The organism is Bacillus sp. FSL E2-8900 (genome assembly GCF_037966225.1).
Taxonomy (GTDB): domain Bacteria; phylum Bacillota; class Bacilli; order Bacillales; family Bacillaceae_G; genus Bacillus_A; species Bacillus_A cereus.
The window spans coordinates 1,416,138-1,531,480 of sequence record NZ_CP150193.1 but is presented as its reverse complement, the minus strand read 5'-3'; the positions used below and the strand labels follow the sequence as shown (position 1 = coordinate 1,531,480).

Genomic DNA, 115,343 nt, shown 5'->3' with positions numbered 1-115,343 from the left:
CCAAATCATACAATCAAATGTATTATACGCACCTGAGCAACGAATTGCTTTTTTCGTTTGTTGTCTACATTGCACTTGAATATCATGAAACGTATTTCCTGAACTTTCATTTGGCAAATCACTATTTCCATCTACTTCAATCCCATACACACATCCATCAATAAATATTGATTGAAATACATTGGCATTAATCCAGCAAGGTGTATTGATATCATCTATATACTCTGTTTTCAAATATATTGCAGTTTGAAAGTTTTTAATTTGAATAAATTTGACTTGAAAGAAACTAATATAATCCCATGCCTTTTGACAATAAAAATGTATAGCTTTTCCTTTATACGATGGAGTTGTATTTATTATATTTATATTTGATATAACAGATTGATTAGGTACTTCGATTTGTTGTGAACCAGAAACATAAATGACAGCCGATTGAAACAACGGATTTATAACTTGAATAGTACCACCAACTATCGAAGCGTTACTTTGTAGCTCAAATGCATTAAAATCCCCATCAATTTGCAGCGTTACGGTAGGATCTAACTCTAATCTTACGTTTGATTTAATAACAATCGGCTTTACAATTTTGTACGTATTTACCCCTGTAATTCTAACCGTCGAAATTCGATTCGCTACACAATAATCAATAGCTTGCTGAATTGCTAATGAGCTATCATTTCCCGAGTTTGGAACTGCGCCAAAACAATCAATGTGAACGCTACTTTCTGGCGCACAATCTTCTTGGGAAGAAATATATTCTGACAAAATAAATTCACTCCTCATATTACCTTTTTTCATATAATATGTGAGTTCTCTCTTAAAAGTTTCTATAATTAAAAAAACAAACGACCTACCCGGTCATTTGTTTAACTCATATATATTTTTCGTTTCTTCTATCATTTTAGCTAACGAGAAATACCTCACTGCTTTCTCTCGTGCTTTTAATCTAATATCATTTACCCTTTGTTCATCCCCTTGTAGTTCTTCAAGTGCACTTGCGAATTCAGATTCGCAATATTCAGATATTAAAACACCTGATTCTCCATCTATTACCGCTTCATGTATTCCGCCAACATCTATTGAAACAATTGGTGTCCCTGTAGCCATCGCTTCAATTACTACCATTGGAAACACTTCACGAAAAGATAATAAAAGTAAGGCATCCATATTCCCTATAAACTCATACGGCTCTGAAATATTTCCTAACATCTTTACACTCTGTTGTAATCCATATTTTTCTATTTCTTTCATAATCGATTCTTTCTCTGGTCCATCACCAGCAATATAAAACAAAAAGTCATCTCTTTTTTTCAACACATTTGCAATCTTTATAAATAGTTGATGATTTTTCTCTTTAGATAATCTAGCTAATATCCCTATTTTATATGTAGATTCTTTCTTTTTCTGCTGGAATAAAAACTTTTCGATATCGACACCATTATAAATTGTATTTATTTTTTCTTCTGCTACATGAATTGAAATTAAATTATTCTTTTCAAACTCACTTACTGTAATAATATTGTTCACATATTTATTCATGAAATAACGAAAAAGAGTTGGCATTTTCTTTTCTAATATCGTTACATTATGTTTCGTATAAACAATCTTTATCTTTTTTTTAATAAACTTTTGAAGTAGAAAAGCATATAATACCATTCGCAAACTATTTGCATGAATAAGTTCTATCTTTCGTTTACAAATTTCGTTTCGTAAATAATAAATATTTCTCAAATGATTCCATCGACTAATTAATATAAAATTTTCTTTTCTAGTAAGAGATTCATATAGTTCTCCATCACCTGCAGCTGTATAAATCTTAAAATCATCATAACGCAAATTACTTTCCAATTTACAGAAATAGCTCTCGGCTCCGCCAGTTATCAATTTATCTGTCATCAACAGTATATTCATAATTGCGTCTTCCCAACTACATTAATTTTATTTTTTTTATAAGCATGATAAGCATACTTACTAAAATAGTAAAAAATTTGCACCGAATTCAGTCGTTCTTGTTCCCTTAACAATTTCCAATACCGGAAAGCTGCTCTAATTTTATTTCTAGAAACAGAATTTGTAACAATTCTATATTTTGCTAACACTTGCTGTATCCCTTTTGCTTCATACCCTTCATGTAATAAGTTCAGCCATAACGCTGTATCTTCCGGCTGTATACTAGGCATTTCTACATACGGAATTTTTTCACGATCAATCATCACTGTTAAACACCCGATAATTGTATTTCCTACTAAATAATGATAGTCAACAGATTTTGGTACACTCACTTCGCGATTTAGTTCATTACCATTTTCATCAATTAAACTATACGACGCATATGAAAAAGCAATATTCATTTCTTCCATAAATAACAATTGTGTCTTTAATTTATGCGGCAACCATATATCATCACTATCTAAAAAGGCAATGTACCTTCCTCTTGCCTCTTGGATCGCTAAATTCCGAGCTTTAGCAGCACCAACATTTTCTTTTAATGATAATAACCTAATCCGTGAGTCTCCTTCTATTATCTCTTTAATTTTTTCCGCAGATTGGTCGGTTGAACCGTCATCAACGATAATCATTTCCCAGTTTTCATACGATTGATTCTGTACAGATAAAATTGTCTCACCTATAAATCGTATACTATTATAAGAAGGTGTTATTACAGAAACATAAGGCGGCTTATTATGTGCTGATAGACATTTTACCATCTATCTTTCCCCTTCCTTCATATATTGAAATATACTTCACAACAACTGCTAAAAATAAAAAGAACGCTTCGTTAATAATGAGTGACAATGACATCATCTGAAATAAAAATGCAATCATAGTCAATAGAAGATATGGTTTTTCACGAAACAAAGTATGCTGCGCTAACTTAAACATTAATATGAATAAAAACGCACTATATAGAAGAAAACCAATTGTACCCGACTCAGACAAAATTTCTAAAAATGTATTGTGTACATATAATTTTTCATTAAATTGATACTCATAATAATTCGAGAAGTTAAACGCACCGATTCCGATATATGGATTGGATAAATAATATTTAAAAGCAGCTTCCCATAATGTAAATCTACCACTTCCATTATCATGGGAAAAATCAGAAATTCGTTTATTTAATATGTCATCTAATTGGCCCCCCATTACACTATTCGATAAACTAAAAATAACTACACTAAACAATACTAAACTCATAATTATTTTTATTTTTTTAGCGAAACTAGACATACATATATATACAAAAATGACAAGCACAAGCGCTAATATTCCCCCTCTTGAAAAGGTTAATAGACTCGTCGTAACACATAAAATTAACCCTAAGATGTTAGTGATATTTTGCAAATTCGTCATATAGTACATAAAAAATATTGTATTATAGAAAATAAAAATGTTAGGATCATCTAGCAATCCAATTAACCGTGGATATCCTCTATCAACTAATAATCCAGCAAAAATTTCTCTCTCTTCTCCACCGTATAAACTAAAGTATTGTAAACCGATTATATAGAGTAGTAGACTTACAACATTAAATACTATTCCTACATAAGCAATAGATGATTCAAGTACCACTATTTCAGTATTCCCCAATAAATTTCTCATTATAAAATAGCATCCTAAAACGAGTAGCACGCCAAAAATCATACGAATACTAGCATTTAAATACATAGAAAGAATTCCGCTTAAACAATAAATGAAATAAAACAGTAAAAATATAACTTCATGAAAATATAACTTTTGAATATGAAAGTCTTTAATTGTTAAACAAAAATATATGACTAAAAAAATCATATATATTTTCAATGAAAATCCAATATATAAATTGTATTTACTTAACATGACAAATAATATTAGAAGAATAATCCATCCCATTGATACTTTCATATTATTTTCCATAGGCTATATCCCCTGTTTCGTAATATAATCCTTTTTGCGTATTTTTCTTATAAAAGAAAGAAGAAGTTTTTTTAGCTCATAATCATATAGGAATATGGCAGCTACTACAATTAGTATATTAAGAACAAGCGCAATTAAATGATATGTATGCAATATATATTGCACTCCAATAAAGGTTACACCAAAATAAAGTGTATACGGTATTACAATTTGGAATATAATTTTTTTCTTCACTACACTTACCGCTATATATCCCACTAAAGCGACTATTTCAAATAAAACCATAGCGTATGCCGCTCCTATCACTCCACCAAGACTACTAAAGCTATAAAGCATAACCCCACCTATCACCAATGCTACACACTGCACAACAGTCCTCTTATTTTGACATCCACTCGTCGTTAAACCGTCAGCAATGGCAATATTTAAACTTTGTAGCACAATAAGAAATGATAATATTTGGAGTGGTTCTACTGCATTGCTCCATTCTTCATGAAAAAATATAGAAATAAAGTATGGTGCTAAATGATATAAACCGATCGTCATACATATTCCTACAATCGCCATTGATTTAATTTGAAGCAAATTTAATTTCGTATGCTCTTCTATATTATTCTGGTTATAATGCTTAAAGAGCACCGGAAAAAATGCACCTGCAATTACCCCTGGTACTTGATATAAAGCTGCCGGCATCCGGTACGCCACTGCAAAAATACCTACCATACTTAATGGCAATGTATAGTTAAGCAAGATAGGCGCTAATTGTGGCGTACTCATTATTAAAAAACCGCTAATAATAAAGGGAGTTAATTGCCAAAATAACGCTTTATGAATTACGACTTTCATATTCATTTTCGTCTTTCTTCTCATGATATATATACTGAATAAACCACCGATCATATACCCAAAAGCATATAAGCGAGCTGTTACATACACCGGTAACTCTCCGAAAATACAAAAACATGTAATTATAATGACAACTGATGCTGATACAACTTTTATGAGCGCTATATACTTCATAAGTTCCGTCAGTTGAAAATAGGCAATCCCTATGTTTTGCCAAGTTAATCCTATTAACATGAAAAACATTACGTTTATCATCATATAAATTAAATTTTTATCCGCATACATATAATGAATAGCAATATAACCGATGATAGAAATAAAAATAAGTAGAATCATCCTTATTTTTATATACGATGATAAAATCTGCTCTAAATCTGCTCCATCCTTTGCCCCTTCTCGAAGAAACGTATTACTAAGTCCTAAGTCTGTAAAGAATAACATAACAAACGTCACTGCTATGGCAACACTAAACATCCCATAATGTTGTGCGTTAAAAAAGTTTGCTAAAACAATTAAACTGACGGCCTGAAGAAGGTTAGCTAAAATCGTACTATAAAATAGATGGATAATATTGTTTAGAATAGATCTACCCATACAAGTTCTCCTTTGCAAGTAACCTACTTACATATGTTGTTTGTTTACATATATATTTATCTTGCACCATTACCGTTCAATACAATTAAAACGGTTTTACATAAAATACGGATGTCCATCCGAAATGTTTTCATTTCAATATACTCCATGTCCAGCCTCAACTTTTCCTTTGGATCAAGATTATACCCTCCATTTATTTGTGCCCATCCTGTTAATCCTGGTTTTACTATTAAACGTTCCTTAAACTCTGGAATATACGCATCAAACTCATTATAAAAAAACTCTCTCTCTGGTCTAGGGCCTACAAAAGACATATCTCCTCTTAAAATATTTAAAAGTTGCGGTAATTCATCAATTCTCGTTTTTCTTATAAACAATCCAACTTTTGTAATTCTTTGATCATGTTCTTTTGCCCATTGTGGTCCGTTCATTTCAGCATCCTTTACCATCGACCTTAATTTAAATACATTAAACTTCTTCCCGTTTATACCTAAACGTTCTTGAAAGTATATTGGAGCCCCTGATGTTTCTAAGGTAATCATAATACAAAAGAACAACATAATTGGTATTGTTAATAGTAACAATATGATTGAAAATATAATATCAAACAAGCGTTTTACACTTCGATTCAATATGCTAGGCTTTTCTTGAGCCGGAATCGTATACAACTTGGCTTGATTTGTTTCACGAATCATGGATCGTTACCCCCACATTCAAGAATATAAAATTATACCTATTAATTCACATTCTTTCCTATTTATATCCGCTATTACTTTTTGCACTGTACGTAGTGAATCTTTTCGCTTTTTAACTGCTAAAACCACCCCATCGCATTTCCCTGCAATTATGTGCGTAGCAGGAAGTTCAAATACTTCAGAAGAATAAACGAAAATGTAATCAAAATCTTCTTTCCACTTAGCAATCGCATTATCAAATTCATCCATAGCAACTAAGGGCGTCCCTGTGTGTACTGTTTTTTTTGCAGGAATACAATATAAGTATTTAGACAAATTACTAGAAAAAGATTCATAATTGCAGGGGGAAGAGCTTATTATATCGTTTACTGTTATCATGTGATCACTTTGTAATAATACATGTAATTTAGGGTCAGAAAAATTCACATCAATAAGTAACACCTTTTTCTTCATTTCCGCAAACACTAGACTCATATTTACTATAAGCGAGGCAACAACCCCTCTGTCCTTCGTTGAACTAACTGTGAACAGTTGTTTCCCAGATTTTTTCAGCTCGTGATACACCGTATAAAACTGCTCTTTCATCAGATCATCATGTAGATCGAATTGCAGCTGTTCCTTTGTCCTAAACATCGACATGTTCACCTCGATATATAGATGATTGTTTATCAACATCTGTAGATTTCTTTTTTCTATTCGGTTTCATATTTATGTGACCAATAACAGAGACTGTTGTTATTTTCTCTAAATCTTGTTCCGTGTATATACGTTCATCAAAATAATCTCGAAATACAGCTAAACCTATCCCAACAAAAAAACTAACAATTAAAGAAATAGGAATGATCAGTTGAAATTTAGGAAACAATTTTTCAGCCTGTTCCTGTAACTGAGGATCCGTCAACACTTTCACACCTTGTACATTTGTGTACTGTTGAAAACTTTGTTGTGATTGCTCTGCCAATGTCTTTACAATGTCTTTCACGATTTTCGGATTGGAATCTTTTACTGTAACAGTTACAATTTGTGAGTTGTCCGTATTCACAACCGAGATTTTTTGTGCTAATTCATGACTTGATTGCTCTAATTTCAAAGTTTTTTTGACTGTTGAAATAATTAATGGGCTTTTTAAAATATCAACATACGATGTTACTAGTTGCTTATTCTCTTGTGTTTTATTTGTTGAATTTTCCTTATTAAATTCATCTAAATTCCCAACAAGAATTTGCGTTGAATATTGATATGACGGCTTTAAAACATACATAGAGATAAGAACTAAAGAAGCGGTTAAACAACACATCGTTAAAATAATCGTTACGAATCTTCTTTTCAATAATTGTTGAAAATCTTTTATACTCATTTCTTGCTTCAATTATTTCACCGCCCTTTTCTGAATAACATCCTGCAATTCACTCTTTACAGATAACCCTTTCTCTCTTCTATCCACTTGTTTTGTTACATACTTTCCAACTCCGAATGCAAACTTTTCTACGTATACATACGAAAGCATTGCAAGTATAAACGAAAAAACAAGTGAAAAAATTAAAATAATAGGCAACGGTAATATTTCATGGAGCATGTATATAAGGGAAAACAACGATATAATATGGTATAAATAAAGACTGTAAGAAATCTTCCCCAAATATAACAAGTATTTATTGCGTAGCAAGGACGACAAAGTTGATATTGACAAGCTTAATATGACAAATAGACTTGCACTTATCGCCACTACGTAGTCTCGAAATATAAAATTATTGAGCACTTTCATTTCTCCAATAAGCCCTTCATACATAAAAAGTAAACTCGCAAATAAAAACCATGCAATTTTCGTGTTTTTAGTACAATTACTATAAAAAACTATTAAATTATTTTTATACTTCGCAACTAGTGCTCCTAGTAAAAACAGCACCGTGTAATGCAATGTTAATGCATAGCTTGTTAATGTTAAGCCCGAGCGAAACAAAAATAATATTACTACAGAACATATACTAAAACTAAACAATAATAGTAATGAACACCTCAACGTTTTTCGTAAGCAAATCATCAAAATTAACGGAAAAATTATTGATATTCGCATTTCATGGACAAGTGACCAAATCACACCGTTATATGCATCTGTATTATATTTCCCAACCAATAAAATATGTTGTGCGATTAAGCTTGAAGAGCTTTCAATCGTCCATGAGCGATTAAACCATTCACTTAAATAAGAAATACCATTTTCACTAATTGTAGCCTGGCATATAATAGCTATAATTATTGCCACAATATAAGGAATATATATTCTGCATATACGTTTTAAAAGGTATGATCCATAGCTACTATAGTTTTTTTGAATAGATTCATACAAAACAAATCCGCTCAAAACAAAAAAGATAATAACAGATTCATTACCACTACTAAAAATTAGACGAGCAGGCGTTTCTTTTAATAGATACACAACAAATGGTTTATTATCTTCATAACTGTAATTTTGAAATGCTGAAAAAATCATTAAATGATGACCAATCATTACTACTAATGAAGAAATCCCTCTTATAGAGTCCAATTCTTCGTATCTCTTCATCGTTTTACATCAACTCCTAATGAAATGATAATAATCATTTCAAAGCGACATCTTTATTCATATTCCTCTCCTTTCTTTTCATTCCAATTTTTCATATTAAAATGATTTTATAGTATAAATTTGAGTGTATTGTAACATTTTTTGTAATATTATGAATAGCGAATCTCAAAAATTGGTATATACCAATTTCAACCTCGAAAAATGAGTAATATTGATAGAAAAACGCTATAAAAATATCTTGCAAATTTACATAAATTAAAGAGATGAATAGCGTTTTTTCAATATAAAATAAAAAAGATAGCCTGCATAGGCTATCTTTTTTATTTTATTTAATTACTAGCACCACTATATGCTACATGTCGTTTCTCAATTCTCTCTTCAATTTCTTTCATATTTTCTTTATTATTTAATAGTGATTGTTTATTTTCAATTAATAATTGTTTAAAAGATTTTCTCACTTTTTTTCTCATTTTCATTGTCCTCCTTGGGGGATGATTTATATAAAAGATAAAGAATTATCTGTGTGTTCTTATAATAATTGATTGTTGTGAATTCTATTTGAACTTCATATGAAAATTCCATTTATTTTCTGACAACTTTGTGAACACAAAAAAGTGATTATATAAAACTATGTTAAAATTAATTCACTTCATTATAAAAGTTACTATTTTCATCAACTTTTATCATTATATCTTGTCGAAACATTTATATATTTAAAATTGAGTTCGACATAATTTTATTTACTATCATACTGTTTACAAAAACAAAAAGAAGGTGTCATCAAGTCAAAGTTCGACTTATGCAACATCCCTCTTTCCAAACTATTTATAGCATATTTATTAATATTTCAGGTCTTCCCCAATTCATTTCTTCACAAACAAATCTAAGTTTTTCTTCATCCATTGTGTGTAACCCTTCTTCTAGTGAACATGAAATTGGAACTTCACAGTGAATTTCGGCTAATTGTAACGAAATATTTAAGTTCTCTAAATCACTTTCAATCTTCGTACGCTGCGCTTTTGTTAATGATTCTACATTTTCTAGTACAGCTGATACTGTTCCGTGCTCTTGAATAAGCTTATACGCTGTTTTTTCACCGATACCTTTTACACCTGGATAATTATCACTTGTATCTCCCATGAAAGCTTTTGCATGGACGATTTGCCACGGCTCTACACCTTTTTCTTCCATGATTTTCTCCGGTGTGTAATATTCGTAATTTCCAATTCCTTTACGCAGAAGCATAACTGTAACGTTCTTATCAACAAGTTGAAGTAAGTCCGTATCACCTGTTAAAATATAAACTTCAGCTTCATTGCAGTATTGTTTTGCAAGCGTACCGATACAATCATCCGCTTCGTAGCCTTTCATACCGATAACTGGAATGGATAATTTCGCAGTCATTTCTTGCACTAAATCGAATTGAGGAATTAATTCTTCTGGTGGCGCTGCACGATTTGCTTTATAATTCGAGAACGATTCTGTTCTAAATGTCGTACTTCCCATATCCCAGCATGTAACGATATGTGTTGGTTCGATCGCTTGCGTAGCTGTTAATAAGTGTTTCATATAACCATGAATCCCGTTCGTAGGGGTTCCATCTTGTCGTTTCATAAATTGTCCGTAGACACTTGTTGCGTAAAAAGCACGAAATAATAGTGCCATACCATCAACTAATAATACTTTTTTCATAATTCCTCTCCTATTAAAAAAATAATAACCTTACGTTATCACGTAAGGTTATATAAATAGATTACCATTCTACGTTTTTGCTCAACTTTGTCTATTATACATTGTTTTTGTATATTTAGCACCATTAACACATTAAGACGTTCTACTACAACAAGTATGCAATATGCCTGAATACGTATTTTTTCCAGTAGAAACAACGACAGCCTTTGCATTTCCACTAACGATATGTGAACCTTTAAAACATACATTTTCAAGCTCAAGTGGATTATAATCTTTCATCCGTTTTAATGGAATAAATCGTTTACGTTCAAGGTGATAGCAGCTTTCAAACTTCTCTATATTCGCTTCGTTTCCCGTTAACACAGACTCATTCACTAATAAATCATCTGCATAAATAATACGTACATCAGCCGGCACAGCATCTCCAGCCGAAAGAAAAATTATATCTCCAGGTACAAGTTCTTGCACTGGTATCTCCATCATTTTCAGTTCACTATTTAGCCCTGTACTACTAGAACATTCTACTCTAGATACAGTAATCGTTTCACGTTGTAATTCATCACACACACGTTGTTTTGAAAAACCTGGAATCATGCCACCAAGCTTCATCATTACTTCTGCGAGAAGTACTCTTTTTGAAGTTAGTTCATTTCGGCCATATACTTGAATACGTTTTTGTGCCTCTTTCATTGATAGTCCGTCTCTTGTTGTTTTAAAATATGCAAATACAGATTTTACATCTCTTGTTGCAATTTCAATTAATAAATCTTTATTTTTTTGGAGCATTGTTTGTTCTTTTATTGATTTTTTACTTAGTTTATATGACGTGTTACCCACAGTTTTGTTTGCATATAACATATTATCGTCTCCTCCTTTACAACATAGGAAGAAACGCTTTGTTTCTCAATTTATCCACTTTACTGTGAAAGTGTCTCGCGTTTTATAAACGCTACATTATGATAAATATAGAGGGAGGAACAAATCGTTTCCTGCCTACATCATATATTTTTGATTTGAAGTATATGGGTAACGGAACCGAGTCAGAATTTGACATGCTCCTCACCTCCTCGTTTAATTTTATAGTTTATACTATGAAATTACTCATAGCTTGGTAACAAAAAAGGCCCCTACCCTTAAGAGAGTAGCGGCCATTACATACACAAATAAACGATTTCTAATATAATTAGAAATCTACGGACCTCTCCCTCACCGAGTTTTAGCACTGTATAGCATAGGTACATTACCAGCTACGTTAAGAAAAACCTTAATTCGATCATTCCTGTTGACCCATTGGCGTCTCTCGACATTTTTGGGCAGTAGCATTTCTCTATACAGGAGCCTCACCTAACAGAGACTTATTTTCATTACATTGAAAATGTTACTCTTATTTAAAATAGATGTCAACCGTAGCCTATAATTTTTTCAAAAGGTATGGCAAACTAACATATATAAAGTGAAACTTTAATCAGCCCTCACCAATCGGGCTTTTACGGGATAAAATAAAAAACTTTACGTTTAAACGTAAAGTTTTTAATAAGTTATACAACCAGCAATTACAATCCCAATTGAAATTGATAAAAACATAAGAAAAAGACCGACTGCTTGATTATCTTCTTCGAGACTTTTGTTTATATTAAAGCGTGGTGTAAGCCACTCAGCTAAATAAAAGACGATAATTTGAGCCAAAATCCCAACTGCTCCCCACGAAATCATATCAAGAAGTGAAATTGAATTAGCTGCTGTCGAATATAAAACAACAGCTAACCCAAGTAATCGTCCTCCAAGCACATAGCTTACCGCCTTATTTCCTTGGGCCATTAACTTAAATTCCTTTACTTTCGTTGTCACTTCCATCAAGAACAGACCTATACATAAAAGGCCGAGTGTTACTACTAAATATAATAAAAAATTAATCATTTTTTCCCCTCCTTTTTATACCTACCGGTAAATAGTACGATTCATTTCCTGTAATCTTTTCTCCCGCACGAATACCGATACTACTCGCTTTTCCAGCAATTAAAAACGAACCAAACACATATGACAGTTTCTCGATCCCTTTTTCTGTTTCCAAGGATACGACTGGCAGTTCGATATACTTTTGAAATATCGGCAGTGACGCTTTATATGTTTGGTGTGCATTTTGAAGCATAATATTTTCGTCTTTATCGCGAATCGTAATTGTATCTCCTTCTCTCCCAAATGAAGGTTTTTGAACGAAAGAACCTTTTCCTAAAAATAAATCTGGTTCTAAATATGTAGGTAACATATATTCTTTAATCCACTGTTGTTCCTCATTTGTATAAAAGGCCTCTTCTTCTGCTAACCCCCAAATAAGACACTGAATTGATTTTGGCTGAAGTAAAAATGCTGACAAAGGATTTATTATAAAAAGCTTTCCGGCTTTTACAAGTTGTAACAATTCCACACCTACCAAATCTCCTGTTTCAGGATCTTGATCCTCAATTAAATCTTCTATCGGATATGTTTGGCGATATAAAACATCAATCTTCGCCCCATCTTTATCGACTAGAGCATCCTTTGTAATTCTAAGTTCTGACATTGGCACTACTTTATTTTCAACATGGCATAGCTGACTTAAATACATAGTGGTATTCCAATCCTCGATATGTTCATGATGTGCTGTAAAAACAACATTTGGATTATCTAATCCCTTTGTCGCTTCCATTACTGCTTTCGTTACACCAGAAGATAGCAATCGTTCTTGATCCGAGTTTGGATCATCATAGCCTAGATTTCCACATACTTTCCCATTCATTTGAAAGCATTCCATAATAAAAGTTGGTGTATCACTATTAAACTCAAGCATTTTGATTTGGTTATCCTCTGTTACGGCAAAATCAAATCGCGAAATTACAGATTCAGGATAAAGCCCTTTCATTCTAATGAATGATAAGCTCGCAGGAGGAAAACCAAGCTCAAGAAGCTGTTCGTCACTTAAATTTCGCAAAAGTCTAGCAGTCTTAAAAAATATTTTACCCATTCGTTCAGTCGCTAAGTGTACTTGTTCCAAAGTCTGATTTGTTATAGAAAAAACATGAAACAAACTATACTCACATTCATATAAATCCGACCAAAAATTCGGATATTTTAAATAAAATTCTTTTCTATCCCTTATGTATTGCGACATATTTTAGCCCCCAAATCCTCCCTTTGAACCGCTTCCAATTCCACCTTTAAATTCAGCAGACGATTGATACGATTTAAACGCCGATGAATTTTTAAAAGTGGATTTATTTTGATAGTATCGTCCACCATAGAAGTAATGCCCACGATAACCTGAACTACTATCATCACACTGCCATACCCCAAGTTCATCATCCCAATCCCAATCAGAACAACTATTATCATTCGGTTTTGGGGGAAGATCTTGTGCGCAACCAAATAAAGTGCCAGTCATTAAAGACGTTACGACACCACCTACTAGCCATTTCGTTTTTGTCACCTTCGCACTCCCCTTTTTAAATTCTATTCCTATTATATAGGATGGCATGATAAAGTAGAAGAAAAAGGAAGAAGAGGGATTAAATGCGCTTAGAATATCGACTTAATGATGAAACGAAAGGGTATCCTGCTTTATGGAACTACGCCAATATTTCTAATTCTGAAATTATCGCACGCATGACTTGTGAATATTTTATTAAAGAGAAAAATACTTATGTTGTTACTGCAACTTCGGTTGATCCAGACGGAACAGGAGTTATTTATATTCAAAAAGAAGTTTTCACAAATGACCCTTCAGACCCTACATACTCCTACATCGGTTTTGAAATTAGAGAACTAAGTGAAACGAGTTCAAACATAGTAGATAGTCAAGATGTATGGAACTATGAAGAAATTTTACCATCTCTTCATTCAGATATTATATATATTCAGCGAGACGGCATGTCTATGGAGTTCTCCTTAGATTCAAGAGAGATTGATGAAGACAGAAAGTGCTACATTTATTACGGAAACTTCACAGGTGAATCAAGATAATATTGATATATCTATGCAACAAAAAAACCTTACGTATAAAACGTAAGGTTTTTATATAGCCCCACATATGCCGTTCTCTCTAGATGTCCATAAACCTGCTCTCACAGGTGGATGCTCTCACAAATGTTTGTAACTTCCTTCTTAAAAAGATGGCATGTTAGCTACATTTAAATATTGAACTTCCATATTAAACTTATTGGTTTAAGACATGCATAAGCTACGTACACCGTAGGAATTTTATATAAGGTTAGTTGAAATAAGACCCCCGCACGTGCCGCTCCTCGTAAATGTCCAAAAACCCGCTACTCGCAGGTGGATGCCCTCACAGTTACCGTACATCTTCCTCCACAAAGAAGGCTTGATGATGGTCGCTAAATATTGAGCTTCCGTATAACTAACATCGGTTTTAGACATAAATAAGTTACGCACACCGCAGGATGTATTATTTACTTGTCGTTATATTATCACATTGTTTCTAATGTGTAAAATACAAAGTTTTTCGAGCAATCTCTTGCTTGTGACCTTATTTTAATACAAATTATTTTTGCATGCAAGTGATTAATCTTCTTCTTTTGCAATTTGATTTTCTGGATAAGAAATCCAATCACTCCAGCTACCTGCATACAATTTTACATTTTGGAATCCAGCTAATTTTAATGCAACGATATTTGGGCACGCTGTAACACCAGAACCACAATATACAATTGTTTCCTTATCTTTCGAAAGATTTTGGAAGCGTTCTTGTTGCCCAGCTCCATTCTTAAATTGTCCTGATTGCAACATTCCATCCTTCCAAAAATGGTTTACCGCTGTCGGAATATGACCTGCTTTATGATCGACAAGTTCCTCGACACCAGCATAACGCTTTGGCTCTCTAGAATCAATTAATGTAACATCCGCACCTGCACGGATATTCTCTCTGACCGTTTCCATCGTTACAAGCATATGATCTTGTATGTTAGCTTTGAATGTTTTTCGTATAACAACAGGAATTTCCGTTGTTGTCGGTAGTCCATTCTCTTTCCAAGCCGGGAAACCACCATCTAATATATATACTTTCTCATGTCCTACATAGTTACATAACCACCATAAACGAGCAGCATTTGCACCGGCTTGACTGTCATACGCAATTACTGTCGTATGTTCATCAATACCAGCCTCCGAAAGCTTGTCTGCAAACTCCTCAATATTTGGTAAAGGATGGCGGCCACCATGTTCTGCTATAGGACTTGATAAATCTAAATTCAAATCAAAATATAACGCATGAGGAATATGTCCTTCTTCATACTTTTCTCTACCCCAATTAGGATTCGCTAAATCAAAACGACAATCGATTATACGGACATTCTCATCTTCTATATGCTCACGTAACCATTCGACTGTAACTATCATCTTTAACGACCTTCTTTCTCTTTCAAACGACTTACATACTCCATAACCATTTCTTCTGTAACATATTTACGCTGCAAGGTAATACCATTTTTTGCAAGATCATTAATTTGCTTCGTTACAACATTAATGACATCAACCGAAAATTCTTTCCCATTTGACGCAAGAGATACGGCAGCTTCAATAGCTGCTTCACGCTGTGCATCTAATTGTAAACATGCTTTTACACTTTCATTTTGTTTACGAGAATGTGCTGTAATTGCTTTATGTACTTCCATCTTCTCTTCCCCCTAAATAGTTATACGTTTTTATTCAATTCCATTGCAAGCCGGATCATATCACGACATACAATCCCATTTTCAATAATCTCTTCTTCATAATGCTTCGAAAAGTAATCAAAATCAATAGAAAAAATACGAAATCCACATTTTTGATATAAAGCAAGTTGTGAAACACTAGAATTGCCTGTACCAACTTCAAGTTTTGACATACCATATCCTTTAGCAGTTTCTACAGCATGCCTTAATAGCTTCTTCCCAATCCCTTTTCCTTGTAAATGCTCTGCAACCGCAATATTCATGATTTCCATCGTCTTTGGCCTTGTTTCCAAAAGAACATATACACCGATAACGCTCCCCCCCTGCTTAGCTACGTATGTTAATCCTCTTTGTACATATGTAGCTATTTGCCGTTCACTTGGATCAGCAAGTAGCAATAAAGACTTCGGTATAGCCTCTTTTGGAATACGTTCTATTACAACAGACATAAAAAATTCCCCCTTCTCTATTGTTCTAAACCCTCCTTGTCTACCATAAGTAATAGAAAGGAGGGATTCACCATGGACAACAATGAGAAAAAATGCAACGTCATCTCTATTGATGGAAAGAAGAAGAAAAGCGACACGTATTCCTATCCAAAATTAGTAGTTGAAAACAAAACATATGAATTTTCTTCATTCGTCTTATGCGGTGAAACACCAGATGGCAGACGACTCGTTCTTACTCATATGATTTCTACCGATGAATTTGCTGGATTTGTAAAATCTTTAGATACTGTACTGCAAAAGAAAATTGAACGAATCTTTTTCTCCTAACGACTATATAACATAAATTTCTTTTTCAATCTCTACTAACTGCTTTTGCAATTGTTCTTTACTTTGTTCATATAGAGATACATCAATCGTTTCAGCCAATGCAAACAATATACTTTCATAATAGTTCATCACATCTTGCTGCATCACTTTTTGGAATAAGTTCCACTTCATATCCCACTCTTGCTTATAATGATGAACAAATAAATCTTTTTCATCAGCTACATAGTTTGATACGAACGGTTCTAATACAGATTTAGCGTCTTCTTGCATAAAAGCTTTGTCATTCTTTTCAAAAAAGCTTTTCTCATTTTTAAAATGTGCCAGTGCTTTTTTGAAATCTTTTATTTCAACTGAAGGGAACGGTTCTTTATGTGTAATATCTTTATATTCATACTCCACTGTTCCATTCATAGAAATTGATTCATTTTCTACTTTACAGTTCACTACAATTTCGTCCTTTGCACGCTTCATCGCTTCGTCTATCCATTTTTCAAGGCGTAATGATGTCGCACGCATTTCTTGCAATAAATCATGCTGAATAAATGCTACTAAATCCATAACACACTGTTGCAATTGTGTTTTCACATTTCCATCCGTTCGAAGTGACGCCGGATTAATAAATTCAGTAAACACATCGTTATAGCGTAGGAATAGACGCTGTTGCACGTAATAAAGCAACTCTTTCACTTCATTTTGCATCGCCTGTTCTTCAGCAAGTACACTATATGATGAAATGATATGAAGTAGTTGATCACGCTCTGCTTCATATTTTTTCGTTTGCTTCTCTTTCTCTTCATTCCCCTGTTTTGCACCCTTTATCATGTTTACTAAAAGCTGATCTGCCCCTTGCAAAGCACCATATAGAGCATGCACAGAAACAAGCATTAAATCTCTCATCATAAAGGACGTAAATGATTCCTCAAACTTCGTAATCCCAGAGTTTTGTAAAATACCATACTTCTCTTTTTCAACATTCTTTCCTTGTTTCTCTTCAAGCGCACATAAACTTGAAATTGCAAATAAACGCGGATTTCTAATACCGTATTGCAGCAGCTGATCTGCGATATAACCTTTTACCATTTCAAGTTCTTCTTCAGACTCTGCTAAATCCGCCGCATTAATTAAGAAGAACATTTTATCAAGGGCAAAAGTATCCTTTACACGACCAAGCTGAATTAAAAATTCACGGTCAGCACGAGAGAATACATGGTTATAATATGTTACAAATAAAATAGCATCTGCGTTTTTAATATACTGGAATGCAACATCCGTATGGCGAGCATTAATAGAATCCGCTCCAGGTGTGTCTACAAGCGCTACTCCCTGCCTTGTTAAAGCACAATCATAATAAAGTTCCATATACTCAACGAAGCATGATTTCTCTTCATTCGCTACATAATCAGAGAACTCTTCTAATGTAACTTGTACTTGTTCTCCTAAATAAGTAGAAACTGCATCATACCCTTTTTGTACCGCTCGTAAAAAGCTAAATGTTGTTTTTTGCTTCCCAGTTGGTGAAGGATATTTCATAATTTTATCAATTTGTGCTAACGCTTCATCTAACGTAGCAATCTCATAATGAAACAGCTTATAAACAGCTTTCATATCTTCTAATAACGCTTGCTTTGATTTAAACTGAACAATTACTGTTCCGTGTGGTTTTTTCTCTGTAACCGGCAAAATTTGATTAATCGTTGCCGTCGTCGGGTTTGGTGATACAGGAAGTACTTTCTCACCGAGTAAGGCATTGGCAAATGATGATTTTCCAGCACTAAATGCCCCGAATAACGCTACTGTAAATTGTTTTGTTTCCACACGTCTTCTTTTCTCTATTACCTCTTGCTGTACATGTTTCAGCGCAGGCAATGGCTCTAATATCGTTTCAGCTTTTTTCACTTTCTCTAATATCCGCTGAATATTTAAAGCCGCCGTTCCTTTCAGCTCTTCTTCATGAACCGCTACGTTATTGTTTACGATTTCCTGCTCTTGTAGTGTAAATTTCTCACTAACAATTTGCTTTTCCCTTTGCAATATCTCATCTATTTGCAACCCTTCAGGCGTAGCAACATGATCGTGCCAAACATTTCGTAAATGGTCTTCATATGCCTCCAAATTGTTACTGTATTGTAATTGTGTTTCTTTCGCCGTTTGCAACATCGTATATGTTTCAATCTCTTCTTCAATACGAGCAACTGCTTCCCTTACCTTTTGCTTTAAAACGACCGCACTTTTATCAAAAATTTGCTGTGCTTTTATAAAATAACGTTTCTTCAGTTCATTCGCTACATCCGCTGTATAAAGAAGTAAGTAATCACCTGTGAAACCTGCACCTTGTTTAATTACTTCGGCCAACATTTCTGGTCCGAAAGCAATTTCTAACCCATATATGTCTTTCCCAACTTCCTCCGTGAACAATCCTTCTTCTTTTAAGAAGGCTACAATAAATTCCTTCACATGAAAATCAAGCTGCGTTTCAACAATTTTTTGAAGGGCAGAATAAAACACCTCTACACGTCTTTGTTTTTCTTGCTCCGTCTTTCCTTTCGAAAATAGCAAACCGACCTTAAATTTTGTTAATTTCGTTTCTAAATATGCATTTGCCAATTCTCTCATTTCAAATGGCATTAAATAAGCGTTATCTAATATAGCTTGTAAACCTTTTATAAATTCGTTTCTCACATGAGATTCTTTACTTGCCTCACGATTTTTCGCTTCCGTTAACTCTTCCTTCTTTTCAACTACCTCTGAAATAGAAAGTGGTGATGCTAACTCTTCCTCATATTTCAAAAGAGCTTTTTCATTTTCAGAAAAAATAAACGAGAAATGTTCCCCCATTAAATATTCTGTTTCTCGCTCCATTCCAGTCCTTACATACTGCTCTTTTTCTTTCATAATAGAAGTAATTAACGCTTCTAAGCTTCTAATTTCATTATGTGGATGGTTCATCATTCGTAATGACGTATAATAAACACCATCTACTTCAATATCCCAGTTAGAGAATGATTGTTTTACACTATCTTTATAATTCTCAAACGATAATTCATTTTCTTTATGTTTATCTATTTGATTTACAACGAGATAAACCGTTTTATTACGTTGTTTCAATTCTTTAACAAATTGTAAATTCACTTCCGATTGGACGTGATTATAATCCATCATATAAAAAATGACATCTGCCAGATGAAGTGTCGACTCTGTCGCTAATTTATGGGCATCATCTGTTGAATCAATCCCTGGTGTATCAACTAACATAACCCCTTCAGGAATTGGCGCGTCGTTTCGATAAATATGAACACCAATTACTTCATCGCCGTCTTTACAAATTTGTTTTAATTCTTCTGCTGAATATGCACCGTCATATTCGTACTGCTCTCCAGATTTAACCGTTACAACAACACGATCCATTCCTTTTTCAATTTTGACAACGTTAGCGCTTGTCGGAATTGGACTTGTCGGTAACAACTGCGCTTTATATAAATGATTCATCATCGTTGATTTCCCTGCAGAGAAGTGACCGCAGAACGCTATCATAAGCTGTTCTTGTTTATATTTTTGAATTACCTCAAACAACTTTAAACTATTCTCTGCATCGCCGTGTTTTTGCCACTCTTCATAAAAACAAACAAGTTTTTTCATACCGTTTGTCTGTACTATGTTTGTCATCCCCTTGTTCCCCTTTATCCAAGATGTATATACTTTTCCCCGCTATTTGCGAGTTCATAACCAGTGAGAGTTACACCTACCCATTGATTACAGTTTCACTTTACTATCATACTAAATTTTCAGCATATTCTCATTAAAAATAAAAAATCCCTTTCATTCTTTTTACAAATGAAAGGGATTTTATGTCATATCACTCATTTTGCTGTTCCTACTCCATTTAAAACATACTTCGCAATAACTGCATATACAGCAACTGTACCTGCTACTAATGCATATACCATACTCATGCACCAACCTTTTTTTGATAATGATTATCACTTTTGAATACAGTTTATCATTAAAGAGAATCATTATCAACACTTTTCATAAAGAAAGCTCCTTATAAGAAGGAGCTTTACTGCCTGTTTTGAAAAAGGTTAAAACTTGTTGTGCACTCTTATTATATCTCATCCTACATAACTTAACAGTTTAAAAAAATGGAAATATCCCCTATCCCCTCCACCTTACATTTTGTATAATAAAAGGGAATTACTTAACAAGGAGGAAAAAAATGACACAAAATCTCACACAAGGCGAGAGGATACACTCCATTGATGTTATTAGAGGAATAGCTGTACTAGGTATTTTTCTTGTGAATTGGCCTGTTATCGCCGGGGTTGACTCACGTGATCTTTCAGGAATTTACGAAGGGATAGACAGCTACATTCGCCTATTTTACGATATGTTTATTCAAACGAAATTTTATACAATTTTTTCGTTTTTATTCGGATTAGGTTTTTATATTTTTATGAGTCGTGCTGAAGCGAAAACAGATCATCCAAAAATTTTATTTGTTCGCCGCTTATTTATTTTATTATTATTCGGTTTCTTACATTACGTTCTTTTATGGGACGGAGACATTTTACATACTTATGCGATTGCTGGATTTTTCTTATTTTTATTTTATAAGAGAGAACCTCGTACTATTTTAATATGGGCTATCGTTTTATTGAGTATTTTTCAATTCATTATGCTAATGGCTGGTATTACGGTTGCATTGGTACCAAAGGAAGAGCTAGGTTTTTCCTTACCTATCATGCCATTAGAAGACTGGCTGTCACAAATACAAAATCGTTTCCATGCATTTTACGCTGATGGAATTGGATTAAATTTACTTATGCTTCCAGAAACAGTTGGGCTATTTTTACTTGGTTTATACGCCGGCAAAAAGGATATTTTCCGCCGCACGAAAGAGTTAGATCCAAAACTTAAAAAATGGCAAATTATTATGTTCCTTTTAACATTACCAATGTGGTTCTTCATGGTCCGTTACTTCTTATCAAAACCATTTTATGAACCAATTTATATGCAGGTCTTTACAATGTTTAGCGGAAAAACGTTATTCATATTCTACATTTTCACTCTAATGCGTTTATTACAAAAAGAAAAATGGCAAACGTTATTACGTCCATTCCAATACGTTGGACGAATGGCATTAACAAATTACATCTCGCATACAATTGTTACATTACTTGTATTTGGTCTATTACTTAAAAATTATTATCCTGCTCCATTATGGGTTGGACCAATATTCTGCATTAGTTTCTACACGTTACAAATCTTTATTAGCCGCTGGTGGCTTTCACATTACCAATACGGGCCACTTGAGTACATTTGGCGTCTTGGTACTTACGGGAAAATGATGCCACTTAAAAAGAAAAGCAAGGTCTCATAACGAGACCTTGCTTTTTTACGCTTCTCTTACTGCATTTTGCATAGATACTGGCTCTTCTTCTACTTTCACTTTACGCTGCGGCACCATATTAAATACGATATTTAAAAGTACTGCTGACGCACTTCCAAGTACAATTCCGTTATCTGTTAAAATACGAATGTTTTCTGGAAGTTGTGAAAATAATGTAGGAACGACTGTTACGCCAAGCCCAATTCCGACAGAACATGCAACGATTAATAAGTTTTCTTGTCTTCCGAAGTCAACGCTACTTAACATTTTAATACCGTATGCCATAACCATACCGAACATCGCTAACATCGCACCGCCCAGTACTGATTTCGGAATAATTGTTGTAATAGCTGCGATTTTAGGAATGAAACCAAGTGCGATTAACATACCACCGCAAGTATAAATAATAACGCGATTTCTTACTCCAGTTAATTGAACAAGTCCTACGTTTTGAGAGTATGTTGTATATGGGAACGCGTTGAAAATGCCACCTAACACCATCGCTAATCCTTCTGCGCGATAGCCTTTTGTTAATTCTTTTTCACCGATTTTTTTATTGCAAATATCAGATAATGCAAAGTATACACCCGTTGCTTCTACAATCCCTACACAAGCAACGAGAATCATCGTAATAATTGGTGTTAATTCAAATGTTGGTGTACCAAAGTAAAATGGTTGAATACCGTGGAACCAATCCGCCTCTCCAACCGCTTGCAAACTTACTTTCCCCATAAACGCTGCAACGATAGTACCGAACAATAGACCTAGTAAAATAGAGATTGAACGAATAAATCCATCAAAGAAACGATACATAATGATGATAAATAATAACACACCAAATGCTAATGCTAAATTTTCAAGACTACCGAAATCCTTACTTCCTACTCCTCCAGCCATATCATTAATTGCTGCTGGAACAAGTGTAACTCCAATTACAGTAACAACAGATCCTGTTACAACAGGTGGAAACAGTTTTACAAGTTTTCCAAATAATTTCGCAAAAATAACAACGAATAACCCAGCAGCAATAATTGCTCCATAAATTGAAGACACACCGTATTGTTTTCCAATCGCAATCATCGGTCCAACGGCTGTAAATGTACAACCAAGTACAACGGGAAGTCCTATACCGAAAAAGCGATTTGATAATGCTTGTAAAATTGTCGCAACGCCGCACATTAATAAATCAATTGAGACTAAATATGTTAACTCTTTTTGATTTAAACCAAGTCCACCGCCCACAATAAGCGGAACGATAATTGCTCCAGCATACATTGCAAGCATATGCTGCATACCAAGCGATGCAATTTTAAATGGATGCTGCTTCATCGTTTATTTCACCTCCGCAGTTTCTTGCTGTACAAATGTAACTGTGCCGTTATCAAGTGATGCAATTTCTGCTAGTGATTCAACACGAACGCCTTGTTCACGAAGCTTCTTTCCTCCATCTTGAAATGCTTTTTCAATAACAATTCCAATTCCTGCAATACTCGCTCCAGCTTGCTCTACTAAACTCATTAAACCTAAAGCAGCCTGACCGTTTGCTAAAAAGTCATCGATGATTAATACACGATCATTTTCATCGATATGATTTCGAGATAATGAAATTTCATTTGTTTCTTGTTTTGTAAATGAATATACGTTTGCAACGTACATATTATCTTGTAACGTTAACGATTTACGTTTTCGTGCAAAAATTACTTTTACACCAAGCTCTAATGCAGCCATAACTGCTGGTGCAATGCCTGAAGATTCAATCGTCACGATTTTTGTAATGTTCTCTTCTTTAAAACGTTTAGCAAATTCTTTTCCGATTTCTTGCATAAGTACTGGATCAATTTGATGATTTAAAAAAGCATCTACCTTTAATACGTCACCAGATAAAACCTTTCCTTCGTTCAAAATCTTTTCTTGTAATACTTTCATGTTTGTTCCCCCTCTTATGCAATAAAAAAACTCCAAAAGCCGCCACCACTCGTTACAAGTGAGAGACGCGCTTTTGGAGTTTCGCAAAAAAAGAATGCTAAACAAGCAATTATATTCGTCCTCACTCATAGTCAAAGTATTTACGGTACTTCGGTAGAAACTTGCAGGCCATATCCCCGCGATTATATGAGTGTAGCTAACTATTTATTTTATAGAAGGATTATAACGTACTTTTTATGCTTTGAAAAGCATTTATCGAAAAAACACGTACAAATTTTTAAAAACTACTATTTTTGTTCGAGTTTTGCAAACTCTTTCATTTCCAATTACAACTTCGTTAAAATGATTGGCCCATCTTTTGTAATCGCAATTGTATGCTCATATTGAGCTGATAATTTCCTGTCCATCGTTCGTGCAGTCCACCCATTTAAATCTACTTTAGAATATCGCATACCTATATTTACAATCGGTTCAATTGTAATTACCATTCCTTCTTGTAACTGAGGTCCTTGTCCTTGTTTCCCAAAATGAAAAATTGCTGGTTCTTCATGAATCTCTTTACCGATTCCATGTCCCGTAAAGTCTCTTGCAACAGAAAAACCTTCATTTGTTACATAACTTTCAATTGCATAGCCAATATCTCCTACATGGTTATCGATTATCGCCTGGTCAATTCCTTTATACAAAGCATTCTCAGCTACTAACAACAACTTTTCTGCTTCATCAGAAACTTTTCCAACTCTATACGTCCAAGCAGAATCTGAAAGACCCCCATTTAAGTTTACTACCGTGTCAATTGTTACAATATCACCCTCAGTTAAAGGAACATCGGCCGGAAACGCATGACACATTTCATCGTTTACAGATGCACATATCGCATATGGATATCCGTTGTACCCTTTCTGCTCAGACGTTGCACCATGCTGTTCTAAATATGCTTCAACAAACGTATTAATTTCTTTTGTAGTAATACCTGGTTTCATCATCTTCGCAATTTCTCTATGACATGAAGCAAGTAATTTTCCAGATTCATGCATTAACTCTATTTCATTTTTCGTTTTAATTATACTCATGCTGTCTCTCCTTACTAAACTTGCTATTTACTATTAAACTTCAATCATACACATCCTCTTCCCAAATTTCAAAACTTCCAATTACAAAAAGTATGATTTATTTCTGCATAAAAAAACAGAAGGAGATTCTTCTGTTTTTTAATCATTTTTACATATATAATTCATTTTCAAAAACTCAAAACAACTACCATTTGTTTTCTGTATAAACGTTCCAACTACTTCAAACCCTGCCCTTTTATACACTTTAATCGCTCTCTCATTAAATATAGCTACTGATAGTGTTATATACTTGCATCCATATTTTTCTTTACTAAAAGCTAGTATAGCGTTTAAGAACTGTAAACCAAATCCGTTCCCAGTTATATTAGGTCTCATTCCAAGACCAATATCAACCGTTCCGTCATTTATTTTACAAACAGTAAAATAACCAATGAGAGTGCCATTTTCCTTCACAGAAAATGTATGATTCCCTCTACTTTCATCATGTAAAAATTCAGCTAAATCTTCTTCATCTGCCTCTATATCGTAAAAGGAATATTTCCCTTCATAATGCCAGTTGTATGCAATTTCTTCTGCTTCTTCTTGCGTCATTACTTTATATGTATAGTCCATTCTCCCATCCCCCTTTAAAAAAGAGCTGCAATTAAGCAGCTCTTTTTTTACAACTCATAAATCTCTTTATATTTCGCTTCTAAATAATCGGCTAAGTAGTTTGCATTTAAGCCTTCACCTGTTACATCTTCTAAAATTTCAAGTGGCTTTTTCGTTTTACCGTATTGGTGAATGTTTTCTGTTAACCATTCACGAATTGGTGTTACGTTTCCTTCTTCTAATAATGCATCAAAGTTCGGAATGTCTTTTAACATTCTTTGCTTAAATTGCGCTGCATACATATAACCAAGTGCATAAGATGGGAAGTATCCAAATGAGCCACCAGCCCAGTGAACATCTTGCAATACACCTTGCGCATCATTTTCCGGACGAATTCCTAAATATGCTTCCATCTTATCATTCCAAGCTGCTGGTAAGTCCTTCACTTGTAATGTACCATCAAATAATTCTTTCTCTAATTCATAACGCACCATAACATGAAGCGGGTATGTAAGCTCATCTGCTTCTATACGAATGAATGACGGCTTCGATTCGTTAATTGCATCATAAAATTCATCGACTGACATATCATCAAATTGACCATCGCTATACTCTTTTAATAAATCATAATTTTTCTTCCAGAATGATTTATTACGGCCGATAAAGTTCTCAAAGAATAATGATTGTGATTCGTGAATACCCATAGATGTACCACTGCAAAGTGGTGTACCTTCAAATTGTTCTGCAATGTTTTGTTCATATACTGCATGACCACATTCATGAATTGTTCCAAATACAGCCATACGGAAATCTTTTTCATCATAGCGTGTCGTAATACGAACATCCCCTCTATTTAATGTAATTTCGAAAGGATGTACTGTTTCATCAAGACGACCTGCTTCAAAGTCATAATTCAATTGCTTTAATAGTTCTAATGTAAAGTTCTTTTGTTTTTCTTTTGAAAACTGTTCCGATAAAGCACTTGTTTTTAATCCTTTTTTAGACTCAGAGATTTCTTTTACAAGCGGCACGATACGCTCACGAAGTTGACCAAATACGTGATCTAAAACTTCTACTGTAATACCTGGCTCATACATGTCTAATAATGTATTGTATTTATATGTTTCATAACCCCAATATGTAATAAATTTCTTTTTAAATTCAACAATTTTTTCTAAGTACGGGCGGAACATTTCGAAATCAGATTTTTCGCGAGCTTCTTCCCACACACTCTCTGCTTTCGCTTCTAATTTCACATAAGCCTCATATTCAGCTTGTGGAATTTTTTTATTTCTATCATATTCTTTCCGACACTCTTCAACCATTTTCTTTGTCGTTTCAGAAAGTTTATCTTCACGTATTAAAGCTTCAAGTTCTGTTAAATAGTTTCCCATCTCATCTGAAGTCGACATAGCAAACACTTCTGACGAAAGCATACCAATTACTTCTGAACGCTGATCTACACCTTTTTTGGGTGCACCTGTTCTTAAATCCCAAAACATTAAACTTAATGCTTCTCCGTAATTCTGTATCTTCTTCACGTATGTTAAAAATTGTTTTTCTACCTCATATGTAGCAACTGTCATCGTATAAAAGCCTCCTTTTTCTACCTCAAACTTAATTCGACATGGAAACATAAATTCCTTTTATAATAGAAAAAAAGCTTGGCAAGCGCCAAGCTTTCTCCTTATAATTCTTTACCTTCTACTGGCAGTACATTTTTCACAGCTGCAACTACTTTCTCATCTTCTGAATCAGATAAGAAGATTGATATAGCACCTTTATCTTCACTTGTACGAATTAAACGCCCAATTCCTTGACGAAGTCGTAAAATCATATATGGTACATCTACATCCCAGAATGGATCATTTACGTGCTTACGTTTCGCTTCAAACACAGGATCGTTTGGAGGGAATGGTAATGACCAAATAATAACGTGTGATAATGATGAACCAGGAATATCTAAACCTTCCCATAAATGAACCGCACAAAGTACAGTCTCTTCTTCATTTTGGAAACGAGAAACGAGCTGGCTAATTTCCTGATCTCCTTCATATAAGAACGGAACCGACATTTGCTCCTTACTTACATACTCTTTGAACGCTGCAAGCTCTTGCGTTGTACGGAATAATACAAGCGTACGTCCATTTGTTTTTTGTATATTTTCAAGTGTATATTGACACTTTCTTTCCCATTCATTTTCTTTCGTATGCGATAGTAAGTTTACTGCCATTTGCTCTTCGTAATCAAACGGTGAAGCAACTGAGAATGATAAGTAATCTTTTACCCCTAGGCTATTAGCTGTAAACGCGAATGAATCATTGTTCGATAATGTCGCAGAAGAGAAAATATACGGTATTTTCTTCGAGAACACTTTCTCTTGTAATACTTCTTCAACTGCACGCGGCATAATCACTAATGTGAAGGCACCATCACCTTCTTCACCCCAAGTAATTACATTTTTCTCGTGCATGAACAGACGAAGTGAATGTTCTAATACATCTAAATGCTCATCAACAATATTTAAATCATACGTGTTTACTGTATGCATTTCACTTTCGAATACTAATGCATCTCCAACTTCACCGATTTTTGCATAAAGTCGTTTCGCTTCAGCTGTTACTTTTTCTGTCACAGTAATTTCTAAACGATCAGAACCGGCAATTTCTTTTTTGTTTTCTTGTAACACATCAAAGAATCGCTCTGTTTGCCAAATTGTTTCTTCTACTAAATGTGCAAACTCCTCACGAATATCGTTTTGTAGCAATCTCGTTAAAAGTTGCTCCATCATTGTTTGCTTTAAACGGTATGTTAAAGCTTTTTGAGCTGCATATTCTACAAGATGTCCTTCATCGAATACAACGCAGCTACTTTCTGGTAATAACGGAATTTGCCCTTCACGCTTACGAGCATCGTACGTCCAAATATGATCCATATAGAAATCTTGAGAACAAATAATTAAATCTGCTGCTTTACGATAATGTTCACGAGAAAGAGTTTGTCCACAACGATGACGAGAATCACAAGTAAAACAATCTTGGAAGTAATCCCAATTTACTTTTGACCATTCTTCGTCATTTAAAAGTGGAAATTCTTTTCTGTCACCATAGTGAGTAAAGTTTTGCATCGTACCATGATCGAATACAAACTGTGGTAACTCATAATATACGTCTTCAATTACTTCTGGAGCTCGTCCACTCATAACATCTTCAAGTTTACGTAAGCATAAATAATTATCCATTGATTTTGCAAGCCTTACATCAACAGATAGCCCTAATGCTTCAGATAACTTAGCGATGTCCCCTTCTTCTTTCACAAGCTGCTCAATTAACGTTTCATCTGCACAAGCAATAATAGCTGGTTTCCCAGTATAACGCGCGTAACAAATTGCATATAGAAGATATACAATTGTTTTCCCTGTTCCTACACCAGCTTCTGCGAACATAACTTTCTTTTCTTGGAAAGCGCGTTCTAACTGAAACGCCATAAAAATTTGTTCATCACGCTCTTCAAAGCCTTTTTCCGGAAGGATGTCGTAAAACACATCTCCAATCCACTCATTCAACTTATCATAAAAATTATCTTGTTTTCCTACTTCAAATGGTAATCTCTTCTCAGTAAACATCCTTAGCCTCCAACCAAAAAGTTTTTCTATAAAAAGATAATAGCAACTGCTACGCATATGTATGCATTTGCTTTCCCCTGTTGCAATACATAGAAATTCACGAAAAAAAATTTTCCTTTCGAAAAAGGAAAATTTTCTTCTATATTAATGACTTTAAATACCGTTTATCAATCGCTGTTTCATGTGAAAGAGCTGACAAATATTCTTCTTGTGCTTTTTGTATTTCATCTACAATCGCACCTTGACTATCCACTTCTTTTCCGAGCTCATCATACGTACGGTGAATAGCTTTTTGAATCATTGATAATTGAAAATTATCCATATGACTTCCTCCTTTACGCATTACATAATAGCCAGTATATGCGCGCTGGAGGAGTTTTATACTATGAATTACGCGGTGGACGTTTTCCGAAGTATTGGTAGTAATCTGCCACCAAAACAAACTCATAAACCTAGTAATTTAAAGGTTTCCTCTAATTTCTTTTTTCCGAATCATTTGTTACTACTTCCATAATAATATGTCTAGAAAAAAAATACAATGGATTTATGTATTAGACACATCGTTTTATCTTAACATAATTAGATAACATCTTCAATAATTTATTATATCCTAATTATGAGATAACTATTTGATTCAAAACTGGACAATCTCATCGCTTCTCATTAATCATCTGTATTAGCAAAAAGAAATCGCATGATACTAAAGAAAAATAAGAAGACAAAAAAACCAGCAAAATACCCTGCTGTCACTAGCAAATTTGTATATTTCACATTAACATCTAATACATTCAAATAACCCAAAATAAGTAAATAGAAAGTAGATAAATTCACGCTCAATTCTGTTATATACCTTATCACATACCATCTTTCTCCATTTAACTTATAACAAGTAAGTTTCTCCCAATAAAAATGATATATAAGAAGTAAAAAAACTGATATTATCCCTCCTAATATCACTAAGTAGGCTAAAAAGTTCATTATCATTACAAATACTAACAGGACCTTCTTTAAATATTGATGAGCCATCAATCCCATAAATTGATTATTTAAATCTACAAAAAAATTATAATCAAAACTTTTAATAAAAAACAAAAAGGTCAACAATAAAAAAAGAATTACTTGTATTTTCTGTAATGAAATTTCTTTAAATTCCTTTATACTACGAATTGCTTGTGTTTCAAGTGCCATCTATTTACCTCAATTCTTAAACTTGTATTTTACAAAAATCACAGTATTTATACCCCTATATTTCTTACTAAATTCAACAATAACTTCCGGTTATTCGACATCTGCTAATTTAGATATAAAATTCATCAATTATAACTTCTCCTTTTCAAAAAAGAATTCTTTTTTACACTAGCACACTAATCTCACTATTTTATTAACCTGCCAAAATACCAATAAAAACAAAAACTATAACAATAATTATAATTAAAACCACATCCAACTATATCCATGGTTTGCCCTTTATTAAATTGCTCTTTCCTTCTTTTATACTCTTCTGCATCATATTCCATGTTAATGAATTCACTGTTTCCAGAACGTTTATTTTCTGCTACTTGTTGCAAAAGTTTGGTGTACAATTTAATATCACATTCTATCAAATCTACATATCCATTATGATATCTAATTATTACATGAAATGTAGAATCATTCTTTGCAGACAAAGCCCCTGCTAACGCTCCTGCACCACCTAATGCAATATTCCCAATAACGCCACGAACTACAGCACTTTGCACATTTTTCACACTATCTTCACTAACAATTTCAAGCATTGAAATATTCTGTTTCCATTTTTTGTATCAATATTTATCAATTCACTTTTTACTTTTTGCCCAATGATTAATTCTTGATTACGCCAATTTAATGTATATCCTTCTTTTAGTATCTGCCCTGTTACCGTCACCCCTGTAAATGGTTCTAAATTCCCCATCCCTACGCCCTCTTTCCTTTAATAAAATTTGCACTTTACTAATAAAAATACCATATTTTTCCATACACATAAACTTCCTATTATGTACTATTTAAAACGATTTTATATTACCCTTAACAAAACAGAAAATTCAGTTTTTTGTTGAAAAACAATTAAGTATAATATCTATTATATTCTATTCTTGCTATCATTATTTATAAGAATCTATAAAATCCAAAGGAGGATATCATGAACGTTCAAACAAAGGGGAATGAACAGATTACAAAGTTATTAGATAACTGGTATATAGAAATTCGAAAAAGAAATTTAAATAATGCAAAGCAACTAAAAAAGGAACTCGATAAAAACATTACCAGTGTAAAAGACGATAAAAATGTACTTTTATACCACTCTTTATTGAACTTCCGTTATCAATACTTGATGGACAGTTTAAGTATTGGCAAAGATAGTTTTAAAGAAATAGAATCTTTTGATATACCAACAGATGAACCTTTATTATATTATTACCATTTTTTCAAGGCAATGCACTCAAACATAACTGGTGATTATAATTTGGCAAAAGAACATTATGAAAAAGCCGAAATTAAATTAAAACAAATCCCAGATCAACTTGAACAAGCAGAATTTTATTTTAAACTTTCTACCTTCAGTTGCCATAACCAACAATATGTTTTAGCACTTAAACAGGTTTCTAAGGCAAAAGAAATTTTTTCTAAATACAATGGTTATGAATTAAACATTGGTTACTGTAATAATCTTTATGGATTAGCATGTATACATTTGAAAGAATATGAATTAGCAGAAGAATGTCTTATCTCTGCATTGGATATATTCCAAAAACAAAACGAAGAACAAGCAACCTTATACGTTCGACATAACTTAGGTTTTATGTATGCAAATCAAAACCTTTCAGAATTAGCAATTCGCTATTTATCCGAAGTAACTGAAAAAATGCCAGCAAACTATAGAGCGATTTTAATTGAAGCATGCGAACATGCAAAAATTAATAATAAAGAAAAAGCATTAGAACTTTTAAAAACAGGTTTAGAAATCAGTTTAAAATTAAAAAATGAGGAATACCAACATCGCTTTAATATCTTACTAACGATAAACAATGAGGTTTCTGGAGAACAATTAGAATCAATAATACTAGCAGGAATGCTCTATTTTGAAAAAGAAAACCTATACGAGTACATTAATGAATATAATGAAAAATTAGCAGTGAAATTTTATCATGAAGGCAATCATTTAAAGGCAAGTAAATACTTCTATCTAAGTTCAAATGCAAGAGAAAAAATTCATGATAAGGGGGCGTTAAAATGAAAAAAGTAATAATTAGTTTAACGGGAATTATGACTGCACTAACATTAACATTTGGTGTACTGGATGCTAAAGATACACATGAAACAATTTATACTGTAAAACAAATGTCGGATGGTCATACTGGTGGTTAATAGGTTGAATTAAAAGGGTGGTTGTAAAATAGATAACCACCCTTTTTTATTTTCATACTTCTTTAAAATCTTTAATTAAATAATTTATTTCGCTTAAAATATCTTTTAAAGTTCATTTAAAACATTTTTATTATGTAAAAGAAGGGCAAAGCCCCACCGAACGAAGTGAGGTAATGAGCCGAAGGCGAATCAAAGAGCGTTAGCGACCTTCCTTTTATACTATCTATTCTTTTTACTATCTATTTTCTATACCTATCACTTTTTGTCCATTTTTGAGACACTTTTTGATATAAGTTTATCAGAAAATGTCACCTTATTTCTCATTTTCGGACAAAAAGTGATATCCCATCGCATTTTAAACAAGTAATTTAATATTCCAAAATGTCCAAGAGGGTATCCTTAATTGCAATTTGGTACTTTTGAGACATGATAAATCTCATTGTTATCAAGGGGTTTGAGGATTCTCTAATTTGCCAACTTTATATATTAAAACGAATTACGAAAACGAAAATCAAAAAGATTCACGACTCAAAAAAACGCCCTCCTAAATTTTGAAGTGAACTCGAATAGTGGTACATGAAAAAGGATGGATATTCCAATCGGACCATTATGGAGCAGTTTGGAATTAAAAATGTTTCCCAAATTAAGACGTGGATGAAGTGGTATCGTACCGGTCAAACGTACCGTTTTCAACAACCTGTAGGAAAACAATATTCTTATGGAAAAGGGCCAAAAGAGTTAAATGAATTGGAACAGCTACGGTTAGAAAATAAACAGTTAAAAACAAAATTACTGATATGGGGAAAGTATCTGGAAATCGAAAGGAATTAAACCCGGAAACTGTAGTTACTTTATGGACCGATTTCAAAACAAAACTAACGGTAAAAGAATTATGTAATGTATTAGAATTACCCTGGTCTACATTTTATCGTTGGTTACAACGAACAGTGGACCTAAGAGATGAGATAGAAGAGAAAATAAAGGATGTTTGTCTTCGGCATAAATTACGATATGGGTACCGAAGAGTGACCGCAACTCTTCGGAAAATGGGGCTGTGTGTATGGAATAGTAGCAACGGTTCTTTTCTTCCCATAAGTCATAATTGTCCTATTCCTCATGTCAATATCAGGCCACTTTAAATTAACTAATTCTTCTCTCCTAAGCCCTGTAGAAATCAATAGGACTATTACCATTTGATTTCTCATTAAAGCATAATTTGTCCCTTTATAATGCCCTCTATCAAAGTGTTCAAGAACACTCTTTACTTACTCATCTGTTAAAACATCTGTTATGGTATCTTCTTTACTAAATTTTATTTTTTTGAATGGGTTTTCTTCGACTATCCCTTCTTCTAGGTACTTAAAATACACCTTTAATGTTCGATTCTTTTCATTTATTGTAGATATACTATTTTTCAACTCATGCTTACAATAAATGAAAAACTCTTTTGCAACTTTTGACGTAACTTTATCAGTGTCAAATATCCCTTTATTTACACAAAAGGACTCAAATCTTTTCAAAATTTCTTTATAAGATTTCAAAGTATGTTTACTTAAATTACGTAATTCCCTATCATCTAAAAATTCTTGCATTACAATTTTATACAACAAAAAACCTCACCCTTTCTTCCTTTTGGAAAAAAGAATGAGGTTTATTTATTGGGCTAATATTTAATAACTTGTTCTAAGCGAACCAATTATGTTTTAGCCCTTCAAATGCCTTTATACTATGAATTACGCGGTGGACGTTTTCCGAAGTATTGGTAGTAATCTGTACGGATAAATCCGTTAAACAGTTTACGCTTCTTCGACGCATCTTTTCCATAACACTTCTCAAACGCTTCGTAGCTTGTTAATACATACGCTGACCATGTATCTAACGGGCGGAATACTTGTCCCATTTCTTTATACAGTTGTTCAACGAGTGCTTTTTCACTTAAACGTTCTCCGTATGGAGGATTCGTTACAACGTAGCCATAATCCTCTTTTGTTGTGAAATCTTTTACTTGCATTTGTTTAAATGTAATTAAATCGCCTAAGCCTACTTCTTCTGCGTTATCTTGAGCAACTCGAATCATACGATGATCAATATCTGATCCAATGATTTGTAATCGTTGATCATAGTTCGCTAAATCTTCAGCTTCTTGACGAGCTTCACGCCAGTTTTGTTTACCTACCCAGCCCCACTCGTCAGATGCGAAACCACGGTTAAATCCTGGTGCAATGTTTTGTCCAATTAATGCTGCTTCAATCGGAATTGTACCTGATCCACAGAATGGATCAACAAATGGACGATCTGGCTTCCAGTTTGTTAATTTAATTAAAGACGCAGCTAATGTTTCTTTTAACGGAGCTTCCCCTTGATCCATACGGTATCCACGTTTATGAAGTCCAACACCGCTCGCATCAATTGTTAATGTTGCAATATCCTTGAGCATTGCAATCTCAATACGGAATAACGGACCATCTTCTTCAAACCAAGTTGTACGTTTATATGTTGTTTTTAATTTTTCAACGACAGCTTTTTTAACGATACGTTGGCAATCCGAAACACTGAATAATTCAGATTTTAAAGATTTACCGATAACAGGGAATTCGCCATTCTCTGGAATATAATCTCCCCAGTTTAATGCTTTCGTTTTTTCAAATAGCTCATCAAATGTCGTTGCTTTAAATTCGCCAACTTTAATTTTTACACGGTCCGCAGTACGTAACCATAAATTCGTACGACAAATCGCCTTTTCATCTGCTTCAAATGTTACTTTGCTGTTTTCTACTTGACATTCATAACCAAGATCGCGAACTTCTCGGGCAACTAACGCTTCAATACCCATTGCCGCTGTTGCAATTAAAGTAACTTTTCCCATTTGCATTCACCTCTTATGTATATTCAAACAATAATTAATAGCAATTGGTCCTATTAATTATTACATTTTACGAAAAATATTCTCATTAACCATTTTAACTCATACTTTATAACTTCATACAAATAAAAAGCCCTCCTCTAACAAAGGAGAGCTGAGTTATTTCATAGTTGGTTCATAACGTTCTGTAAGCCATGTTCTGTTCCTTTGTACTACAAACGGCCCACGCCTCGTACTCCGGTGGCAATCATCTATCTACAGGTTATAAAACCTGTCCTTTCCCGTCGTTCATTTCCTTGGAAAAGATTCCCCTACCATTATTTGGGTTTCTCGCTCGTGGGGTTTACCTCGTTCCACTCCTATCATTTCTTCAAGGACTTCGTCACTGTGGCACTTTAAAGGTAGTCAAACCATATCCGAAAGGACTTAGGTTTTTTCCCTGCCGTTAAACCAGCCTTACAGCCAGAATACCCTAGCTTATGAATTGGCTAGGCACGAACACTACAGCCATCTCAGGCCGTGCGAGCATGGACTTTCCTCTACAACGTTGGCGTTGCAGCGATTACCCAAACGTTATGACATCCATTAGTATAGTGGAAACAAAAAGATTTTGCAACGTTTTTTTCTATGTAAAATGCTTAAACCTTTTCCCACCTTACATCATTCGTATAACTTACTTCCAAATACAGCTTTTTCTAAGTTAGATAAGCGTTTTAAAATATCCGTATTCGTGTTGTTATAAACCGGTTGTGCAACTGGTGTTTGTACAGGTTGTTGTGGAACTTGCGTTACTGCTAGTTTTTGTTCCTCTAATTCACGCTTTAAACGAGCATTTTGTTGCTTTAATTGCTCAAACTCTTTGTGGAAAGCTTCATAGTCTTTAATGATCATATCAAGAAACTTGTCTACTTCTTCTTGCTGATAACCTCTCATACCTGTTTTAAATTCTTTTTCTAAAATATCTTTCGCTGTTAATTTAATTTTATCCGAAATCATTTTCTTCACCTCAAATTTTTACCAAAACTTTCATTAACTAAATTTTTTCAGAAACAATGCTTTTTGTCAATCATATATACGAGTACTATATTACATATTACTCTGCATTATTCCACTGTTCCTCTTCTATTATATCTTGTAAATCAGAAAAAAGAATGAAATAACTGTGATAATTTTCTATTTCCCCTTTTTTCTTTGCTGATTCTACAATATATTTGGGACTTCCTGGTTTTTCTTCATCGTATACCGCTAAAAGCGCATCACTTTTTTCAATAAAAAATTGATTTTTTAATTTAAATTGCTCTGGGCTTTCATACTTCCGTTTCGTGATACTATCAACATGGTCTGCTTGAGAAAGAATAAATTCGTAATATTCACGATTATCTTCTTTCCAATTTTCTTCTTGTTCTAAAAACGGAGTGAATACCGCTAATTTTAAATCAGGATATTCTACTTGCATTTCAAAAACAACTTCAGCAGCCCATAATTCTACACCTAATTGGCCGCTTATTATAACCCATTCTAAACCATCTTCTACAAAAGTGAGTAATTTACGGTGTAATGCTTTCTTTATACACTCTACTCCTGGATGATCATTTTTAAATATTCCAAGTTCAAATGGCTTATATCCTGTTACTGCAATAACTTTCATATCAACACTCCAATTACAAAAAAAGAACTAGCATTTCGCTAGTTCTAACATATCATTTACTTTTTAAATATTCCACCAACGTTTGGTCCGATATTTGGACCTACTGGTGATACATTGTTTGGTAAAAACGGTGATACATTTGGTCCTGGTCCAAACGGTGATACATTCGGTCCTGGCCCAAATGGAGATATTTGATGACCGTGGTGGTGATGATGATGACCATGGCCACACGGTCCACATCCGCCACCGAATCCTGGGTCGATTGGGTCCACAACATTTACATTTGAATTTGTTTGCGGGAAGAAGTTTTGGTTTTTAATTTGTTGATGATGTACATGTGTTGTATGTGTTGGGAAAATGTGTGGCACCACCGTTGTTGAAAAAGAGTGTGTTACGCATTGTTTCGTCGGATGAATGACAGGAGCAGTCGTACAAATAGGTCCTGTAGGCTTATGCCCTCCAAAGCAAGGATGACAATGATGCATAGTTTTTTCTCTCCTCTCTCGTTAAAAAAATCTGATTACACTTTACAGTATGAGAAAAGAGAGAAAGCCGTTTGTTATATATACCCATTTATTACAAGGAAATTTGTCTAGTCCTTTATTTCATTTACATTGTTTTTATAGACAATCCTTCAACATCACTTACCAAAAAAGCCTCCAACTTGCTTTACAATACCTGTCACTTGATTCATCGCATTCATCATTTGTCCAGCTGTATTCATCATTTTATTTACATCATAGTTACCATCTGATGTTTTAAATTGAGAAACAAAACTAGAAAACTGACTTGGCTGTTGTTGCTTTTGCTTACCCTGCGTCGGGTACGGTTGTTTTGGTGGATAAAACATCGCTTGTTGATTAGCATACGGCGATGGTGGTGGCATATAATATTGCGAATTCATATAAGGCTGCTGCTGTGGTTGATTCATGTATGGTTGCTGAGCTTGTGATTGTTGAGCTTGATTCACATAAGGTTGCTGCTGTTGTGGTTGTTGAGCTTGATTCACATAAGGTTGCTGCTGTTGTGGTTGTTGAGCTTGATTCATAAAGGACACTTCAAACGGTTGATAATAATTTTGATTTCCATAATAAGGCTCGAAAGGATACATATTATACCGTAAATATGTATCCGTATTATATTGGTACATATTTTGCTGTGCATATGGATTCGTTTGCTGATATAAGTTAGGTTGTTGAAACATGCATTCTCTCCTCCTTCACATAAGTTTCTACATATATAATATGTACCTATAAAATAATATGTGTGATGGAGTATCTGTCTATTTTTGTCGGAAGTTTAAATTTTTAAAAAATTAAAAAAGAAAACCCTTCCATGCTATGATAATAAAGAAGAAGATTCTCATGGGGGAGGAATCAACATGGTATTAGGGGATTTAAAACAAGCGTTTTCTCAAAAAAAGGGGTATTGCACAGAGAATGCAAATGAATTATTAGACTTTGCGAGACATTGGTATCTCGAAGGAAAAATATGCATATCAGATTATCGAACATTAATAAAAGAATTAGAAATAAACGGCGCAACAAAACCTACAACAATGACAGAAGCATAAAAATAACAAGAGGGATCTCCCTCTTGTTATTTACATTGCTCAACTATATTTTGCAAAGTATACGAAATGGCTTGGTGTGTTTCAAAGAATCGTTTACCTTTACCTTTATTTACAAAGCATTGCAACACATTCGTTTGTAAATTATCATATACTTGATCAATTTGCTGTACATGTATATATTTTGGCTTTTCTTCTTTAATCCACTTATAAGCTAATTCTTTCCACTTCTTTAATTCCTCATCTACCATATCTACAAACGGTTTCATATCCTTATAAAAGTCGTATTCGGTTAGTTCTCTCTTTTTTACATTCGCTTCATTATTATACTGCATGAGTTTTTCTGAAGACTGTATTAATGCTTCATTCTTCATTTCTTTCCCACCTTATTATGCACTCACTACGACGTTTTGAAATGTCTTTACCCAATTCCCTTTCTCTTCGTGATGCACTAATTTATTTTCCATATGTTCAATATGCATTTCTGTTATTTCTATCTTATTGCATATTTTTTCACTCGCATCCTTTAATGCATGATTCATTCTAATCCCTATATTCATTTCCAGCAAATCGAGAGAACTTAACATTTGATCCATTTTTTTCATTACATCTTCCTTCTGAACCATCGCCATATACAAAACGCCTCCTTCTTTGCTTTTCCTTTGTCATGTAATTTCGCCGAATGATTCACCACTCCTGCCCACATGACAAAACTAGTTGTTATTCGTCAAAGAAATCATTTCGTATGTCATTTATAGAAATGGTAACAATACAAAAAGGAGGTGTATTACAATGGCAAAGAACAAAAATGAAAAAAAGAAAAACCAAAACAAACAACAAAATAAACCCGAGACTGGCAATCCAAAGCTAGATGGTCCAAACTTCCCTGCTACATAAAGCGAGACTTTATTACGAACAGTTAAATTTCAAGTCACCCTTAATCTCCTACTAGCATTACGTTTTGAGATTAAAGTTGTAGCACACATAGCAGGATTGTTTCAAATTAAGAAGTCCCGTCTTCAAAATGGAAGACGGGACTTCTTTTTTATTATATCATGAACTCATCCATCCTTTTAGCAAAACGATTTGCGATAGATAGCCTATAGATTTGTTCTCTCTTTCTTCTATACCATTCTGTTATATTAACTTCCCCTTTAGGTTCTTCAGGTACAAATAGCACATTCATTTTCATATTTGCACAAAACCAATCTCTCATTTTTATTTCTTCATGTAAAATAACAGGATAAATATCTCTAAGTGTTGGCGTATAAGACTTTCGAGTTTCCTTTGCGTAAACTTCATAATCTTCTCTAGACCCAGTATGTGTAGTTTGCAATGCAAACTTATAAAACGAACCATTATAAATTGGATGAAACAATAACCATGCTAATTTTTTTCCTAGTTCTATACGCTGTTGTAACGTTTCAAATTGATAAACCGAAAATCCATACATTCTCCCTTCAATTGTTGGGAAGATAACTGCACTAATATGAAGTCTTTCTTGCACTTTAAAAAGTGCAGTATGGAATACATGTTTTTTAAAATATGTGTTCTCAATGACTGGTTTTTGAATTTTATTTTGTTCATTTATAATAAGCGCTGTCATAAGCCTATTCATATCTCTTCTTTCCCAGAAAAGTAACCATTCTTTTTCCATAAATATTGATACGTTGAAATATTGCAACAAATGAAAGAGAGGTGCACGTCTCTTCTTACTTTCCTCATACAATAATAGCTGAGGAAATGCATCTAAAAAAATAATCCAATTAGCCTGTTCGTACAGAATAAATAAATGTTTTTTTACCGTTCTAGGTAAAACAGTAGCATAATATCTCCCTTCTAAATCAGTCATATTCCAGCCCGCATTTCTCGAAACCATACTCGCTAAAAAGGCCCACCTGATTTCACTATTTCTTAAATAATATTCTTGATAAGATTGTGTCCGAGAAATATTGTCCACATTAGCTATTTCTGTTTTCTTTTTAATATTGTGAACGATTGCTTTTTCTTCCTCTGTACAAAAATTTTTTTCTCGATTTTGTTTCATTTTCATATAATCATTCCATGTAAACATAAATAAGTCATCATACCTTTCATCAAAAAGGTCACATCTTTTTTCATTTTTTGATATAATCACCTTTGTAAGTAATTCTTAGCAAGTTGGGGGTGGACACACTATGACCATTCGTTACCCAAATGGAAAAAGGTATAATCAAGCTTCACAACCTCAAAAAACACCTATAAAAACACATACTTATAGTAATAGAGGTATGTCCCTTGAAGAGGAATTGAATGAAACAAATCAATATTACTTAACCCATAATATTGCATGTGTACATAAAAAGCCTACACCTCTTCAAATTGTAAAAGTAGATTACCCCGCTCGAAGTGCTGCAGTGGTAAAAGAAGCGTATTTTAAACAACCTTCTACAACAGATTACAACGGTGTATACAAAGGGAAATACATCGATTTTGAAGCAAAGGAAACAAAAAATAAAACTAGTTTCCCACTTCAAAACTTCCACCTTCATCAAATTGAACATATGAAGCAAGTGGTTGCTCATAATGGAATTGCATTTGTTATTATTAAATTTACACTTTTTGATGAATTTTATTTACTAGATGCAAAACATATTATTGCATTTTGGAATCGTCAAAATACTGGTGGACGCAAGTCGATTACGAAAGAAGAAATAGAAGAGCATGGATCCTTATTATCATGCGGTTATCACCCTCGGATTGACTATATCCGTGTACTAGACATGGTTTATTTTTCGTGATAGAGTCATCACTAAGGCTCTTTTTTCGACTTTTGGGGGAGAGAATGAAAGGTAGGAGAAAGTATAATGTCAGATAATTATCGTTCTCGTACAGAACGAAATCATGTGAAAAATCAAGAGAAAAAAACACATAAAGAAGAAAAACCAAAGAAAAAAGGCTCCTTTTTCAAGAAATTTCTTATAGGTTGTCTACTTCTTGGTATCGTTGGTCTTGTAGCCGGCGTTTCCGCTTTCTTTGTTATGGTAAAGGATGCTCCAAAATTAGACAAAGCCAAACTTGTTAATCCTTTATCAACAAAGTTTCTTGATAAAAACGGGAATTTCTTCTATGAATACGGTGCTGAAAAACGAACACACGTTACTTATGATCAAATTCCAAAAGTAGTTGAAAATGCATTCCTTGCAACTGAGGATTCGCGTTTCTATGATCATAATGGAATTGATTTTAAACGAACTACAAAAGCAGTTATGGAAAATGTCACTGGTGGTTTCGGTTCCCAAGGTGGTAGTACGATTACACAGCAAGTCGTTAAAAACTACTTTCTAACGATGGACAAAACTGCTAAAAGAAAAGTACAAGAATGGTACTTATCTTACAAATTAGAGCAACAATACTCTAAACATGAGATTTTAGAAATGTACTTAAATAAGATTAATTTAGGTAACCGTTCATACGGTATTGCGACAGCAGCGCAAAAATATTATGGTAAAGATTTAAAAGACTTGCAATTACATGAAGCTGCTATGCTCGCTGGTTTACCCCAAGGTCCAAACATTTATGATCCAACAAAAAAGGAAAATGTTGAACGAGCAACAAATCGTCGTAATGTCGTATTATCATTAATGAATCGACATGGTTATATAACAAAAGAAGAAATGAATAACGCCGTTAAGATCCCAGTAACTGAGGGCCTTCAACCGTCTTCAGAAGTAACTGAGATGAAGTATCAAGCATTTTTAGATGCGGTTGTAAAAGAAGTTGAAAAAGAATATCCTGATGTAAATATCGGTTCAGATGGTTTAACGATTCATACAACACTTGATCAAGATGCTCAAGATTACGCTGAAAAAATTATGGATGGTAATCTTATTAAGTATCCAAACGATCAATTCCAAGGATCATTCGTATTTATGGATACACAATCTGGAGAAGTTCGAGCAATTGGTGCTGGACGTAAAGAAAATAAGTCCACTTTCAAAGGTCATAATATGGCAACTGATTTAAAACGCCAAGTTGGTTCAACAATGAAACCAATTTTCGACTACGGTCCAGCGATTGAGAATCTTCAATGGTCTACTTACCATCAATTAAATGACTCTGAATATACTTATTCGGATGGCACAAAGATTAAAAATGCTACAGGGAGTTTTAAAGGTGACGTTTCACTTCGTGAAGCATTGAAGAAGTCATTAAACATCCCGGCTTTAAAGACAGCTCAAACAGTTGGACTTAATAAATCAAAAGAGTTTGCTGAAGGTTTAGGCATGACATTTGAAAATGGAGTACATGAATCTACTGCAATTGGTAGTAACGATAGTTCTCCATTAGCAGTAGCAGGTGCATATGCAACCTTCGGTAATAGTGGTAACTATAATAAACCACACTTCGTAAAAGAAGTAACCTTCCCGGACGGGAAAAGAAAAGCTTTAAACCGAAAGAACAACGCGCTATGCAAGACTATACAGCTTACATGGTAACTGACGTTCTTCGTGACGTAGTAAAACCTGGTTCTGGTGGTACAGGACCAACAGCATATGTTTCAGGTGTTGACGTAGCGGGTAAAACTGGAACGCAAAACTTTGATGCAAAAGATTTAAAGAAATACGGCATTCCAGCTGATGCAAACAGGGATAGCTGGTTCGCTGGATATACACCACAATATACGATGGCTGTATGGACGGGTTACGTAAAGAATGGTCCAGAAAACTACATTAGTGATCGTTATACTAAAATTGCACAGCAAATGTTCCAAGTAATGATGAGCAAATTCGCTACAGATAAATCTCGCTTTGAACGTCCTTCTTCTGTACAAGAAATAAACGGAGAATTATACGTAAAAGGTGCGAAAAAAGATGCAATTAAACAAATTAAAGTAGATGCCCCTAGTGGTCTGAATGTCACTTTTGATGGCGCTAGCACAGTTACACTAAACTGGTCTGGACCAGCAGAAGTCGATGCATATGCAGCCAGCTATAAAGCAACTGATGGTTCAAGTGGTAGCCTATCAATAAGTGGTACGACAGCTACTCTTGGTGGTATTAAACCAGGTGTTACTTACAGCTTCTCTGTAGTAGCGAAAAAAGGTACTGGAACAAGCCCAGCAGTTGGTGCATCCTTCACTGCGCCTGGCGGAACTCCAGATGCGAAAAAAGCTGAAGAAGAGGCTAAGAAAAAGGCCGATGAAGAAGCTAAGAAAAAAGCTGATGAAGAAGCCCAGAAAAAGGCTAATGAAGATAAAGTAAAACAAGACGAAGCTAAGAAAAAGGCTGAAGAAGAGGCTAAGAAACAACAAGAACAACAGCAAGAACAACAACGTAAACAGCAAGAAGAAGCTCAAAAGAAAGCTGATGAGGAAGCTAGAAGAAAAGCTGAAGAAGAAGCTAAGAAAAAAGCTGAAGAAGAAGCTAAGAAGAAAGCTGAAGAAGAGGCCAAGAAAAAAGCTGAAGAAGAGGCTAAGAAACAACAAGAACAGCAACACCAAAATACCGGAGGAGATACACCTCACGCAGACGGTGCTGTTGTTACAACAGAGTCCTAATATACAAAAAAGAAGTCCGTTTCTCTTAACGAGAAGCGGACTTCTTTTTTGTTATCATTTTCTTTACATACAGCTTTTCTATTTCGATATACAACTGCGCTAATTGAATATAAGAATGATAATTACTCGGTTTCTTTATAATGAATGAATATCTTTCCATAAAATTAACAGGTCGCACTTTTAATTTATTCGTATTTATTTGCATTTCATTCAAACTATGAACAGGTTGTTCATTTAGCCAATAGACAACCGATAACAAGTGAGCTGCAAAAAGAATCATTGGTCCCTCAGCCTCTTGCTTATTTCTATTTCGAAACAGTATAGCAATGTCTTCATGCTTATTTTTCCATACATTCAACATCGCTGGAATGCTGTTTTCAATTTCCTTCCACGGCTCATACTGTCTTTCAATATCAAATATAAAGTAAGTATTTTGTATTATCTCTTCAAAAGAATTGTCTGTATGATACTTAACTAAATTTACACTTTCTTTAAAAAATGGTAAACAGTGAAATTCTTTCGGTATTTCTATAACTCGCTCCATCCTTTATTTCACCTTCATTCGCTTCTTTCCTTCACGACATACTTCTAACAGTCTGCACTCCTCACATTGCGGTCGTTGTGCTTTACAGTGATAACGTCCAAAGAAAATCATACGATGATGTGTAACTCCCCACTCATCCATCGGTACTTTCTTCATTAATGTTTTTTCTACTTCTAACACCGAATCTTTCCATCTACAAATCGCTAACCGTTTACTCACTCTTTCTACATGCGTATCAACAGCAATTGCCGGGATGCCATACGCTACCGAAACAACTACATTTGCTGTTTTTCTCCCTACTCCTGGTAATTTCGTCAACTCGTCACGGTCTTCTGGAACTTTTCCATTGTAATCATCCAGCAACATCTGACACAATTTTTGAATGTTTTTTGCTTTATTTCTATACAACCCAATAGAACGTATATCTTGTTGTAACTCTTCCAAAGATACACTTAAATAATCTTCTGGTGTTTTATATTTTTGAAATAAATTTTTCGTCACTTTATTTACAAGTGCATCTGTACATTGTGCAGATAGTGCTACCGCGATTACTAATTCAAAAGGATTCTCATGAATTAATTCACAATGTGCTTCTGGATACATATCCGCCATTGTGTCTAAACAATAGCGAATTTGCGTTTTATTTAACATATACTTCCTCCTATATTACTGCTCCAACCAATTATAAAAAGGCACTTTTCCAGTAAATTTCGTCTCTTGTTTTGTCATTTGTTGTGCTCTTTGTTGATTCGCTCTAAATTTTTGACCTTGATTTTGAGCCTGATCTACCGTTTTAATTCCATTCTTTTTCCATTCAAATAAAATACGATCAATATATCGGAAATTTAGTTTTCCACTCATTACAGCTTCTCTAAGAGCCGCTTGAATTAAATTTGGATGATGTTGATCTTGGTCCTCCCACATTCCTAACGTTTCACATTCGAACGGCGAAAGTGGTCTTCCAAATTCTTTTTCAAATACTGTATATAAATTTACTTGCAGCTGTTTTTTTTCTTTTTGCTCTTCCTCTATCGATTCATCCATTAAGAAATGTAATATTTTTTCCCATAACGGTTGTAAAGAATAACTTTCGCACATCATCGCTTCTGATCTTTGTCCACCTTCTAGTGATAAAAACCCTTTTTGAATCAATGCTTGAATTACTTCCATACATTTCATTTCCGTTATCGTCATCCGTTCAGAAATCTCTGAAGGAGTCGGAAACGAATTACCTGACTCTAAAAATGTGTGTACATGAAGTACGACCATAAATTCCGTCTCATTTAAACCTAATTTTTTATAATGCATCATAAGTAATTTTGGAATTGCAATGCTTCCCTGCTCAAACCACTGTAACATCATTTTCTTTTTCATCACCAAACACCTCGCTCTCTAGTATAACACACCTTTAGCTATTTCTTTTTGCCACAATTCGTCAAAAAAACCTCCCTATTAATGGGGAGGTTTTTTATATTACATGAATGAAATATAAAATTAAGCTTGCACTTTACTTTTCATAAATGTATGGATACGCTCTAATGCTTTCTCTACTTGTTCAAGAGATGTCGCATATGATAAGCGAACATTATTTGGAGCACCAAATCCTGTACCTGGTACAAGAGCCACTTTTTCCTCTTCTAATAGAGCTTTTGCCCAATCATCAACTGTTGCATATCCTGATAAAGCTACAGCTTCTTTTACGTTAGGGAATAAGTAAAATGCACCTTGCGGTTTAATGCAAGTAAAGCCAGGGATTTGAATTAATTTATCATAAATAATGTTTAATCTCTCTTCAAAGGCTTGACGCATTGTTTCCACAGGTTCTTGTGAGCCTGCATATGCCGCAATTGCGCCGTATTGAGCGATTGAAGTAGGGTTTGACGTACTATGACTCGCTAAGTTCGTCATCGCTTTAATAAGCTGCTTATTTCCTGCAGCATATCCAATACGCCATCCTGTCATAGAATGAGATTTAGATACACCATTAATAATAAGTGTTTGTTCTTTTAATGCATTAGAAAGCTGGGCAATTGAAGTATATTCTACGCCACCATAAATTAATTTTTCATAAATTTCATCAGAAACGATTAAAATATCATGTTCTAAACATACTTCTCCAAGCTGTTGTAATTCTTCTTTGCTATAAATCATTCCTGTTGGATTGCTCGGTGAATTAATAATAACTGCTTTCGTTTTCTCTGTAATTGCCTCACGCAGCTGCTTTGCTGTAATTTTGTACTCATTGTCTTCTAAACCTTCTACATAAACCGGCTTACCGCCAGCAAGCTTTACCTGCTCTGGATAGCTTACCCAGTAAGGAGTTGGGATGATAACTTCATCTCCTTCATCAAGTAATACTTGGAATAATGTATACAATGCATGCTTTGCACCATTACATACAATAATTTCAGATGGATCATACGCAATACCTTGATCGCGAGTAAATTTCTTCACAATTTCTTGTTTTAACGATTGTAATCCACCTGTTGGTGTATACTTCGTATGCCCTTCTAACATCGCTTTATGTGCAGCATCCATAATATGCTCTGGTGTATTAAAGTCAGGTTCCCCTGCCCCTAATGCAATTACATCATGACCCTCTGCTTTTAATGCTTGTGCCTTTGCTGTAATTTCTAAAGTTGAAGACGGTGTTAAAGCAGCTACTCGCTTTGCTAATTTCATTTGTAGTTCCCCCTACATCTATTTTTCAATGCTATATCGTCTTAAAAATTTTCCATCTTTAAATTCAAGATAGTAATAACTATAACGATTGTCATCATCAATATATGTAACTTCCCATAGTGGTACATCATTTTCAAAGCCTAATTTCACTTTCATAATCTCTTTCGGCTTACTTTTTGATTCCTTACTTTCATTGCCGACTTGCTCTATTGTTCTTTGTATAGCCTCTTTTTCAGAAATACCTTCGCTCTTTTTCCTTACTACAGTATCCCCTTTTTTCTCAGGCACCCAAACGATAAGTTGTTCTCCCTTTTCATCTGTACCTTGCACGACTATATATGCAGATTTTCCGTTGTAATAATCAACAGATTTCACCTTTGTAAGCTTTGCTTTTTCTTTAGCAATTTCTACAAATTTCGACTCTTTTGGAATTTTCTTTCCCATCGCTTTATTATAAACATACGCCCCATATATTCCGCTAGCAACGATAACAATAATGATTGCAAAAATCCACTTTTTCATTGTATCACTACGTTCTGTAAATCGTAAATACAGCTGTTTCTTTATCTTTTTCGTCTAATGCTAGTCCGAACATGAGGTCCTGCTCTTTTAACGTACGATTTAAACTATCAACAATTTTATACAAATCCGACGAATATTTAATACGCGTCGTTGATAGTACTTCGATTTTCTTCTCCATGAAAAAACTCCTCCGTTACACAAAAATTTCTAATTATAGAAGAACGCAATGCGGTTACAATAAGAGTACATTCTTTACAACCCCTGCTTCATCACCCATCTATTATAGCAGGACATGTACAGCAAAAAAAGGTTTCAAGTCGAAAACCAACACATTTTGTATACAAGAAGTAAGAAAAATAAAATTCCTCCTACCCACATTTTTTACGCCTGAAGTTTATAAGTACTTCAGGCGTATTTTTCTTCCATTTTTATTCATTTGGTGATTCTTCTAATTGTACTAACAATTCTTCTAATGGCCCTTCATAAAGAGGTACGTTAGGAATCGATTGTAGAAATCGTTTTCCATAGGAAGAACTCGTCAAACGACGATCTAACACTACTACCGTTCCTGTATCTGTATTCGTTCGAATTAAGCGGCCGAATCCTTGTTTGAAACGTAATATTGCTTGTGGAAGCGCTAATTTAGCAAATACATCTTCACCTTGATTTTTTAGCCACTCACCTTTCGCTTCCATCATCGGCTGATGAGGAGGTGTAAATGGTAGACGGACTATAACAAGACAACTTAAGGCATCTCCTGGAATATCTATTCCTTCCCAGAAACTGCTCGTCCCTAATAAAATTGATTTGTCGAATTCTTGAAACTTTCGAATTAAGCGGCTTCGACTTCTATTATTCACACTTTGGGTCAGTAATAAATACCCCTCTAATTCATCATTATTTTTTAAATTCGCATACGCTTCTTTTAACATTTCATACGAAGTGAATAAAACGAGCATTCTGCCTTTTGTGGCTTTTGCTATCTTTGCAATATGTTCCGATACAGATTCAATATATCGCTCATTACTTACTTGCTTAATAAAAGGTACATCCGTTGAAACCATTAATTTCATCTGTTCATCATAACGAAATGGTGACGGAACCTTTAAAGTATTTGGAGCGAAATCATGTAAACCAAGTTCCTCTTTTATATAATCAAACGTATCGTTAACTGTTAGTGTTGCGGATGTAAAAATAACACTCTTTTTTTCTGTTAAAAATTCATCAGCAAATCTTTCACCAATATGGACAGGCTGTGCGTATAGAACTGTTGAATGAATCGTCCCTTTCGTTTCAGTCTCCATCCAAGTTACATACGAATTCTTTTCTAATACGAGTAACTGTAATGATTCTGCCATCTTTCTCAGCAACTCAATTAAATGCATAAATTCACCTGTTACAACATGCATCTCCCATTCTAACTTACTTTGCAATATATCCACTTGCTTCTCAAGAGCAGTTACTACCCTTCTTAATTCATATATAAAACGATTTGTTAATTCGACGATACTATCCCACAACTTACCTTTTTCTAGTTCTGCGTTATACCTATAGATGAGCGGCATATTATTCGTTCCTTGCTCTTGCTTTGTTTGTTTAAATATAAAAGTACGTAACATTTGGAAGAGTTCATCCGCATCAAACTTAAGTTCCTTCAAACTATAACTTATCATACGGAAAGTTGAACGAGATGCTTGCTCTGATTTTTTCATCATTTTATATACTTTGGAGAGTACATCTTCTGTTTCTAGTGTCCCAAGACGAGATATAACCAATTGAAAATACATACAAGAGAACTGTTCACCCAATGTTCTACTCGCGGCTTCTTCAATATGGTGAGCTTCATCAAAAATAATATGTTCGCATGAAGCGAACAACGGTTCTTCACTTGAAAAATCTTGAAATAATAACGCATGATTTGTAATAACGATATCTGCAAATAAAGCTTTATTCTTCGCTCGCTGGTAAAAACAACGACTAAACCAATTACTTTGCATACCGCCTGGACTATACGCATCGCTACAAATACGATTCCAAAGTAACTTTCCGCCCTCAGGAATATTTAATTCGTCTCGATCACCTGTTTCAGTTTGCAATAGCCAAACTAAAATCTTCGCCTTTGTAAGTGCCATATCATAATTTTTTTCTTCCTCTTGCAAAGCATACTCAAATTTATGTAAGCATAAATAATGCTTTCTTCCTTTTAGAAGAGCTGCCTCAAATGAAAATGGCATTATTTTTTGTAATAACGGAATTTCTTTTTCTAATATTTGTTGTTGGAGTTGTACCGTTTGTGTACTTATAATGACAGGTTCTTCTTTTCTCTTTGCAAAATAAAGACTAGGAAGCAAATAAGCGAGAGTCTTTCCTGTTCCTGTACCGGCTTCAATTAGTGAAAAACGAGAATCTCTTAACGCCGTATATATCTCTTTCATCATCAGTTGTTGACTTTCTCTTCTTTCAAACTTTGGCATATGTGATTCCAATTTATCCATCGTTTTATTCAAGAAAGCATCAAACTTTGATGAACACGTTTCTCCAAGGTTTAAGGAATAGTTCCGCTTTTTCAGCGCAATATTTCGATGTATTTCATACTGCGCTATATCTTCTTTACCGTGCATTACTTTCTTTAAAATATTTTCAGAAAGCACATCAGCTATATCGCTTTGGAACACATCACTTAATTCATAAAGCGATTGCAACGTGACAAGTGGTAACTTTTCAATTTCATTTAAAAATTGTAAAAATAATTCCGCTGTTGCAAGAGCATCACTATCCGCACGATGTGGTTGATCGTGCTCTAGTTCATGCTTCTTAGCTAAATCACGTAATTTATAACTATCGGCTGTCGGCAAAAGAATTTGAGCCAATTCAACCGTGTCGATTTTCGGACAATGTATTTCTGTATATCCAGCTTGCCTTAATTCTTCATTTAAAAAATTCCAATCAAAGTGAACATTATGCGCAACGAAAGCCGCACCTTGTAATAGCTCAACAATCATCGGGGCTACATCTTGAAATAACGGGGCTTGTTTTACAAGACTTTCATCAATCCCTGTTAATTCTGTAATAAATGGTGGGATCTCTCTCTTTGGGTTAACAAAAGACGAAAAAATCTCCAATATCTCTCCATCTTCTACTACAACAGCTGCAATTTGGGTAATTTTATCCTTCCCATCTTTCCAGGAGTTCCCTGTCGTCTCTAAATCAACAACGACATAACGCTTACTCATATATGTAACACCTCAATTTCTTACCTTTCAAACAACAATAATTTATATAATGTTACTATACCACGTTTTATCTCATCTTAATGAAAAGATGCACAAAAAAGCTATCTCCGCAATGGAGATAGCATTTCTACTTATAATATCGTACCCGCTTTTTCAGCACCTAACATTTCAATAATTTGATTATTATCGTCTAGTACTGCAATTTTTGGTTCTTGTGTATGAATCTCTTCTTCCGTAACTAGCCTATAACAAATAATAATTACTTTGTCCCCTGGTTGTACAAGTCTTGCCGCAGCACCGTTTAAACAAACAACACCACTACCGCGTTCCCCTTTAATAACGTATGTCTCTAAGCGAGCACCATTATTATTATTTACAATTTGGACTTTTTCGTTTTCTACAATATTTACTGCATCCATTAAGTCTTCATCAATTGTAATACTACCTACATAATTTAAATTTGCCTCCGTTACAGTTGCACGATGTAACTTTGCTCTCATCATTGTGCGAAACATAGATGCTCCCCCTTATTTAACCGTTAATGTTATATTGTCAATTAATCTTACATTTTCAAACTTAACTGCAATAGCTAAAATGATTCTTCCTTCGACTTTCTCTACCATTGTTAATGACGGATATGCATATAAATCCGCATAATCTACAGTGCCTTTCGTATGCGTCTCAATATAATCTTTCACAAGATTTGTAATGATTTCCGGATTACGTTCACCTGCCTCAATTCTTTCTTTCGCTATACATAGGCTGCGGTATAAATGAAGAGCTTCTTCACGTTCATCTTGTGATAGATACACGTTACGAGAACTTTTCGCTAAACCATCTTCTTCCCTTACAATATCAACTGGTACGATTGTAACTGGAATATTGAAATCAGTTACAAATCCTTCAATTACTGCAACTTGTTGAGCATCTTTCATACCGAAATAAGCATGCGTTGGCACCGTAATATTAAATAGTTTCATCAGTACAGTTGCAACACCAGCGAAATGACCAGGTCTTTGTTGACCGCATAATACGTCCGTGCGCTTCACAACTTCTACTGTTGTTGTTTGTTCTGCTGGATACATTTCTTCTACACTCGGATAAAATAAATAATCTACACCGTTTTCTTTTGCTACATTTTCATCTCTATCAATATCACGAGGATATCGATCTAAATCTTCATTTGGGCCGAATTGTAGTGGGTTTACAAATACACTTAAAACTACAATTTCATTTTCTTCTCTTGCCTTACGTAATAAAGTAGCATGGCCTTCATGTAAATAACCCATTGTTGGAACAAAACCAATACTCTTTCCACTTGCACGAAGTTCGCTTGTAATTTGCTGCATCTCTTGCACTGTAATTACGATTTTCATTATTGTTTTCCTCCGTATAACGCTAAGCATTCTTCCTCTTTCATTGTGAACGAATGTTTTTCTTCAGGAAATTGCCTTGTCTTTACTTCAGTAACATATTGTGAAATCCCACGCACAATCTCCTCTTGAACAGACGTATATTGCTTCACAAATTTCGGAACACGATTTACGCCGTATGAGATAAGATCATGATAAACAAGTACTTGCCCATCTACTTTTTGTCCTGCACCAATCCCAATTGTTGGTATTGTTAGTTGCTCTGAAATAAGTTCTGCTAACTGCATTGGTACACATTCTAACACAAGCGCTATTGCACCAGCTTCTTCACATTTCTTTGCATCTTCTATTAATTTTTTTGCACTCTCCGCATCTTTTCCTTGCACTTTATATCCACCCAACACTCCTACAGATTGAGGGGTTAAACCTAAATGCGCTACAACAGGAATTCCTGCGTTCGTCAAATATTGAATCGTCGATATAACTTCTCCAGCACCTTCTACCTTCAGTGCGTGTGCCCCGCTCTCTTGAACGATGCGACGTGCATTCACCATCGTTTCTTGTAATGATACGTGATACGACATAAATGGCATATCAGTTACAATAAACGTCTCTTTCGCTCCACGGCGTACAGCTTTCGTATGATGAATCATATCCTCTACTGTTACAGGTACTGTTGAATCGTATCCGAGTACAACCATTCCAAGAGAATCTCCAACTAGAATCATATCAACTTCAGCTTCTTCTGCTAATTTAGCAGATGGATAATCATACGCCGTTAGCATTGTAATCGGCTCACCTTGCTCTTTCATCTTCAAAAAATCTGTTTTTGTTTTCAAAAACTACTCCTCCTTTATGCAGGAGAGAGGAGATGGCCGAAATCATATAAAAAACCCCTCTGGCCATAAAAGGGCAGAAGGGTTGTGTGTTAGTCGGCATTATTCATCCCTCTGTCCCAGTCCGTTATTGGATCAAGGCAGAATCCAAGTTATTATTTTTCGTATGACTTCGAATCATGGTGCAGTTCGCTCTGATACTGCCCACATTCGAACTAATTATAGCAAACTACAAAAAGGAATTACTACATTTTTTTGAAAAAATAATTTTTTATTCTTATTACGGTATATGAAATTTAACACGAGAGTATATATGCTATACAGTTTTTATGGAGAATTCAATCCTGAAAAGATACATGTTTTTTCAACGCATGTTAAAAAAGTCCAAGTTAATTTTTTCTGTAATCCATTTAACTGTATAGTATAACTCTTAAACTAATGATGCAGGTTAATTGAGGAAAGTACTTAACAAAGGAGAATTGCAGATGTCTATGAACAGGTGGTTATTTCGATTCAGCAGTTTGCTTGTAATGATTGTATGGTGGATGTCTTTAGGATCCTCCCATGTATTTGCCACAGTTACTGTCGTAACACCCCCCACCGATTTAACGAAAGTGATTGAGGTTGAACTAAATGATGATTACTTTAATCCAAATGTTATCACGATTCCGCTTGAAGGATCAACAACATTACTATTGAAAAATAAAGGTAAAAACGAGCACACCTTTACAGTGAAAAAACTCGGCATTGACGTCGTAATCGAGTCAGGAAAAGAAAAGAATATTACCGTGAAACCTAAAAATACTGGTACATATGAATTAATATGTCGATACCATCTTCTTAAAGGAATGGCAGGCAAAGTAATCGTCAAATAACATGCCCTGCCAACTCGACGGAAGATATTTTGAAATGAACTTTAAATATGAAAAAAATTTATTATCATGTTACAAATTCAACTCAAAACTATTGAAATAAAAAGAAGTTCCAAAAGAGGAACTTCTTTTACTTAATTTCAATATCTGCAGAATGAATATGATGTACTTTCCCCTCATGATCCTCCAGAAGTAATACACCATCCTCTGTGATTCCTTTTGCTAACCCCGTAATTGTCTCTCTCATCGTTCGAGCGGTAATTTCTTTCCCGATGCTCACAGCGTAACTTTCCCAAAGAATTTTAATGACAGAGAAACCATTTTGTAAATATTCTTCATATAATTTTTCTAGTTGTAAATAGATTTGTTGCATAAGTTCTGCACGAACAATCGGCTTACCTGATTCAATCGCTAATGAAGTAGCGATGTGCTGAATTTCTTCATCAAAATGTTCTTGCTTTTGATTCGCATTAATACCGATGCCCATAATGACAGCATTAATTTTATCAGGATCCGCTTGCATTTCTGTTAATATACCTACAGCCTTTTTACCTTGAATTAAAATATCATTTGGCCATTTTATTCCTACGTTTACACCTGTACATTTTTCAATTGCCTGTGCAACACTAACAGCCGCTAACAAAGTAAGTTGCGGTGCATGATGAACTGGGATTGATGGGCGTAAAATAATACTCATCCAAATCCCTGTTCCTTTTGGTGAATGCCATTTTCTGCTTAAACGACCTCTTCCCGCTGTTTGTTCTTCTGCTACAACGACAGTTCCTTCTTCTGCACCTTCATAAGCAAGTTTTGCTGCAATGTGCTGCGTTGATTCAACAGTTTCTTCAAAATACACTGTTCTACCAATCCGCTTCGTTTGTAGCCCTAACTGAATTTCATTAGCGGTCACTTTGTCTGGCTTACTTGCAATTCGGTAACCTAATCGACGCACAGCTTCAAGTTCATATCCCTCACTCCGCAGATCCTCCATATGTTTCCACACAGCAGTTCTTGAACAACCAAGTTTATCACTAATTGTTTGGCCGGATACAAACTCGCCATCCGCTTCAGAAAAAACTTGCAATAACTGCTTTCTTATAGTAGATTGCATCCTTGTAGCCACTCCCTTATACGCTCTTTCTCATTAACTACGTTTCCTTGTACGATTGCTTCTTCGATTTTCTGAAGCATCTCAGCAACCCACGGACCAGGCTTTTTGTTTGCCCAGTTTAATAAATCATTACCAGTCACATTCATTTCTTGACGCTCCTGGATTGGCAATGCATGAAACATTGATTGTACTCGTTCAACAGATGTAGGGTCATAGCGTTCAATCATCGCTTCATATACTCTCTCTGCCATTTCAGCGATATGAATTCCCGTTTTATAAAGAAGGACTGTATCCCAATCCTTCTCCTTTCTAGTACGGATTGTCAATAAAACTGCAACAATATCTTTTATTTTTTTATTCGAAAACTTCCATTGACGTAAAAAGACAGATGGATGTTCTTCTCCGATACAATATAAGAAAAATGCCCACGCCTCAATATCCGTTTCGAAAGAATCCCATTTATACTGCGTAGCTTTTAACAGTCTCTCTTCTGACATTTGTAAATATGGCAAATGAGAAAATAGCTTCGTCTCTACTAATTCTTTGAGACCTTTCACACAATATGTACCAGTTAACAGTTTCTCAAACTCTACTGTAATACGCTCAATTGCTATATGTTCTAGCAAATGCCCATACGTTTCAATCGCTTGCTTCGTTTTCATTTCTAATGAAAAACCTAACGTGCTTACAAACCGAATACCACGCATCATTCGCAGGGCATCTTCTTGAAAACGATCCGCAGCATTTCCAACTGTCACAATTTCTCTCTGTTGAATGGCTTCCTGTCCAGCAAATAAATCGACCATTTTGCCTTCTTCTGTCATAGCAATTGCATTCATCGTGAAATCACGACGTTTTAAATCCTCTTCTAATGAACGAACAAATTGAACACTACTAGGTCTTCGAAAATCTTCATATTCGCTTTCTGTTCGAAAAGTAGTTACCTCATAGGGCTCACCATTTTCTACAACAATTACAGTTCCATGCTCAAGACCAACAGGAACATTTCTTGGGAATATAGCCATCACTTCTTCTGGTAGAGCAGATGTCGCAATATCAATATCTCCAATCGGCCTATCGATAATAAGATCTCGTACGCTCCCACCAACAAAGTAAGCCTCATGTCCTTGTTGCTTTAATGTCTCAATAATAGAACTAGCTTTTTTAAATCTTTCCATTTTTGTCATCCCTTAGTACGTCATAGTAAATCGTTTCATATTGTGAAACAATCTTTTCTGAGCGAAATTGCTCATAAACACTTTCTCTTGCTCGTTCTCCCATATTACGGTGAAGTTCCTCGTCCTTTAATAGCTGAATAGCTTGATTTGCCACTCCTGTTGTATCGCCAACTTCACATAAATATCCTGTTTCCCCGTGTTGAATAACCTCTGGAATACCTCCAACCCGCGTTCCGATACAAGGTACACCACACGCCATTGCTTCTAATAAAACAAGACCAAAACTTTCCTTCTCTGATAGAAGCAACATTAAATCACTCATCGCAAGTAGTTCTGCAACATTATCTTGCTTCCCTAGGAATAAAACGCGATCTTCAATATGTAAATTCTTCACTATCTGTAAAATCGTACAGAATTCTGGTCCGTCTCCAACAAGAAGCAACTTCGCATCTACTTCTTTAACAATTTTAGCAAATGCCTGAACAACATCCTGCACACGTTTCACTTTACGGAAATTCGAAATATGAATAAGTACTTTTTCACTCTCACTTATACCATATTCTTTCTTTAATTGAGACATATTACGCTTGAAATATACACGTTCGTCTATAAAGTTATATACCGTTTGAATTTCTTTACTTGGTTTTACAAGCTCATGTGTTTCGTTAATTAATGAATGCGAGACAGCAGTAACAACATCCGATTGCTCAATACCAAAACGTATTAAATTATTTAACGAAGGGTCGGAACCTAACACAGTAATATCTGTTCCATGTAAGGTTGTAACAATTTTAATACGCTCTCCGATCATTTGTTTTGCTAAATATGCACAAATTGCATGTGGTATTGCGTAATGCACATGTAAAATGTCTAAGTTTTCTCTTTGTGCAACCTCGGCCATTTTACTTGCTAACGCTAAATCGTATGGTGGATATTGAAATACAGAGTATTGATTTACCGTCACTTCATGAAAATAAATGTTTGGATATACTTTATTTAACCGGAATGGTAAACCCGATGTAATAAAGTGAATTTCATGCCCACGTTCCGCCAATTGCTTTCCTAATTCTGTTCCAACAACTCCAGAACCACCTACAGAAGGATAACATGTAATACCTATTTTTAATTTCATTTACATCCCCCTAATAAATCAGCATGTAATAAAACCGGTTTCTTACTCATAAATCCCTCGGCATACAAGACTCCAACTTCTTTTCCAAACATCTTCTCACGAGCGATCACAGTTTCAACGTAACCTTCTGTTAACGGTGTCTTAACACCATCACTCCCTGTTGAAAACTGACTTTCATACGCTTCTAATGCTTCCACCTTTATAGAGAGGTACTCACTTATATCTATACAAAAATTCGGTTTATGAAAACCATTAATCATATAATTATAAAAAGACTCCACACGATGTGGTGAAAGTTCCGGCATATATTTACGGATTCCTGCTGAAAAAATAGCCTCTTCCACAAGCTTTGCACAATTTGCATGATCTGGATGGCGATCTTCATAGTACGGCGCAAAAACTAGTTTTGGTTTATATGTACGGATCACCTTGACAATTTCACGTATATACTCTTCTTTCATATACAAACCACGGTCTGGCATCGCTAAATTCAGCCTCGTTTTTACTCCCATTATACGAGCTGCGACCTTCGCTTCTTCTTTTCTCAACTCTATCGTTCCATTTGAAGAAAGATCAGCTTCTGTTAAATCACAAATACCTACTTCATACCCTTGCTTTGTATATTTAGCGATGGTACCAGCCATGCCGATTTCAACATCATCGGCATGAGCACCAAACGCTAATATATGTAATCCACTCATAATTGTTCCCCTCATTTTCTTAACTTACGATAATCTAAATCTCCTCGCTCTAATGCGTGCATTAACATTTCAGCACTTGCCATATTCGTTGCAAGTGGAATCGCATATACATCACATAAACGAAGTAATGCATTCACATCCGGTTCATGCGGCTGTGCTGTTAATGGATCGCGGAAGAAAATCACCATATCTAAATCGTTCTTTGCAATCATTGCACCAATTTCTTGATCTCCACCAAGAGGGCCAGATTGATATCTTGTTACAACTAATCCAGTCGCTTCCATAATACGAAGCCCTGTCGTTCCTGTTGCAAATAATTCATGTTGTTCAAAAATTGGTTTATATGCGTATGCAAACGAAACCATATCATTTTTCTTTTTGTCATGTGCGATTAAGGCAATTTTCATCCGTTGTCTCCCCTTTAGTCGATAATATTTTCTAAACCGTACACAAGATGATCAAGGTTCATTACTGTTTCAATTGATAGTTTTACACCTGACATAAATGATGCACGATTGAATGAATCATGACGAACTGTTAACATTTGTCCATCTCCACCAAACATTACTTCTTGGTGTGCAATAAGCCCTGGCAAACGTACACTATGAATGTGAATACCGTCTACATTTGCACCTCTTGCACCTGCTAGTTGCTCTACTTCATTTGGATGACCTTGCTGCTTTGATTCACGATTTTGACGAATTAACTCTACCGTTTTTACAGCTGTACCAGATGGTGCGTCTAATTTTTGATCATGATGTAATTCAATTACCTCAACATCTTGGAAATATTTCGCTGCCATTTGTGAGAATTTCATCATAAGAACTGCACCAATTGCAAAGTTTGGAGCAATAATTGTTCCTACTGCTTTTTCTTTTGCATTCTCTGTTAAACGTGTCAATTCTTCTTCTGTAAATCCAGTTGTACCAATAACCGAACGAAGTCCACGCTCAACTGCAAGTGTAACGTGTTGTTTCCCCACTTCTGGTGTTGTTAAATCTAACAACACATCTGCTTCTACTTCATCTAAACAAGTATGTAAATCAGCGTAAATCGGCGCATGTAATGCTGGCATGCCAGGTAAATCAGAAATCTTCTCACCACCATGCTTATAATCCACTGCTGCTACTAAATTAAAATGTTCCGTTCTTTCCATAAGAAGGACTGATTCATGTCCCATACGTCCTCTTGGTCCGGCGATAATTACTTTAATTTCTTTCATTATTCTTTCTCTCCCTCATCAATACGTGTCCAGCGATCTTTATCACGTGTATTAAATTTATTCATTACAATGTTATGTGCTGTCTCTAAATCAATATTTAAACTATTTGCCATACAAATCATAACAAATAATACATCTCCAAGCTCTTCTTCAATACTTCTTTCTTTTTCAGTTGTTTTCTTCGGTTTCTCACCATAATAATGATTTACCTCTCTTGCAAGCTCTCCCATTTCTTCCGTTAAACGAGCCATCATTGCAAGCGGACTGAAATAACCTTCTTTAAACTGACCAATATATGCATCTACTTCTTTCTGCATATCTTTCATCGTTTTTGCTTCCATACTATTCACCTCTAATCCTTCCTCTTTCATGTTAGCCAATTCATCGCGATTTGACAAATATTATTCCCCGCCAAGCACCTATTTGCGACCCATTTTTGGATAGACTATAATAAAGTGAAACTTTCTTTTGCGATTTTCACAAAAAATCAGCCCGCATCAATCAGGTTCTTACTATTTTCACTAGCAACTAGAAATTACTTATTATTATGTTTTACTGTTTCAGCGGAGCAATGCAATCATTACATAATTAGGGGGATTTCTATATGACATCAAAATTGAAGATGCGAAATATTATTTTTATTTTAATCGGTTCCGCTATATTTTCTTTCGGTATTGTCAATATCAATATTGAAAACCACCTTGCAGAGGGTGGGTTTACTGGTATTACACTATTATTGTATTTTTTATTTAAGTTTGATCCTTCCTACTCAAACTTAATTTTAAATATCCCTATATTTTTTATTGGTTGGAGGTTACTTGGCAGAACGACATTTTTATATACATTAATTGGCACCTTTAGCGTATCTTTATTTCTATGGATTTTCCAGCGTTACGAAGTACTCAACTTACATTTAAACTTGCAAAATGATATGACACTCGCAGCTTTATTCGCCGGGGCATTTATCGGTATCGGCCTTGGAATAATATTCAAATATGGCGGGACTACTGGCGGTGTAGATATTATCGCACGACTAGCTCACAAATATGTTGGCTGGAGTATGGGGAAAACAATGTTTATGTTTGATGCTGTCGTTATCGTAGTCTCTATTCTTACCTATTTATCATACCGCGAGGGCATGTATACGCTAGTTGCTGTTTTTATCGGTGCTAAAGTCATTGATTTTATGCAAGAAGGAGCTTATGCTGCCAAAGGAGCGACTATTATCTCAGAGAAAAACGATGAAATTGCTGCCAAAATTTTATCTGAAATGGAGCGCGGAGCAACCTTTTTAAAAGCTGTTGGATCGTATACAAAAGTGGAACGTAACGTATTGTATTGCGTTGTTGCTAAAAATGAAATCGTGAAATTAAAGAATATCATTACTTCTGTAGATCCTCATGCTTTTGTCGCTGTAAGTGATGTACATGATGTAGTTGGTGAAGGATTTACGTTAGATGAAAATAAAAACCCTTTACATAATTAAATGTAACTAGAAAAGCGCCTTAGCTTTTCTAGTTTTTTATTACAAGTCTTTTAAGCTTCTCAAAATCCTCATGAATAAGCTCCAATAAACTCCGATTATAAAAAATGGAAGCTGGATGAAAAGTCGGAAAAACATGATATTCTTTCTCTGACCATGTAAACTCTGCACTTTGCATATCCTTTAATTTTTGAATGGGCTGTTTTAATAATTGCCCGTGTACATCTGTGATTTTTTTATTTTTTCCTGTTAAACGTTGAAGACCGATATTTCCAAGCGTGACGATAAGCTTCGGATGTATTTTCTCTAATTCATAATCTAACAAAGGCGCATGGGCAACTATTTCTCCCTGATTTGGCGTTCTATTATACTTTTTTTGTATGATTTCACCATTTCGTTCTTTTTTCTCTCGCCATTTATAAGGTCTACTTCGAACAGCGCTCGTAATATATACTTCTTCCCTTGTAACATCAATACGCTCTAAAAAATCCATTAATTGTTTTCCCGCCCTCCCGCTAAACGGAATCCCATTATGAATTTCTGTTTCACCAGGCGCTTCTCCTAACAACATAAATTTGGGATTTTCAGGACCTTGTCCACTTAAAAAACCTTCTAGTTGATAAGGAGCACTGCGCTCTTGCACTTGTTTTACTAAATGGTCTGGATATTTCATTTCCCCCCCACCGCCTTTCCGCATTACTTCTATTATTTCTATTTGCAATACATTATATAATTCAATCCATACAACAAAAAAAGACTATCAAAATTGATAGTCTTTAGTCGTCGCTACGCTGCATACCAGTATACATTAATACGAGACGTAATAATTCAAATACCGCTACAGCTGCAGCTGCTACATATGTTAATGCTGCCGCATTTAATACTTTACGAGCTTGCCCATATTCATCTGTTGATACAATACCTAACGCTTCAATTTGTTGCATTGCGCGCTTTGACGCATCAAACTCAACTGGCAATGTAACGAGCTGGAACACAACACCTGCTGCCATTAAAATGATACCTAATAACAATAGTTTTGACATTGTCGCAAATATACCAATCATAATAAATACCCATGATATATTCGATCCAAAATTAGCCACAGGAACTAACGAATGACGAATACGCATAAAGTTATAATCTTGTGCATCTTGAATTGCGTGTCCTACTTCGTGTGCTGCAACTGCTGTACCAGCAACTGAATGTCCATAATAGTTATCCGTTGATAATCGAACCGTCTTAGCGGTTGGATCATAATGGTCTGATAAATGACCTGGTGTTTCTTCTACAGCTACGTTGTATAATCCATTTTCATCTAAAATTTTTCGAGCCACTTCCGCTCCTGTCATACCTGATGTTGAATAAACTTGTGAATACTTGCTATAGGCACTACGTACTCTTGACTGTGCATACAACGGTATGATCATTATGATCGCGAAGTAAATTAAATAAAACATCATGAACCTCCATTGAAGTTTTAATTATAGTACTTCTCATTCTATTTTCTTCTGCCACTATTGTCAATGAATAAACCTTACAATCCATATCTTTATTTATTGCATTATCTATTTTTAGAATGTACATTACTTTTTCTTTTCTCTCTCTCTCCTTTATACTTTCTCCATCCAACATAAGTTAATGTGAATAAAATAAGTCCCCCAGTAATTGTCATAAACCAAATGAGAGAGGGTGCAATTTCATCTTTTTTTACTGTGTGAAATATCTTTTGCAAATCCCCTTTAATAATCCCTAATTGCATTTGGCCGCCTTTCGTTTTTAACATAACGTTACGAAATTCATCTAAATAAGATAAATGAACATTTACACGCTGGACCTCGTTTTCTGGCAAAGCAATCATTAAGCTTGGATAAATAATATTGAATTCATTTAAAAACGTATTTAACGTTTGTTGAAACTGCCCAGCATCTTCTTTTTCCATCGCTTTTTCCATTTGAGAAAAGGCATCCATTACTTTCCTTTCTCTTTCCATCCAAAGTGGTTGATATTTCGATACTTGTGCATCAACAGCAAGTTGTAATGCCAGCACATTATCAATTTTAGCTTGCTTACCTAAACCTTCTTCAGAGAGCGATTGTTGCGCCTTATCGTAAGCTAAAGAAATAACTCTAACTTGATCTGGTGTTACTTCCTGCTTCTTTTCATTCCCCTTTATTAAAAACTGCTCCGAGAAATGTTGTAATACTTGTACCGCTTTTTCATCTTCATTACGCTTCACTAACTGTAACGAGTCGTCTAACAACCCTGTTAGCTCATTCCACTCTTCAGCATATATACGTAACGGAAACATTATAATTAGAAATGCTATCAATCCAATTAATGTTCTCTTCATCCCGGTCCCCCCTATAACTACTAGTACAAAATATGTTAATTTGGACAAGAATAGAACAGAACTAGACCGAAAAATATATTATCGTTTTACAAAGAAAAAATTCTCTTTAAGCAGAGAATTTTTTCTGTGACATCCTTTTCTTTTTTACGAAATATCTATATAAGCTGTAACAAAGTATACTCCCACCTAAAATGAATAATAAAATAGCACACGCAGCATGCATAAAGAACTCTTCTGGTAACATTAATATAATTGGATCCTTTTCAGGATCAAAAACCCAATAATCATTACTAAATAAAAGTTTATGGAATAATACAAAACTCTTTTCAAAATTAATAGCAATTGGTAACATAAGCGCTATCGGAAAAATGATTGTTAAAATCGATCCGTGCAGTAAAAACTTTTCATTTTTCTTTTTTAATAAATAAATTCCGCCTATCACTGCAATCATAATTGTCGCATACATCACATATTGAATCTTTACTAAAATATTTTTAACATCTACAAAATGAATACGGCCATTTGTGGACATATCTAATGTGGGCAAATGTAATGCTCCGTCATAAAACGGGGATAAATATGTAATAAGCACATCGTAATTTCTTTTAATTTCATCCTTCGTCATATCCGCTAAATCAGGAATATTTAAAAAATCAATTTCAAAATAATACAACCATTTTCCATACACAACTGCCGTTGTTGCGAGTGCAAAAATAGAAAATGCTATGCTATATGAAACAACTAAAGTAATCAATCGATCCAATATTTTTGTACCACTCTTATTTTTCTCCATGTTCTCCCCCTAAATGTTCTAACCATCATAAAAAAAATTGTTTTCTTTGCTCACGTAAGCAACAATAATATGTAATACATAGTACAGCAATACTTAACCAAAACGTAAAATAACCAATTTCCTCTACAAACAAATGCATAATTCCATATCGCGGCATTTGCCAAAATAAATAATCAATTGCATCGTTATGCAACGTCCACACAGCTGCTACTATAAAATGCCATTTTTTTATACGATAGAATGGAGCATATAAAAATCCTTGTATTGCCATCGCGAAGTGCGAAAGCATTAACATGTAGCCCATAAGGCCTATGGGCCCTTTTACGTAAATCATAATCGCGTTTACAACAACAGCCCAAATACCATATTTTATTAAAGTTACAATCGCTAACGCTTCTATTAATCCCCAGTTTCTCTTTGCCAAAAAAGCAATTAAAACAAAGACAAAAAAGAGAGTCGCCATAGGACTATCTGGTACAAACGGCCAAAATATAGGTGACGTTTCTTTCAATTGATTTCCGTACCATATAAATCCATAAATTGTACCTAATAAGTTAACAATTAATAAAAATAATAATACCGAGCGTTGTCTTAACATTGCATACAAGTACACCAATCCGTATGTCCAACACCTTTCAAGCAAAGTAATTCATTCACTAAATCCTACTCTATTATAACAAACTTCATCCAACTAAATAGAAAAGCTGACTACAAATTTTGTAGTCAGCTTTTTTATTATTTTTTATTATACTTTGCAACGAATTCCGAAAGCTTCTTCAGTTCCTCATCCGTACCTTTAAATACACCTTTAGGCATTGAACCTTTTCCCTCTTTCGCAATTTTAGCAATTTCTTCTGGCTTTAAAGTTAAGTTTTGCAGTGCCGGTGCTGCTGCCCCGCCTTGTAAATTGTCACCATGACATGTTAAACAAGTATTTTTTTGCATTAATTTATAGCCATCATCATTTTTATCAACTGGCGCTGTTTTTACAATTGCTCCTTGTTTTTTTGCAGCTTCCCAGTCGTGGTGTGCTACAGATTCCCAAGTTAAAAAGATAATCGATGCAATTGCTAAAAGCATAAATCCAGTTGCCACAGGACGCTTCAATGGACGTCTTTCTGGACCTCGATCAAGAAATGGAGCTAACAGTAATGCTCCAAACGCAATCCCTGGCATAATAAATGCTCCAATTACAGTAAATGAACCGGAAGCATACGAATACTTTAATAACTGATACAAGAATAAGAAATACCAATCTGGAAGTGGTATATATCCAGCATCTGTTGGGTCCGCCATTCTCTCAAGCGGCGACGGATGCGCCACTGTTAAACATAAATAACCGATTAAAAAAACTGCACCAACCATCCATTCTTTTAACAAGAAGTTCGGCCAAAATGCTTCTGTTTTCCCTGGGTATTCAGAATAGTCTTTTGGAATATTTGGTTTCCGAGCTACTGGTACCCGAGAATCTCCTACAAACTTCATCCCTTTGCCGCGATGCATAATCTCCCTCCTTTAGTTCTTTCCCCTTTAATTTAGCAATCTCTTATAGTGGACCGGAAATACCTTGTTTGCGAATCATGATGAAGTGGAAGGCCATTAAACCTAGAAGTGCTGCTGGTAAGAAGAAGACGTGAATAGCAAAGAAGCGAGTTAATGTTTGAGCGCCAACAATTTCGGAATGACCAGCGAGTAATGTTTTAATATAAGGACCAATGAGCGGTGTTTGCTCTGCAATTTGAATCCCTACTTTTGTAGCAAATAAAGCTTTCATATCCCACGGTAATAAATATCCGGTAAAACCAAGACCTAACATAACAAAGAAAATAAGAACACCAACAATCCAGTTTAACTCACGGGGCTTTTTATACGCACCTTGGAAGAAAACTCTGAGTGTATGTAAAAACATCATTACAATTACGAGACTAGCACCCCAGTGGTGCATACCACGAACAATTTGCCCATAAGCAACTTCATTTTGTAAATAGTAAACTGATTCCCAAGCATTTTTAATATCAGGCACATAATACATCGTCAAAAACATTCCAGATAAAATTTGAATTACAGTAACGAAAAAGGTAAGTCCTCCAAAGCAATAGACGAATGCAGAAAAGTGATGTGCCGGGTTTACATGTTCAGGTACTTCATGATCAGCGATATCACGCCATATTGGTGTAATATCTAATCTTTCATCCACCCAATCATAAATTTTATTTAACATCTACTTTGCACCCCCTCTTGGCTTCGCTTTTCCTAGATACAGCGTTCCATCTTTCACTTTAGACTCGTACACATCAAGCGGAGCAAGGGGTGGCGTACCTTTAATGTTAATCCCATCTTTTGTATAACGACCCCCGTGACATGGGCAAAAGAATTGATTCGGATGTGCTTTGTCCGAATTCCAGTTAACTGTACATCCTAAATGTTTACATACTGGAGAGAACGCAACAATGTCTCCGCTTTCATCTTTATGAACCCAAGCTGATTTTGGTTCTTCAGACTTGTACCAACCATCAACCTGCTTCACTTTAAAATCGAAACGCTTCGGCTCTGTTGTAATATCCTTTACTTGCGCAACAGCAACCATATCTGTTCCCGCTTCTTTTCTTAACACCGGATCAAGCGCAAATCGCGTCATCGGCATTAAAATACCAGCAGCCATAAAGCCTCCTACCCCTGTGAGTGTGTAATTTAAAAATTGTCTTCTTGACACGCGATGTTCTTTCTCGCTCACGAAAATTTCCCCCCTCTATCAGAAATTGTCCCCTCGTGATAAATTATATAAAAAATAAAAACTAGGACACTATCATGATATAATACGCTCATGCACAGGTCAATATCATACTACTCATAATAATAGGAACTTTCTGTTTATTATGAGTTTCCCCATTTCTCTTCCAGCATCACCATTATATTTTTTATATGTGCATGAATAACTTCTCTTTTTGCTTGATCACTAAATTGTTCTAATGCTAATGAAGGAAACCAAAACAAATCTCCCTGTAACTCTTGCATATCCTCTTTCCATGAAAAATCACTTGTAACATAAGCAATATGCTTAAAACCTTCACTTCGTAAATGATTTGTCCATTCTTGCAAACGACCTTTTTCATTCTTTTGACTTTCTACCAAATACGTAAACGCAGGCAGTAAAAGCACTCTTCCTTTATACTCTCTTTCCAATTCCGTGCTCAACAATTCGATAAATTCACCTTGTTCTACAACCATTTTCATTTCTTTTGCTGCCGAAATTGATAACAGCGGTATTACTCCTGTATCAACATACTCTCTTGCTTGCTCAAACTGTTCCACATCTTTTACAATCCACTTCAAATTCCTTCCCTCCTTCACTTACAAATGACAGAACTTTCACTTTATATATATTAAACCATACTAAAAGAGGTAAAAAAAGAAAAACTACCCAATATAGGTAGTTTTTCTTGATGAAAGTCTGAAATTTGTAAAAATTTATTAATCCAAATAAATTCTATAAAGTTTTTAACTCTGCCGTTAATCTATGAAACGCTTCCTTATCTTGCTTATCTAACGCTTCATCAATTTGTTTCAAAAGGCGTTCTCTCCTAAACGAAAATACACTTTCTTCCAAAAACCTTTCTGCAAGTAAACGATCTTTTTCATTTACTTCAATATGCTTTGGTAGATATGGGTTTTCTTCTAATACAGCTACATAATTCGCATTTTGAAACGATGATTTAAAGTTGAGTTGAATATAAATATCCTCATCTCGATTTAAACGAATATCATGAAACGATTTTTCAGCATCTGTTGTCATAACATTTTGTTTAAAAAAGTGAAACGGTGTGTCTTTCACACAATTCGCTGACATCACTAAGCCACGCGGACAATATTTTGCATGCTCTACGAAGTGGACTTTATGCATCAATTGGTCGTGACTCATTAAATAATTCAGAATCCATACACATTCACGCTGTTTCAGTTGGTAATTATTCAAAAACCATTTTACAAAATCCTTCTTCTCGTTTACAGAAACAGGGGTATTCATAGCAATTAAGTCCCTCCTCTGTCTTTCTCTTTTCTTTTTAGATTCAAGAAGCGGCATTCAGTTTCCTTCCAACTTATGAAAAATCCTCTAAATTATATAACAACTCTTCAATATGAATTTGTGTCGGGTCTAGTTGTAATAACTGGGTAAATACTTCTTTCGCCTCTTTTCGTTTTCCTTCTTCCAATAAGAAATAACCGTACTCTTCTAAGAAGTCTGGATGATTCTTAAAAGAAGTATATGCACTTTCATAGTGTTTTAATGCATCCGAATACATTTCTAATTGTTTTTTTGCATACGCAAGATCCCAAAGTAGTTGTGTATCTGGTTCTCCACTATCAATAGCACGCTCTACAATTGCAATTAACTCTTCGTACTTTTCTTGTTCTTTTAAGATATATGCATATTTTAATGTTGCACCTAAATGCCCTGGATCTAACTCAAGCGCTTTTTGAAGAACTTCCTCTGCTTCTACTATTTTTCCTAATTTCGCCGCAATGTTCGCTAACTCTACATAAAATGGAACTGAAAGCTCATCTACTTTAATTCCTTCATGAAGCGTTTCATAGCTTTCTTGAAGCATTCCTTCTTTTTCATAGCTTTTCGCTAAATACATGTACAGTGATGCGTACTCAGGGTCTAATTCTTTTAGTTCTTGCCAAGCACCGATTGCTCTCTGATATTCTTCACCTTGGTATAATGTGAAGGCATATCCAAATAATGAGTGAATATCTTTTTGTTCCTCTAGGCCTGCTTCATAATAAGAAATCGCTTCTTCCCAGTTTCCGATCGCGCTTAACGTTTCTGCGAGGCGAAGTGCGATCACAACCCCACCCATTACTTTATGTTCCGCTAATAGCGATTCATAATAAGTAATTGCCTTTTGTTCTTCACCTTTACTACTATATAATTCTGCTAACCCAAACGTAATAACAGGTTCATCAGGCATCATTTCTTTCGCCTTTAATAGTTTTTGCTCTGCTACATCATCAAAACCTTGCATTTGGAATAAATCTGCAACAAGTAATAACGATTGAACATATAAATCGTCATTTTCTGGAATATCATGAAGCACTTCAATCGCTTCATCTTCTTTATCTAGATCAATATATAATTCTGCTAAAAATACAGTGAATTCACTTTCTTCTGGATACAGTAAACGTAAGTCTTCAGTAATTGCTAATGCCTCATCTGTAAATCCAAGTGTATGATAGTAACGAGCGATATCATACTTCTCTTCATCATTCGCAATTTTTAATTGTTCTTTTAATAATTGTAATCCTTTTTCCGCTTCACCATTTTCAATATATGAAACAGCTTGTTCAAACTTTTGCATAAACGTCTCCTTTAATTCTAAAAAATATTCTCTTCTGTTCATTTATCATAAGCAACTCACTGTTAGAACGCAACCTTTAGAATGAGCATGCTTCTTCTTATACTTCTTCCTACAGAGTAGTTAATTGTTCAAAAGGTTCGGATATGACACCGATACCTTATCATCATCTTCTATTGTACCGCTTTCTTTTATGACCGTGCAAATAACTTCTCTCACTAATTATCAAGCCATACAAACCGTGGTTTACAGAATAACTTAATTAGCAGTCTTCAACCTTTATTTTGAATGCGATAAAAAAGGCTCCTATAATAGGAGCCTTCACAATCTCTTAAGAATATGTTTCTTCTTTCTGTACTTGCTCATTTACAAGCTCTTTCAGTAACTCTATAATTTCATCATTTTCTTCCTTCAAACCGACAGTAATACGAATACCATCATCGATACCAAATGCAGCACCAGAACGAACGATATATCCTTTTTTCATTAATCGTTCGAAAGCTTCATTACCTGGTATACCGAGTTTTAAGAAAATGAAATTTGTTTGAGATGGATAATAGAATACGTTATATTCTTTACAAAATGCATAATACTGATTTAAACCTTCAGCATTCTTTTGCACACAATCTTGTAAAAAGGCTTGATCTTCTAATGCAGCAAGTGCTACAGATTGGGCTACAGTTGATGTATTGAATGGTAACCTAGCTACTTCTAGCTGTCCGATTAACTTCGCATCCCCAATCGCATATCCGATACGAAAAGCAGCTAAACCATATGCTTTTGAAAACGTGCGTAAAACCATAAGATTTTCATACTTTTCAAGAAGTGGTAATGTTTGCGGATAGTCTTCTGCTTCCGCGTATTCATAATATGCTTCGTCCATAATAACGAGAGCCGACTTAGGAACTGATTCTAAAAATGAAAGTAATTTTTGTTTCTCAACATATGTACCTGTTGGATTATTCGGATTACAAATCCATACAATTTTCGTTTTCTCATCTACTTGCTCTAGCATTGCATCTAAATCGTGAATACCATCTTTAAGTGATACTTCACGAACTTCTGCTCCTTCAATAACAGCATGGTGATGATATTGTGAAAACGTAGGATTCGCCATTACAACGTTTGTTCCTTCATGTAGTAACGCTCGGCTAATCATTTGAATGACTTCATCTAATCCACTACCAAATAGTAGTTGTTCTGCTTTTACACCTAAATGTTCCGCTACTTTTGTCCGAAGTTCAAAGGCATATCCATCTGGATAAAGGGCATATTGGCTCGCTAAAGAAGTTAATGCTTCTGTCACACGTGCTGAGCAACCGAATGGATTTTCATTGGATGCTAATTTCACAATTTTTGATAAACCATATTCTCTTTTTACTTCTTCAATGTTTTTCCCAGGCACATACGCTCTCAAAGTTAACAATTGCTCTTTCACTCTCATTTTTCTTCCCCCAGTCATTTCATTCAATTTGATTACAATACGGTTATAGCCCCTTACTGTAATCTTTTGTCATAACCATCACTATTACGAGAATACCTCTAAATGAGCACTTCACAGCACTTCGCTATCATTTTAAACCATATCTTTTTGAAATGCCTCTAACGCAATATGAACAGTCTCATCTGAAATAGATACGACATTCACTACCCCATATTCCTGCATAAGCACCATATGAATTGCTCCTGCATTTGCTTTCTTATCTTGTTTCATCAATTGAACGAGGCGCTCTACATTCAAATCGCTTGGCATTTTTGGATAGCCGTATTTCAAGAACCACTGCTTCATATCTTCATAAGCAAGATCAACCTTGTACACTTGCTCACTTAAAAATATGGCGAATAACATTCCAACCGCTACACCGTCACCGTGAGTAATATTTCCATACCCTAGCTCTTTTTCAAGAGCATGTCCTAACGTATGTCCAAAATTCAAATGAGCACGTACACCCTTCTCTGTTTCATCTTGTGACACAACATTTGCCTTTACAGGAATCGCCTTCGTTAATATATGGATTAACTTCTCATCATGAAGATCCGCTAATGTTTGCACTTCTTCTTTTAACCAATGGTATAGCTCCACATCACCGATAAGAGCATGCTTTATCACCTCTGCATAACCTGAACGCCACTCTTTTTCAGGAAGAGACTGTAAAAAAGGTGTATGATATACAACTGCTTCTGGCTGATGGAATGCACCAATCATATTTTTACCTAACGGATGGTTAATCGCTACTTTCCCACCCACTGCGCTATCGTGCGCTAATAAAGTTGTCGGAACCTGCACAAAGCGAATACCACGCATAAACGATGCAGCAACAAAACCAGCTAAATCTCCAATCATTCCGCCTCCAAGTGCAAGAATTAAAGAATTTCTATCTAATTTATTTTCAAGAGCTGACGTATGAGCCGCATAGAAATTTTCGAAAGACTTCTCTTTTTCGCCACTTGGTACAACAAACGAAAACACGTGCTGCTCTACTTGTAATGCATCGATAACTGTCTGTAAATGTAGTGATGCAACAGCTTCATCTGAAATAATCATTACGTTAGATACCGCTGGCTGCATATTTTGAACGATCGTTGTTAAGTTTGACAACACTTCTTTACCAACATGTACATCATATTCTTTTGATTTCGTTTGAATATGTATGTTTCCCATTAAAATCCCCTCGCATATTCATTATGTTTCTCAATATTTTCACGAATTAGTTCCATACGATCTAATCCGAATTGTTCTATTAAAGCTGTCGCTAATTCCCAAGCCACAACCGCTTCTGCAACGACACTAGCTGCTGGCACTGCACAACTATCTGAACGTTCAATGCTCGCTGTAAAAGGCTCTTTCGTATCAATATCTACACTTTGAAGAGGTTTATAAAGTGTAGGTATCGGTTTCATCACACCGCGCACAACAATTGGCATTCCAGTCGTCATACCGCCTTCTAATCCCCCTGCATTATTTGTTCTTCGTGTATATCCATGCTCCTCATTCCACAGAATTTCATCATGAACTTCACTTCCTGGTCTATGCGCTGCTTCAAAACCAATTCCAATCTCGACACCTTTAAAAGCATTAATACTCATAATTGCAGCTGCTAATTTCGCATCCAGTTTTCGATCATAATGCACGTAGCTACCTACTCCAATTGGCATCCCTTCCACAATTACTTCAACGATTCCACCAATTGAATCACCATTTGCTTTCGCATCATCAATCGCTTTCATCATTTGGTTACCAGCTTCGTCATCTAAGCAACGTACAGGAGATGCTTCGGTAATACTCTTTAATTCTTCAATTGAACTATACGTAATCTCCTTAGCTTGTACACCGCCAATTTCAATTACATGGCCCGCTACTTTAATACCAAGTTCTGCTAACACCTTTTTAGCAACCGCACCAGCAGCAACACGCACCGTCGTTTCGCGCGCTGACGAACGTTCCAGTACATTCCTCATATCTCTATGACCATATTTAATCGCACCATTTAAATCAGCATGCCCAGGCCTTGGTTTTGTCACTTTCCTTTTCATCTCTTTTTCTTCTTGCTCAGTTAAAGGCTCCGCCCCCATAATTTTTGTCCAGTGTGCAAAATCACGATTTTCAACAACAAGTGCAATAGGGGAACCTAATGTTTCTCCATGTCTAACACCACTTAAAATTTGCACTTGATCCGTTTCAATTTGCATGCGTCTACCGCGCCCATATCCCTTTTGCCTTCTAGCTAACTCTTCGTTTATATCATCTGCTACTAAAGACAATCCTGCCGGAACACCTTCTATAATCGTTGTAAGTTGTGGACCATGAGATTCACCAGCTGTAATATATCGCATACGTTATTCCTCTTTTCGTATATGTATTTATCTCACTATATTAACTTTTATCATTCTAAAAATATTAAAGAAATTATATCATAAATCGACCATTTTCTTATTCTATATTTCCGATAGTCCTAATTTAAATATCAATATATCATAACAGTTCAAACTTCGTAACTAACTGAAAATAAAAAAAGTGCAAGAAGAATACCCCTATTCTCCTTGCACTTTTTACTATTATCACAGTGATTAAAGCGTTTACAAATTATTTCAAAATAATTAGTAAATCCATTCATTCATTAATTTTGAGTAGTCAACTAATTCTTCTTCTTTAAAGAAAATAGCAATCTCGCGCTCTGCGCTTTCTAAAGAATCAGAACCATGGATAATGTTTTTCGCAACAGTTACACCGAAATCTCCACGAATTGTTCCAGGAGCTGCTTCATGTGGTCTTGTTTTCCCCATCATGTTACGAGCTGTATCTACTACACCTTCACCTTGCCATACCATTGCGAATACAGGTCCAGATGTAATAAAGTCTACTAACTCACCAAAGAAAGGTTTTTCCTTATGCTCAGCGTAGTGTTGTCCAGCAATTTCTGGAGTGACTTGCATTAATTTTGCACCAACTAATTGAAAGCCTTTTTTCTCAAAACGAGCTACAATTTCCCCAATGAAGGCACGTTGTACACCGTCTGGTTTTACCATTAGAAATGTTTTTTCCATAAAAAATCTCTCCACTTCTGAATTATGTATGTAATTGTATATCCCCACACACATATTATCACCCTTATCACAATTGTGCAATAGTTTTGAAATAGAGAGATTATTTTATTTTTTAGAATAAACCTTAAAATTTTCGTTTTCCAATATACTTTGCAACATTTTGTAATGCGTACTTTGCTTTTCCACGTGGGAGTGGTTTTATTATTTCTAAAGCTTTATGTAAATAACGTTCACTAAACGCAAATGCTTGATCAATTGCTGTACTATTTTTTACAGCATCAATAATTTCTTGCATTTCACTTGCTGTTGAATTTTCATGTACAGATGTGATTTTCTGACGAAGTACGGGATCTTCCATCGCATATAAAGCAGGAAGTGTAATATTCCCTTGTAGTAAATCTCCACCAGCAGGTTTTCCAAGTTTCTCTTCTGTAGAAACGAAGTCTAAAATGTCATCAATAATTTGATAAGACATTCCTACAAAATACCCATACCAAAATAGACGATTTACCGTATCACGATTAGCACCAGCAGCAATCGCTCCCAATTGACAACTCGCGGCAATTAATAATGCTGTTTTTCGCTTTATTCTTCTTAAATACGTTCTTAAATTTTGGTCATAATTGTATTTATCTTTAATTTGTTCAATTTCACCTTTACAGACTTCTAAAATAGTATGTGATAACGCTTGATGTGCCTCTGGAATTTCGATATTGGTTATACATTCAAGAGACTTAGCGAACAGATAGTCCCCTGTATACATCGCAATACGATCTCCCCATTTCGCATTCACAGTCGCACTGCCGCGTCGTAAAAATGCAGCATCAATAACATCATCGTGAACAAGAGAAGCCATATGAATAAGTTCTAACGCAACAGCAACATGCTTAATCGCATCTAACTTATAATCTCCAAATTTCCCTGCAAGCAACACAAATACAGGACGAATTCGTTTCCCACCAGCTTCAATCAGCTGTAATGCTGCCTCTTCTACTAATGGCTGTTCAGAAGCGACTGTCTTTTTTAATTCTTTTTCTATCACATTAATATCCGATCGTAAAAAAGAGTACATAAGTTGTAACTTCATATTGTTCACCTTAACCTAAAACTTCTTTTTTCTATTTTGATTCTGGTTTAATACCTAAATGCATTGCTGCTACCCCAAAAGTAAATGGTTTCACTTGCACACGTTCAAGTCCAGCTTGCTCAAACATTTGAGCCAATTCTTTCATCCCTGGGAACGTACTAGCAGATTCTTGAAGCCATGAATATTCTTTATAACTTTTCGCAAACATCTTTCCAAATAATGGCATGATATATTTAAAGTATAAAATATACCCTTGTCGAAAACCAATCATTGTTGGTTGAGATGTTTCTAAACAGATTACTTTTCCACCTGGTTTTACTACACGCGTCATTTCTTTTAATACGTGCATATAATCCGGTACGTTACGTAAACCAAACCCAATCGTCACATAATCAAACGTATTATCTTCAAACGGAAGTTCCATTGCATTCCCATGTAGAAGTTCTACTTGTTTTAATTGTAACGCCTCTACCTTTTGCTTACCGACAGATAACATATTTTCACTGAAGTCTAAGCCAACAACCTTTCCTTGCTCACCTACGGCTCCAGCTAGCGCAATTGTCCAATCTGCGGTTCCACAGCATACATCAAGCGCTTGACTGCCTGGTTGTACATCCATAATTCGCATCGTTTCTTTCCGCCACGCTTTATGTCTTTGAAAACTAATTACAGAATTCATCACATCGTATTTATCAGAAATCTTTTCAAATACGTCATGTACTCTTTCTTCTTTTGATTGTTGCATGCTCGTACCTTCTTCCAATGTAAAATTGCTTATGTCTTCTATTTATTCCTTAACACAGAATTTATTTCATTTATGTCTGTGTGATTTTCTAAAAATTGTTTTTCTTTCTTTCTCAATTCCTTCATCCAACCAATAATCACTACTTCTGCTTTATCCCCTAAAGCATCTTGCATAGCTTGAAAAACAGGTGAATGTTGCTTATCAGCATACAATTGAATTTCTTTTTGAAGGCGATTTCCACCTAATACGTATGTGATAAATGGCTTCCAATGTGATAACTGAAAATGATCACATGTTTTTTGAAGGAGCGCAGACTCAATCGTTACTATGCTTTTCATTATGTCATCCGTCGTTTCATGCGCTTTTTGGTATAACATAATTTTGTGTTCATTTATCTCTTTAATTCCTTCAGCAAGTGCACGAATTAAAACAATATCACGATTCATAGACAATAAATAATAATATAGTCCACTATAGTAATCGCCTGCAAGTACTGTTAATTGACGACATTTATGGAATCCAATCTCTTCCTCGCCTGCTTTATTCGATACCCTTTCATGCGTATCAAGCGCAATTTGTACAAGCATAATTGTTACTACGTAATGCTCAATTTGTTCTATATGTAAGTTTGCACTCTTTAAAGCACCATATAACAATGCTATCTTTTCTTCATCAATAAATGGTTCTTCAATATAGTTTATAAAATAAGGATGGCGTAATTTCTCCATCAATTTTTCTTTTATACCCGCATACCCTCCGTAGATGTCACACACAAAAAATCACCCTTGTTTTCTAATTCATAAAACTTATTATAACACATACACTCTATTTTCTATAACCAAAACTTGGCTACACCTACCATTCATGTAAGCAATCTTTCTAATCTCACTCTGTCTAGTTAAAACTATATCATTTATTTACTAAAAAAAAAAAGAAAAGCAGTTTCCCGCTTTTCTTTACTTCGTTTTAATAAACGATAAAATTTCACTGCGCGCTGCAGCATCATTTTCAAGCACACCACGCACTGCTGTCGTTACTGTTTTCGCACCTGGTTTTTTCACACCACGCATCGTCATACACATATGTTCTGCTTCTACTACTACCATTACACCATGAGGCTCTAGTACTTCCATAATAGAGTTCGCTACTGTTGATGTAATACGTTCTTGCAGTTGTGGGCGACGTGCAATTGTATCTACGGTACGAGCTAATTTACTTAACCCTGTTACCTTTCCACCTTGCGGAATATATGCAACGTGAGCAACTCCATAGAATGGTACTAAATGATGCTCACACATCGAATAAAATGGTATATCTTTTACTAGTACAAGCTCTTCGTGATCTTCTCCGAATACTTTATGCAAATGCTCTTTCGGATCTTCATGCATACCTGAGAACACTTCTGCGTACATTTTTGCAACACGCTTTGGTGTATCAAGTACTCCCTCACGATTTGGGTCATCCCCAATCGCCTCTAAAATAAGGCGTACTGCATGTTCAATTTGTTCTAAATTAACTTTTGCCATCCGCTAGCCCTCCCGAAAACCTAAAAGTGATACGAACACATTCTAGCATATTTATGTTTTTAAAAGCAAAAAGAAGAGTTCCCAAAAAGGAAACTCTTCTTCCCTGTTAATATGTAAGGATTATTTAACCGCATCTTTTAACGCTTTACCAGGTTTGAATGCAGGTACTTTACTTGCAGCGATTTCAATCTCCTCACCTGTTTGTGGGTTACGACCTTTACGAGCCGCACGCTCACGAACTTCGAAGTTACCGAATCCGATCAGTTGTACTTTATCACCTTGTTTTAAAGCTTCTAAGATAGAATCAAAAACAGCGTCTACTGCTTTTGTTGCGTCCTTTTTAGAAAGGGAACTTGCTTCTGCAACAGCATTGATTAAATCTGTCTTGTTCATGCCATTCACCTCCTCCCAAAGATAAGACTGTATAATGATCATAAAATGAGTCTTACTTTCATTTGTAGGCAATTTTTGCAAATTCTATACTACAAAGATGTAGATAAATCATTATCAACGCCTATATTATACGATTCTCCTTTATAATTCAATATTTTTAAGGAAATTGTTACTCTTAAAATGTGAAAATCTGATGAAACTTGACAATTTACAACAATGTATTAGATAATGACTGTTTATTTTTCTATTTTATAATAAAAAAAAACAAAAAATCCCTCTACAATGAGAGGGATTTTTTCTTATAGTATAATCGCAATTAATCCGCCAGATCCTTCATTAATAATTCTTTCTAGCGTTTCTTTTAATTTATATCTAGCATTTTCTGGCATTAAAGATAATTTCGCCTGAATTCCTTCTCGAACAATCGAGCTAAGTGAACGTCCAAATATATCAGAATTCCAAATTGATAACGGGTCATCTTCAAAATCTTGCATTAAATAACGAACTAATTCTTCACTTTGCTTTTCAGTACCAATAATCGGCTCAAACGTTGACTCTACATCTACTTTAATCATATGAATAGATGGCGCTACCGCTTTTAACTTCACACCAAACCTTGAACCGTGACGAATAATTTCTGGCTCATCTAAGCTCATATCCGCTAATGCAGGTGCTGCTACACCATATCCTGTTTGCTTAACCATACGCAGTGCATCCGCCACTTGATCGTACTCTATTTTCGCATGAGATAAATCGAGCATAAGCTTTAATAAATGATCTTTCCCTCGAATTTCTACTCCTACTACTTCTTTTAGAATCTGATCATATAATTCATCTGGCGCATATAAATCAATCTCCGCCACACCTTGCCCCATATCAATGCCAGCTAGGCTCGCTCGATCAATAAATTCATATTGACTAAACTGCCAAACAACGCGATCCACATCACGAAGACGTTTTATATCCTTCACAGTTTCTTGAACTGCTTCTTGATAACTTTGACGCAACCAATGCCCTTCATTTAGCACCATTACCCAACTCGGAAGGTTCACATTCACTTCTAATACAGGGAATTCAAATAGCGCTTCACGAAGTACATTATATACATCTGTTTCTCTTAAACTCTCCACACTCATTGCAATAACCGGGATATCATATTCTTCTGATAAACTTTGGCGTAATTGCTCTGTATCTGGATGATACGGCTGTACCGTATTAATTATCATAATGAAAGGTTTTCCTACTTCTTTCAACTCATTTACAACGCGTTCTTCTGCCTCTATATAATCTCTTCTTGGAATCTCACCAATTGTTCCATCTGTTGTAATTACAACACCAATTGTTGAATGTTCTTGAATTACTTTACGCGTGCCGATTTCTGCAGCTTCATGGAATGGAATAGGTTCTTCATACCAAGGGGTATTAATCATACGCGGGCCATTCTCATCTTCATAGCCCTTCGCTCCAGGAACCGTATATCCAACACAATCTACTAATCGAATATTCACTTCAAGTCCTTCATCTACTTCGATAGAAACCGCTTGGTTTGGAACAAACTTCGGTTCCGTCGTCATAATTGTACGACCAGCAGCACTTTGAGGCAATTCATCCTGCGCTCTTTGACGGTCAGACTCATTCTCAATATTTGGAATAACTACAAGTTCCATAAATTTTTTAATGAATGTTGATTTCCCTGTTCGAACAGCTCCTACAACTCCAAAATAAATATCACCGCCTGTTCGTTCTGCAATATCTTTAAAAATATCTACCTTTTCCAAGTGATTCCCTCCCTCAAAATTTTTGGGAATAATTCCGCGTTTATAGTCAACTAATACCTTCTCTAACGTTGCCTATAATATCTGATATAATATAATGGTATTCTAGAAGTTCGGACAATATATCATATAATTTTGTCCAATTTCATATGACTATTAAAAAATATCTTTTGTTTGCATCGTAAGTTGTATAACATAAAAAACCTTTCTTCTAGAACTTATTCACTAAAAGAAAGGTTCATGACTTATCATTTTAAAAAAATTGGTTCTCCGTCCTTTACTGTGTACGGTAAAGAATAAGCTGGTACAAACGGGGAACCTTTCGAAAGTATATTTCGAATATCTTCTCCCTCTGTAAACTGCCCTTCATTTTTTTTCAAAGCGTCATATAAGTCGATTCTATAATCAACAAAAACTTCTCCTTTTTCATTAATTACAAAAGGAAGTCCTTTACCAGAATATGGACTTGTCACTTGTGGCACATCTTTATATCCTAGTTTTTTGAAATCCAATTCATATACACCATCTGAAATTACTTTTTTAAAAGGTGGATATTGATGTTCATCACGATACATCCTAAGCTTTAAAGATAGTTCCTGAATTTGTTCAGCCATCCTAACATCAATTAACTTTACTGTCGGATTTGTTTCAACGTCTATTAATACGTATTGATATACTCCTCCACTTTCATACGCATTCCCTGGCGCTTCTTGTATGTAACGCGGGGCAATCTGTTGAAAATCGATTGGATACTTTTGATAAATAGGTGTACTCATATCCCTCGTCTTAATTGGCAATATCCCATCATTTTGCTCCTTAAATGTCACAACAGCTTTTTGAACAACCTGTAGCTGATCTTCATAAGGAACCGCATTTTGCTTCATATTTTCTTTCGGATACAGACACCCCGTTAAAAGGCTCATACAACAAAATATTAAAATAATATGGAATTTTTTCACTAGCATCACCTTTTCATACTAATCTAATTTGCTCCGTATGTAGTATTTTCGAGACCATTCCATTTACTGCTGTACAGGTCCACTAAATACAACAAGAAAAATAACAATTCCTGACACAATCATAAGGGTGTACGCTACTAACGCTGTAATCCCTTTCAAAAATTTATTCTTTATTCTATGTCTACTTAATAAAATAAAACTTACTGCAAAAAACATAAATCCAATTGCCCCTAAAGCCAACCACATTTTCATAAGCCCTTCTGACATATACACACCCCTTTTTATTAATCTATTTTTATACTATTTTAACAAATTAAAATCTTTAAACAAATACAAAAAGAACATTTTACTACAAATCGCGAGTATGTAACTTTAATCAATAGGTTTTCCAGCATTTCTCACCAATCTAGGCAAAAATAAAACCGAAGCGATTGTATCTCTCGCTTCGGTTGACCAAATATGCCCAAAAACAGCTCTATTCCCATTCTTTCATGGCTATCATATGCAATCTCCAAACTCTTTGTTTCTCATAATTTATTTTTTAAACATTTTGCTTAACGAGCCAAAATCTGTTGGCATATTATTATTAATAATCGCTTTTACAATTTGATCCTCTTGCTCTTTCGGCACTTCACGTCCCGCCATAAGAGCCACTTGATGAATTAATTGACGAAGTACAGTTTCATCACGTAAATTCGCATTTTGCACGGATGATGCTAATTTAAAAATATCCTCTTTATTTACTTTCGCTTCCTTCTCAATATTATTAAAAATATTATTATCCATTCTTTTCACCCTCTCCTCAAGTTACTCTTCATCCTATGCAAAAATGAAAAAATGGTGAAAAGACCCAAAAAATAAAAAAGCGACAGAAGTACAAATGTACTTCTGTCGCTTTTCTTTACAGTAAATCAGGTATAGCTTCCACTTCATGTTTTCGAACACGTCCCATCAATGAGCCTACTGCATCTTTTACGTTATTCCCATTGAACAGCACGTCATATAAAGCAGCTGTAATCGGCATTTCAACTTCCATTTTCTCTGCCAATTCATGAGCAGCTTTCGTTGTTCTTACACCTTCCACAACCATACCCATGCTTTCTAACACTTCTTCTAAAGAGTGTCCTTTTCCAAGCATATTTCCAGCGCGCCAATTTCGGCTATGAACACTTGTACAAGTTACAATTAAGTCTCCCATACCAGTTAGACCAGCAAACGTTAACGGATTCCCGCCCATTTTTCTTCCTAAACGAGCAATCTCTGTTAAACCACGTGTCATCAATGCCGCCTTTGCATTATCACCTAATCCAAGACCATCAGTTATACCAGCAGCTAATGCGATAATATTTTTTAACGCACCACCAAGTTCAACTCCAACGATATCTGGATTTGTGTATACACGAAAATAACTATTCATAAATAAATCTTGTACTTCCTCAGCCGCTTCCATACGCTTTGCTGCAGACGTAACTGTTGTCGCTTGTCGTAAACCGACTTCTTCAGCATGACTCGGTCCAGACAGTACAACAACATCTTTAATTAAGTGCTCTGGAATTTCTTCCTCAATCACTTCCGAAATACGTTTTGACGTACCAGGTTCAATTCCTTTGCTCGCATGAATCCAAGTAATTGGTTCAGTAACAATTTCTTTCATCTCTTGTAATACATCTCTGTACGCTTTCGTTGGTACTACTAGCAGTACTGTATTTACATCTACTAATGCTTCTTCTAAAGAAGAGTAGGCTACGATTGTGCTTGGCAATGTAATGCCTGGGAGATATCGACTATTCTCATGTTTCGTATTAATTTCATCCATAAGTTCTGGGCGATTTCCCCAAATACGTACATCATGTCCATTGTCAGCTAATACCATCGCTAACGCTGTTCCCCAGCTACCTGCTCCTACTACTGTGATTTTTGTCATAAAATCACATCCTCTCCATTAGTCTCTTGCTCTAGCGATAATGTGAATCGGCGTTCCTACGAAGCCAAATGATTCACGTAAGCGATTCTTTAAGAAACGCTCATATGAGAAGTGCAATAATTCTGGATCGTTTACAAACACAACAAATGTCGGTGGTTTTACCGCAACTTGTGTTGCATAGAAAATTTTCAGACGGCTACCATTATGAGTTGGCGTCGGATTCATCGCTACCGCATCCATAATTACATCGTTTAATACGTTCGTTTGAATACGGATACTATGACTTTCATTTACCTCATCGATAACCGGTATTAATGTTTGTGTACGTTTTCTCGTTTTTGCAGATAAGAACACAATTGGTGCGTATTCTAAGAATTGGAAATGAGCACGGATATTTTCTTCAAATGCTTTCATTGTTTTTTCGTCTTTTTTCACTGCATCCCATTTATTTACAACGATAACAACAGCTCGCCCTGAATCATGAGCATATCCAGCGATTTTTTTATCTTGCTCAATAATTCCTTCTTCACCATCTAAAACGACTAAAACAACGTCAGAACGTTCAATCGCTCTTAGCGCACGAAGTACACTATATTTTTCTGTACTTTCATACACTTTTCCTTTTTTACGCATACCAGCTGTATCAATAATTACATAATCTTTTCCATCTTTACTATATGGTGTATCGACAGCATCACGAGTTGTTCCTGCTACATTACTAACAATTACACGCTCTTGACCAAGAAGAGCATTTACAAGTGATGATTTCCCTACGTTTGGACGTCCAATTAAAGAGAAACGAATTGTGTCTTCATCATATCCGTCTTCTTCAATCTTTGGAAAATGTTGTGCAGCTTCGTCTAGTAAGTCACCTAACCCTAATCCGTGTGTACCTGAAATTGGGAATGGTTCGCCAAATCCTAATGCATAAAAGTCATAAATGTCACTGCGCATTTCCGGATTGTCCACTTTATTTACTGCAAGTACAACCGGTTTATTTGAACGATATAAAATTTTTGCAACTTCTTCATCAGCTGCTGTTACACCGTCACGACCGTTTGTCATAAAAATGATAACATCCGCTTCATCAATTGCTACTTCAGCTTGTTGACGAATTTGTGTCAAAAACGGCTCGTCTCCAATATCAATTCCGCCCGTATCAATAATGTTAAATTCATGATTTAACCATTCTCCAGCGCTATAAATACGATCGCGCGTTACACCTGGAATATCTTCTACGATTGAAACTCTTTCTCCAACAATTCTATTGAAAATAGTAGATTTCCCTACGTTCGGGCGACCTACTATCGCTATTACTGGTTTCGGCATATACTTTCATCCTTTCAACTTGCTTCTGTTTATTATGTAAAAAACCCTTCTTTGTGCAAGAAGGGATTTGCATTCCAGAATATTTCTCAACGTATCAAAACACCTCACATTATAACACACGTTGCTAATGTTTCACAATAATATATACATTCTCTTGTAAGCGATGTGCAATACCATCTAAAATTGCTTCTAAATTATTTGCAACAAATTCTAGTTCCTCCGTCGATTCGCAAACGAATAAAGGAGCACCACCTGCAAATTTTTCTGGAGTCGTTGTTATAACTGCCAGAATAACACTTTCTAACATCATCTCTTATCTCCCCTTCCTTTTGGGGCTTCCGATGACATATGGACAGCACTTTCTAACGTTGGTACATTTCCTATGACACCTATCGCTTTCTCTGCATCTTGATCTTGCGGCAGGACAAAAATCCCAACCCTGCCATCCTCTAAATCACGCTTTGCTAACGGTACAAGCGCTGGTGTACCAGAATCTCTATAAATCCCTAACGCTACTGAAACATCGTGTAAAATAGCTTGTCGTTGCCCTAAATTTGAGATTGTAACCATCGCATCAATTGATTTCGGCTTTAAAATAAAACCCATACCATATTTCATAATTTCTTCTTGTCTTGCTGGCAATCCAATATTCATAATGTAAATATTGTCAATATAAAGCCCTGCTCCTTCAAAACGAAGCGGAACGTGCTCAATTTCAACAAGATCATGTAGCCTTTTACCAGACATTAATTTTTTCGCGATAAAAAATGCGATTATAGCCATAATTACTCCTGCAACCCATGAACGGAATCCTATATACGCAAACGTCGTTGCAAACGACGTTAACATTGCCAAATAGTTGCGACTTTCAAAAACCAATGCAATTCCTTCAATGTATGTATTTCCACGCGGTACGAGCTCATACCCATCTAATTGTTGAAGCGTATTTCTTTCCATATTACGTACATCACGAAATTGTGTCGCTGCTAATGTAAGAAATGTAATGGCAGAAAAATCTTTTTTCAAAATAGACGGGATTGCAATCGCTCCTAAAGCAGCTGCAATTAACCCCATTGCAATATGAATAATTTTCCCATGTAGCCTCGTCGGATATTGCCGCGTATCCGTCCGAAGCATTAGCACCCTTGTAACTGTCCCCGCTATTACGCCGCATAAAATGGCTGGTGTATATTCAGTCATGTATTACCCTCGCCTTTCTTTTACGTGTTTTTCTCTTAAACCGTTCCATGTATACTGATGCTTTTGCAATCCAAAACAATATTGCCATGAATAATGTAGAAATGGCGACGATATCAAAAAATGCTAAACTACCGTAATCATATGGAAAATTCAATTTCCTAAAAATAAATGTCACTAGCAGCTCTCCTTGTAACATCCCTACATATAGAGAACATAATCGTAATATGCGATCCCCATGCAATAACACCGATGCATACACAAGAGCACTACTTAGCAGAAACACTCTATCCACCACAATCCAAATCGGATCATATATTTCTAACAGATGAAAACTTGTATATAACATTGCAATAATAAGTGCCGAAAGTAAGCTATACAATTTTTTCCAGACGGAATATAGCGTGATCCCTATAAAAGAAATAATACAAAGTAAAAGAGCATTTACTGATACCACGAATGAGGCAATCGTTACATGTAACGGAGAGCAAATTATAAAAATCAGTATACAAGCGCCTAACTTCCACCGGATAGGGTCCTTTTTCATAAAAAAGGTTACAATGATCCACCCTATCCAAGCTACAAAATAAAAAGTACTTCCATCCATCAACTTCACCTCCTATGTTTTCCATTATGGGAACTTTTTATGAAAGTTAATCCACTTTATTTACGCATAGTTTTTTCTTATAACAGCAACACTTTTAACAAGGAGGTGTTATTCATTATGGGTAAAGATCGCCAAGAACGAAAACTACGAGAATCACGCCGCGTTGAATCCGATCGTGATCAATCACTACAATATCCAGGTGCAACTGGACTTGATACACCAGAACAGGCTCGAAAACAAAACCAGCACTAATTAATACAAAAAGACGGTTTCTATATTGTACGAAACCGTCTTTTACATAATCAGTTTAATGATTTCTATTTATATTGAAATAATATTTCGCATACTATATCCTCCCATTACTTCTTTTTACCTTCACCTATTCCCATTAAAAATTAAGTTCTCTCCAGTAATTCGACAACACACCACCTACATTTTTCAACCCTTTTTCAATTACAATTTTTACGAAATGATATTTTTATATAATACTAATTCCATTCTCCACTTTATATTACGAAAAAGAATAGAACAAAAAAAATCAACCGAATGGTTGATTTTTTATCTCCTACTATAATGCGCAGTATCAATACCACGCTGCATTAACCAATGATATGTTTCACCCTTTACAACAAGAGGTACAGATTGCAACTCTTCTATCGTCTTCGCACCAAGAGCTGTCATTATAAATTTCAAATCTGTATGTAGAAGCTCAATTTCATCTACTAACTTCTCGATACCATCTTGCATTAAAATACGTAAAAAATAACCAGCAAACGCAGTTGTATTCGCCCCTAATGCGATTGCTTTCGCTACGTCAAGCGCTGTTTGTATACCCCCAGATGCAATAAAAGAGAGGTTATTATTTGTAGAGGTTGCTTCAATAATCGAGGTTGCTGTTTGTATGCCCCAGTTATTAAAATAAGAAAGCATTCGCTGTCTTCTTTCGTTTTCAACAGCAGCAAAATTCGTACCACCTTGCCCACCAATATCAATTGCTGTTACACCTACGTTCACTAACTGTTGCATTGTTTCCTTACTCATCCCAAATCCAACTTCTTTTACAATGATAGGAACTTTACTATTTAAAACAATTTTCTCAATGCGCTGAAGTACTCCAGTAAAATCACGGTCTCCTTCTGGCATCGTTAACTCTTGTATGACATTTAAATGAATTTGTAATGCATTCGCTTCAATCATATCAACGGCGCGCTCTGCCTGCTCGATAGTTGCCTCACTACCTAAATTAGCAAAGAAAATACCATTTGGGTTTACCTTTCTAATCACCTTATAAGAAGCAGCTTCACTTTCATCTTTTAACGCCGCCATTTGCGAACCTACAGCCATAGCAAGGTTATGATGTTTCGCTACATATGCTAATTGCTCATTAATATGTAACGTTTTCTCTCCTCCACCACCAGTCATCGCATTGATAAAAATCGGCGAACTTAGTGAAAGTTCGCCGATTTTTGTTTCACATGTTATTGTGTCATAATTTGAATTTGGCAAGCTTTGATGCACAAAATCAATATCATGAAAGCCATGCGTACGAGACTGACCAGTAGAAAGAGCGTATTCAATATGATCTAATTTACGTTTTGCCCTTACCACTTGTACCCCTCATTATTTTTTTAATTTTTTCAGTTGTTCACCAATAATATCACTTAATTGGAAAGTAGCAGAATCAGCATTTGGCTCATACTGACTATAATCTTCAGTTACATTATTTTCCTCAAGCGCTTCTTTTATACTTAAAGAAATACGTTTCTCTGCTACGTGAACTTCAAGTACTTTCACTTTTACTTCTTGTCCCATTTCCAATACTTCATTCGGATTTTTCACGTGACGATTTGCAATTTGAGATACGTGTACAAGCCCTTCAACGCCCGGTAAAATCTCAACGAATGCACCAAATGTAACAAGGCGTTTTACTACTCCCTCACGAATATCTCCAGCTTTTATTTCGCCAGCAACGTTTTCCCAAGGTCCTGGTTGAGCTGCTTTAATTGATAAAGAAATACGTTGTGTATCAGCATCAACAGATAACACCTTTACCTTAACCTTTTGACCTTGCTCTAACACTTCAGAAGGTTGCTCTACACGTTCGTGTGAAATTTGTGAAATGTGAACTAAACCGTCCACTCCACCAACGTTAACGAATGCGCCAAAGTCAGTTAATCGTTGTACTGTTCCTTCAACAACGTCCCCTTCTTTTAATGAAGAAATTGCTTCTTTTTTCTTAGAATCTAGTTCTAATTCTACTACCGCTTTATGCGAAAGGATTACACGATTTTTTTCACGGTCTAATTCAACAATTTTCACCGCTAATGTTTTACCTTTATAGTCAGTAAAGTCTTCTACATAATGTACTTCTACAAGTGAAGCTGGAATAAAACCGCGAACACCAAGGTCCACAACTAATCCGCCATTCACAATATCTTTTACAGTAACATCAAATACATGACCAGAAGTAAATTTCTCTTGTAGTTCTACCCATGCTTTTTCTGCATCAACAGCACGTTTAGATAAGACAAGATCATCTTCTTCTAATTTAATAATTTTCAACTCTAGTGTTTGATTTAATTCTACAACATCGCTTGCTTTTTCAATATGAACGTTAGCTAATTCACTAATTGGAATTACGCCATCTGTTTTGTATCCAACATTTACAAGCACTTGTTTCTCTTCAACCTTCGTTACAGAACCTGTAACAACGTCACCAACTTGTAATTCTTTTGAATCCATAACTTCTTCATTCATTTTCTCTACCATGGAAATACCTCCCTACAGAATTGACAAAGCATTTTTTATGTATATACGAAATGAAAACAAAGTTTTCATTTGCATGTTTAAGAATTTCTCATCACATACTCTTTTTCAATAACATTCACAAGAAAATATATTAAACCTATATAAATAGTATACAGCAAAACCAGCTTGAAAAAAGTATGTTTTGAAATATAATAGCGAATATATTCTGACAGTTTCATTCCTCTTTAACTAACTTCTTACAAATCAGCTCATTTGTCAAGGAAAGAGACTCACAATTCACGTATCCTTTACATTTCTATTTAAACAAAAAAAGAAAGAGGACTATCCCCTTTCTTTATTTCGCAAACACTCCAGAAACAATGCTCATAATTTTTTGGACAACTTCTTCAATTGATAAAGAAGTCGTATCTAATTCCAATGCATCATCAGCCTTTTTTAGTGGAGAAACTTCGCGTTCTGAATCTAATTTATCACGCTGAGCAATTTCTTCTTTTAGCTGCTCTAAATTAGAATCGAAACCTTTATTTAAATTTTCTAAATGTCTTCTTTCCGCTCTTTCTTCAACAGAAGCAAGCATAAAGATTTTCACTTCAGCATCCGGTAATACATGTGTACCAATATCACGGCCGTCCATTACAACGCCGCCTTTTTTCGCTAACTCTTGCTGACGACGTACCATTTCTTCACGAACAAGGCGATGTTTCGCTACAATAGATACTCGATTCGTCACATCAGGTGTACGAATTACTTCAGAAACATCTTGTCCATTTAAAAATACAAGCTGTGTATTTTCTCCTTGCTGAAACTCAATATTTACATTCTTTACAACTTCCATTAACTGCTCTTCATTTTCAATGTCTACTTTTTGTTCAAGGGCTGCATATGTAAGCGTACGGTACATTGCGCCTGTATCAATATAAACGTAAGAAAGTTCCTTCGCAACAACTTTTGCCACTGTACTTTTCCCAGCAGCTGCTGGACCATCTATAGCAATTGAAATTCGTTTATCCATTGTAACACCTCATTTTTTCACTTATAAAACAAAACGAAAAGCAGGTGTTCACCCTGCTTCTTCTCATTTGCTTCACGTCATTAAATCCTCAATTATTGTAGCATAATCCTTCATAGAAGAAAATGAAAACTACCTATTCACCTGCAAGATTTCCACTTTGTTTTTTACCATGACACCTTCATAATAAACAATTTTAGATAAATATTTCACTGATGACTTATGTATAAATAACAATTGCACAACAGAAAGACAAATGAATTGTATTATTAATATACGAATAAAAATTCTCTCCATCTTTTTCACCGGAATTCTTCCCTCCTATACTATATTTGCACATTTCGTTTCATGATTTTATACATCGTACATATAGCAGTTAATTTTATTGTCATTTTCGAGGCATACTTTTATACATTTCCATTGTCGAATTTACTCAAAACATGTTATGTTCTAAATGTATTTTTTTACTTGAAAGGGGTATAAGCATTGAAAAGAATCCTAGTTTTACACACAGGTGGAACAATTGCAATGGAGGAAGATAAAGAAACTGGGGTCGTACAACCAGGTGAAAAAAATCCTCTTTTAAAATTCATTCCTGATTTAGAAGGCGATGTTGATTTAATCGTTGAAGATGTGTTCCACCTACCATCTCCTCATATGACACCGAGCGAAATGTTACAATTACAAGTCATCATTGATGAAAGAGTAAAACAAGACAACATTCATGGCGTAGTCATTACGCATGGCACGGATACATTAGAAGAAACAGCTTATTTCTTAGATTTAACAGTACAAGCAACTATTCCGATCGTAGTGACAGGTGCAATGCGCTCTAGCAATGAGTTAGGTGCTGATGGTCTATATAACTTCTTATCAGCTGTAAAAGTTGCTAGTTGTGATGAAGCTGCAGAAAAAGGTGTTTTAGTCGTATTAAACGACGAAATTCATTGCGCTACAAATGTAACGAAAACACATACAAGTAATGTTGCAACATTCCAAAGCCCACAATACGGACCAATTGGAATGGTAACAAAACGCGGTGTTGTCTTCCATCACGCTTTAGTACATCACGAAACATATACGATAAACAAAGTGTCTAAAAATGTAGTTGTTCTAAAAGCATATGCCGGCATGGATGATACATTATTAGCAGCAATCGAAAATCTTCCTGTAGACGGCATTGTTATCGAAGCTCTTGGACAAGGTAATCTCCCTCCAAGAACACTACCTAGTCTAGAAAGATTATTAAATAGAGGTATTCCTGTCGTATTAGTTTCTCGCTGTTTCAACGGTATCGTTCAAGACGTATATTCGTATGAAGGTGGCGGTAAACACTTAAAAGATATGGGCATTGTATTCACATACGGCTTAAATGCACAAAAAGCACGCATTAAATTACTTGTTGCATTAGAGAATACAAATTCTCATGAATCCATTCAAAATATGTTTATGCACGAATAAAAAGGAGCTGTCGAGGTTTTCCCGACAGCTCCTTTTTATTTTTCTCTTGATGCAATGGTTTGCGCAATCGCATCTCCATGAAATCTCCCGTTCTCGATAAATATTTCATTTGCATTATTTCCAGCAGCAATGACACCTGCAATGAAAATATTTTCAGCATTCGTTTCCATTCTATCCTCTGTATAAATTGGACGTCCTGTTTCTTCATCAATCTGAACACCCATCTTCGTTAAGAAGCTATGATCAGGATGATAACCAGTCATCGCAAATACAAAATCGTTTTTGATTGTAAGAGCTTCACCATCAACTGTAAACGTTAATGTATGCTCAGTAATTTCTTTCACATGAGCCCCAAAATGCATTTGAATTGTACCATTTCGTACTAACGCCTCAAATTCCGGCAAAATCCAAGGCTTTATGCTTGGTGAATACTCACTTCCACGATACAGTACCGTTACACGTGCACCAGATTTAACAAGTTCTAACGCGGCATCTACACTCGAGTTTTTCCCACCTATAACTACTACATCTCGATCAAAATAAGGATGCCCCTCTTTAAAATAGTGAGCTACTTTCTTCAATTCCTCACCTGGAACATTCATATAATTTGGATTATCATAATATCCAGTTGCTACAACAATATATTTCGCTATATATATTTCCTTACTTCCGTCACGCTTTGTCGTCTCAACCTGAAAAACTTCTCCATCTTTTTGAACTTTCTCCACTCGCTCAAAAGCATTTACACGTACAGATTTACGTCTTACTACTTCACGATAATACGCAAGCGCTTGATTTCGAACTGGCTTACGATTTTCTGTAATAAAAGCTACATCACCAATTTCTAATTTTTCACTAGAAGAGAAAAATGTTTGATGAGTTGGATAATTATAAATGGCATTTACAATGTTTCCTTTTTCAATTACTAACGGATTTATCCCTACCTTTTGCAACGAAATTGCAGCCGCTAATCCGCACGGACCGCCTCCGATTATAATAACTGTTTCTTTCTGCATACTCGTCCACTCCTAGTCTTCTACCAATACACTATTTATAAAAACAAGAAAAAACCTACTTACAGCAGTAGGCACCTATCTTTATTGTATTCATTTTTCATATATTTGTCATCTAAACGAAACGTACATCCGATAGACATCTGCTAAAAACTGCTGAAATTTAATACCTTGTTTCCCTAATACATTCTCAGGATCAATCTTTCTAGCTGGATCAAGCGTTTTATGTGACACGATATCTTTTTTCGGATTTAAGCCAAAGTTTTGGCATAAATACGCATGATACCATGTAAAACGATTATATGCTTCCCAAAAGTTAACATCACCACCATAACAAAGTTCCACTCCAATGGCCGCCTTATTCGCGTCATAGCCATATAAGTCATTATCCGTCGGCACACCATATCGAACATGATACGCAACTTCATTTATAGGAATAATCTCCAATATTGTTTTATCATCTATAAATGTATGCGCCGAAGCTTTCGGTTGTAATTCATTAAAGTAATCTCGATTCCCTATCGCATTGCTTCCAGGATTCCCCGTATCATGGCTTACAATAAATCTCACTTTAGTCAGAGGAATCCCCGGTCGTGAACTTCCATATCCAATATAGTTGCGCTCTATAGGAAACATCGCCATTGCTACCAACTCCCGCTCTAGAAGATTACCTTACTTCCTTATATATGTATTCGGTAGCAATGTCCTTATCGCATATTTCTTACGCGAAGAGAAAATCGAAAATATTTGAAGTGAACACCATAAACAACAAGATACTTACAGCCACTCCATAAAAACCGTAAAACCAAACACAATCTTCTTTCGTATCTAAACCGAAAAATTTATTTACCGATTGTAATAATGTGCCACGCTTGCTTTGTTTGTTTCGTAATACTTCCACTCGCTCTACAACATCTGCTGGCATCATAAATCTTTGGTCTACTGTCATTTTCATCATTTATCTCTCCTTAAAATCATTTCCGTTTTGTTTATCTAAGGAGAGTATAGCACGTTTGTTCGTATAGAACAAGCGTTCTTTTTATTTTTATTTTATTTTTCAGCAAGCCAAGTAAAAATCGAGATTACAACGGCAATAATCGGCCCTACTACAACCACACCAAATACCAAAAACAGTAGCCCTTCCCCGAACATCCGAACGGTACTTATTTTTCGAGCTTTCATCGTTCTTGCAAGTTCTCCCTCTAACCTCTTAACCTTCTCTTCTAATTGTTCTACTCGTTCCAGCATTTCATTCTCCATATACAACACCTCATTTAATACTTCAACAAAAAAACGTGATTCCCTCGAAAGGAAATCACGTTTTCTCAAGATATAATATTTTATACCCAACCTCTGAAGCGGCTTGCTTCAGCCATTTTACGAACACCAACCATGTACGCCGCTAAGCGCATGTTCACTTTACGAACTTGTGCTGTTTCATAAATAGAATCAAATGATCTTACCATTACTTTTTCTAAACGTTGTTCTACTTCTTCTTCAGTCCAGTAGTAACCTTGGTTGTTTTGTACCCACTCAAAGTAAGATACTGTTACACCACCAGCACTTGCTAACACGTCTGGAACAAGCAAAATTCCGCGATCTGTTAAAATTTTAGTCGCTTCTAATGTTGTTGGACCATTTGCAGCTTCAACAACGATTTTTGCTTTAATATCATTAGCATTTTCTTCTGTAATTTGGTTCTCAATTGCAGCTGGTACTAAAATATCGCAATCAAGTTCTAACAATTCTTTGTTTGAAATTGTATTGTTAAATAGCTTTGTTACTGTACCGAAGCTATCACGACGGTCTAATAAATAATCAATATCTAATCCGTTTGGATCATGTAACGCCCCGTAAGCATCTGAGATTGCAATAACTTTCGCACCTGCATCATGCATAAATTTAGCTAAGAAGCTACCAGCATTACCGAATCCTTGAACAACAACGCGTGCACCCTTAATATCAATGCCACGTTTTTTAGCAGCTTCGCGAATACAAATTGTTACACCTTTCGCTGTTGCTGTTTCACGTCCATGTGATCCACCTAATACAAGCGGTTTACCTGTAATAAATCCTGGTGAATTAAACTCATCAATACGGCTATACTCATCCATCATCCACGCCATAATTTGAGAGTTTGTGAATACATCTGGAGCTGGAATATCTTTCGTCGGACCTACGATTTGGCTAATTGCTCGTACATAACCGCGGCTTAATCTTTCTAACTCACGGAATGACATTTCACGTGGATCACAGATAATTCCACCCTTACCTCCACCATATGGTAAATCAACAATACCACATTTTAAACTCATCCAGATTGAAAGTGCTTTCACTTCATTTTCTGTTACATTCGGATGGAAGCGAATTCCACCTTTCGTTGGACCAACAGCATCATTATGTTGCGCACGATATCCTGTAAATATTTTAACAGTCCCGTCATCCATACGAACTGGTATTTTCACTGTCATCATACGAATTGGTTCTTTTAATAATTCATATACTTCGTTTGGATAACCCAATTTTTCTAACGCTTCACTAATAACAATTTGTGTTGAATTCAATAGTTCAAAATGTTGTTCCCTTTGTTGTTGTGTTTTTGTTTGAGTTCCCTTTTCGGCTACCATAGTAAGTAAACCCCCTGTAATTTCACTTGTTTAGTAAACCTTCATTGCCTAGTATACACCCTTAAATTTGGAATGCAATAGAAAACGCTAACAAATATATACAAACTATTTTCTGTTGCAAGCGTTTTCACTATTATTATAGTCCTTTTATTACTTTTAGAAAAGTAAAATACTTAAATATTTAAATATTTTTTATTTTCATCAACCACACTCCCATAAAACTGCATATTTTATTTTCAAAAAGTATGTTCGAGTATTTACAATCATCCCTTCCCTTCTCCAAATAAAAACAAAACCTCAGCTATGTTGTATTAGCTGAGGTTTTGTTTTTTCACAAAGTAATTGTGTATTTGTTCTATCGCGTTAACATCCATTAATTCTTTACCGTACTCCATGATGCGATAAATGGTTGCTGTAGACGGATTACCGTATTCCGCTAAAATAGCTATAAAATCCGCCTTTAACAATTGAATTTGTTCCTCTTCTTCCACCCAAAGATAGAAGCGCTCATCCCACGTATATAGCTTTCCGCCAGTTACACCAAGGTTATATAAGCGATTCGACAGGTTAATTACGTCATCTAGAGTAGCAAACTCATATAATATATGCTCACTTTCATCTAGAGTCACTTGCATTTCAATAAACTCGTCACGGAACTCATCATCTGTATCCATTTCTTGATTTTCTTTCGTTACAATTACAACCATCCCTTGTGCTTGTAGAGAAAACACTTCAACTGCAATCGGACCATCTGCTTCAAACCCTAATTCCTTATTTGCTTCTTGCATCATATCACGAAATAATTGCTGTACTTTCGGTGCATTTCTCCATAAATCTTCTTTCGTTAATCCTCGTTCAGATAAATCATCAAATGTTAGAAAAATTTTTATCTTATTGTAATTTAATCGTTCCAGCCTCATCTCATACCCTCCCTACGTAACCAATGCATCTAATTTTTATTATATGAAATAGAAAATAGATGGTTCTTTTCGAACAACTATTCCGACATTTTTAACCATCCATCCCATTCTTCTTTCGTATCACCAATTAAGATTGTTTCAATGTCCAACTGGTTTAGAACGCCTAGCTTTCCGATAAATCCAACAGAAAGAGATTCCCTTTTTTCTTGTAATACATTTATAAAGTTCATCGTCTTTTTCATTTCTTGTTCGTCAGCAAAAGATATAAATACATATTTCGGCTGTATTTCCTCTACCGCTGATAACATACCATCTTCAGCTAAGCTTGTCCTAATATATATCGCCTCATATCCTTTTAAGCGTAAATAAGTTGAAAAAATAAATCCTTTCAATGCATCCTTTTCTAACACAATAACTTTGTGTAAAGAGGAAAACATTGAGGCATTGTGATACACCATCCCTAGACGCGTTTGTAAAAATGATAGTGCATATTGAAATTGCACCATTGAAATCTCATTATTATTTTTTGATGTTAATAATTTGTCTGTCACTCGAAGAACGATACTGGCAACAACCTTTTCTGTTGAATATATACTAAAAGCTTCGTTTAATAATGCAGCAATTGTAATTTCATCAAATTTTAACAAAGCTTGTAGCAAATCGTCCACTAAAACAACTTCTTTATCGAAATGTATCTCTTTTTGAACTGTACTCTGCAAACGATTCTCTTCTAATAACTGAACTGCTTGTCCAATCATCATACCGGAAGAAACTTTTTCCATTAACCATTTTAAAATTTGAATATGCTCTTCTGTATATAAGCGATGCCCAGCTTGATTCCGCTTTGGGGCAATAATTTGATATCGTCTTTCCCATGCACGAAGCGTACTCGGCTGAACTCCAATTATATTCGAAACGGCTTTTATATTATATTTCCCACTAAGAGTTGGCATCATTTCCCTCCGCACAATGTAATGATATGTGTTTGAGCAGGTGCTCGGAAACGAAGTGGTATCAATGTTGTTCCATACCCATTACTAACAAAGAGAATCGTATTCAAATGGTTATATACGCCACCTTTTAAATATTTTTTAGATGGGAATAATCGGATTTGTCCTCCATGCGTATGTCCACTTAACACAAGTGAAATCTGTTCATTTCCAGACATTTTTTTTATTATATCAGGGTTGTGACTAACTAGGATACGAAAACCATCTTCTTTACAATCCGCCAATGCCAAATCTAGACGATCACGGTGCAATCCAACATCATCTATACCGAGCAAACAAATTTTCTCTCCTAATTCAGACTCAAATACCACTCTTGTATTATCTAAAACTTTTACGTTATTTTCTAATAATAACGCATCTAATTCATGATATTCTATCTCATAATCATTGTTTCCCCACACAAAATATACAGGACCTATCTCTCTTAACTTTTGAATATTCGCAGAGATTTTTGATAAAGAGACACCTTGCTCTGCTAAATCTCCTCCGATAATTACGAGATCTACTTTTCCTTTTACTTGTTCAATTAACAAATTCGAAATGACCCTTCTATGAATATCAGAAATAAAAAACACATTTACTTTTTGAAAACTTTTCGGAAATTCTTTAAATACTAAAGTATGTTCCAACACCGTATTACGCATCGCTTCTTTATACATCACAAAAAGTAATAAAATCCCCATGCCTATGAGAGTACTGAATAATATAATCCATATCATATTTTTGACTCCCTCCTCATAAAGATAATCCTAGGCTTTTATAACAAACTGTGATCGCTTAACTCGCTAGCTTTCTTGCTTTGTGGACTTATCTTTTATCGGAATTTTTAATTCTTGACCTGCACTCACTTCATCTTCTTGCAAGTTATTATACTTTTTAATTACTTCAATTCCATTTCCATCTGAAAAATATTGCTTCGCTATACTTTCTAAAGTTTCTCCCTCTTTCACAGTATGCGTTATTACTTTTTCAGAATGTTTCTGCGACTCAGATTTAGCTGAATCAAAGAAGATTACTTCAAACGCACTTTTTCCAGCATTATTACTATCACCCTTCACCTGAATATATTTATCCGTGTACCACAAAATACTAATCGGCAGCAGAATGAATAGAAATGTTAAAACCCGGACGAAAATGTGATTTATTTTAAACTTTTGTTTTTTCTCTTTATTTCTATGAATTTCACTACGCGGCGGTAAACTTTCTTTTTCTTCCACTCGCTCAACTTCTAATTCCTCTTCAAAATCAGGAATTCGTTTCCTCATGTTGTTCACCACCACCTTCCATTTATTTTCTTAATTGGAGTCCCATTATAAAATCAACAAGAAAGTGTGCAAAGATTGTTATAAACAAATTTCCTGTCCATTCAAATACATAACCAAAGACAAAACTAATGAAACAGACGAAACAAAACAAAAATGGCTTTGTTATATAACGAATATGTAACACTGCAAATACGAAGCTCGCAATTACAATTCCAAAATGAGTCTGTACTACACCTCTAAATAAAAATTCTTCTGCAAAACCAATCAAGAACGTAATAACGAGTAAGTGTAGAACGGACATTCCTCGAAACATCTTATCGTTAATACCACCATCATCAAACCAAGACTCCGGAAACACTCGCATTGCAACATAATCTAATAACACAATACCAATCGCTAACAAACCACCTATAATAAGTATAGATACTGGTTCCCATTTCCATAAATTAAAGACTTCTTTTACATCTTGAAATAATATATATGCCAGTAAACAGCCAATACCGATAATAATTAACTGTGTTATATATAGATTCAGCCTTATTTCCTGCGGACTCATATCTTCAACATTATGCCTTTGAATGTTCATCATTCCCCCATCTTTTCTAGGCCGAAAAGCTTTTGTAACTCTGTTTCCCAATTATAGTCGAAATCCGATTGTTGCGCTCGTCTTTTTTTATAATCTTCTTTGGTAATACCGCAATAATCGCAGCAATTCATTAACTCTTGCTCTTTCCTATAACCGAACTGTTGCAGCACATATTCACGTCTACACCCTTTAACTTGTATCCATGACTTCATATTTTCTAGCTCACTATATTTATTACGCAACCTTATTTCTACTTCAGCTATTAATCGGTTCATGATTTCATCTGACAAACCTTCTAATAATAATCTTCGTTGTTGTATAATTCCAACCTGTTCGAGATGATAACGAACGAAACGCCAATATTGCTCATTAAATCTTGCTGCATTATAACAAATTTCTTCTACATCTTCTATTGGTAATTCCTTCGTTTGAAACATTCTTTCTTGTAGTAAAGAAAATAAAAATTGTATTTGTGACTTACTTGGCAATTCATCCTCAATGATTGAAATTGGTAAATCATGATCCAACGGACTACATAATAAAATAGCTATACTCGGTTCGCCATCTCTTCCAGCTCTTCCGATTTCTTGTAAGTAAGAGGCTATATTAGTTGGATAATGAAAATGAATAATATATCGCGTATTCGCCTTATTTACCCCCATACCAAATGCACTTGTGCATATTACAAGTTGCAATTGATCGTTCATAAACTGCTGTTGAATTAACATACGCTCTTCATGTTCCATACCACCATGATAAAAAGCTACACCAGTAACACCTTTCCCTCTCAAGTATTCCGTTAACCTTTCTGTCCACGCTCTACTTGAGCAATATACAATCCCCGGCCCTTGTAAATACATCACCTGCTCTAAAAGCGCCTCTTTCTTTTCTTCTATCGTCTCTACAAATTGCACATCCATTGCAATATTAGGACGATCAATAGAGTATACATGTTCCGCGGCATCCTTTAAATTTAAACTATCTGCGATATCCTGCAGTACCCCTTTTGTCGCTGTGGCTGTCAATGCTAATACTGTAGGAGAACCAATATTTTCAATAACTACATTTAGTTTTTTATAGTCCGGTCTAAAATCATAACCCCATTGAGAAATACAATGAGCCTCATCAACAACAAATAATGAAATATGAATTTTCTTCAATTCCCTAATTAATAACTCCGACTGCAACATCTCTGGTGAAACAAAAATAAATTTATATGAAGATAATTTTTTCATCGCTTCTCTTTTTTCATTTAATGTCCGAAAACTATTAAATGCTATCACTCGGTTTTTCACAACATACTTTAATTGTGTCACTTGATCTTCCATTAAAGATAATAACGGTGATACAACAAGCACGGTTCCTTCTCGCATAAGCCCCGGAAACTGATAGCACATAGATTTCCCTCTTCCAGTCGGAAGCATTGCTATCACATCTTTTCCTTCTAATAAATCTGTAATTACTCCTTTTTGACCTGGACGAAATTCAGAATATCCAAACCACTTATATAAATATTCTTCAAGTTTCATTTACACCCTCCATCCGCGCTAATACAAGACGAACTTCAAAATAAGAGATATCTTCTCCAACCGCTTGTTTCAAAACACGTAACTTCCGCGTTTGCAATGCTTCAATTACTTTTATTACTTTGTCTATCTTTTCTTTTTCCATAAACATTTCAATAGAAAAATCTTTTTCTCGCAAAGCAATTTCAACAAAATGATCTTCTATCGTTGCAACCTTTAAATTCCGAATCGTCGCTATTTCTTCTAAAGAACGTCCTTGTCTCCAAAAATTATATGTTTTTTTCGTGGATAAACTAAATAATTCAGCTCTCTCATTTGGATAAGATATAATTTCAGCTAATAGTGGAAATTCATTTTCTTTATCACGAACTTCTTGTATAAAGAAATGTATTGTACCCCAAAATAAAAAATACACCCTGAATATATCTTGTTTCGTAATTTCTGCTAATTGTTGCAATGTACAACCAATGCGTTCATAACCTGTTAATCGATATGTTACAATCGTCGCTTCTATCGCATTACTCTTTTCTAAAAGATTATGTACTTCCGTCCATAGTTTTCTCGCCAACTCACTTCTCTTATATGGCCTTCCTGTTAGAAAACGTTTCACCCACATCATTATTTCTGTATCTTGCTGAATTGGAATAAACCTCGTATTATTCTGTTGTAAATTTGATATGGTTTGAATAATTAATGATAATCTTTTCCAAAATGTTTCACCTAATTCACCATAATGTAAACCATGCAAATGCGCCGGAAAAGCATAAACTTCCTCCCATTTATGTAACTGCATTTTACCCGTAGGTGTTAACACATATGTATTTTCATGTATTTCTTGAATAAAATCCGCTTGCAACAACTTTGCAACTTCACCATCATAGTCATTTCTATTTAATGATTTATATATTCCGAACAAAAAAGAAATTCGGAACATATTTCCATCTTGTAAAGTTTGCGAAGAACGTTTGCCCTTTAGTAAATAATAAATAGAAGAAACGGTTCTTTCACCATTCAATTGTTTTAAACAATGCAACAAAGTATATTGTATTTGCATGACCGCTTCCACCTTCCAATCTTAACTTCATTCTTTTCAGTACAATTACACTATCTACTGTCGCTCATTAAACTTATCATATAAGAACTATATACTTGTATATATTCTATTGTATCAAACGAAATCATATTTACGTATTTTGAAAATCTTATGACATAATTCAAAAATAAGTTGACACTCTAATTGATAAGCATTATCATTATAATTTTATGTTGAAAAGTTTTACAAACCGTTTTACAATAAGGTTATAATTTTTATGGCGAGCTTTTCACATACATATTATCAGGAGGGAAAAAAGATGGCAAAATATACAATCGTTGATAAAGATACTTGTATTGCATGTGGTGCTTGTGGCGCTGCTGCACCAGACATTTATGACTATGATGATGAAGGTATTGCATTTGTAACATTAGATGATAACCAAGGTATCGTTGAAATTCCAGATGTATTAATTGAAGATATGATGGATGCATTCGAAGGCTGTCCAACTGACTCAATTAAAGTTGCTGACGAATCATTCGACGGAGACGCTTTAAAATTCGAATAGTCTTTTATTAACTTCAAAAAATGCCCCTCATATTGATGAGGGGCATTTTTTGTATCTAAACTTTATTTTCCTTAATAAAAAACCATTAGTAGTTTCACACTACTAATGGTTTTAGTATATATTATGCATTTTTCATTTTTGCAAACACCCATACTTTCAGGCGTGAGAATAATGCTACAAATACAATTGTTACAACAATCCCTTTAATTAAATTAAATGGTAAGATTGCCGTTACAACCGTTGTTTTTATAGCTTCGCTAGACATAGCTGGTGAATTTAAAAACCAAGTGTACGCCGGGAATATGATGATGTAGTTTAATACACTCATAATAAGTGCCATTGTAATTGTCCCTAGCATTAATCCTGTAGTTAAACTCTTCACAGTACGATACTTTCTAAATAAGAAAGCTGCTGGCCCAATAAATAAACATCCTGCAATAAAGTTTGCAATTTCTCCAACTGGTACTCCCGTTAGACTTCCTTGAATCCCGTAATGTAAAATGTTCTTTATCGCCTCTACAATCACTCCTGCTACTGGTCCAAAGATAATTGCCGCAATTAGAGCTGGTACATCACTAAAATCAATTTTCAAAAATGGCGGAAGCCCTGGGAACGGGAAATCCAACATCATTAGTAAATATGCAATACTACTTAGCATCGCTACACTCACCATCTGCACTACACTGTTTTTTTGTTTCATCTTTCTCTCTCCTTTTCCATCGATCATCTCATGGAAAGTGGAAAGGTTCTGCTATGCCTATTTTTTCATAGAACGAAAAAACCCTTTGTGTTTTACACAAAGGGAGAATTTAAGGCACATCAAACAGACGTTCAAATCCATATCTTTTTTGAACGCTTGAACCTCCATCTTCTCCCATCCAGACTATACTGTCGGCTTTGGAATCACACCAAATCCTGCCTTAACGGCTCGCGGGCTTAGAACAAAATCATAAATAGTTCATCACCGCCGGTCGGGATTTTCACCCTGCCCCGAAGATAGACCGATATTCTATTTTCCCCTTCATTATACAACAACCTCATAACATTGTGAACTAAAAAATTGTAACTTATTTAAAATTAGTTATTTATTTTTCGTAACAAAAAATAAATTGCGAGATATTTTACAATACAATCCATATTTTTTATTATTCGGCATTTCTCTTTTGAATTACCTAGTCATATATAATTAAAAGTGATAAGATATTGAATTGTTAAGATAAGAACATTTTCTGAGTTATGGAGGAAATGTCATGAAAAAAGACAAGAGACATTCTATTCGAGAAGCAATGAAAAAAAACTTAAGAAAAGAATACTTTTACTTAAAAAAAGAATTACTTTTCTACTGCCCAATTGATTTAGGCACATTCTCAAACGAGACATACTATGCTACTTTCGATGAAGATGGCATCAGTATTTATCAGTATGATAAAAAAACAGAAAGTAAATTAAAATTGTGTGAGCGTCATCCGTGGAAGAGTTGGAATAAAGTGAAGATTGATCACTATTTGACAACTTCTCAATTTATTTTTCAGGGTGAGCGAAATTGGATCTTATCTCTTTTTCAAAAAGGAAAAGAAGCTCAAAAAATTATTGAAGAGCATACATCTTTACAAACAGAAGTTGTTTCCCGCTCTTTCTTAAAAAAACTTCCTGGTTTTCGTTCTAATACACCACTGAATAAATACATCGGTAGTATTTGTTACACTGCACTTATTGCATTTTTATTAAAATGGATGATTCCATTTCAAGCACCACAAATCGCCCTGTATTCTATTTCGATTGGTTGTATGCTTCTTGGCCTACTTTGTTTGACAATCGGTTTAATTGAACCGACTATCGTACTGTTTCGAACAAAAGAGAAAACAAGAACAAAAGTTTTTTACTTATATAGCTATTTAGCTATTTCTGGATTTATATGTGTCTTTATTTTTTGGTAAAAGAAGCCGTCCCAAAATAAATTTTGGGACGGTTTTCTTTTAGATATAGATGCTCTGATTCACTCAATAGTTCTAGCAAAAGCGCCCATATAATTTCATTTACATTGAATCTTATTTAAGAAGAACATAAATTTGTTCAAAGTTTAATTTTTGAGGCGTTTCCTTTACTTAACATATAATTGTTGATTAGGATAAATTAGCTCTTGCTGCAATCCATTTTTTTCTTTAATTTCCTTAAGTGTCATACTAAATTTCCGTGCAATACTAACTAAAGTATCGCCTTTTTGTACGACATATAATGACGAAGAAACAACTTCATTTCTTTGTTCACTTAAAACAAGCAATGGGTTCATCGCATTCTTTTTCGCCATCGTCCATCTTCCTTGATGAAGTTCTAGATGTAAGTGCGCACCTCGCGATTCTCCCGTGTTCCCTACTTCTCCAATTTTTTCTCCTTTGGAAATATAATCTCCTTGATTCACATATCTCTTATTTAAATGTGCATATACAGCCTCATATTCTCCGTGTTTAATAAATACAACATTTCCATAACTACTTGAATAATAAGACCTCGTTACCTTACCATCTTGGATAGCTGCCACAGGCGTTCCAATCGGCGCAGCTACATCAACACCATAGTGTTTTCCATGCCTTGTCCCAAAATAATCACTTATCTGACCTTCAACAGGCCATGTCCATCGATTTTCTTCTGCATAAACATGTAATTGAGATACAAACAGTATACTCAATAACATGACACCGCATTTTAAAACTTTCATATACATCCTCCGTTTTCTAATTACCACCATACCTTCTCTATTTTGGTATATTACAGAAAAAAGTATACAAAAAAAGAAAGTGAATTACTCCACTTCCTTCTCTTTTTTATCACGAAAAACTAATGCACTACGGTTATACTCCACATCTTTCACTTGTAATCGGGCATTTATTACTCGAGCTATCGCAAACAAATAATCAGATAATCTATTTACATACTTTAATACAACTTCATTTATTTTCACTTCTTTTTGCAATGATACTATAGAGCGTTCTGCTCTCCTTACAACAGTACGTGCAATATGAATAGTAGCCGCCGCCTCGCTACCACCTGGCAAAATAAAGCGTTCTAGTGGCGGGGCTTCTTCTATATATAAATCAATCTTTCTTTCTAAACTTTCAACCATCTCAATTGTCACTTTATAAGGAATTTTTTGTTCCACTATTGCCAAGTCTCCTCCACAATCAAATAGTTCATGTTGAATATTTTCGAGCTCATTGTAAATATCTATAAAAGCCCCACCTTGAAGCTTAGTCATTGCATATCCAATATGAGAATTTGCCTCGTCTATTGTTCCATACGCTTCCACACGGATATCATCTTTATCAACCCTGCCACCTATTACACTTGTCGTTCCTTTATCTCCTGTTTTTGTATATAATTTCATTTCTTCACAGCACCTCTCTTGTTATTCTTTATTCGAGCAACATAGAAAAAAGTTCTACCATTCTTTATTTAATTGAGTTTACAAAAAAATAAAAAACAGCAGAACTTTATTCATTATCAACTTTAAAAACGCATATCTAAATTATACGATTCGGTAAATATACAGAGAATGTAGTTCCTTCTCCAACAACACTTGATACAGAAATTTTACCATCATGGCCTTGAACAATATTTTTCGCAATCGCAAGCCCGAGTCCTGTTCCACCCTTTTTCCCACGTGTTCTTGCTTTATCAGCTTTATAGAAACGATCAAATAAAAATGGAATATCTTCTTCTGGAATGCCTGCACCCGAATCTTGTACTTCAAAAATAAGACCGTTATTTTTCGTATCAATTACAAGCGTTACATGTCCGCCTGCATTCGTATGACGTATTGCGTTATCAATTAAATTCGTCAATACTTGTTCCATACGATCTGCATCAAACGGGTATTGTTCAATTGGATCTTTGAAATCAACCGTTAACGCGACCTCTTTATCCTTTGCAATCCCTTGGAATTTACGACCAATTTTTTCAACAAACGGATGTATATCCACTTCACCAATATGTAACTCTACATGACCGCTTTCCATACGAGCTAAATCTAACAATTCATTTACAAGTTTACCTAAACGAACAGATTCATCATAAATAATTTGAACAAACTCATCTATTTCCTCTTTCGTTTGCACAATATCATCTAAAATCGCTTCACTATACCCTTGCAGCATGACCATTGGTGTACGAAGTTCATGTGATACATTCGCAATAAAATCTTGACGCATCTTTTCAAGACGACGTTCTTCCGTCATATCTCGCAGCACTGCTACAGCTCCACGAATTTTCGTTTGATTGTAAAGCGGCGTCATAAGAACTACATAGTTTCCTTTTTGTAAATTAATTTCAACAACTTGTTGTTGTTCGCTTTCTACAACGAGATGGAATAATTCCACAAGTTCAGAAGGTAATTTTTTACTTAACTCTATCTCTTTTTCTTCTTGCCAAACTTGTAAGAAATGTTCGGCCGGCGGATTGATTACAACGACTTCACCTTCTTGATTTAACGTAATAACCCCATCTGCCATACTACTCAAAATACTTGCTAACTGCTCTTTTTCTTGTTGCAAGGCGTTCATATTAAACTTCAACTGTTTTCCCATTTGATTTAAGGCCGTTGCAAGCTCACCAATCTCATCCTGAGATACCATAGGAGCCTTTGCATCAAACTTCCCACGTGACACTTCAAAAGCAACCTCACGCATTTTACGAAGCGGTGCTGTAATCCGAGTAGATAAGAAGAACGCAAAGAAAGTTGTTAATATGATCGCAATTCCAGCCGATAAGAAAATAAAATCAGTTGTTCTTTCCATACCTTGTATCGGTACTTGTAAAGATTCATATACGAACACTGCACTTTGATTTTTTGATTGCACTGGTTTTCCGACGATCATAATATCATTTTCGGTGTTTTTATTCTTCCTACTATTAGACGCTTTTCTAATATTATTCTTAATTTCTTTTTTGTCTGTAAACACAGCCGATAGTTCTTTATCTTCTTTTAAGTCATCCATTGTAAGAGTGACTAACCCTTCTTGTTTCGGTGAAGAAGAGATTTCTTTACCATCTTCTACAATAATAATCCTTGAAAGTGGGTCAGAGAATTTGTAAGCGATATTCTCAATCGTTTTTACATCGGCACCTTCTTCAATTAACTCTGAAACACTTGTTGCAACTTTTTGAAGCCTAGCTTCACTCATATCAACATAATACGTTCTAAAAAACTGTGAAAGTAAAATCGCAACAAATCCAAGAACAAACGAAACGAGAAGTAATATGGTCATCCATAACTTCCCTACTACACTTCTCCAAAGCATCAGTCGTTCACAACCTCAAATTTGTAACCTACACCCCAAACAGTAACGATCATTTTCGCTGCATCTGGTGATTTTTTGCTTAACTTCTCACGTAAACGCTTTACATGTGTATCAACTGTACGTAAATCTCCGAAGAATTCATATTGCCATACTTCTTTTAACAGTTGCTCACGATCGAATACTTTATCAGGAGCTTTCGCTAAAAATAATAGTAACTCATATTCTTTCGGCGTTAAGTTTACTTCATTACCATCTGCAGTAACACGGTGTGCATCGTTATCAATTGTTAAGTGCGGGAATACAGTAACATCTTTTGTCGTTGTATCTTGTGTAAAGAATGTTGTTGGTACAGCACGACGTAATACCGCTTTCACACGTAGTACGACCTCACGTGGACTAAATGGCTTTACAATATAATCATCTGTTCCAACTTCAAATCCTTGTACTCTATTTACTTCTTCACCTTTTGCTGTCAGCATAATAATTGGTGTCGCTTTCTTCTCACGAACCCCTTTACATACTTCAATGCCATCTTTACCAGGCATCATAAGATCTAATAAGATTAAATCGTAATCATTTTGCAACGCCATTTCTAAAGCTGTATCACCATTATCTGCTTCTTCAATCGTATATTGTTCTCTTTCTAAGTACATTTTCAATAAACGACGAATACGATCCTCATCATCTACAATTAAAATTCTTGATTCATTTTCCATCTCTACCCGCTGCACACTCTCACCTCAGCGGTTCACACCTACCCTTCTTTAACTATTATGTTGCGCTATTCTTGTTTATTTAAGCAATCTTCTAAATGTTTCACTTCCCATATTATGCTTCACAAGAATAATAAATTTTGTTCAATTTTTTTCCAAAACTATGTATTTTTTTTGAACAGTATATAATGTCCTCGACATCATTTTACAAAATCAACCGCTACTTTGTCATGTTTTTCTCAAAAAAGAAGAAAAGTTGACAAAAATAAAATAGGAAAGTGACATGCACTCCCCTATTTTATTTCTCTATGCATATGAATGTAAACCGGCAATAATTAAGTTTACTACAATAAAGTTAAACATAATGATTGCAAAACCAATTACTGCAAGCCAAGCTGATTTCTCTCCATGCCACCCTTTAGATAATCGTAAATGTAGTACCGCAGCATAAAAGAGCCACGTTATAAGTGCCCAAACCTCTTTCGGATCCCAGCCCCAAAAGCGCGTCCACGCTATTTGAGCCCAAATCATCGCAAAAATTAACGCTCCTAATGTGAACACTGGGAATCCAATTGCAATAGATCGATATCCGATTTCATCTAGTAGATCACTATTCGTATTCTTTACTAACGGCTGAAGTGCCGCCGATACTCGCTTCCGTAAAACAAGTCTTAATACAATATACAGTAATGTTCCAACTAACACTGACCAAATAACAGTATTTAATTTTTTCGCATTTACAATTGCTGGAACTTCAACTGCCGGTTCTAATTTATTTTCTGTCAGTAACTTCCCTTCATGCGGTCCAACTAAAGCCGGAAGATTGTACTTCATTTCCGCTTGCTGTTCATTTTTGTCAATCCATTGAAACTTCGCTTCATATTTCATACTAGAAAATACCGTTGTTACCCCAATAAATCCAACTGTACAAACAAGTGTAAATACTACCGTCTCTAGCCAAAATGTACGTTTACTTCTCGTCGATTGATCTACATTTTTCAATAAATACATAACGCCTGTAATAAAACTAATCGCTAAAATGGCTTGTCCTGCTGCTGCAGTCGTCACGTGAATATGTAACCAATTACTTTTTAAAGATGGAATAAGCGGAGATATTTCCCTCGGAAACATACTTGCATAGGCAATTAATAAAAGCGCAACTGGTAATGCAAATAGTCCGATTATGCTTACACGGTACATAAAATACATAACAATAAATGCTCCTACAAGCATCATGCCGAAAAATGTACCGAATTCAAAAAAGTTACTAACTGGCGCATGCCCTGATGCAATCCACCTTGTAACAAAATATACTGTTTGTGCTATAAACCCTAAAATTGTAATCGTTATTCCTACATTTGCCCATTTATGACCCTTTTCTTTAATGGCTCCCCCAAAAAATAGAGTCGCAATTAAATATAAAATAAATGCGGTAAAGAGAAAGTTACTACTTATTTGCACCATATCGTTTCCCCACCTTAACTAATTTTTTTATCAATTACTTTATCATTTGGCTGTGGAATTGCTGTACCTTCTATTACTCTTTCAATATCTTTCTTTAAACCGAACCAATTTTTATTTGTATGCCCTGCAATCCACCATTCATCATTAACACGTTGTATCCAAATACGGCGATGATTCCAATACATACCTTGAATGACACCAACCATAAATATAAATCCTCCAATGCCGAGAATCCAAAGCGTTAAATCTTTTCTTACAGTAAGTGCTGTTGCATTTTGCATTTCAACACCTGCAAACGACATTTTATATTTGTTGTTTCCATCTGGTTCTATATTTTGCTGAATACCAACAAAACTCACTTCACCATCTGGTGTTTCAGGTGTAAACATTTTAAATACAAATGCAGGATTGTTTGGTAATTTCGTTTTTGTATTTGGTTTTCCATTCTCATCAAAATAAAAATCAGGAAAATAGCTTAATAGTTCTAGAGAATAACCATTTCCTAAATCATATTTTTCCTTAGGATTCGTTAAATCTACTTTAATTGGTCCCCACTTTTGATTATTTTCTTTATTTTGCAAGTTAAAGGACATACTTTTAAATTCACTTTCTTTATAAGAAACTTGATACACTGCAAATTGATCAAATTTCAGTGGTTCATTCACTCGAATTTCCGCTTCTTTTACTTTTTCTAATTTCGGTTTTTGTCCTGCTATATTTTCTCCTACCGCTTTATATAATACGGCATTCGTTTGGAAGTTTTTCGCAATCATTTTATCGCCTACACGATCAATCGCTTCATCAAAAACTTCCTTGTCCTTACTTTTATCATAAACTTCTTTTATAAATTTCTCGTTTTTTAAGTAGTATTGTCCATCCGTCCCTGGTATTTCTTTCGTTTCACCGTCACGTAACCAAAGTGCTTCGTCTACGTACATACTCGGTAAAAAACGAAGCATCGCACCGAATAAAAAGATAATAAGACCGATATGATTTACATATGGACCCCAACGCGAGAAGCGTCCCTTTTCTGCTAAAACGTTTCCGTCTTCCACTTTCACGTTATAGTTTCTTTTCTTTAAATTCTCTTGCACTCTTTCCAGGTCACCTTCTTGCGGTGTACCAGTCCCATATAATCTCTGTCTCTTTAAAAAACTAGGATGTCTTTTTACGCCTTGCTTTTTTAAAGCTTTATAAAGTGGAATAACGCGGTCTAAACTACATATCACAAGTGAAATACCGATAGAAGCAATCAAAATCATATACCACCATGAACCGTATAAATTATTAAACCCTAATTGATAGTATAATTGTCCTAAAAATCCGTATTCTTGTTTATAATATTCAGCTGGTGCAATACCTGGAGTTATGTACATTTCTTGCGGAAAAATAGTTCCTATCGCTGATGCAGCTAAAGTTATTACGATTAGCCATACACCTACTTTTACAGAAGAGAAAAAGCTCCAAATTTTATCGACTATCGTTTTTGTCTGCGTGAGAGATCTCCGTGCACTCCCCTCATAGCGCATATCCAATAGTTTTGCATTTTCATTGCTTTCAAATGGTTTCCCGCAAGCTTCACAAAAAACGGTTCCTATCGGATTAACATGTCCACATTCACATTTAATTTCTTTCAACACTCTCACCGCCCCTGTATCTATATGTACTATTGTATATTCTAACCTCAAGTTACCGCAATACTCAGAATTTTTAAACCAGAGGCACTATAAACACGCACCCCTTATGTAAAGGCTTTCTTTATTACGGAGTAATTTTCTTTAAATACCCTTCTAACTGTTCTTTCGTTTGTTCCCCTATAATTTGCTCCACTACTTTTCCATCTTTATCAATCAAAAAGCTTGTCGGTAAAGGACCTACTCCATATGTTCCTATAATCTTTTGTCCTTTATCAATGGCAACTGGGAATTTCAAACCATATTGGTTCACAAAGTTCTTTACTGCAATATCCGTTTCATCTGCATCTAACGCTATGATTTCAACGCCTTTTTCTTTATACTTTGGATATAATTCATTCATATAAGGCATTTCTTTTTCACAAGGTTTACACCACGTGCCCCAAAAGTTTAAAAATACACCTTTTCCCTTTAAATCTTTTAGTTCAATTTTCTTTCCTTCTAAATCCGTCACAATAAAGTTAGGTGCTTCTTTTCCGATTTGCATTTTCTCTTTATTAGCAAAGAATCCTTGATAAAGGGTAAATCCTACAGCACCACATAAAATGAGTAGAATAATAACGCGAAATAATAAGCGATTTTTCTTCATATTACCTCTCCTCTCCTCGGCAAGTGTTATGTATTATCTTCTGTAAATGTTGTATTGAATAAATCACCAGCAGAGCACTCCACTGGTGAATTTTTAACTCTATAGCTTATCTTGGCTTTGTAGAAGCAAGCGCGCGTAATTGTTTCACCTCATGTGGTGTCAATTCTCTCGCATCACCAGGTCGCAGGCTTCCTACTTCTAAGAAAGCATAACGTTCACGTTTTAATTTCACTACTTTACAGTCTAACGCTTCAAACATACGACGTACTTGACGATTACGTCCTTCATGAATTGTTAATTGTACAATAGCCATCTCTTTACGCTTGTCCCAAGAAATAATTTTCACACGTGCTGGTGCTGTTTTACCGTCTTCTAACGTAACACCGCGTTCTAACATGCGAATTTTCTCACCTGTTAATGGCCCTTTTATTTTTGCAACATATGTTTTTTCAACTTTATATCTAGGATGCATTAATACGTTTGCGAAGTCCCCATCGTTTGTCATTAATAATACGCCAGACGTATCATAATCTAAGCGTCCGATTGGGAATAAACGTTGTGTAATTTCCGGGAAAAAGTCCGTTACAACACTTCTTCCTTTATCGTCTGATACACTTGAAATTACGCCAGTTGGTTTATATAGTAAAAAATAAACAGGTTCTTCTTTTTCAAGAGGGATATTATTTACTTCTACTTTATCTTGAGGAGTTACTTTTGTCCCTAACTCTTTCACTATTTTTCCATTAACTTTCACTTTTCCTTGCTGAATTAATTCCTCAGCCTTTCTTCTCGATGCAATACCTGCTTGCGCAATCACTTTTTGTAATCGTTCCATTTCTTTTTTTCACCTCGAATTTATCTTACCTTACATTAGAAAGACTTGGCAACCGCATACGCTTTACGGCTATTCGCTTCATCTTACTTAAACAACATAGCGATGATAATAAACATATAAAGGTCAAATCATGTTTTTACCCTTTATTATTGTCCATATTTTTCATATTTCTCACAATAAAAGTTCATCATTTTGTCAAAAATACCACATAAAAAAACCACTATTAAGCTACACCTTAATAGTGGTCGTATACGTATTATAAGCGAAATAGCGTAAAAAATGAATAGTATTACTGAAACAATAAAGAAACGAACACAATTGAGCATATAATCCCGATTAAATCTGCAAAAAGCCCTACTTTTAGTGCATCCCCCATTTTTCTAATCCCAACCGCTCCAAAATATACAGTTAAAATATAGAAAGTCGTATCTGTGCTCCCTTGCATCGTAGAAGCCAATCTCCCAATAAACGAATCTGGCCCATATGTTGCAATTAAATCGGTCGTAATACTTAAACCAGCAGATCCTGAAATAGGGCGTATAAGTGCTAAGGGTACAATTTCTGCTGGAACATGGATCAAATCTAACATTGGCTTCATTACCGATATCATTGCATCTAACGCACCTGAAGACCGGAATATAGAAATAGACACAAGCATTCCAACCATAAACGGTAAGATGGAAATTGCAATTTGAATCCCTTCTTTTCCTCCCTCAACGAACGATTCATACGTCGGCACTTTCTTTATTGTGCCATATAAAAGGATAAAACCAATTACACAAGGGATTACCCATAAGGAAATTGTATTTACAATGCTCATTTTTTCCGCCCCTTTCTACTCCTTCTTCGGTAAAAATAGCGGTCAATCCAAATTGCCCCAATCATAGAAAGTACTTGTGCAATAAATGTTACCCCAACAATTTCAGTAGGATTCGCTGATTCATACGTCATTCGAATGGAAATGACTGTCGTAGGAATTAATGTAATAGCTGATGTATTTAATGCTAGAAACGTCACCATAGAACGGCTCGCCGAATCCTTTCCTCCATTTAACTCTTTCAGTTGTTCCATCGCTTTAATACCAAGAGGGGTCGCTGCATTACCTAGACCAAAAAAGTTTGCCATCATATTTGATAGAATAAATCCCATAGACGGATGATCCTTTGGTATTTCTGGAAACAACCTTTTTACTATCGGCATAAAAAGTGTAACTAATTTTTTTAACAATCCGGCTTCCTCTGCAATTTTCATTAAACCGAGCCAAAATACTAAAACACTAATAAGTCCTATACAAATCGTTACCGCATCTTTTGCTCCGTCAAATACAGCTTTATTCACTTCTTCCATCGTTCCATTTATCATGGCGTATACAATCCCAATGACAGCCATCGCTACCCATACGAGATTAACCATCGTTCCCAACACCTATCATGTAAGAAAAAATTTCTTTCACATTATTCCAGTAAAGTCCCGTTGTAGCTACTAACTTTCGTTTACTATAAAATAAATTCCGTTCTCCAACTTTTTCATTACCAACATAAATGTCTGTCTTCCCAACCTTTACTCCATCCGTAAGTTTTGTACTTTTATCGAGTTCAACTTTTAATACTACGTTCTTTTTTTCTTCTTCAGTTAACGGTACCGAAAAACTATTTTTCGTATAAACATGGTTGGCATACTTCTTTTCATTTATTTCAGCAATTGCTCCTTGTCCTAAAACTTTCGTTTGTTTGAAACGGTCAAAACCTTTATCAAACAAATTCATATGATCATCCCAATCACTAGAGGCACTCAAAGTTACGACAATTAAATCTAGTCCACCTTTTGATGCCGTTGTAACAAGCGTTCGCCCAGCTTTCTTCGTAAAGCCTGTTTTTCCCCCTGTTGCAAATTCATAATAAGACGTTACCAGCTTATGTTTATTTTTCCATGGGTAATCCCAAGAATCTGATTTATATGTTTTGGTTCCAAAGATTTTCTTAAATGTCTCGTTTCCCATTGCATATTTCGTTAATAATGCCATATCGTAAGCCGACGAATAATGTGATCCATCTCCATCTAAGCCATGAGGGTTTGAGAAGTGCGTATCTTTCATTCCAATTTCTTTCGCTTTTTGATTCATTAAATATACGAATCCATCTATACTCCCACCCACACTTTCAGCAATTACTTGCGCTGCGTCATTACCAGATCTAAGCATGAGTCCGTATACTAAATCTTCTAACTTCACTTTTTGTCCAGGCTTTAAATAGATTGCCGATCCTTCCACCCTCACCGCTTCATTACTAACTGATACCATTTCTTTCATCTTCCCTGATTCAGCAGCTAATAAGGCGGTCATAATTTTTGTTATACTAGCAATTTTTTGAGGCTCATGTTCTGCCTTTCCGTATAATACACGACCAGACTGTTGCTCCATTAATACAGCATTTCGAGCACTAACATTGCTGTTCATCTTTGCATATGTAGGAATCGGCATAACGCTTGCATACATCATAAGAAGCGTAATGATTACACAAATTCGTCTCATATTTCCCCCCACGTCCTTTTGGCACTTTTTGTACAAGTGTATGCTTGGCCTTTTAAAATATGAACGAAATCTTCCTTCTACTTCCATTAAAAAAGACGCAGAGAATTTGCGTCTAATATGGTGTCCATTCAATTTGTTTCGCAGTTTCAAACCTTTTTTCTACATCAGGCCAATTTACAACATTCCACCAGTTTTTAATATATTCATCTTTTCGATTTTGGTATTGTAAATAATACGCATGTTCCCAGACATCTAGTACAAGGAGCGGTATCGTATCCCATTGTGTAAATAATTGATGAAGTGTACTTTGCAAAATTTCTAACCTTCCAGACCGGGGTACCCAAACGAGAATTGCCCAGCCTGAACCTTCTACTTTAGAGGCTGCTTCTGTAAAATGTTTTTGGAAACGTAAAAAGCTCCCAAAATCTTGTTCAATTTGTTGTGAAAAAGTTCCTCTTGGACTTCCACCACCGTCTTTTTTCATGTTATTCCAAAATATCGTGTGTAAGTAATGACCTGACCCATGAAAAGCCGCTTCCCTTTCCCAATGCTTAATTAAATCAAATTTATTTGTTTTTCTCGCTTCTT

The 115,343-nt window shown here is 35.1% G+C and carries 128 protein-coding genes, 3 other RNA genes, 2 pseudogenes and 3 riboswitches (2 of these 136 cut by a window edge); of the genes and pseudogenes, 16 read left to right on the top strand and 117 right to left on the bottom strand.

The features are described 5' to 3' along the window. The 15 genes from NST90_RS08010 to NST90_RS07940 all read right to left on the bottom strand — a co-directional run. Positions 1–765, bottom strand: the beginning of a protein-coding gene (locus NST90_RS08010; RefSeq protein WP_044307300.1) for a hypothetical protein. The gene continues 783 nt to the left of window position 1, outside the view; 765 of the gene's 1,548 nt are visible here — the first part of the coding sequence; it begins with the start codon at positions 763–765; its stop codon lies beyond the left edge, outside the window. Between the two features lie 93 nt (positions 766–858). Then, positions 859–1,911 (bottom strand): glycosyltransferase family 4 protein, encoded by a 1,053-nt coding sequence (locus NST90_RS08005; protein ID WP_098954982.1) that lies wholly within the window; start codon positions 1,909–1,911, stop codon positions 859–861. After that, positions 1,908–2,708, bottom strand: a complete 801-nt coding sequence (locus NST90_RS08000) for a glycosyltransferase (RefSeq protein ID WP_046945504.1) — start codon at positions 2,706–2,708, stop codon at positions 1,908–1,910. Before NST90_RS08000 ends, NST90_RS08005 begins: the two co-directional genes overlap by 4 nt. Continuing rightward, positions 2,683–3,897 (bottom strand): O-antigen ligase family protein, encoded by a 1,215-nt coding sequence (locus NST90_RS07995; protein WP_000429870.1) that lies wholly within the window; start codon positions 3,895–3,897, stop codon positions 2,683–2,685. The genes NST90_RS08000 and NST90_RS07995 overlap by 26 nt, the downstream gene beginning before the upstream one ends. 3 nt (positions 3,898–3,900) lie before the next feature. Then, the gene (locus NST90_RS07990; protein WP_141557653.1) at positions 3,901–5,337 is read right to left on the bottom strand and encodes an oligosaccharide flippase family protein; all 1,437 of its coding nucleotides are present in this window, start codon (positions 5,335–5,337) and stop codon (positions 3,901–3,903) included. Positions 5,338–5,393: 56 nt separating this feature from the next. Continuing rightward, positions 5,394–6,032 carry a sugar transferase gene (locus NST90_RS07985; RefSeq protein WP_000617648.1) on the bottom strand — a complete coding sequence of 213 codons (639 nt, stop codon included), beginning with the start codon at positions 6,030–6,032 and terminating at the stop codon, positions 5,394–5,396. A gap of 18 nt (positions 6,033–6,050) precedes the next feature. After that, entirely contained in the window at positions 6,051–6,671 is a 621-nt protein-coding gene (locus tag NST90_RS07980; protein WP_141557652.1) for a CpsD/CapB family tyrosine-protein kinase, read from the bottom strand. Beyond that, the gene (locus tag NST90_RS07975; protein WP_088867704.1) at positions 6,658–7,401 is read right to left on the bottom strand and encodes a Wzz/FepE/Etk N-terminal domain-containing protein; all 744 of its coding nucleotides are present in this window, start codon (positions 7,399–7,401) and stop codon (positions 6,658–6,660) included. The genes NST90_RS07980 and NST90_RS07975 overlap by 14 nt, the downstream gene beginning before the upstream one ends. Next, entirely contained in the window at positions 7,402–8,595 is a 1,194-nt protein-coding gene (locus NST90_RS07970; RefSeq protein ID WP_065223993.1) for an acyltransferase, read from the bottom strand. A 329-nt stretch (positions 8,596–8,924) separates the two neighbouring features. After that, the gene (locus NST90_RS07965; protein ID WP_001228048.1) at positions 8,925–9,065 is read right to left on the bottom strand and encodes an FbpB family small basic protein; all 141 of its coding nucleotides are present in this window, start codon (positions 9,063–9,065) and stop codon (positions 8,925–8,927) included. A gap of 355 nt (positions 9,066–9,420) precedes the next feature. Further along, entirely contained in the window at positions 9,421–10,287 is an 867-nt protein-coding gene (locus NST90_RS07960; protein WP_000757067.1) for a 5'-3' exonuclease, read from the bottom strand. 132 nt (positions 10,288–10,419) lie between these two features. Further along, a complete protein-coding gene (locus NST90_RS07955) occupies positions 10,420–11,145 on the bottom strand; it encodes a cation-transporting P-type ATPase (RefSeq protein WP_000964955.1) in 726 nt (241 codons plus the stop codon). A 337-nt stretch (positions 11,146–11,482) separates the two neighbouring features. After that, positions 11,483–11,646: riboswitch (M-box (ykoK) riboswitch) on the bottom strand. A gap of 171 nt (positions 11,647–11,817) precedes the next feature. Beyond that, positions 11,818–12,204, bottom strand: coding sequence for a DUF350 domain-containing protein (locus NST90_RS07950; RefSeq protein ID WP_000606868.1), 387 nt, complete (start codon positions 12,202–12,204; stop codon positions 11,818–11,820). Further along, positions 12,197–13,435, bottom strand: a complete 1,239-nt coding sequence (locus NST90_RS07945; RefSeq protein WP_000084947.1) for a glutathionylspermidine synthase family protein — start codon at positions 13,433–13,435, stop codon at positions 12,197–12,199. The genes NST90_RS07950 and NST90_RS07945 overlap by 8 nt, the downstream gene beginning before the upstream one ends. Before the next feature lie 3 nt (positions 13,436–13,438). Further along, the gene (locus NST90_RS07940) at positions 13,439–13,750 is read right to left on the bottom strand and encodes a hypothetical protein (RefSeq protein WP_000169030.1); all 312 of its coding nucleotides are present in this window, start codon (positions 13,748–13,750) and stop codon (positions 13,439–13,441) included. A gap of 83 nt (positions 13,751–13,833) precedes the next feature. On the opposite strand from NST90_RS07940, the gene NST90_RS07935 reads away from it, so the two are divergent. Continuing rightward, positions 13,834–14,283, top strand: coding sequence for a hypothetical protein (locus tag NST90_RS07935; RefSeq protein ID WP_088867702.1), 450 nt, complete (start codon positions 13,834–13,836; stop codon positions 14,281–14,283). Positions 14,284–14,337: 54 nt separating this feature from the next. Here the strand turns inward: NST90_RS07935 and ssrS (NST90_RS07930) are convergent. The 5 genes from ssrS (NST90_RS07930) to NST90_RS07910 all read right to left on the bottom strand — a co-directional run bounded on the left by ssrS (NST90_RS07930) (position 14,338) and on the right by NST90_RS07910 (position 16,438). Beyond that, positions 14,338–14,521: non-coding RNA, 6S RNA (gene ssrS, locus NST90_RS07930), on the bottom strand. A gap of 21 nt (positions 14,522–14,542) precedes the next feature. Continuing rightward, a non-coding RNA gene (ssrS, locus tag NST90_RS07925) (6S RNA) lies at positions 14,543–14,725 on the bottom strand. Between the two features lie 116 nt (positions 14,726–14,841). Beyond that, positions 14,842–15,675: a sulfurtransferase gene (locus tag NST90_RS07920; RefSeq protein WP_000637559.1), complete on the bottom strand. Its 834-nt coding sequence runs from the start codon at positions 15,673–15,675 to the stop codon at positions 14,842–14,844. 2 nt (positions 15,676–15,677) lie between these two features. After that, entirely contained in the window at positions 15,678–15,950 is a 273-nt protein-coding gene (locus tag NST90_RS07915) for a YpbS family protein (protein ID WP_000451814.1), read from the bottom strand. 20 nt (positions 15,951–15,970) lie between these two features. Then, the gene (locus NST90_RS07910) at positions 15,971–16,438 is read right to left on the bottom strand and encodes a GNAT family N-acetyltransferase (RefSeq protein WP_000117689.1); all 468 of its coding nucleotides are present in this window, start codon (positions 16,436–16,438) and stop codon (positions 15,971–15,973) included. 72 nt (positions 16,439–16,510) lie between these two features. Here NST90_RS07910 and NST90_RS07905 point away from each other — a divergent pair, with 72 nt between their 5' ends. Further along, complete coding sequence (locus NST90_RS07905; protein ID WP_000369740.1) at positions 16,511–16,765, top strand: DUF3931 domain-containing protein; 255 nt, start codon at positions 16,511–16,513, stop codon at positions 16,763–16,765. A 3-nt stretch (positions 16,766–16,768) separates the two neighbouring features. Here NST90_RS07905 and NST90_RS07900 read toward each other — a convergent pair whose 3' ends face one another. Beyond that, complete coding sequence (locus tag NST90_RS07900) at positions 16,769–20,428, bottom strand: dynamin family protein (protein WP_088867701.1); 3,660 nt, start codon at positions 20,426–20,428, stop codon at positions 16,769–16,771. A 550-nt stretch (positions 20,429–20,978) separates the two neighbouring features. Here NST90_RS07900 and NST90_RS07895 point away from each other — a divergent pair. After that, a complete protein-coding gene (locus tag NST90_RS07895; RefSeq protein ID WP_000193194.1) occupies positions 20,979–22,142 on the top strand; it encodes a DUF418 domain-containing protein in 1,164 nt (387 codons plus the stop codon). Positions 22,143–22,157: 15 nt separating this feature from the next. On the opposite strand, the gene pbuX is transcribed toward NST90_RS07895, so the two are convergent. The 10 genes from pbuX to NST90_RS07845 form a co-directional block, all read right to left on the bottom strand. Beyond that, complete coding sequence (gene pbuX / locus NST90_RS07890) at positions 22,158–23,480, bottom strand: xanthine permease PbuX (RefSeq protein WP_000809212.1); 1,323 nt, start codon at positions 23,478–23,480, stop codon at positions 22,158–22,160. 3 nt (positions 23,481–23,483) lie between these two features. After that, positions 23,484–24,077 (bottom strand): xanthine phosphoribosyltransferase, encoded by a 594-nt coding sequence (locus NST90_RS07885; RefSeq protein ID WP_000866483.1) that lies wholly within the window; start codon positions 24,075–24,077, stop codon positions 23,484–23,486. 108 nt (positions 24,078–24,185) lie between these two features. Then, positions 24,186–24,287: riboswitch (purine riboswitch) on the bottom strand. Positions 24,288–24,403: 116 nt separating this feature from the next. Then, complete coding sequence (locus tag NST90_RS07880; RefSeq protein ID WP_000022486.1) at positions 24,404–25,150, bottom strand: type I methionyl aminopeptidase; 747 nt, start codon at positions 25,148–25,150, stop codon at positions 24,404–24,406. Positions 25,151–25,288: 138 nt separating this feature from the next. Further along, positions 25,289–25,762, bottom strand: a complete 474-nt coding sequence (locus NST90_RS07875) for a GNAT family protein (protein WP_000386765.1) — start codon at positions 25,760–25,762, stop codon at positions 25,289–25,291. A gap of 47 nt (positions 25,763–25,809) precedes the next feature. Next, complete coding sequence (ypwA, locus tag NST90_RS07870; RefSeq protein WP_000215074.1) at positions 25,810–27,327, bottom strand: carboxypeptidase; 1,518 nt, start codon at positions 27,325–27,327, stop codon at positions 25,810–25,812. Between the two features lie 101 nt (positions 27,328–27,428). Next, positions 27,429–29,366, bottom strand: coding sequence for an ATP-dependent DNA helicase (locus NST90_RS07865; RefSeq protein ID WP_000493700.1), 1,938 nt, complete (start codon positions 29,364–29,366; stop codon positions 27,429–27,431). 139 nt (positions 29,367–29,505) lie between these two features. Further along, positions 29,506–29,688, bottom strand: a complete 183-nt coding sequence (locus tag NST90_RS07860) for a DUF3921 domain-containing protein (RefSeq protein WP_000368570.1) — start codon at positions 29,686–29,688, stop codon at positions 29,506–29,508. A 341-nt stretch (positions 29,689–30,029) separates the two neighbouring features. Beyond that, the gene (locus tag NST90_RS07855; protein WP_001162866.1) at positions 30,030–30,554 is read right to left on the bottom strand and encodes a hypothetical protein; all 525 of its coding nucleotides are present in this window, start codon (positions 30,552–30,554) and stop codon (positions 30,030–30,032) included. A gap of 185 nt (positions 30,555–30,739) precedes the next feature. Beyond that, complete coding sequence (locus NST90_RS07850) at positions 30,740–31,114, bottom strand: hypothetical protein (RefSeq protein WP_283748217.1); 375 nt, start codon at positions 31,112–31,114, stop codon at positions 30,740–30,742. Continuing rightward, the gene (locus tag NST90_RS07845) at positions 31,111–31,299 is read right to left on the bottom strand and encodes a hypothetical protein (RefSeq protein ID WP_231009158.1); all 189 of its coding nucleotides are present in this window, start codon (positions 31,297–31,299) and stop codon (positions 31,111–31,113) included. Before NST90_RS07845 ends, NST90_RS07850 begins: the two co-directional genes overlap by 4 nt. Positions 31,300–31,527: 228 nt before the next feature. Here NST90_RS07845 and NST90_RS07840 point away from each other — a divergent pair, with 228 nt between their 5' ends. The 3 genes and pseudogenes from NST90_RS07840 to NST90_RS07830 all read left to right on the top strand — a co-directional run. Further along, on the top strand, positions 31,528–32,622 hold the full coding sequence (locus NST90_RS07840; protein WP_001102770.1) for a Rap family tetratricopeptide repeat protein: 1,095 nt from the start codon (positions 31,528–31,530) through the stop codon (positions 32,620–32,622). Continuing rightward, positions 32,619–32,753, top strand: coding sequence for a hypothetical protein (locus tag NST90_RS07835; RefSeq protein ID WP_006924364.1), 135 nt, complete (start codon positions 32,619–32,621; stop codon positions 32,751–32,753). The genes NST90_RS07840 and NST90_RS07835 overlap by 4 nt, the downstream gene beginning before the upstream one ends. Positions 32,754–33,329: 576 nt before the next feature. Further along, positions 33,330–33,814: pseudogene (locus tag NST90_RS07830) on the top strand (IS3 family transposase); the annotation flags it as partial. Here the strand turns inward: NST90_RS07830 and NST90_RS07825 are convergent. The 8 genes from NST90_RS07825 to NST90_RS07790 form a co-directional block, all read right to left on the bottom strand. Then, complete coding sequence (locus NST90_RS07825; RefSeq protein WP_157404505.1) at positions 33,758–33,946, bottom strand: tyrosine-type recombinase/integrase; 189 nt, start codon at positions 33,944–33,946, stop codon at positions 33,758–33,760. The pseudogene NST90_RS07830 and the gene NST90_RS07825 overlap by 57 nt on opposite strands. Before the next feature lie 72 nt (positions 33,947–34,018). Continuing rightward, positions 34,019–34,360: a phage integrase SAM-like domain-containing protein gene (locus NST90_RS07820; protein ID WP_000276812.1), complete on the bottom strand. Its 342-nt coding sequence runs from the start codon at positions 34,358–34,360 to the stop codon at positions 34,019–34,021. 119 nt (positions 34,361–34,479) lie between these two features. After that, positions 34,480–35,619 carry a class I SAM-dependent RNA methyltransferase gene (locus tag NST90_RS07815; protein WP_000521224.1) on the bottom strand — a complete coding sequence of 380 codons (1,140 nt, stop codon included), beginning with the start codon at positions 35,617–35,619 and terminating at the stop codon, positions 34,480–34,482. A gap of 180 nt (positions 35,620–35,799) precedes the next feature. Beyond that, positions 35,800–36,190: RNase P RNA component class B (gene rnpB / locus NST90_RS07810), an RNA gene on the bottom strand. Between the two features lie 86 nt (positions 36,191–36,276). Then, the gene (gene gpsB / locus NST90_RS07805) at positions 36,277–36,612 is read right to left on the bottom strand and encodes a cell division regulator GpsB (protein WP_000622431.1); all 336 of its coding nucleotides are present in this window, start codon (positions 36,610–36,612) and stop codon (positions 36,277–36,279) included. Positions 36,613–36,709: 97 nt separating this feature from the next. Beyond that, a complete protein-coding gene (locus tag NST90_RS07800; protein WP_000862910.1) occupies positions 36,710–37,264 on the bottom strand; it encodes a DUF1273 domain-containing protein in 555 nt (184 codons plus the stop codon). 56 nt (positions 37,265–37,320) lie between these two features. After that, positions 37,321–37,749 (bottom strand): CotD family spore coat protein, encoded by a 429-nt coding sequence (locus NST90_RS07795; protein ID WP_000546270.1) that lies wholly within the window; start codon positions 37,747–37,749, stop codon positions 37,321–37,323. A 155-nt stretch (positions 37,750–37,904) separates the two neighbouring features. Further along, positions 37,905–38,468 carry a YppG family protein gene (locus NST90_RS07790; RefSeq protein WP_016122190.1) on the bottom strand — a complete coding sequence of 188 codons (564 nt, stop codon included), beginning with the start codon at positions 38,466–38,468 and terminating at the stop codon, positions 37,905–37,907. Positions 38,469–38,645: 177 nt separating this feature from the next. Between NST90_RS07790 and NST90_RS07785 the strand changes: the two genes are divergently transcribed. Then, complete coding sequence (locus NST90_RS07785; protein ID WP_000242652.1) at positions 38,646–38,837, top strand: YppF family protein; 192 nt, start codon at positions 38,646–38,648, stop codon at positions 38,835–38,837. Positions 38,838–38,863: 26 nt separating this feature from the next. Here the strand turns inward: NST90_RS07785 and NST90_RS07780 are convergent, their stop codons facing one another. Beyond that, a complete protein-coding gene (locus tag NST90_RS07780; protein WP_000786939.1) occupies positions 38,864–39,208 on the bottom strand; it encodes a YppE family protein in 345 nt (114 codons plus the stop codon). Positions 39,209–39,223: 15 nt separating this feature from the next. After that, a complete protein-coding gene (locus tag NST90_RS07775; protein ID WP_001252036.1) occupies positions 39,224–39,466 on the bottom strand; it encodes a hypothetical protein in 243 nt (80 codons plus the stop codon). Between the two features lie 85 nt (positions 39,467–39,551). Here NST90_RS07775 and NST90_RS07770 point away from each other — a divergent pair, with 85 nt between their 5' ends. Next, entirely contained in the window at positions 39,552–39,731 is a 180-nt protein-coding gene (locus NST90_RS07770; protein ID WP_001987054.1) for a hypothetical protein, read from the top strand. 151 nt (positions 39,732–39,882) lie between these two features. Here NST90_RS07770 and NST90_RS07765 read toward each other — a convergent pair whose 3' ends face one another. Beyond that, positions 39,883–40,908: a DUF2515 domain-containing protein gene (locus NST90_RS07765; protein ID WP_002023716.1), complete on the bottom strand. Its 1,026-nt coding sequence runs from the start codon at positions 40,906–40,908 to the stop codon at positions 39,883–39,885. A 103-nt stretch (positions 40,909–41,011) separates the two neighbouring features. Here NST90_RS07765 and recU point away from each other — a divergent pair, with 103 nt between their 5' ends. Both recU and NST90_RS07755 read left to right on the top strand, forming a co-directional pair. Continuing rightward, on the top strand, positions 41,012–41,614 hold the full coding sequence (gene recU / locus NST90_RS07760; protein ID WP_000155598.1) for a Holliday junction resolvase RecU: 603 nt from the start codon (positions 41,012–41,014) through the stop codon (positions 41,612–41,614). 66 nt (positions 41,615–41,680) lie between these two features. Continuing rightward, positions 41,681–44,373: pseudogene (locus NST90_RS07755) on the top strand (PBP1A family penicillin-binding protein). Positions 44,374–44,398: 25 nt separating this feature from the next. On the opposite strand, the gene NST90_RS07750 reads toward NST90_RS07755, so the two are convergent. The 10 genes from NST90_RS07750 to panB all read right to left on the bottom strand — a co-directional run bounded on the left by NST90_RS07750 (position 44,399) and on the right by panB (position 53,566). Beyond that, on the bottom strand, positions 44,399–44,917 hold the full coding sequence (locus NST90_RS07750) for a YpoC family protein (protein ID WP_006924378.1): 519 nt from the start codon (positions 44,915–44,917) through the stop codon (positions 44,399–44,401). A 3-nt stretch (positions 44,918–44,920) separates the two neighbouring features. Beyond that, entirely contained in the window at positions 44,921–45,568 is a 648-nt protein-coding gene (nth, locus tag NST90_RS07745; protein WP_000933030.1) for an endonuclease III, read from the bottom strand. Positions 45,569–45,583: 15 nt separating this feature from the next. Next, positions 45,584–46,291, bottom strand: coding sequence for a DNA replication protein DnaD (dnaD, locus tag NST90_RS07740; protein ID WP_000728542.1), 708 nt, complete (start codon positions 46,289–46,291; stop codon positions 45,584–45,586). 120 nt (positions 46,292–46,411) lie between these two features. After that, entirely contained in the window at positions 46,412–47,599 is a 1,188-nt protein-coding gene (aspB, locus tag NST90_RS07735; RefSeq protein WP_000761560.1) for an aspartate transaminase AspB, read from the bottom strand. An 18-nt stretch (positions 47,600–47,617) separates the two neighbouring features. Continuing rightward, the gene (locus tag NST90_RS07730; protein WP_000758739.1) at positions 47,618–48,121 is read right to left on the bottom strand and encodes a DUF5590 domain-containing protein; all 504 of its coding nucleotides are present in this window, start codon (positions 48,119–48,121) and stop codon (positions 47,618–47,620) included. A 7-nt stretch (positions 48,122–48,128) separates the two neighbouring features. Continuing rightward, on the bottom strand, positions 48,129–48,299 hold the full coding sequence (locus NST90_RS07725) for a YpmA family protein (protein ID WP_000412179.1): 171 nt from the start codon (positions 48,297–48,299) through the stop codon (positions 48,129–48,131). A gap of 250 nt (positions 48,300–48,549) precedes the next feature. Next, a complete protein-coding gene (dinG, locus tag NST90_RS07720; RefSeq protein WP_048558859.1) occupies positions 48,550–51,354 on the bottom strand; it encodes an ATP-dependent DNA helicase DinG in 2,805 nt (934 codons plus the stop codon). Positions 51,355–51,485: 131 nt separating this feature from the next. After that, entirely contained in the window at positions 51,486–51,869 is a 384-nt protein-coding gene (gene panD, locus NST90_RS07715; protein WP_048534453.1) for an aspartate 1-decarboxylase, read from the bottom strand. 12 nt (positions 51,870–51,881) lie between these two features. Next, positions 51,882–52,730, bottom strand: coding sequence for a pantoate--beta-alanine ligase (panC, locus tag NST90_RS07710; RefSeq protein WP_048534455.1), 849 nt, complete (start codon positions 52,728–52,730; stop codon positions 51,882–51,884). Further along, a complete protein-coding gene (gene panB / locus NST90_RS07705; protein WP_000851108.1) occupies positions 52,730–53,566 on the bottom strand; it encodes a 3-methyl-2-oxobutanoate hydroxymethyltransferase in 837 nt (278 codons plus the stop codon). Before panB ends, panC begins: the two co-directional genes overlap by 1 nt. A gap of 482 nt (positions 53,567–54,048) precedes the next feature. Here panB and NST90_RS07700 point away from each other — a divergent pair, with 482 nt between their 5' ends. Next, a complete protein-coding gene (locus NST90_RS07700) occupies positions 54,049–54,438 on the top strand; it encodes a cupredoxin domain-containing protein (protein ID WP_046392517.1) in 390 nt (129 codons plus the stop codon). Positions 54,439–54,565: 127 nt separating this feature from the next. On the opposite strand, the gene NST90_RS07695 is transcribed toward NST90_RS07700, so the two are convergent. From NST90_RS07695 to NST90_RS07665, 7 genes are read right to left on the bottom strand one after another with little or no spacing between them, the layout of a single operon-like run. Further along, positions 54,566–55,546 carry a biotin--[acetyl-CoA-carboxylase] ligase gene (locus NST90_RS07695; RefSeq protein WP_001192063.1) on the bottom strand — a complete coding sequence of 327 codons (981 nt, stop codon included), beginning with the start codon at positions 55,544–55,546 and terminating at the stop codon, positions 54,566–54,568. Further along, positions 55,531–56,724, bottom strand: a complete 1,194-nt coding sequence (locus NST90_RS07690; RefSeq protein ID WP_000439321.1) for a CCA tRNA nucleotidyltransferase — start codon at positions 56,722–56,724, stop codon at positions 55,531–55,533. The genes NST90_RS07695 and NST90_RS07690 overlap by 16 nt, the downstream gene beginning before the upstream one ends. Beyond that, entirely contained in the window at positions 56,711–57,856 is a 1,146-nt protein-coding gene (gene bshA, locus NST90_RS07685; RefSeq protein ID WP_000768305.1) for an N-acetyl-alpha-D-glucosaminyl L-malate synthase BshA, read from the bottom strand. Before bshA ends, NST90_RS07690 begins: the two co-directional genes overlap by 14 nt. Beyond that, a complete protein-coding gene (gene bshB1, locus NST90_RS07680; protein ID WP_000015673.1) occupies positions 57,853–58,557 on the bottom strand; it encodes a bacillithiol biosynthesis deacetylase BshB1 in 705 nt (234 codons plus the stop codon). Before bshB1 ends, bshA begins: the two co-directional genes overlap by 4 nt. 11 nt (positions 58,558–58,568) lie before the next feature. Next, the gene (gene mgsA, locus NST90_RS07675; protein ID WP_000684765.1) at positions 58,569–58,964 is read right to left on the bottom strand and encodes a methylglyoxal synthase; all 396 of its coding nucleotides are present in this window, start codon (positions 58,962–58,964) and stop codon (positions 58,569–58,571) included. Positions 58,965–58,978: 14 nt separating this feature from the next. Then, positions 58,979–59,779: a dihydrodipicolinate reductase gene (dapB, locus tag NST90_RS07670; RefSeq protein WP_046392516.1), complete on the bottom strand. Its 801-nt coding sequence runs from the start codon at positions 59,777–59,779 to the stop codon at positions 58,979–58,981. Continuing rightward, the gene (locus NST90_RS07665) at positions 59,779–60,120 is read right to left on the bottom strand and encodes a nucleotide pyrophosphohydrolase (RefSeq protein WP_002108639.1); all 342 of its coding nucleotides are present in this window, start codon (positions 60,118–60,120) and stop codon (positions 59,779–59,781) included. The genes dapB and NST90_RS07665 overlap by 1 nt, the downstream gene beginning before the upstream one ends. Before the next feature lie 263 nt (positions 60,121–60,383). Between NST90_RS07665 and NST90_RS07660 the strand changes: the two genes are divergently transcribed. Next, positions 60,384–61,265 (top strand): YitT family protein, encoded by an 882-nt coding sequence (locus NST90_RS07660; RefSeq protein WP_000202121.1) that lies wholly within the window; start codon positions 60,384–60,386, stop codon positions 61,263–61,265. Between the two features lie 28 nt (positions 61,266–61,293). Here the strand turns inward: NST90_RS07660 and NST90_RS07655 are convergent, their stop codons facing one another. The 29 genes from NST90_RS07655 to NST90_RS07515 all read right to left on the bottom strand — a co-directional run bounded on the left by NST90_RS07655 (position 61,294) and on the right by NST90_RS07515 (position 85,849). Further along, positions 61,294–61,935, bottom strand: a complete 642-nt coding sequence (locus tag NST90_RS07655) for a uracil-DNA glycosylase (protein ID WP_000876871.1) — start codon at positions 61,933–61,935, stop codon at positions 61,294–61,296. Between the two features lie 103 nt (positions 61,936–62,038). After that, positions 62,039–62,722: a zinc metallopeptidase gene (locus tag NST90_RS07650; protein WP_011109966.1), complete on the bottom strand. Its 684-nt coding sequence runs from the start codon at positions 62,720–62,722 to the stop codon at positions 62,039–62,041. Positions 62,723–62,823: 101 nt separating this feature from the next. Beyond that, complete coding sequence (ypjB, locus tag NST90_RS07645) at positions 62,824–63,612, bottom strand: sporulation protein YpjB (RefSeq protein WP_000831584.1); 789 nt, start codon at positions 63,610–63,612, stop codon at positions 62,824–62,826. A 106-nt stretch (positions 63,613–63,718) separates the two neighbouring features. Further along, positions 63,719–64,405, bottom strand: coding sequence for a TIGR01906 family membrane protein (locus NST90_RS07640; protein WP_000414377.1), 687 nt, complete (start codon positions 64,403–64,405; stop codon positions 63,719–63,721). Positions 64,406–64,430: 25 nt separating this feature from the next. Continuing rightward, positions 64,431–65,021, bottom strand: coding sequence for a DUF1405 domain-containing protein (locus NST90_RS07635; RefSeq protein ID WP_116344925.1), 591 nt, complete (start codon positions 65,019–65,021; stop codon positions 64,431–64,433). A 119-nt stretch (positions 65,022–65,140) separates the two neighbouring features. Further along, positions 65,141–65,908 (bottom strand): menaquinol-cytochrome c reductase cytochrome b/c subunit, encoded by a 768-nt coding sequence (qcrC, locus tag NST90_RS07630; protein ID WP_000554603.1) that lies wholly within the window; start codon positions 65,906–65,908, stop codon positions 65,141–65,143. A 43-nt stretch (positions 65,909–65,951) separates the two neighbouring features. Continuing rightward, positions 65,952–66,626 (bottom strand): menaquinol-cytochrome c reductase cytochrome b subunit, encoded by a 675-nt coding sequence (gene qcrB / locus NST90_RS07625; RefSeq protein ID WP_000932700.1) that lies wholly within the window; start codon positions 66,624–66,626, stop codon positions 65,952–65,954. Further along, positions 66,627–67,139 carry a menaquinol-cytochrome c reductase iron-sulfur subunit gene (gene qcrA / locus NST90_RS07620; protein ID WP_001290418.1) on the bottom strand — a complete coding sequence of 171 codons (513 nt, stop codon included), beginning with the start codon at positions 67,137–67,139 and terminating at the stop codon, positions 66,627–66,629. Between the two features lie 140 nt (positions 67,140–67,279). Then, entirely contained in the window at positions 67,280–67,738 is a 459-nt protein-coding gene (locus NST90_RS07615; RefSeq protein WP_000871313.1) for a YpiF family protein, read from the bottom strand. A gap of 154 nt (positions 67,739–67,892) precedes the next feature. Continuing rightward, on the bottom strand, positions 67,893–68,429 hold the full coding sequence (locus tag NST90_RS07610) for a ReoY family proteolytic degradation factor (protein ID WP_001095925.1): 537 nt from the start codon (positions 68,427–68,429) through the stop codon (positions 67,893–67,895). 73 nt (positions 68,430–68,502) lie between these two features. Further along, positions 68,503–69,765, bottom strand: a complete 1,263-nt coding sequence (locus NST90_RS07605; protein ID WP_001168671.1) for a tetratricopeptide repeat protein — start codon at positions 69,763–69,765, stop codon at positions 68,503–68,505. Between the two features lie 328 nt (positions 69,766–70,093). Further along, positions 70,094–71,206 (bottom strand): histidinol-phosphate transaminase, encoded by a 1,113-nt coding sequence (gene hisC, locus NST90_RS07600; protein ID WP_001264023.1) that lies wholly within the window; start codon positions 71,204–71,206, stop codon positions 70,094–70,096. A gap of 132 nt (positions 71,207–71,338) precedes the next feature. Beyond that, positions 71,339–72,424: a 3-dehydroquinate synthase gene (aroB, locus tag NST90_RS07595; RefSeq protein ID WP_000526821.1), complete on the bottom strand. Its 1,086-nt coding sequence runs from the start codon at positions 72,422–72,424 to the stop codon at positions 71,339–71,341. Continuing rightward, positions 72,424–73,596 carry a chorismate synthase gene (gene aroC / locus NST90_RS07590; RefSeq protein WP_001269384.1) on the bottom strand — a complete coding sequence of 391 codons (1,173 nt, stop codon included), beginning with the start codon at positions 73,594–73,596 and terminating at the stop codon, positions 72,424–72,426. Before aroC ends, aroB begins: the two co-directional genes overlap by 1 nt. Positions 73,597–73,860: 264 nt before the next feature. Beyond that, entirely contained in the window at positions 73,861–74,307 is a 447-nt protein-coding gene (gene ndk, locus NST90_RS07585; protein ID WP_000415883.1) for a nucleoside-diphosphate kinase, read from the bottom strand. A 124-nt stretch (positions 74,308–74,431) separates the two neighbouring features. Then, the gene (hepT, locus tag NST90_RS07580; RefSeq protein WP_000776077.1) at positions 74,432–75,394 is read right to left on the bottom strand and encodes a heptaprenyl diphosphate synthase component II; all 963 of its coding nucleotides are present in this window, start codon (positions 75,392–75,394) and stop codon (positions 74,432–74,434) included. A gap of 31 nt (positions 75,395–75,425) precedes the next feature. Continuing rightward, positions 75,426–76,139, bottom strand: coding sequence for a 2-heptaprenyl-1,4-naphthoquinone methyltransferase (gene menG / locus NST90_RS07575; RefSeq protein ID WP_001187674.1), 714 nt, complete (start codon positions 76,137–76,139; stop codon positions 75,426–75,428). A gap of 38 nt (positions 76,140–76,177) precedes the next feature. Further along, positions 76,178–76,912 (bottom strand): heptaprenyl diphosphate synthase component 1, encoded by a 735-nt coding sequence (locus NST90_RS07570; RefSeq protein ID WP_283748218.1) that lies wholly within the window; start codon positions 76,910–76,912, stop codon positions 76,178–76,180. A gap of 183 nt (positions 76,913–77,095) precedes the next feature. Beyond that, a complete protein-coding gene (gene folE, locus NST90_RS07565; protein ID WP_001151482.1) occupies positions 77,096–77,665 on the bottom strand; it encodes a GTP cyclohydrolase I FolE in 570 nt (189 codons plus the stop codon). 120 nt (positions 77,666–77,785) lie between these two features. Next, positions 77,786–78,058: an HU family DNA-binding protein gene (locus NST90_RS07560; protein ID WP_001043860.1), complete on the bottom strand. Its 273-nt coding sequence runs from the start codon at positions 78,056–78,058 to the stop codon at positions 77,786–77,788. Between the two features lie 299 nt (positions 78,059–78,357). Next, on the bottom strand, positions 78,358–79,836 hold the full coding sequence (gene spoIVA, locus NST90_RS07555) for a stage IV sporulation protein A (protein WP_000416519.1): 1,479 nt from the start codon (positions 79,834–79,836) through the stop codon (positions 78,358–78,360). A 245-nt stretch (positions 79,837–80,081) separates the two neighbouring features. Further along, the gene (locus NST90_RS07550) at positions 80,082–80,792 is read right to left on the bottom strand and encodes a hypothetical protein (protein ID WP_000713407.1); all 711 of its coding nucleotides are present in this window, start codon (positions 80,790–80,792) and stop codon (positions 80,082–80,084) included. 63 nt (positions 80,793–80,855) lie between these two features. Next, the gene (locus NST90_RS07545; protein WP_001289008.1) at positions 80,856–81,059 is read right to left on the bottom strand and encodes a DUF2768 domain-containing protein; all 204 of its coding nucleotides are present in this window, start codon (positions 81,057–81,059) and stop codon (positions 80,856–80,858) included. Positions 81,060–81,326: 267 nt separating this feature from the next. Further along, the gene (locus NST90_RS07540; protein ID WP_000369754.1) at positions 81,327–81,578 is read right to left on the bottom strand and encodes a stage VI sporulation protein F; all 252 of its coding nucleotides are present in this window, start codon (positions 81,576–81,578) and stop codon (positions 81,327–81,329) included. A 115-nt stretch (positions 81,579–81,693) separates the two neighbouring features. Beyond that, on the bottom strand, positions 81,694–82,716 hold the full coding sequence (locus NST90_RS07535; protein WP_000161763.1) for an NAD(P)H-dependent glycerol-3-phosphate dehydrogenase: 1,023 nt from the start codon (positions 82,714–82,716) through the stop codon (positions 81,694–81,696). Positions 82,717–82,734: 18 nt separating this feature from the next. Next, complete coding sequence (gene engA, locus NST90_RS07530) at positions 82,735–84,045, bottom strand: ribosome-associated GTPase EngA (RefSeq protein ID WP_001125893.1); 1,311 nt, start codon at positions 84,043–84,045, stop codon at positions 82,735–82,737. 124 nt (positions 84,046–84,169) lie between these two features. After that, the gene (locus tag NST90_RS07525; RefSeq protein ID WP_000979059.1) at positions 84,170–84,355 is read right to left on the bottom strand and encodes a hypothetical protein; all 186 of its coding nucleotides are present in this window, start codon (positions 84,353–84,355) and stop codon (positions 84,170–84,172) included. Then, entirely contained in the window at positions 84,352–85,245 is an 894-nt protein-coding gene (locus tag NST90_RS07520; protein WP_048558636.1) for a YIEGIA family protein, read from the bottom strand. Before NST90_RS07520 ends, NST90_RS07525 begins: the two co-directional genes overlap by 4 nt. After that, complete coding sequence (locus NST90_RS07515) at positions 85,238–85,849, bottom strand: hypothetical protein (protein ID WP_000349103.1); 612 nt, start codon at positions 85,847–85,849, stop codon at positions 85,238–85,240. Before NST90_RS07515 ends, NST90_RS07520 begins: the two co-directional genes overlap by 8 nt. A gap of 117 nt (positions 85,850–85,966) precedes the next feature. Here NST90_RS07515 and NST90_RS07510 point away from each other — a divergent pair, with 117 nt between their 5' ends. After that, complete coding sequence (locus NST90_RS07510) at positions 85,967–86,101, top strand: YpzI family protein (RefSeq protein WP_000513900.1); 135 nt, start codon at positions 85,967–85,969, stop codon at positions 86,099–86,101. A gap of 306 nt (positions 86,102–86,407) precedes the next feature. On the opposite strand, the gene NST90_RS07505 is transcribed toward NST90_RS07510, so the two are convergent. The 4 genes from NST90_RS07505 to NST90_RS07490 form a co-directional block, all read right to left on the bottom strand. Next, complete coding sequence (locus NST90_RS07505; RefSeq protein ID WP_000251036.1) at positions 86,408–87,457, bottom strand: type 2 isopentenyl-diphosphate Delta-isomerase; 1,050 nt, start codon at positions 87,455–87,457, stop codon at positions 86,408–86,410. 12 nt (positions 87,458–87,469) lie between these two features. Beyond that, positions 87,470–88,618, bottom strand: coding sequence for a 30S ribosomal protein S1 (gene rpsA / locus NST90_RS07500; RefSeq protein ID WP_025709287.1), 1,149 nt, complete (start codon positions 88,616–88,618; stop codon positions 87,470–87,472). 334 nt (positions 88,619–88,952) lie between these two features. Further along, positions 88,953–89,630: a (d)CMP kinase gene (gene cmk / locus NST90_RS07495; RefSeq protein WP_000361252.1), complete on the bottom strand. Its 678-nt coding sequence runs from the start codon at positions 89,628–89,630 to the stop codon at positions 88,953–88,955. A gap of 129 nt (positions 89,631–89,759) precedes the next feature. Beyond that, a complete protein-coding gene (locus tag NST90_RS07490) occupies positions 89,760–89,933 on the bottom strand; it encodes a YpfB family protein (protein WP_000738057.1) in 174 nt (57 codons plus the stop codon). Between the two features lie 180 nt (positions 89,934–90,113). On the opposite strand from NST90_RS07490, the gene ansA reads away from it, so the two are divergent. Next, entirely contained in the window at positions 90,114–91,088 is a 975-nt protein-coding gene (gene ansA, locus NST90_RS07485) for an asparaginase (protein ID WP_000822010.1), read from the top strand. A gap of 35 nt (positions 91,089–91,123) precedes the next feature. On the opposite strand, the gene NST90_RS07480 is transcribed toward ansA, so the two are convergent. From NST90_RS07480 to NST90_RS07425, 12 genes are all read right to left on the bottom strand, one after another. Further along, positions 91,124–92,104 (bottom strand): YpdA family putative bacillithiol disulfide reductase, encoded by a 981-nt coding sequence (locus tag NST90_RS07480; RefSeq protein WP_001168524.1) that lies wholly within the window; start codon positions 92,102–92,104, stop codon positions 91,124–91,126. A 108-nt stretch (positions 92,105–92,212) separates the two neighbouring features. After that, positions 92,213–92,743, bottom strand: coding sequence for an N-acetylmuramoyl-L-alanine amidase (locus NST90_RS07475; protein WP_001240655.1), 531 nt, complete (start codon positions 92,741–92,743; stop codon positions 92,213–92,215). Between the two features lie 79 nt (positions 92,744–92,822). Beyond that, positions 92,823–93,059: a DUF3961 domain-containing protein gene (locus tag NST90_RS07470; RefSeq protein WP_001983018.1), complete on the bottom strand. Its 237-nt coding sequence runs from the start codon at positions 93,057–93,059 to the stop codon at positions 92,823–92,825. 92 nt (positions 93,060–93,151) lie between these two features. After that, positions 93,152–93,361: a hypothetical protein gene (locus tag NST90_RS07465; RefSeq protein WP_000426763.1), complete on the bottom strand. Its 210-nt coding sequence runs from the start codon at positions 93,359–93,361 to the stop codon at positions 93,152–93,154. 80 nt (positions 93,362–93,441) lie between these two features. After that, positions 93,442–94,728, bottom strand: coding sequence for an NAD-specific glutamate dehydrogenase (gudB, locus tag NST90_RS07460; protein ID WP_000225173.1), 1,287 nt, complete (start codon positions 94,726–94,728; stop codon positions 93,442–93,444). A gap of 311 nt (positions 94,729–95,039) precedes the next feature. Continuing rightward, positions 95,040–95,648 (bottom strand): genetic competence negative regulator, encoded by a 609-nt coding sequence (locus NST90_RS07455; protein WP_001235402.1) that lies wholly within the window; start codon positions 95,646–95,648, stop codon positions 95,040–95,042. Positions 95,649–95,725: 77 nt separating this feature from the next. Beyond that, positions 95,726–96,601, bottom strand: a complete 876-nt coding sequence (locus NST90_RS07450; protein WP_025709291.1) for a MerR family transcriptional regulator — start codon at positions 96,599–96,601, stop codon at positions 95,726–95,728. Beyond that, positions 96,601–97,377 (bottom strand): metallophosphoesterase, encoded by a 777-nt coding sequence (locus NST90_RS07445; protein WP_025709293.1) that lies wholly within the window; start codon positions 97,375–97,377, stop codon positions 96,601–96,603. The genes NST90_RS07450 and NST90_RS07445 overlap by 1 nt, the downstream gene beginning before the upstream one ends. 66 nt (positions 97,378–97,443) lie before the next feature. Further along, a complete protein-coding gene (locus NST90_RS07440; RefSeq protein ID WP_001231553.1) occupies positions 97,444–97,923 on the bottom strand; it encodes a LysM peptidoglycan-binding domain-containing protein in 480 nt (159 codons plus the stop codon). 22 nt (positions 97,924–97,945) lie between these two features. Beyond that, complete coding sequence (locus NST90_RS07435; RefSeq protein WP_001025780.1) at positions 97,946–98,509, bottom strand: CPBP family intramembrane glutamic endopeptidase; 564 nt, start codon at positions 98,507–98,509, stop codon at positions 97,946–97,948. Next, a complete protein-coding gene (gene recQ, locus NST90_RS07430) occupies positions 98,509–100,038 on the bottom strand; it encodes an ATP-dependent DNA helicase RecQ (RefSeq protein ID WP_000762971.1) in 1,530 nt (509 codons plus the stop codon). Before recQ ends, NST90_RS07435 begins: the two co-directional genes overlap by 1 nt. Beyond that, on the bottom strand, positions 100,028–101,089 hold the full coding sequence (locus tag NST90_RS07425) for a helix-turn-helix domain-containing protein (protein WP_001167004.1): 1,062 nt from the start codon (positions 101,087–101,089) through the stop codon (positions 100,028–100,030). Before NST90_RS07425 ends, recQ begins: the two co-directional genes overlap by 11 nt. Before the next feature lie 298 nt (positions 101,090–101,387). Here NST90_RS07425 and NST90_RS07420 point away from each other — a divergent pair, with 298 nt between their 5' ends. Next, entirely contained in the window at positions 101,388–101,636 is a 249-nt protein-coding gene (locus tag NST90_RS07420; RefSeq protein WP_001151993.1) for a ferredoxin, read from the top strand. A 121-nt stretch (positions 101,637–101,757) separates the two neighbouring features. On the opposite strand, the gene NST90_RS07415 is transcribed toward NST90_RS07420, so the two are convergent. Then, positions 101,758–102,336 carry an ECF transporter S component gene (locus tag NST90_RS07415; protein WP_000810855.1) on the bottom strand — a complete coding sequence of 193 codons (579 nt, stop codon included), beginning with the start codon at positions 102,334–102,336 and terminating at the stop codon, positions 101,758–101,760. Positions 102,337–102,498: 162 nt separating this feature from the next. Then, positions 102,499–102,638: riboswitch (FMN riboswitch) on the bottom strand. Between the two features lie 248 nt (positions 102,639–102,886). On the opposite strand from NST90_RS07415, the gene NST90_RS07410 reads away from it, so the two are divergent. Continuing rightward, the gene (locus NST90_RS07410) at positions 102,887–103,573 is read left to right on the top strand and encodes a hypothetical protein (protein WP_000710837.1); all 687 of its coding nucleotides are present in this window, start codon (positions 102,887–102,889) and stop codon (positions 103,571–103,573) included. A gap of 164 nt (positions 103,574–103,737) precedes the next feature. On the opposite strand, the gene NST90_RS07405 is transcribed toward NST90_RS07410, so the two are convergent. The 12 genes from NST90_RS07405 to NST90_RS07350 form a co-directional block, all read right to left on the bottom strand. Next, the gene (locus tag NST90_RS07405) at positions 103,738–104,352 is read right to left on the bottom strand and encodes a peptidoglycan DD-metalloendopeptidase family protein (protein WP_000866123.1); all 615 of its coding nucleotides are present in this window, start codon (positions 104,350–104,352) and stop codon (positions 103,738–103,740) included. An 84-nt stretch (positions 104,353–104,436) separates the two neighbouring features. Then, the gene (locus NST90_RS07400) at positions 104,437–105,018 is read right to left on the bottom strand and encodes a cob(I)yrinic acid a,c-diamide adenosyltransferase (protein ID WP_000781266.1); all 582 of its coding nucleotides are present in this window, start codon (positions 105,016–105,018) and stop codon (positions 104,437–104,439) included. A gap of 136 nt (positions 105,019–105,154) precedes the next feature. After that, a complete protein-coding gene (gene resE, locus NST90_RS07395; protein ID WP_000964687.1) occupies positions 105,155–106,930 on the bottom strand; it encodes a sensor histidine kinase ResE in 1,776 nt (591 codons plus the stop codon). Further along, the gene (resD, locus tag NST90_RS07390; RefSeq protein ID WP_000426861.1) at positions 106,930–107,646 is read right to left on the bottom strand and encodes a DNA-binding response regulator ResD; all 717 of its coding nucleotides are present in this window, start codon (positions 107,644–107,646) and stop codon (positions 106,930–106,932) included. The genes resE and resD overlap by 1 nt, the downstream gene beginning before the upstream one ends. A 303-nt stretch (positions 107,647–107,949) precedes the next feature. Continuing rightward, positions 107,950–109,107, bottom strand: a complete 1,158-nt coding sequence (gene resC / locus NST90_RS07385; RefSeq protein ID WP_000250079.1) for a cytochrome c biogenesis protein ResC — start codon at positions 109,105–109,107, stop codon at positions 107,950–107,952. A 14-nt stretch (positions 109,108–109,121) separates the two neighbouring features. Then, positions 109,122–110,747: a cytochrome c biogenesis protein ResB gene (resB, locus tag NST90_RS07380; protein WP_000910523.1), complete on the bottom strand. Its 1,626-nt coding sequence runs from the start codon at positions 110,745–110,747 to the stop codon at positions 109,122–109,124. Between the two features lie 121 nt (positions 110,748–110,868). Continuing rightward, positions 110,869–111,390, bottom strand: a complete 522-nt coding sequence (gene resA, locus NST90_RS07375; RefSeq protein ID WP_000742192.1) for a thiol-disulfide oxidoreductase ResA — start codon at positions 111,388–111,390, stop codon at positions 110,869–110,871. A gap of 106 nt (positions 111,391–111,496) precedes the next feature. Beyond that, the gene (rluB, locus tag NST90_RS07370; protein ID WP_000440556.1) at positions 111,497–112,225 is read right to left on the bottom strand and encodes a 23S rRNA pseudouridine(2605) synthase RluB; all 729 of its coding nucleotides are present in this window, start codon (positions 112,223–112,225) and stop codon (positions 111,497–111,499) included. Positions 112,226–112,514: 289 nt separating this feature from the next. Further along, positions 112,515–113,045: a spore maturation protein SpmB gene (gene spmB / locus NST90_RS07365; RefSeq protein ID WP_000029514.1), complete on the bottom strand. Its 531-nt coding sequence runs from the start codon at positions 113,043–113,045 to the stop codon at positions 112,515–112,517. Beyond that, on the bottom strand, positions 113,042–113,638 hold the full coding sequence (gene spmA, locus NST90_RS07360) for a spore maturation protein SpmA (protein ID WP_000247811.1): 597 nt from the start codon (positions 113,636–113,638) through the stop codon (positions 113,042–113,044). The genes spmB and spmA overlap by 4 nt, the downstream gene beginning before the upstream one ends. Then, a complete protein-coding gene (gene dacB, locus NST90_RS07355; protein WP_001252638.1) occupies positions 113,631–114,755 on the bottom strand; it encodes a D-alanyl-D-alanine carboxypeptidase DacB in 1,125 nt (374 codons plus the stop codon). Before dacB ends, spmA begins: the two co-directional genes overlap by 8 nt. Before the next feature lie 112 nt (positions 114,756–114,867). Further along, positions 114,868–115,343: the 3' portion of a superoxide dismutase gene (locus tag NST90_RS07350; protein WP_001075741.1), read on the bottom strand. 439 nt of this gene lie beyond the right edge of the window; 476 of the gene's 915 nt are visible here — the last part of the coding sequence; its start codon lies off the right edge, out of view; its stop codon occupies positions 114,868–114,870.

What these genes read in the sequence shown, in the direction of transcription:
- NST90_RS07790 (WP_016122190.1), bottom strand. Translation starts at nt 38,468, where the DNA reads ATGTTTCAACAACCTAACTTATATCAGCAAACGAATCCATATGCACAG.
- resD (WP_000426861.1), bottom strand. Translation starts at nt 107,646, where the DNA reads ATGGAAAATGAATCAAGAATTTTAATTGTAGATGATGAGGATCGTATT.
- NST90_RS07470 (WP_001983018.1), bottom strand. Translation starts at nt 93,059, where the DNA reads ATGATGAAAATGACAGTAGACCAAAGATTTATGATGCCAGCAGATGTT.
- NST90_RS07425 (WP_001167004.1), bottom strand. Translation starts at nt 101,089, where the DNA reads ATGCAAATACAATATACTTTGTTGCATTGTTTAAAACAATTGAATGGT.
- NST90_RS07730 (WP_000758739.1), bottom strand. Translation starts at nt 48,121, where the DNA reads ATGAAAAAGTGGATTTTTGCAATCATTATTGTTATCGTTGCTAGCGGA.
- resE (WP_000964687.1), bottom strand. Translation starts at nt 106,930, where the DNA reads ATGCTTTGGAGAAGTGTAGTAGGGAAGTTATGGATGACCATATTACTT.
- pbuX (WP_000809212.1), bottom strand. Translation starts at nt 23,480, where the DNA reads ATGAAGCAGCATCCATTTAAAATTGCATCGCTTGGTATGCAGCATATG.
- NST90_RS07985 (WP_000617648.1), bottom strand. Translation starts at nt 6,032, where the DNA reads ATGATTCGTGAAACAAATCAAGCCAAGTTGTATACGATTCCGGCTCAA.
- NST90_RS07945 (WP_000084947.1), bottom strand. Translation starts at nt 13,435, where the DNA reads ATGTCGCAATACATAAGGGATAGAAAAGAATTTTATTTAAAATATCCG.
- NST90_RS07800 (WP_000862910.1), bottom strand. Translation starts at nt 37,264, where the DNA reads ATGAAAGTTATTGCAGTAACAGGATATAAGCCATTTGAACTTGGAATA.
- NST90_RS07400 (WP_000781266.1), bottom strand. Translation starts at nt 105,018, where the DNA reads ATGAAATTATATACAAAAACAGGAGATAAAGGAACGACAAGTGTAATA.
- NST90_RS07955 (WP_000964955.1), bottom strand. Translation starts at nt 11,145, where the DNA reads ATGTTATATGCAAACAAAACTGTGGGTAACACGTCATATAAACTAAGT.
- NST90_RS07655 (WP_000876871.1), bottom strand. Translation starts at nt 61,935, where the DNA reads ATGAAATATCCAGACCATTTAGTAAAACAAGTGCAAGAGCGCAGTGCT.
- nth (WP_000933030.1), bottom strand. Translation starts at nt 45,568, where the DNA reads ATGTTAAATAAAACGCAAATTCGCTATTGTTTAGACACAATGGCGGAT.
- spmB (WP_000029514.1), bottom strand. Translation starts at nt 113,045, where the DNA reads ATGAGCATTGTAAATACAATTTCCTTATGGGTAATCCCTTGTGTAATT.
- NST90_RS07520 (WP_048558636.1), bottom strand. Translation starts at nt 85,245, where the DNA reads ATGACTGAATATACACCAGCCATTTTATGCGGCGTAATAGCGGGGACA.
- NST90_RS07920 (WP_000637559.1), bottom strand. Translation starts at nt 15,675, where the DNA reads ATGATAGTTACAGTCGAATGGTTACGTGAGCATATAGAAGATGAGAAT.
- recU (WP_000155598.1), top strand. Translation starts at nt 41,012, where the DNA reads ATGACCATTCGTTACCCAAATGGAAAAAGGTATAATCAAGCTTCACAA.
- NST90_RS07650 (WP_011109966.1), bottom strand. Translation starts at nt 62,722, where the DNA reads ATGATGTTTTATTTAATTTACTTCGCGATCATAATGATCATACCGTTG.
- NST90_RS07970 (WP_065223993.1), bottom strand. Translation starts at nt 8,595, where the DNA reads ATGAAGAGATACGAAGAATTGGACTCTATAAGAGGGATTTCTTCATTA.
- resA (WP_000742192.1), bottom strand. Translation starts at nt 111,390, where the DNA reads ATGAAGAAAAATCGCTTATTATTTCGCGTTATTATTCTACTCATTTTA.
- NST90_RS07610 (WP_001095925.1), bottom strand. Translation starts at nt 68,429, where the DNA reads ATGAATACCCCTGTTTCTGTAAACGAGAAGAAGGATTTTGTAAAATGG.
- ypjB (WP_000831584.1), bottom strand. Translation starts at nt 63,612, where the DNA reads ATGAAGAGAACATTAATTGGATTGATAGCATTTCTAATTATAATGTTT.
- cmk (WP_000361252.1), bottom strand. Translation starts at nt 89,630, where the DNA reads ATGGATAAACGAATTTCAATTGCTATAGATGGTCCAGCAGCTGCTGGG.
- panD (WP_048534453.1), bottom strand. Translation starts at nt 51,869, where the DNA reads ATGTTTCGCACAATGATGAGAGCAAAGTTACATCGTGCAACTGTAACG.
- NST90_RS07525 (WP_000979059.1), bottom strand. Translation starts at nt 84,355, where the DNA reads ATGATGTTAGAAAGTGTTATTCTGGCAGTTATAACAACGACTCCAGAA.
- NST90_RS07750 (WP_006924378.1), bottom strand. Translation starts at nt 44,917, where the DNA reads ATGGAGCGAGTTATAGAAATACCGAAAGAATTTCACTGTTTACCATTT.
- NST90_RS07885 (WP_000866483.1), bottom strand. Translation starts at nt 24,077, where the DNA reads ATGAAAGTATTACAAGAAAAGATTTTGAACGAAGGAAAGGTTTTATCT.
- NST90_RS07480 (WP_001168524.1), bottom strand. Translation starts at nt 92,104, where the DNA reads ATGCAGAAAGAAACAGTTATTATAATCGGAGGCGGTCCGTGCGGATTA.
- dapB (WP_046392516.1), bottom strand. Translation starts at nt 59,779, where the DNA reads ATGAAAGAAATTAAAGTAATTATCGCCGGACCAAGAGGACGTATGGGA.
- ndk (WP_000415883.1), bottom strand. Translation starts at nt 74,307, where the DNA reads ATGGAAAAAACATTTCTAATGGTAAAACCAGACGGTGTACAACGTGCC.
- aroC (WP_001269384.1), bottom strand. Translation starts at nt 73,596, where the DNA reads ATGCGATATATTACAGCTGGTGAATCTCATGGTCCACAACTTACAACG.
- resC (WP_000250079.1), bottom strand. Translation starts at nt 109,107, where the DNA reads ATGGTGCAAATAAGTAGTAACTTTCTCTTTACCGCATTTATTTTATAT.
- ypwA (WP_000215074.1), bottom strand. Translation starts at nt 27,327, where the DNA reads ATGACAGTTGCTACATATGAGGTAGAAAAACAATTTTTAACATACGTG.
- NST90_RS07540 (WP_000369754.1), bottom strand. Translation starts at nt 81,578, where the DNA reads ATGGATAATAATATTTTTAATAATATTGAGAAGGAAGCGAAAGTAAAT.
- panC (WP_048534455.1), bottom strand. Translation starts at nt 52,730, where the DNA reads ATGAAAATCGTAATTACAGTGCAAGAGATGCAGCAAATTACAAGCGAA.
- engA (WP_001125893.1), bottom strand. Translation starts at nt 84,045, where the DNA reads ATGCCGAAACCAGTAATAGCGATAGTAGGTCGCCCGAACGTAGGGAAA.
- NST90_RS07965 (WP_001228048.1), bottom strand. Translation starts at nt 9,065, where the DNA reads ATGAGAAAAAAAGTGAGAAAATCTTTTAAACAATTATTAATTGAAAAT.
- NST90_RS07915 (WP_000451814.1), bottom strand. Translation starts at nt 15,950, where the DNA reads ATGGAAGTACATAAAGCAATTACAGCACATTCTCGTAAACAAAATGAA.
- NST90_RS07995 (WP_000429870.1), bottom strand. Translation starts at nt 3,897, where the DNA reads ATGGAAAATAATATGAAAGTATCAATGGGATGGATTATTCTTCTAATA.
- dacB (WP_001252638.1), bottom strand. Translation starts at nt 114,755, where the DNA reads ATGAGACGAATTTGTGTAATCATTACGCTTCTTATGATGTATGCAAGC.
- NST90_RS07455 (WP_001235402.1), bottom strand. Translation starts at nt 95,648, where the DNA reads ATGAGGCTGGAACGATTAAATTACAATAAGATAAAAATTTTTCTAACA.
- NST90_RS07435 (WP_001025780.1), bottom strand. Translation starts at nt 98,509, where the DNA reads ATGAACATTCAAAGGCATAATGTTGAAGATATGAGTCCGCAGGAAATA.
- NST90_RS07415 (WP_000810855.1), bottom strand. Translation starts at nt 102,336, where the DNA reads ATGAAACAAAAAAACAGTGTAGTGCAGATGGTGAGTGTAGCGATGCTA.
- NST90_RS07950 (WP_000606868.1), bottom strand. Translation starts at nt 12,204, where the DNA reads ATGATTAATTTTTTATTATATTTAGTAGTAACACTCGGCCTTTTATGT.
- NST90_RS07440 (WP_001231553.1), bottom strand. Translation starts at nt 97,923, where the DNA reads ATGAGGAAACGAATTCCTGATTTTGAAGAGGAATTAGAAGTTGAGCGA.
- NST90_RS07875 (WP_000386765.1), bottom strand. Translation starts at nt 25,762, where the DNA reads ATGGACTATACATATAAAGTAATGACGCAAGAAGAAGCAGAAGAAATT.
- NST90_RS07725 (WP_000412179.1), bottom strand. Translation starts at nt 48,299, where the DNA reads ATGGAGAAGAAAATCGAAGTACTATCAACGACGCGTATTAAATATTCG.
- folE (WP_001151482.1), bottom strand. Translation starts at nt 77,665, where the DNA reads ATGGCAAAAGTTAATTTAGAACAAATTGAACATGCAGTACGCCTTATT.
- NST90_RS07665 (WP_002108639.1), bottom strand. Translation starts at nt 60,120, where the DNA reads ATGGAAGCAAAAACGATGAAAGATATGCAGAAAGAAGTAGATGCATAT.
- aspB (WP_000761560.1), bottom strand. Translation starts at nt 47,599, where the DNA reads ATGAAATTAGCAAAGCGAGTAGCTGCTTTAACACCGTCTTCAACTTTA.
- NST90_RS07695 (WP_001192063.1), bottom strand. Translation starts at nt 55,546, where the DNA reads ATGCAATCTACTATAAGAAAGCAGTTATTGCAAGTTTTTTCTGAAGCG.
- NST90_RS08000 (WP_046945504.1), bottom strand. Translation starts at nt 2,708, where the DNA reads ATGGTAAAATGTCTATCAGCACATAATAAGCCGCCTTATGTTTCTGTA.
- NST90_RS07860 (WP_000368570.1), bottom strand. Translation starts at nt 29,688, where the DNA reads ATGGATAATTTTCAATTATCAATGATTCAAAAAGCTATTCACCGTACG.
- NST90_RS07825 (WP_157404505.1), bottom strand. Translation starts at nt 33,946, where the DNA reads ATGGTAATAGTCCTATTGATTTCTACAGGGCTTAGGAGAGAAGAATTA.
- NST90_RS07405 (WP_000866123.1), bottom strand. Translation starts at nt 104,352, where the DNA reads ATGAAAGTTTTAAAATGCGGTGTCATGTTATTGAGTATACTGTTTGTA.
- NST90_RS07410 (WP_000710837.1), top strand. Translation starts at nt 102,887, where the DNA reads ATGAAAAAAGACAAGAGACATTCTATTCGAGAAGCAATGAAAAAAAAC.
- NST90_RS07545 (WP_001289008.1), bottom strand. Translation starts at nt 81,059, where the DNA reads ATGTCAGAAGGGCTTATGAAAATGTGGTTGGCTTTAGGGGCAATTGGA.
- rluB (WP_000440556.1), bottom strand. Translation starts at nt 112,225, where the DNA reads ATGGAACGATTACAAAAAGTGATTGCGCAAGCAGGTATTGCATCGAGA.
- NST90_RS07560 (WP_001043860.1), bottom strand. Translation starts at nt 78,058, where the DNA reads ATGAACAAGACAGATTTAATCAATGCTGTTGCAGAAGCAAGTTCCCTT.
- NST90_RS07835 (WP_006924364.1), top strand. Translation starts at nt 32,619, where the DNA reads ATGAAAAAAGTAATAATTAGTTTAACGGGAATTATGACTGCACTAACA.
- NST90_RS07475 (WP_001240655.1), bottom strand. Translation starts at nt 92,743, where the DNA reads ATGGCGATGTTTCCTATAGAGCGCAACTATATTGGATATGGAAGTTCA.
- NST90_RS07445 (WP_025709293.1), bottom strand. Translation starts at nt 97,377, where the DNA reads ATGATATGGATTATATTATTCAGTACTCTCATAGGCATGGGGATTTTA.
- NST90_RS07865 (WP_000493700.1), bottom strand. Translation starts at nt 29,366, where the DNA reads ATGTTTACTGAGAAGAGATTACCATTTGAAGTAGGAAAACAAGATAAT.
- NST90_RS07785 (WP_000242652.1), top strand. Translation starts at nt 38,646, where the DNA reads ATGGTATTAGGGGATTTAAAACAAGCGTTTTCTCAAAAAAAGGGGTAT.
- NST90_RS07510 (WP_000513900.1), top strand. Translation starts at nt 85,967, where the DNA reads ATGGGTAAAGATCGCCAAGAACGAAAACTACGAGAATCACGCCGCGTT.
- NST90_RS07640 (WP_000414377.1), bottom strand. Translation starts at nt 64,405, where the DNA reads ATGGAGAAAAATAAGAGTGGTACAAAAATATTGGATCGATTGATTACT.
- NST90_RS07815 (WP_000521224.1), bottom strand. Translation starts at nt 35,619, where the DNA reads ATGGGAAAAGTTACTTTAATTGCAACAGCGGCAATGGGTATTGAAGCG.
- menG (WP_001187674.1), bottom strand. Translation starts at nt 76,139, where the DNA reads ATGCAACAATCAAAAGAAGAAAGAGTACATGACGTATTTGAAAAGATT.
- dnaD (WP_000728542.1), bottom strand. Translation starts at nt 46,291, where the DNA reads ATGAAAAAGAAAATGATGTTACAGTGGTTTGAGCAGGGAAGCATTGCA.
- rpsA (WP_025709287.1), bottom strand. Translation starts at nt 88,618, where the DNA reads ATGGTAGAGAAAATGAATGAAGAAGTTATGGATTCAAAAGAATTACAA.
- bshA (WP_000768305.1), bottom strand. Translation starts at nt 57,856, where the DNA reads ATGAAATTAAAAATAGGTATTACATGTTATCCTTCTGTAGGTGGTTCT.
- NST90_RS08005 (WP_098954982.1), bottom strand. Translation starts at nt 1,911, where the DNA reads ATGAATATACTGTTGATGACAGATAAATTGATAACTGGCGGAGCCGAG.
- NST90_RS07605 (WP_001168671.1), bottom strand. Translation starts at nt 69,765, where the DNA reads ATGCAAAAGTTTGAACAAGCTGTTTCATATATTGAAAATGGTGAAGCG.
- NST90_RS07845 (WP_231009158.1), bottom strand. Translation starts at nt 31,299, where the DNA reads ATGGGGAATTTAGAACCATTTACAGGGGTGACGGTAACAGGGCAGATA.
- aroB (WP_000526821.1), bottom strand. Translation starts at nt 72,424, where the DNA reads ATGGGAAACATACATATTCAAACGAAATCAAAAGAATATGATGTACAT.
- NST90_RS07465 (WP_000426763.1), bottom strand. Translation starts at nt 93,361, where the DNA reads ATGGAGAATGAAATGCTGGAACGAGTAGAACAATTAGAAGAGAAGGTT.
- qcrC (WP_000554603.1), bottom strand. Translation starts at nt 65,908, where the DNA reads ATGCATCGCGGCAAAGGGATGAAGTTTGTAGGAGATTCTCGGGTACCA.
- dinG (WP_048558859.1), bottom strand. Translation starts at nt 51,354, where the DNA reads ATGAGTAAGCGTTATGTCGTTGTTGATTTAGAGACGACAGGGAACTCC.
- NST90_RS07795 (WP_000546270.1), bottom strand. Translation starts at nt 37,749, where the DNA reads ATGCATCATTGTCATCCTTGCTTTGGAGGGCATAAGCCTACAGGACCT.
- spmA (WP_000247811.1), bottom strand. Translation starts at nt 113,638, where the DNA reads ATGGTTAATCTCGTATGGGTAGCGATGGCTGTCATTGGGATTGTATAC.
- NST90_RS07910 (WP_000117689.1), bottom strand. Translation starts at nt 16,438, where the DNA reads ATGTCTGTTGTAATAGAACGTATTCCAAAAGAGGCTATACCGAAGTCT.
- NST90_RS07855 (WP_001162866.1), bottom strand. Translation starts at nt 30,554, where the DNA reads ATGGCACTTGAAACACAAGCAATTCGTAGTATAAAGGAATTTAAAGAA.
- NST90_RS07895 (WP_000193194.1), top strand. Translation starts at nt 20,979, where the DNA reads ATGACACAAAATCTCACACAAGGCGAGAGGATACACTCCATTGATGTT.
- NST90_RS07765 (WP_002023716.1), bottom strand. Translation starts at nt 40,908, where the DNA reads ATGTTTACATGGAATGATTATATGAAAATGAAACAAAATCGAGAAAAA.
- NST90_RS07990 (WP_141557653.1), bottom strand. Translation starts at nt 5,337, where the DNA reads ATGGGTAGATCTATTCTAAACAATATTATCCATCTATTTTATAGTACG.
- NST90_RS07690 (WP_000439321.1), bottom strand. Translation starts at nt 56,724, where the DNA reads ATGGAAAGATTTAAAAAAGCTAGTTCTATTATTGAGACATTAAAGCAA.
- NST90_RS07515 (WP_000349103.1), bottom strand. Translation starts at nt 85,849, where the DNA reads ATGGATGGAAGTACTTTTTATTTTGTAGCTTGGATAGGGTGGATCATT.
- NST90_RS07450 (WP_025709291.1), bottom strand. Translation starts at nt 96,601, where the DNA reads ATGCCAACTCTTAGTGGGAAATATAATATAAAAGCCGTTTCGAATATA.
- NST90_RS07960 (WP_000757067.1), bottom strand. Translation starts at nt 10,287, where the DNA reads ATGAAAAAAGTATTATTAGTTGATGGTATGGCACTATTATTTCGTGCT.
- NST90_RS07775 (WP_001252036.1), bottom strand. Translation starts at nt 39,466, where the DNA reads ATGGCGATGGTTCAGAAGGAAGATGTAATGAAAAAAATGGATCAAATG.
- NST90_RS07840 (WP_001102770.1), top strand. Translation starts at nt 31,528, where the DNA reads ATGAACGTTCAAACAAAGGGGAATGAACAGATTACAAAGTTATTAGAT.
- gudB (WP_000225173.1), bottom strand. Translation starts at nt 94,728, where the DNA reads ATGGTAGCCGAAAAGGGAACTCAAACAAAAACACAACAACAAAGGGAA.
- NST90_RS07935 (WP_088867702.1), top strand. Translation starts at nt 13,834, where the DNA reads ATGCGCTTAGAATATCGACTTAATGATGAAACGAAAGGGTATCCTGCT.
- NST90_RS07980 (WP_141557652.1), bottom strand. Translation starts at nt 6,671, where the DNA reads ATGTCGATGTTTAGGACAAAGGAACAGCTGCAATTCGATCTACATGAT.
- mgsA (WP_000684765.1), bottom strand. Translation starts at nt 58,964, where the DNA reads ATGAAAATTGCCTTAATCGCACATGACAAAAAGAAAAATGATATGGTT.
- NST90_RS07900 (WP_088867701.1), bottom strand. Translation starts at nt 20,428, where the DNA reads ATGACAAACATAGTACAGACAAACGGTATGAAAAAACTTGTTTGTTTT.
- NST90_RS07780 (WP_000786939.1), bottom strand. Translation starts at nt 39,208, where the DNA reads ATGAAGAATGAAGCATTAATACAGTCTTCAGAAAAACTCATGCAGTAT.
- NST90_RS07700 (WP_046392517.1), top strand. Translation starts at nt 54,049, where the DNA reads ATGTCTATGAACAGGTGGTTATTTCGATTCAGCAGTTTGCTTGTAATG.
- NST90_RS07660 (WP_000202121.1), top strand. Translation starts at nt 60,384, where the DNA reads ATGACATCAAAATTGAAGATGCGAAATATTATTTTTATTTTAATCGGT.
- bshB1 (WP_000015673.1), bottom strand. Translation starts at nt 58,557, where the DNA reads ATGAGTGGATTACATATATTAGCGTTTGGTGCTCATGCCGATGATGTT.
- hisC (WP_001264023.1), bottom strand. Translation starts at nt 71,206, where the DNA reads ATGAGAGTGAAAGAGCAATTGTTAACTTTGAGAGCGTATGTGCCTGGG.
- hepT (WP_000776077.1), bottom strand. Translation starts at nt 75,394, where the DNA reads ATGAAGTTACAACTTATGTACTCTTTTTTACGATCGGATATTAATGTG.
- gpsB (WP_000622431.1), bottom strand. Translation starts at nt 36,612, where the DNA reads ATGATTTCGGATAAAATTAAATTAACAGCGAAAGATATTTTAGAAAAA.
- NST90_RS07905 (WP_000369740.1), top strand. Translation starts at nt 16,511, where the DNA reads ATGGACAACAATGAGAAAAAATGCAACGTCATCTCTATTGATGGAAAG.
- recQ (WP_000762971.1), bottom strand. Translation starts at nt 100,038, where the DNA reads ATGAAACTTGAAGAATATTTATATAAGTGGTTTGGATATTCTGAATTT.
- NST90_RS07880 (WP_000022486.1), bottom strand. Translation starts at nt 25,150, where the DNA reads ATGAGTATAATTAAAACGAAAAATGAAATAGAGTTAATGCATGAATCT.
- NST90_RS07420 (WP_001151993.1), top strand. Translation starts at nt 101,388, where the DNA reads ATGGCAAAATATACAATCGTTGATAAAGATACTTGTATTGCATGTGGT.
- NST90_RS07535 (WP_000161763.1), bottom strand. Translation starts at nt 82,716, where the DNA reads ATGACAAAAATCACAGTAGTAGGAGCAGGTAGCTGGGGAACAGCGTTA.
- qcrB (WP_000932700.1), bottom strand. Translation starts at nt 66,626, where the DNA reads ATGTTAAATAAAATTTATGATTGGGTGGATGAAAGATTAGATATTACA.